The organism is Desulfosediminicola sp. (assembly GCF_048381775.1).
Classification (GTDB): domain Bacteria; phylum Desulfobacterota; class Desulfobulbia; order Desulfobulbales; family Desulfocapsaceae; genus Desulfopila; species Desulfopila ganghwensis.
Window position 1 is genome coordinate 1 of the sequence record NZ_JBLXGE010000012.1, and the last position, 115,343, is coordinate 115,343.

Genomic DNA, 115,343 nt, shown 5'->3' on the forward strand with positions numbered 1-115,343 from the left:
TCTCTGGCACGTTTCGAAGCTCAGTCAGCTGCGCGACTTCTAGTCGTCGAGTGTTGTTCTCCGTGTTTCAAAGACCGAGCGAAAGTACAGAATTGGGGGCAGAGTGTCAACTGATTTTCTCGATATCTTTTGTGGGGGGACGCTATCATATCATCGGGTTCTGCCTATCTCCATGAAAAACCGGTATTGCTGAGTTTCGATGGGTCAGAGGTTTTTTATGCATGACTGTTGTTCATGGCTGGGCCTGCTTTAAGCACCTGCTTTGTGGTTCGTACAATCTCCGTTGCATCAGGGCTTTTTATGACGATCGAATCAATGCCGATCTTCATTGCGGTTGTTTTTGTCTCTTCATCTTTATGCTTGGTGAAGAGGATAAGCTTTATAGAGTTTAAGTTCTTGTCAGCTCGCAATCTTTTGCAGAGGTCAAGGCCTGAGATATCAGGCAGGTCATGATCTATTATAGCGCCATCTGGTTTTTCAGTGATAATTCGTGCCAATCCATCTGTTCCATTTTTGGCCGTGAGTATGTGGAAGCCTGAACGTTGGAATATCCTGGTGTAAAGGCGGCGAATCACGGGGTTGTCATCCACGAGAATGATTTTTACTGCATCTTTAACGGTACATGATGACGGATTTTTTTGGCAGATGCTTACCGTTAACAGTCTATCCCCCAAGAGTATTTCCTCATCCGGGTGCGGCATAAGGATATTGCTTTCGTCTCTCTGGATTCCGACGATTTTAGATTCCAGAAAAGAATTGGCCGTATCTACTACATGGCCTGCAAGGTCAGATTGAGGTGTCACGTCAATCCAAGCGGGTTCCTGGTCAAGTTCGGTAATGGGGATCGGTTCCTCTTCCAGCTTGTCTGATAGCTTTAGAATTTTTTCTGCAACGCTCCTGCCTGCGGCTGCGTAGGGTGAAATTATTGAATCTGCCCCTGCTCTCAGCATTCGTGATTCGGAAGTCGCCATTTCTGTTCTGGCTATAATGTGCAGGGTTGGGTTGAGTTCTCGAGCGGTTAATACCGTGAACAGGTTTTCCGGATCTGAGTTGAGCAGGGCAAGGAGGCCGCTTGCCTGTTTGATGCTTGCGGCAAGAAGGGTGTCTTCTTTGGTTGCGTCGCCAGGCAGATAGTTGAAATGGTTCTCGGAGATCAGCTTAATCTGTTCATCATCGTTTTCAATAACAACGAATTCCGTGCCTGTTGAAGCAAGATGTTCTGTGGCTGATTCGCCAACCCTTCCGTAGCCGCAGATGATCACGTGATTCTTGAGCTCTTTTATCCGTTTCTGCATGGTGCGCTTCTCCATATTGCCGCTGGCCGCCCGCTCGACCAGTGCTTCTGTGAAGGTGTGTGCCAGAAAACCTATGGAGCCAAATCCGAACAGAATCAAAAGAATAGTGAAAACTCTCCCCGTTTCCGAGAGGGTGTGAACTTCTCCAAAACCGACAGTGGTGATCGTGATAACTGTCATGTAGAAGGCATCCAGAAATGAATAGTCCTCTATAATGGCATACCCGGCTGTGCCTGTGAGCAGGAAGGTTACAGTAAGCAACAGACCGATAAAAAGTTTCCCGTGATAATTCATCCGGAACCTCTCTGCCAGCGGGCCAGCAACGGGTCGATTGGGTGGTTTTCTTTTAATCTTATTTAATTATAGGAAAAGCAGGCTGGAAAGAAAAGAGAACAGCAGATGGGAATGAAGAGCAAATCTCTTATTCAGCGTAAGTTATTGGCAGGCTGAATAAGAGATGAATGTATCATTTATAGTATGGGCCCGATAAACAGCCAGATGATTTGCAGGCAGATAAGGGCATAGAGTCCGGCGATAACGTCGTCCATCATAATGCCGAAACCGCCGTGGATTCGTTGGTCAAACCAGGAAACCGGGAATGGTTTGGCGATATCGAATATACGAAACAGGATAAAGGCGAGCGCCAGGGCTACCGGGTGATTGGGGCAGAGTAGCAAGGCGATGAACATGCCGAGAATCTCATCAATGACGATAGGCCCGGCATCTGCCCGGTCGAGAATCTTTTCGGCTGAGCCGGCAGCAAAGAAACCTATGATAAAAACACCAATCAACGTCAGCAGGTAAAAGGGCAGGGTGAGCCCTTTTATGAGCAACCAGGGTAAAAAAGCAAACAGTGAACCCCAGGTGCCGGGAGCTTTGGGGAGAAAGCCAACCCACAGGCCTGTGGCGATTGCCATGGTAAGAGTTTTCATTCGATAAATAGTGTGGTCGGGGATGTCAGGATGTGAAAACTGCGCCGTTTTCAATGGATCTGCCGCAGAGCAGGGCTTCGACCGTCATGCGTTTTTTGCCCTCCGGTTGAACTTCCCTTATCAGCAGGCAGTTGTGGCCAGTGGCAATAAGCAGACCTCGTTTGTCCGCAGAAAGGATTGTGCCGGGTGCGGCTTCAGGGTCCTTATTGCTGATTTCGGGGGCAAAGAAGCGGAATCGGGTGCCTTCAAGAAAACTGTAGGCGGAGGGCCATGGATCGAGGCCCCTGATGAGGCAGTGAATCTCCCTGGCGGTCTTGCTCCAGTCGATTATGCCATCTTCTTTTTTCAGCATCGGGGCAACAGTTGCCAGGGATTCGTCTTGTGGAGTGGCCGTTAGTTTGCCTTCGCGCAGGAGGGCCAGTGCCTCAAGCAGCGTCTTGCCACCGAGTTCTGCAAGCTTTGGGTAGAGACTACCTGAAGTTTCGTTCTCGTCAGGTGTGATAGCCGCCTTCAGGAGGATATCACCTGTATCCATACCTTCGTTCATCTGTATAATGGTAATCCCTGTTTCAGGGTCTCCGTTTATGACAGACCATTGGATCGGTGCAGCTCCCCGGTGAGCCGGCAATAACGAACCATGAACGTTTATGCAGCCATGGGGTGCGAGGTTCAGGATATTGGTGGGGAGAATGCGACCGTATGCTGTCACCACGATAACATCAGGCTCAAATGCGGCAAGCTGATCGTGGAACTCCTGGGTTTTGATTTTCGTTGGCTGCAGTACGGGCAGTCCAGCCTGTTCGGCTAGCACCTTCACCGGTGGAGGGGTGAGTTTTTTACCTCGTCCCTTGGGTCTGTCGGGTTGAGTTACAACTGCGACCACAGAATCGGGGCCATCCAGCAAGGCTTGAAGAGTAACCTCGGCAAAGTCAGGGGTTCCCATGAAAATAATGCGAAAAGGGCGGTCTGTCATGCGGTCACCTTGGCTTTCGGGTTGTCAGCCAGCCATTTCTTTACTTTCTTTTTGTAGAGGTTGCGCTTGAGCGTGCTCAGGTGGTCGATGAAAAGGATGCCGTTCAGGTGGTCGATCTCGTGCTGAAGAACAACTGCAAAGCGATCTTCAGTCTCCACTTCGAGCTGGTTGCCCTCAAGGTCCTGGTAGGCGACAGTGATTTTTTTAAATCGCTTGACCTTGGAGGTGAGTTCCGGCACGGAAAGACAACCTTCTTCGTCGAGCTGGTGGCCCTCATGGGCGATGATTTCAGGATTGACCATGGCCATGTATTCCTGCCCTTCTTCGCGGTCCTGGGAAATGTCGACGACAATGAGTTTGCGCGATTCACCTATCTGTGGTGCGGCAAGGCCTATGCCGGGGGCGTCATACATCGTCTCTGCCATGTCTTCGACAAGCTTTTTCAGCTCATCATCAAACTGCTCTATCGGTCGTGTTTCCTGCCGGAGAACCGGCTCGGGGTATTGGTAAATTTTACGTATACTCATCGGTGTTCTTGTTCCGTTTCTGTTTTCTGTTTGTACCGGGTTGCAATAAAGCAATATAGTATACCATAAGGTAGCCCTGATGGCTACGGAGCAAATATAAGCACATGCACAGCTAAAATACACCTAAGCATGTTTAAAAGACCTGTTCAGAGTAAAGCTGGGCATCTGGTACTCAGGGTGCGTGTGGGCTCAGAGTGTTAGGGCGAGAAGGGGTGTCGCTGGGAAAACTGGACTAAGCAAAGTGATAAATGGAGTATGTAAACCAGGGAATATCTCTCAAAAATGTAAAGATACCATAAAACAGAATGATGTTTTCGGCCAGTGATGTTGATGCTCTCACCTGAATCGAGCCGGAAGGCGTGGGGTGTGGCCACCCGCACTGTATCGAATGATTGTATACAATATCTGTTTAACTCTCTGGGGAAAAATGATTTTTAATCAGCAAAAGGGCTTGACTTATCGGGTCATATGTTGTGATTTAATAGCTTTAAATTTATCACAAAAATGTAATCGATATCGGGTGTTGCGCCTTAGTGGTTGTAGTTGGCGCAGGACCCTTGCATCGTTTGGAGGATTATGGCGTCAATGAATCTTCACTGCTCGTGCTAACGTTTGGTGGGGGGTTCTTAAACACAAAAAAGAGAGGAGAAGACGAATGAAAAAAAGTGCGTCCTTAATGGCGGCTGTTGCTTTTGGTTGCGTAACCGCTTTCAGTGTAATGAGTGGAGCAGCTTTTGCTCAGGATCAGAAATTTGTTACCATCGGAACCGGTGGTGTAACCGGTGTTTACTACCCGACTGGTGGTGCAATTGCCCGTCTGGTAAATAAAGGCAAAAAAGAGCATGGAATTCGAGCTACTGTAGAGAGTACTGGTGGTTCCATCTACAATCTCAATGCTATCAGATCCGGCGAACTCGATATGGGTGTTGCCCAGTCTGATTGGCAGTATCATGCATACCACGGTACCAGCAAATTCGAAGAAGCTGGCCCTAATAAAGATCTCCGTGCAGTATTTTCCGTACACCCAGAGCCTTTCACCGTTGTTGCCCGTGCAGACTCCGGTGTGAAGAACTTCACCGATCTCAAAGGCAAACGCGTAAACATTGGTAACCCTGGCTCCGGTCAGCGCGGAACCATGGATGTTGTCATGACCCAGCTCGGATGGACTCTTGATGACTTCAAACTGGCTTCCGAGCTCAAGCCTGCAGAGCAGTCCAAAGCTCTTTGTGACAACAAGGTAGATGCAATTATCTACACTGTTGGTCATCCAAACGGATCTATCCAGGAAGCTACCACCGCTTGTGATTCAGTTCTGGTAAATGTTGATGGTCCCAAAATTGAAGAACTGGTTGCTGAAAAGGATTACTACCGCATCGCTACCATTCCTGGCGGCATGTACCGTGGTTCAGATGAAGACACCACAACTTTTGGTGTTGGCGCTACCTTCGTTTCCTCTGCAAACGTACCTGAAGAAGTTATCTATAATGTAGTGAAGGCTGTATTCGAGAACTTCGACCAGTTCAAGAAACTGCATCCCGCTTTCGCCAATCTCAAGAAAGAAGAAATGATCAAGGATGGTCTTTCTGCTCCTCTGCACGATGGTGCTGCGAAATACTACAAAGAAGCAGGCCTGATGTAATTTGCTCCTTGTTGTTCAGATGTTGGAGCCAGATCGCTGTTTCGCTTTGAAGCAGCGATCTGGCTTTTTTGTGTAGGTGTACGCGACCGTGATTCTGATTGTCACCAGCTGGCACATACTAACTATTTGGACATTCCATCCTTATTGTCTCGGGTGGGATAGGTATAACCTGAGCCGTCTGACCTGCTGCGTTGTGTCTTTCCAAAGGCGTTCCCCTGGAGAAGTCTTTCACTACCAAATCGATCAGGGATCAGTAGGTTTTTTTTTGTTCGTGGAGTTTCCCGGCAGGCTCAGTGGGGCGCAGCTTTTCGCCTGTCGTGGGATCACAGATTGTGATCTGCCAATAAACTGCACTCTGTAAAATTCATAGTATGGACAGCTATAGATGCAGGGTGGGAAGTCGGTAATTGCACTCGAGATTTATTAGCACAGGAGGAGTCAGAAGTATGACGAAGCCGAAAGAGAAACCGCTATCCGATGAGCGAATTCATGAAATGATCGCAGATGCGGATATCGGAGCGCGTATTCCAGAGGGAGCTATCTCCAAAAGAGTGCTCTTCTTCGTACCGCTTGCCTGGACATTGTTTCAGCTGTGGTATGCGTCACCGCTGCCATTCATGTTGAATCTTTTCGTTCTAAACGACACTGAGGCGCGGGCGATTCACCTTGCTTTTGCAATGTTTCTTGCATATACCGCCTTTCCAACCCTCAAGTCTTCCCCCAAACGATATGTTCCGATTCAGGATTGGGGGATAGCCTTGCTGGCGGCGTTTTGTGCTGCCTATATTTTCTTATTTTACGCCCAGCTTGCCGATAGGCCAGGAAACCCGACCACACCTGATCTTGTTATCGCGGTAATCGGTCTGGTGCTGCTTCTTGAAGCGACAAGAAGAGCCCTGGGGCCGCCGCTTATGATTGTGGCCATTGTGTTCATTACCTACACTTTTGCCGGGGCACACATGCCCGAAGTCATATCTCATAAGGGCGCCAGCCTGGTCAAGGGCATGACCCATTACTGGCTGACAACCGAGGGTGTCTACGGTGTTGCCCTGGGTGTTTCCACCAGTATGGTGTTCATGTTTGTTCTTTTCGGTTCACTGCTTGAAGCGGCCGGTGCTGGTAATTATTTCATTCGTACCGCATTTGCCGGTCTTGGCCATATGCGTGGGGGGCCGGCAAAAGCTGCAGTCGTTTCTTCGGCAATGACCGGCCTTGTGTCGGGCTCATCGATCGCCAACGTGGTAACCACCGGAACCTTCACTATTCCACTTATGAAAAAGGTGGGATTCCCAGCGGAAAAAGCGGGTGCGGTTGAGGTCGCGTCGTCAACCAATGGCCAGCTCACCCCGCCGGTCATGGGCGCCGCCGCGTTCCTCATGGTGGAGTACGTCGGTATTTCGTATATCGAAGTTATCAAGCACGCATTTCTGCCAGCGGTCATTTCGTACATTGCCCTGGTCTATATCGTACATCTTGAAGCGTGCAAACTGAATTTGAAGGGGATGAAGAAGAGGTACAAGAAGACTCTTGCCCAGAGTCTGTTAAGCTTTGTCAGCACCATGTTAGTGATGATTGTGATTGGTGCGGCCACATACTACGGATTGGGCTGGATAAAGTCGGTTGCTGGCGGTGCGACTCTCTGGATAGTGATAGCACTGTTGGTCGTGGCCTACTTGTTGCTGTTAGCTTTCGCCTGTAAGGTGCCCGAACTGGAAGTTGACCATGAGATCAAGGAACTCCCGGATCTTGGCTCGACCGCCCAGGCCGGTCTGTATTTCCTGCTGCCCATCGTGGTGCTGATGTGGTGCCTCACGGTTGAGCGGTTGTCGCCGTCACTTTCCGCTTTTTATGCGACTGTGCTGTTGATGGTGATCGTGATCACTCAGCGCCCGCTGAAAGGCTATTTTCGCAAAATGCACGGAGATGATTTCTCAATACGACGTGGGTTTGCTGACCTGATTGATGGTATGGTCTCCGGGGCACGAAATATGATCGGTATCGGTGTCGCCACAGCCGCCGCCGGTATTGTGGTTGGTACGGTAACCCTTACCGGGATCGGCCTGGTAATGACGGAGTTTGTCGAGTTGATCTCCGGTGGCAATCTGATGCTGATTCTCATTTTCACAGCAGTCATCAGCCTTATTCTTGGAATGGGATTGCCGACCACCGCCAATTACATTGTTGTTTCGACTCTGATGGCACCGGTTATCGTCAATCTTGGCGCCCAGAGCGGTTTGATTGTTCCCCTTATTGCCGTTCATCTCTTTGTGTTCTACTTTGGCATCCTGGCAGACGATACTCCCCCGGTAGGGCTTGCTGCTTTTGCGGCGGCAGGCATCTCGGGCGGTGATCCCATTCGAACAGGTATTCAGGGCTTCACCTATGATATTCGAACCGCGATTCTGCCATTCATCTTCATTTTTAATACCGAATTGCTGATGATCGGTATTGGCAGCCCCTTGCATTTTGTGGTTGTTGTTTCTGCGGCTGTCGTCGCCATGCTTGTTTTCGCTGCAGCTACCCAGGGCTATTTTCTTACCAAAAGCAGAATCTGGGAAACGGCAGCTTTGCTGCTGGTGGCGTTCATTCTCTTTAGACCTGGTTTTTTCTGGGATAAGGTGTATGCACCTATTGAAGAGCTGCCCGCCGCTCAGTTTGAGCAGGTGCTCGGTGATATGGAGGCTGGCAAGCAGTTCAAGATAGCACTGAAAGGTGAAAATCTGCGTGGAGATGAATATATTAAAACAATCATGCTGCCTGTTGGCGAAGGTGAAACTGGCGCCGATAAACTGATGGAGATTGGTATCGAGACTCGCGTGGAAGAGGGGAGAACCTTTATCGACATGGTTGGGTTTGGCAGTCCGGCCCAGCGGGCCGGTATTGATTTTGATCAGGAAATTCTCAATATTCAACTGGATGCCGACAGGCCACCGAAACAGTTGATGTTTATTCCTGCTTTGCTGTTGCTGGCAGGCGTATGGGTGTCGCAACGCAGGAGAATTACAAAACATGCTGCGGCTTAACCGAGAATCGGGTAGAAGTTGCTGTCAGTAATTGGTGCCGCTATCATAACAGATGATAGCGGCGTACTGATATGAGAAGGACGTCGCTCTTACGGAGTTGAAAATGATTAAAAAGATACTGGTCCCAATCGCATTTTCCCCATATTCCAAGGAAATACTTGAATACGCCGGTTCCATTGCCGGTCCTGTCGGCGCGGAGATGATTATCGTCAATGTCATCAATGAACGGGATCTTGAGGCTGTCGAGCGAATAGCTTCCTACGGGTATAAAGTTGATGGTGAACATTATGTGCACATCATTCAGGAGGAGCGCAGGAAAGAACTCGAGCAGCTTACCGACAATCTGACCCTTGCTGATGAGAAGGTTTCCTTTCAGTTTCTGGTTGGCGACCCTGCTACGGAACTATTGAAGATGGTCGTGGACGAGGAGATTGATATGGTCGTCATGGGAGTGAAGGCCAAGGACATCAAGCATATGTTTACCGGTTCGGTGGCGGAGCGGCTTTTTAGAAAATGCCCGTGCACGATTGTCTCTTACCGTGACACCGGTACTGCCGAGCGCTTGAGAAGACGTATCGAGAGACACCGTCATAAAGCGTGACCTCCGCTCATCGGTAGGATCTGTTGCAAAAGAACGACATCGCCTCACAGAGTGACTGCAAAATCGAGTTCTGTGGGGCGAATTGCGTTTAGGGAAAGTTAATAATGCATGAACATTGCCATTGCCTATAAAGTGCGGTAGGTTGCTGCAAAATCAGTAACCTGGTTCAATCTAACACATCGCAACATATCTATTTTTATAACGGTTTTCTATGTCATATCTTTTAATTATCTTGAGCTACCTGCTCGGAGCGGTTCCCTTCGGACTATTGATCGGCAAAATGGCCGGAAAGGATGTCAGAACCGAGGGAAGTAAAAATATCGGCGCGACCAATGTCAGTCGTCTTCTGGGGAAAAAACTGGGTTTTGTCACTTTGGTCTGCGACTGCCTGAAAGGTTATTTGCCGATGCTGTTGGCTGCGGCAATTTTAAAAGATGCGCCTAATAGTGAAATCATCGTTCCCCTTTGTGGTGTCGCTGCGGTGGTTGGGCATATGTTTCCTGTTTACCTGGGCTTTAAAGGTGGCAAAGGCGTCGCCACAGGACTGGGTGTTTTTCTCTACCTCTCTCCTGTTGCAATACTGATCAGCTTTGTGGTGTTTGCCGCGTCAGTCGCCTTGAGCGGTTTTGTTTCGGTGGGTTCACTGCTGGCATCGGCCTTGATGGTAATCTGGCTTTGGCTGCTGGGGCACTCAGCAATCCAGATATTGACGGCTGCCGTGGTCGCCGGTTTGATCTGGTTCAAGCATCATGAAAATATCGGCAGATTGCTTAAAGGCGAGGAAAAGAGCTGGAAAAAGAAAGCCTGATACTGAAGTCCTGAGCAACCCTTTCTAAGGGGTTCAGAGGGTATCTTTGGGGATGAACGTCATAACGTTCATCCCTTTTTTGTTTGCAGATATCTGCAAACAAGTCATCACAGCAATAGATTTCCCTTTAATGTTCATGGCCTAAGCTGAAAAATGATTATGATTGAGGTTAACTACCTATCAGCCAGCTATCTTCCGGCTGTGGATTAAACTGATGCGCGGGTTTCATAATCTGAAGAGTGAGGTGAAATATGCGGATAATAGAAGTGAGGCAATTTGGTGGGCCTGATGTACTTACCCTGGTAGATCGGGATATACCAGTTCCCGGCAAAGGGCAGGTTGTAATCAAGGTCGAGGCGATCGGGGTCAACCCGGTTGATACCTATATACGGGCCGGTACCTATCCCGTTTTGCCTGAACTCCCCTATATACCGGGTGGTAATGCGGCGGGCACGGTACAGAGTTGCGGTGAAGGTGTGACTGAACTGTCACAAGGTCAAAGAGTCTACACTGCCTGCACCTTCGGGGCTTATGGAGAATATTGCCTCTGCGATGCCACACAGGCTTATGATCTGCCGGAGGAGGCAAGCTTTGCGCAAGGGGCGACGCTCGGTGTGCCGGGAGCTACCGCCTGGCGAGGGCTTTTTATCAGGGGCTTGGGTAAGGCTGGCGAGAAGGTGCTGGTACATGGAGCCAGTGGGTCGGTCGGAGGTGCTGCATTGCAGCTTGGTCGTGCGGCGGGCATGGAGATGTATGGTACGGCGGGTAGCGAACAGGGGCTGAAAATTATTGATGAGCTGGGGGCCGTGAAGTCAATGCTGCATCAAGGTGATTATGTTGACAGGCTTCGCGCTGCTGTACCTGGAGGGTTTGATCTGATTCTTGAAATGCTGGCAAATGTGAACCTTGAAACAGATCTGTCATTGCTGGCACCTCATGGCAGGGTTGTTATCATTGGCAGCCGTGGCAGAATTGAGATCGATCCGCGCTTAACCATGGGCAAAGAAACGGACATCAGGGGGCTCGCCCTTGCCGCCGCGAGTTCCGTGGAACTCAAGCAGACCCATGCTGCACTGGCTGCCGCCGTGCGGGCAGGCGTGTTGAGGCCGTTAATCGCTGCGACTTTGCCCCTCGAAGATGCGCCCAGAGCTCATCAAAAAGTGCTTGAACCTGGCCTCAACGGTAAAATTATTCTTTCTCCAGGCCTTTGATTGGAATGTTTCATAATATGTTCAGCCAACTGTTAACTAGCCCCTGACCTACTCGTTGCGCGGTTTTTCGAAATCCGATGAGAAAAAGTTCTCATTCTGGACGACTCGTTCCAACACCCTGGATATTTATGCTATGGAGGCAGAGAAAAAGGTTTAAGAAGAAATCAAGGCTGTTGGTGGTCCGGAGCTTGTCCAGGTGGTTGAGAACCGGGTTAATGGATTTCTTTCAAAGTGGCACATACTCGTGCCGGGTGGAAGATGGTTTTTCCTGAGGTATCAGGCTGCGCATGGCCCGGTGGGAACCGGAGTGACAACTGTGCATGTCACTTCAGTTAACGAAACAAATACAATATGTGAACTTGAGCAGTGTTCTTTGGCAAAGCTGCGGCTGACAGGAAATTACTGATTCAGTGAGAGACAAGATGCAAACAGCCGGAAAAGGTCCTTCCAATTTCCGGCTGTTATTCAGATAAGAATACAATTCTGTTCAGATCTAAATTCTATCTTCAAGCAAGGTGAACGATACCGTTGAGCAGGTTACGGTGGAACGGCCGAAATAGATGAAAAAAACTACCCAGGCAAGCTGCAGGCCAATGATGACTCCCGGCGTCCAGACATTTTGCAACCCATGGCTGATGAGAGGCTGAACGTTTGTCACGCTTGTATTCAAGAGGGCAAGGCCAATGGTGTAGATAACAGCAATGGCGCCCATTTTCTGATAGACACTCACCTTGCCAAAACCTCGGAAATCAGCACGTAGCACCTCAGAAAGAAGGCGCCAGATCTGAGTTACAACCATACAGAGTACCAGGGTTGCAGTAAAGAAACTGTTCAAAAAGAGCCAGCAACCCATCAATGCGGTAGCTGTATAAATGATACAGGTTATGGCCTGGATCGGGACCAATCTTTCGCCTGCAAGGTGGCTCTCGTACTCTGCTTTTTTGATGTTGCCGTAAAAAATTACTCCGGTACGTTTGAAGATGGATTGTATCAGTGCGCTGCAATCCTTAAGCGGCTTGCCGTAGCAGCAACCGTAACTGAGGCAGGCGAGTCTGCCAAGGCCCTCTCCCAGTGAATACGCAATCGCCATGGCGGCAAGAACCGGCATCATGGGCAGGTAGCAGTCGCCGAAATTGCTGCAGATGAGCCCTGCTGCCAGAATAGCGAATGGCGCCAGAACGATACCGACGAACGAGGCGCCGCCAATAGTAAAGGTATGTCGCTTTTTCTCGACGATCATGGCTACAATGCGGGCTGCCGGCAGGCAGACTGCAAGCAGCATTGCTGTTGCCAGCGCCGTTCCGGTGAGGGAGATCTCCATGGCGCCCAGCAGAATAAGGAGCAGGGTAATCGCCAGCAACTGACTGGTGGCAATGAAAAAGCCGTAATAGGTAAGGTTGGTCCCCTGCCAGTTGGCTGAGTCGCCATGTTTAACCTTGGGGACAATGGCCATCATCTGCCAGCGTTCCCCCGGCAGGTGTTTGAAGCCCCAGAGCAGCAGACAGCCGAGGAGTATGCCGGTGATGATAATGAATAGTAGGTTTGTCATAGCTGCACTCCTTGTGAAGAGCTGTTAAGGCAGTTTGCCGGCCACCGTGGATCGAACTGATACCTCTGTTTCCACCAGCGGACGGCCGACTTTATTCGTAAATCTGCTCTGCACATCATTGCGTTTGGCATTGGCGAGAATATCAGGCGAAAAAGAGATCCTGTTCGGTTCAAAGACCAGAATATCGGTTGAACTCCCAGGTCGGTAGAGGCTTTTGGGACATCCTTTTTCCAAAAACATTCCGGCCTGGACAGGCTGTGGGTTGTGATATTGCAGCTCGCTGTAGGCCTGGACGATATCACCGATCATCAGGGCCACGACTTCAATCATGGCGACCCTACCAACCCCGGAGCCGCCCTCGATATCGGTGTCTATGATGGTGACCACCCGCTTGTTCTTAGCATATAGGGAAGCAAGTGCAATCTGGGCCGCAGGGTTGCAACTGTGGTAGGCGCCATCGATTTCGTAAATATCGAGGACAATGCCGCTAACCGGCACATGGTTATAGTGATATTTGTCTGGCGTGAGGCGGAACACCCCGAAATCACCTTTAGAAAAAACATTATGCCACTTGCGTTCAGTACCAAAGAGTTCTTCTGGCGAGAAAAACTTCTCCTTGATAAAAAGTTCTGAAATATCAGTGAAAGAGCCGACAAGCACCCTGGAATCTGCAGGTGAGACGATTGCCTTGCGGTCTTCCTCCATCGGGCGGAGTTGCCAGTAGCGAATCTGACGTTCAAACACTTTTCGCGGGGTATCGTAGTAGTCCGGTGCGGCGACGCATTCTGTGAGGTCGACAGCTAGGCTCGCAATCATCCTGGCCGCTTTGAACTTCCTGGAATCGAGAAAATCGTAATGGTAGAGGCTCAGCAGGCTGGACATTCGGGCAGAGGTGAGGGCCCGGAAAAGTGCCGGAGCGTTCTCTCGCAAGGTGTTGTAGAGGAACGAAACCGATCTGTCCCCAAAGAGTTGCTCGGTGACGATGGCATTGGTGGCTCTTTCTATGTACTGGTGAGCGGTTGATGGTGTTACTGCCTGGGGCATAGGGAGTTACCTTGGAGTTGAAGCTGGTGCCGCATGGGTTGAGCCTGGGTGGACATTGTGCCAGAACCAGGACTATCCGTTTTCATGTTCAGGGGTTTGATTTCCTTGTTATTATTAATTCAATGATCATGAGCAATTCAGGTCAGCGCTGGTTATTGAGATCATGAACGACTGCGAGACCGAGATGCAGAAGCAGTACAAGATCTTCAGGTGCGGCGGTCTCTTCAAGAACATCGTCTCGTATTTGATCGAAAAAGCCGGTTACTGATCTCGCTCGCGCCTGTGTGTTTGTGCACATGATCTCTGCTATAATTGGATTGCCGCTCTGTTCAAGCCGCAGACAATCTTCTTCAAGTACTGCCAACCCTTCGCTGCATTGGGCTTCTTTCAGATCGTTACGGTAATATTCTTCGCTGGCAGCGTTAAAGATATCGGCTGGTATTTTAGTTGGTTTCCTCCTGTCGCCACTGGTGGCAATTGAATTGCAAACAAGTTTCCCTGAGGCGGAATACCCCGGATCTGTCAATCTCTCATGAAGATTATCGAGCAGGGGAGTTGCCTGTAGCTGATCGGTCAATTCTGCCCCTTCGATTTTGAGAAAGCTGATCAGCGCCTGTTGGTAATCACTTACCTTGATGCGCAGGTAGTTGCGGTACCGTTTACTGTGCCGCTGTTGTTTCACATGTTTGAGGATTTTTTTCAGAAACATGTTGCTGCTGTTGGTACGGATATAGACCGTCGGCACCCCGATTGCGGTAGCAAAAAACATTTGTCGTCGTTCACTTTCCACGGGTGGTAAATCAGGAATATCCTGATGCACAACTTTACCATCCAGCACCATCGAGTAGGCGACGGCGGTAACCAGGTTTTGCAGCTCAACGGCCTGGACCATATCTTCGAGAAAACTCGGGAAAAGCGAATATATTCTGCCTTCAAATCCTGAGTAGCCCATCTGTGACTGGGCACGCATTCGATAAGGCAGGTAGATAGACATGCGGCTGTCGAAGATGCCGATCTCGGCAAGCTCTGCTTTCAGTCGTTCCTGGTTGCCGGGCATACCGTCGAGAGCTGGGCAACTTTCGGTGGAGAGTAAGGTGATAAAATAATCTATCAGCCTGAAGTCCGGGATCAGGTCACCGCTCAATCCCAGTACTTTCGACAGCATATTGTCGAGTTTACGTGGGCCAAACGGGGTGAATGAACGGCCGCAGAACTGAATGTCAGCCTTTTTCTTCCAGCGTCTCCACAACATCCTGAGATGGGTGTAGTCGAGTTCGTGGGGGAGGAAACCGAGCACGCTTTCAGGGTGAAAATCGGCAAAATCAACCCTGTAGGGAGCAGCAGTATAGGTGCCCGCAAAAAGTGGTAGAAAATGTTCGACAATCTTGATCACCAGATCCCCCATATACTTCTCAACCCCTGGCGTAAAGCTTGAACCAGGATCGGTTGCCAGCCGGGTCAGTGCGGAACTCCCTAAAGAGACATGGGTTCCGTTATTGGCGAGGCAGGTGTTGGAGGTGTTTGGCAGCACGATCAGGTTGTTGGTGATGATACCGGCATCTTTCAGTTTGCTGATAGTATTCAGCTGGCTGCGGGATAAGGTCCTGTGGCAGAGGGCCATGTATTTATGTTTTTCCTCGCCGCGCTCCCAGCCGGAGAGACATGGGCTCATGAATAGATGCCGGTAGTACCCGTCAGGGACCAGGTCATTGAGGCGTTTTTGCCGGTAAGGAGCGTGGGGTGCGTTGTAGATGATTGCCCGCTGGCCGGATTCCTTAAGGCCGTAATGACTGTTGGCAAACTGGCCCAGCAACTGGGTGAGAAGAAAGGTGCGTGCGGTTTCTCTTGCGGCCAGGGGACCTATTGCGCCGGCCTGTGCCGAGGGGATGGTAAATGAAAGAATTTCCGGTGAGGTATTATCACTTTGAAAATAACTGAACAGAGAATGGCCACAGCTCTCCAGCGACTCCGGCAAGGAATTCTGGTCGAGGATTTCTGCAAAAGCGAGTTTCAGCAGATAGCTGATCGGTATCCTGATATGGGAACGGTCATTCTGCTGAAAATGAAAGCGTTGACTGTCACCCCGTTGTGGTCCTTTAGGGTATCGTTTGTCGGCAAGGAGATCTGTTGAGAAAACTCGGGATGCGAGAGGGCCGAGGCGCTCTTTTTTAATTCGTACCCAGCTGTTCTCCCAGACATTGGCACGGTTCTCATCGAGAAACTGCCTGATATCCTCAATAGAGCTTGGCGGCAGGTCTCCCCGGCCCACCCGTTTTTCAATATTGCGGAAGAAATTAGACTGGTAGATGGATATGGGCAGGTCGACGTCAGCTGCTTTTCCCTCAACTGCGACCTGTAGCTCATATTCCATTCCTGCGCTACTGTCGCCAGAACCAAAAGGAGTAATGCCAAGGGCCTTAAGCTCCTGGCTGAATTGTATACTGCCAAGCCTCAGCGACTCGGCAGTATGCGAAACCAAAACTGGTGGACAGGATGTCATGCTGGGTGTTGTCTCCGGAGCTGAAACGACATTTTTAAATTACCTCACTCTGCCAGGCATCAGGCGTTGGCTGCTGAAGCGTGATTCGAACTGCCAAATGGCTCGACTATTTCCAGGTTGTTGAAAAACTGTTCAGAGCATGCTTTCCACGAGTATTGTAACGCTGTATTTCTGCATGACTCCCTGGAAACCTCCATCGCTTTGTGCACTGCAATTTGCAGATCTTGATCAAGCCAGCCGTTCACACCATTTTTTACCACGTTGATCGGGCCGGTTACAGGATATGCCGCAACGGGCACACCGCAGCCGTTTGCCTCAAGCATTACGACTCCAAAGGTGTCAGTAAGGCTAGGGAAAACCATAACATCTGCGTTTGCGATATAGCCGGCCAGTTCTTTGCCTCGGCGATAACCGGCAAAGAGAGCCTCGGGGTATTTTCTCTCCAGCTCTTTTCGGGCAGGGCCGTCACCGACTATAACTTTGGTTCCGGGCAGGTCGAGTGAGAGAAATGCCTCAATGTTTTTTTCTACAGCGACCCTTCCTACATAGACCTGAACCGGTCCTTCTACCCCCAGGTCTATTCGGGTATCCGGTTGAAAGAGTTCGGTGTTGACCCCTCTGGACCATGGTGCCGTATTGGGAAAGTTGCGCTGGCTGAGTTCGTCCCTGAGTGCCAGGGTGGCGACCATCACCCGGGTAGCCTGTTTGTGAAATTTGCGAACCACCGTGTAGGACCAGGAGAGCGGGATAGGAAACCGCATTTTGATATATTCAGGGAACCTGGTGTGATATGAGGTCGTGTATGGAAATTTCTTTTTAAGACAGGCCGAACGTGCCGCCCAGCCCAGTGGTCCTTCCGTGGCAATATGAACCGCGTTTGGAGCAAACTCGGTCAGCAGTTTTTTCAGTTGACGCGTCCACGCCAGCGCCAGCCGTATTTCAGGGTACGAGGGGCAGGGAATAGACCGGAAAAGATGAGGATTAATAACTTTCACCCGGTGGCCCATATTCTCCAGATGCTTGACGGTCTGGGTCAGCGTGGTGACCACACCATTAATTTGGGGATGCCAGGCATCCGTCACTATAGCGATCTTGTTCATATTCTTCGTCGGTTGTCAGCTCTTTTACAGGATTCTGCTCAATCCATTGGATGATGCCAATGGTGCCATTGCTGTTTTCGGCCAGGGCGGTGCAACTTTCCACCCAGTCTCCTGAGTTGCTGTAGAGGAAATCACCCATCGCCTTGATTGACGCGTGGTGAATATGACCGCAGATAAGACCGTCCACCTGGTTTTTTTTGATTTCGCTTATCAGCACCTGTTCAAAATCACCAATGTAGTTGACAGCCTTTTTGCACTTATGTTTCAGCCAGGCGGAAATGGAAAAATAATCCTTGCCCCTGAAAGAGCGGTACGTGTTGACCCAGCGGTTGAGTATCAAAAGCGAATCGTAGAGGGTTGAGCCTATGTTGGCGAGCCATTCACTATTTTGCACTACACAGTCAAACTTATCGCCATGCAGCACGAGATAGCGCCTGCCGTCGACAGAGGTGTGCACAATTTCTTCGCAGATCTGTACACCATGAAAAGAAGTGCCGGTATAGCGACGGACGATATCGTCATGGTTACCGGGGAGGTAGTACACTTTGGTGCCATTTTGGGCCTTATTGATAATAAGGTTGACGATATGGTCATTAATTTCAGGCCAGTGCCAGTTGTTTCTGAGTTTCCACAGGTCGAAGATATCTCCAACAAGATAGAGATTGTCTGATTCGGTGCTTTTCAGAAACTCGTAGAGTTGGTTGCTTTTCAGGTTCCTGCCGCCTAGGTGGGTGTCGGAGATCCAGATACTCCTGAAGTGCAAATGCTGCATGTATACCTCGCATGTTGTATTGTTGTTGGCTGGAGAATAGGCTGGCAGTGTTACAGGTCAGTAAGATGATGATTAGAATTGCATTCGTTTGTTGCTCAGGCTGAAGTTTGTGACTTTCCAGCTTTAAGCATCGGTAGAGTGGCTCAGGGAGAGGTGCAGGAAATGAGATTTTTGCCAATCAAAGCGGTAACTGTATTTGTGTTATTGATGCTCTGCGGCTTTCGTTTTTCCCTTCTTTTTGGCGAGCTGAGTTGGGAGAAGATTGACGCTGTGTTAAGCGAGGATTTCCCTGATGTTAAGATTATGGAAATTGATGAGTTATCCAAGCGTCTGGCCAGGGGGGAAAATCTCTATTTGGTGGATGTAAGGAGTCGCGAGGAGTATCTGGTAAGCCATATTCCCGGGGCTGTGCTGGTAGAAGATTTTGCTGTAAACAGTCGTCTACCAGGGGTGGTCATTGTTGCTTATTGCTCGGTTGGATTGCGTTCTGCAGAGTATGTACGAAAACTGCAAAATGAAGGTGTCAAAAATGTCTACAACCTGCGAGGGTCTATTTTTATGTGGGCAAACAGGGGCCTGGCTCTTGATTCACCGAAAGGAACAGTTGACGAGGTACATCCGTTTAGTCCCAGGTGGGGAAAACTACTCGACAAAACACTGCACGCCCGCTAGCCTGACACATTGAAAGGTCAATTTGCTTTTTGGATCGAAATATTTTGAGAGGGGCCAAAAGGCAGGTCCATTGTCAACAAAGGTTTGCTTCTGCTGTGGGGGAATTTCCGCAACACTTTGATGTGGCGGTGATTTATATGGAAAGGGAGCAGGTTTATCTTGTTAATTCAATTTTTAGCTGAAAGATTACCCTGACTTTCAACAATCTGATGGAAGATGCTATCTGCAAGTGTATATATCCAGGAGCAGTGCCATAAACTATTATTGCTGTTCCCGCCAGTTGGTTGGAAGCTGCTGCCATATCACTTGGGGTCATGTCTTGATGGTTGCGTTCTATTTATGTGCTCGGTATATCTTTTTGGGGCTCAAAGTCTGTCGCGTGCATCCAGCAAATTAATTATATCTAACAATGTCAACGATTGGACTAGGGTACTACTGTTGGCCCTGGTAATGCTGGCTGGGTGAGTACAGCCCTGTTGCATGACATTTGGGGGTTGAAACAAAATTCAGCCTTTTTCTATAGTCGCTAACTAGTTGCTATAGGGCAAATGCTGAAGGGTCTGTGATTGCAGTGTCTCGAGCTCTTTCGTTTTTTAGTGTGGTGTATTCTTGTGCTTGTATGCTAATATGGCGAAAAATTTACTGCCTGATTACAACAGTAAAACCCTAAAAAAAAGAGGAAAGAGATCATGGCTAGTTTGAAAGGAACTCAGACCGAAAAGAATATACTTACCGCTTTCTGCGGCGAATCACAGGCTCGCAATCGCTACACCTACTATGCATCCCAGGCCAAAAAAGATGGATATGTACAGATTCAGTCCATCTTCGAAGAGACAGCCAACCAGGAAAAGGAGCACGCCAAACGCCTGTTCAAGTTGCTTGAAGGTGGGGATGTTGAGGTATCCGCTTCGTTTCCTGCAGGTGTTGTCGGTACTACCGCGGAGAATCTTAAAGAGGCGGCAACGGGGGAGAACCACGAGCATACTGTGATGTATCCGGAGTTTGCCGAGGTTGCCCGGGAGGAAGGGTTTGCCAATATCGCCGATATCTTTATGGCAATTGCCAATGCCGAGGCGCAGCATGAGAAGCGTTTCAAGGACCTGCTCGGCAACATCGAGAAAGGCTGTGTTTTCAAGCGTGATGAAAAAGTGGTTTGGAGATGCCGTAACTGCGGCTACCTGCACGACGACCATGAAGCTCCGGAGATTTGTCCGGCCTGTGCTCATGCCAAGGCCCATTTTGAGTTGCTCGGCGAAAACTGGTAGCTTAAGGCTTCTGTTTTTATAGCGTAAATTCTCTTTTCCCTGAATGATGATAAAAAATCAGAGCCTCCGGAGATGAGCAGATCTTCCGGGGGCCTTGTTTTTTCTACCTCAATTTGGTTTCACCTTTTTTTCGTACCTAATCAGGGTTGAAAAAAAGGAAGCGTCACTATTCTCTTTCAATTTCAAGTGATTACATTATTGGCATACCACAATGTGGGGGCGCATGGGGGAGAGCTGGTATACCAGGCGTGCTGGAGTTGCAGGAGAATGGGAGGACGTTATGGAAACAAATCGCAGAGATGTTACGATTCATGTACCGGATAAGGTGTATAGTGGTTATATCGACGTCCCTAACGAGACGCTTCGAACCATAGATATTTTTAACAGTACCAGTGGGTATTGGAAAGATCCCTCTGAAAAGGGGTTTGATGATGCATTATTGTTAAACAGTGCGACGGTGACCCTGGATAGCGATACCCCTTTGCTCGAACTGGACCGAATCCAGATCAGGCTGGCCGATATTCTGTTTTTTTTCGATGATGAACTGGGATGTGGAGACAGCAGTGAGAAAATCCGGGCAGAAGCTCTGAGCGCGAGAAATGGTGAGAAAATTTCAAAAGTTTATATCATTACGCATATGCAGGGGGATTCGTTTTTCTATATCTCCGGTCTCAGCCACGGTCGTTTCAGGAGTAAGACCAAGCATCGCTATATTCCACTGACCAACCCTACGATTACTGAAGTCCACAGGGCTGGCCAGGGCTGGAAACAGAAAAACATCCCGGTGCAGGGCGCATTTGTCGGTGTGAATACAGCTCATATCGAAGCATGCACGTTTTCAGGTGTCGGGAAGCATTGACGATTGGTGGCTTTGCTTTGAAGAAGTAAATTTGCCTGACCTTCAAAACAGGTTCAAGGAGGTGCGATGGGGGGGATTCATGACAGGTTGCGACTGTTACTTTGTTCGTTGTCTCTCACTGTTCTGACAGGTTGCGCCGGATTACCCAAGGGAATTGAGCCTGTTCAGGATTTTGAGCTGAACAGGTATCTTGGCAGGTGGTATGAGGTTGCCCGGCTGGATCACTCATTTGAACGGGGACTGACCAGGGTAATGACCGAGTACAGTATACGTGATGACGGGGGCGTCAAGGTTGTTAACAGGGGCTATCAGGCTGAGAGCGGAAGTTGGAAAGAAGCTGTGGGCAGGGCGTACTTTGTGCGCTCACCCCGGGAAGGTTACTTGAAGGTAAGCTTTTTCCGGCCATTTTACGGTACCTATGTGATTATGGAACTTGATCAAGGGTATGAGTATGCTCTGGTTTGCGGGGCGAACCGAAAATATCTCTGGATTCTGGCCAGAGATCCGGAACTGGATGAGGCGGTGGAGCAACGTCTGATCGCCAAGGCGAAAGAATTGGGGTTTGCTGTCGATAAACTGATATATCCGCAGGTAGGTGATCCCCGAACTTCAGCTGGAGCTCAAGTCGATTTGTAATGAAACCTGATTTCCTGTTCTATCTTGGAATTGCCTGGGCTGCCTGGTGTTGTATGCATAGCCTGCTGATTAACCGATCAGTCCAGGATAATACGGAGAAGTTTTTCGTAAGGATGGGCTTTTCCGGTTTCAGGTATCGCCTGTTCTATACCATTGCAGCCTGCCTGAGTTTGCTTCCCCTGGTCGTGCTGACAGTTATGGTTCGAGGTGAGGTGGTTCTGGTTTGGCGCGGTCTCTGGCATTTGCTGGAGCTTGGGTTGGCAATCGGTGCGCTCGGGCTCTTTTGGTGCGGATCCAGGCAATATAATCTCCATGACATGGTGTACGGTAGAAAGACGGCTGCCGGGAAAAGGGATGTGGTTGAATTTTCCAGGGACGGTGTGCATGGCGTGATACGTCATCCCTGGTACCTCGGATCTCTGCTTTTTTTGTGGTCCTGGCCGGTGTATCACGAGGCAACCATTCTCGCCGCGGTGATTCTCTCCTGTTATTTGCTGATCGGCGCCTTCATCGAGGAGAGGCGGCTGGTTGCGGAGTTTGGGGAAAAGTACCGACAATATCAACAGGAGGTTTCCATGCTGATTCCCTGGAAGTGGCTTTCGAAGAGAGTGTCACAAAAACTAAAAAGGCGCGATTGATGACACCATGGGAACGGCTTCAGGAAGCATGGTGCCGGGTGCGCGGCTGGTACCCTGCCCGGGTCGCAGGCCGACAGTTGCGATGCGATCCTGATCACATCAGCTTCTGGTCCAAGGTTGATAATGGCAGCTGGGAGCCGCAAACCTTTACGGTGCTCGATTCGATCCTGGCGCCAGGTGGGATCCATCTTGATGTCGGTGCCTGGATAGGGCCGACGGTGCTGCATGCGGCCCACTGTTCGAAAAAGGTATTTTGTTTCGAACCGGATAAAGTCGCCTATATGTACCTGCTCGCCAACCTGAAACTCAATAAGCTGGACAACGTTATCCCTTTTAATATGGCGGTTGCCGATAAAAGCAGCATAAGCCGGATGGCCAGCCCCCGTGGTAAGCGAGGGGACTCCATGACCAGCCTGCTCTACCCGGACGGCAAGGCAGGTATGGAGGTGGTGGTGATAGCCTGGCAGCAATGGCTGGAGCTCGTTGGACGCCCGGTTTTTACGAGCATAAAGATGGATGTAGAGGGAGGCGAGTTTACCCTTCTTCCTGCTATGAAGAGTTACCTGCAGCAACAGAAACCAGCACTGTATCTTTCACTGCACCCGCATCTGCTGCCCGCCGATAAACGACAACAGCAGATGACCGCAACGGTCGATCTGCTGAGTCCTCTTTACGAGCTGGTAGATTCCGGCTCAGGTGAGAGGCAGCCTGTGGGGAATCTCCTGACAGCAGAAAGAGTGGACCGTGGGGGCTCGTACCTTCTGCTGCCGGTTGCTTAAAGACTAAAGACCGATGTCAGCCAGGTCCGGCCCAAGATAGGTCCTTTCGTTTTCGCCAAGAATTCCCAAAGAGAGACAGATAAGGGTCCAGAAGTGGACCACGTTATACGCCCCGCCATAATGATGGCCGATGTCTTCCATCTGGGAGTGGCAGTTGTGGCAGGGGGTGAGTACGTAATCCGCCTGGGTAGCCATTATCTGGTCAAACTTCCGCTTGCCGTAGGTGCGTCGATGCTCGGTCATGCCAGCCTGCAGGAAGCCACCGCCACCGCCACAGCAGTAGTTTGCGCTACGGTTCGGCTGCATGTCGATAAAGTTCTCTTCACCGACCAGCTTTTTGGCGACAAAACGTAGATCATCGGCGATAGAGTCCCCGTAGGCTTTTCGCACGATCTGGCAGGGGTCCTGCACTGTAAACTTGATACTGTTGGTGTTCCAGTCTGCGTTGACCGGCAGTTTTCCTTCGCGTATCCATTTCGCGTAGTAGCTCACCAGACTCTCAACCCGGAAGTTGGCTTCCATGCCGAAGCGGTTCACCGCGTTCCACATGGTGTAATAGGAGTGTCCGCACTCGGTGTTGAGCCAGACCGCGCACTCTAACTCGTTGGTGGCATCGACGCGGGTTTTGATGACGTCGTACCATGCCTCTTCATCACCGGAAAACATACAGAAATTTTCCGCAGCCCAGCCTTTGGAGGCGTAGGTCCAGTCGGCTCCGACCAGGTGAAAGATTTTCCAGAGCGGCACCATCTCATCGGGTTCGCTCATCGGCTCCCTTGAGTTCTGGTTAACGAAAAAATGTGCTCCTTTTTTATCGATCGGGGCAACCATGTCTTTGAATTGGGGTTGCTGCTCGCGAACTTCCTCAAGTACGTCGTTGACTACGAAAACAAAATCATCAGGCGGCAGACCCATGGCGCTCGTGGAATCGGTTGAGCGGGTCAGCTCGCATGAACGCACGATGCCGTTCGGTTTTTTCTCTTTTGGCCAGTTGCCACGGGCGAGAAAAACCAGTTGGGAAATATCGATGTTCATCGGACAGACATGTTGGCACCTCTTGCACTGGGTACATGTCCAGACCCACGGGGTGGTGGAAAGCTCTTTGTTCATGCCGAGCATCGCCATGCGGATGAACTTGCGAGGGTCCATGTTCTCAATCCCCGAAGCCGGACAGCCGGATGAGCAGAGGCCGCAGGTAAGGCAGGCGTCAAAGCTGGCTCCCTCGGGCAGAAGTTCGATTGCCTTTTCCTTAAAATTTATAGTGGGTGTTATTGCATCAGACATATTCATTCCTTTGGCTGCGAAATGTATCGCTATAAGGCCTTACTCTACTCATGCTGCTTTGAGGAGTTTATGCGCTTCATTGACTGCTCTGTAGGCGGTTGCCAGGGCAACGCCTGCACCGCAACGGCCACGAATCCAATCTTGATGGGCAAGAATTACGCCGGCCGCAAAGAGCCGCTGGTCGATAACTTTCCCATCGGCATCGATAGGGTGGAACTGGTCATCCACTTCAATTCCTGAGAGATGAATGGAATGCCCGGCCTTGTCCAGGTAGTTGTGGCTGTACCAGTCGTCGCGGTTTTCCGGTTGGTTGACATGAAGTCCAAGCAGAGGCTCGGTGATACCATCATGGTGGGCCTGGAGACCACCGCTTAAAAAGCGACCGGTGGCCAGCAATACCGTCTTGGCAACTATGTCGATGGGACCGAAATTATCACGCAGCGAGAGTGTAATTCCATCCCGGCCGAATTCTACGTTGGTGACTTTCTGCTGGGGTACCAGTGTGAGCCCTTTTTCGGGAAATACCTGTTCGAACATTTCCCGCAGACGAATGCCTGGAACAGAGGGTGGCATAGTCGGAATTTCGAAGATCGGCACACCTATGAGTCTGGCAAGATCGGCCATGACCTGATCGGGTTTGTGCATGCCGAGTACCGCAGGCATGCCGATGACCTCACTGTCCCCGGCGACCTTTTTGATCTCTTCTGCCAGAGCCTCCCTATTGGCAGGCACTTCAAGAGCGCGGGCCATAACCTCAGCATAGATCTCGCCGTGCTCCATATTGGGAAAGGTGACCCGACGAGCCTTTAACAAAGGCCATTCCTTTTGCAGATTGGCGACGCACTGTCTGGCACTGAAACCGCGTAAGCCTTTGAAGTCAACTATAGTGCATTTGCTTTTAGCGGCAAAAGCCTCTACCCCAGCCTGCATTGTGGCCGGGACGCTGAAGGTCGGTTTGCTCGTTCCCGCAGGAGTCAGTGCCATCACATTGCGTTCCTGTGGTGTGCCGTATTTGATTCCGCAACTGCCTATAAAGGCGGTGAACTCGTCAAAGCCGGCGCGTATTTCCTCATCGGAAACCCTGCTCAAAGGGTGGCGCGGTTGACTTGACCGCAGGCTGGCAAGAGCATGCCAGGGGTCGTTGGAGAGCGGTGAGTTGCTATCAGCCTTACCCAGCAGATCGAGATAGCCCGTGGTATAAGCGATAGCACCGGTGTTCCCCGCAAGAGAAGTGGAGATGCCGCGGTTAATGGCAAAAATAGCGGCAGCCATACCGGTAAGGCCTGAGCCGATGACCGCAAACTCCGTGGTGAATAGTCGTTTATCCTCAATCATTTGGTTTTTCCTGTGCTGGTTGGGGCGATAGTGTTATCTGCCGCTGCATTCACATCTTCATCTAAGCAGTCAAGGCCCAGTAAGCCGCAGTGCAGGGCTTCCGCGAGTTCCATCTGGGCAGCCTGCTGGCCCCAGATCACTGTGCGCATACCTTTAAACCGTTCGCTGAAGAAGTCGCGCATGTGGTTCAGGCCAGTCTGGTCTGTGTAATACCCTCTGTCGTACAGATATGAACCTATGCGAATGCCGCAGAATGAACCCTGACACGGCCCTTTGCCCGCCCTTGATCGAAGGGCGATGGCTTCAAGGGTCATCTCTTTTTCAGCACCGGGAGCGCACTGCACAATCTGATCGATGGCAGACTGCGGCACCATCTCACACTCGCAGAGAATCATGTCATCGGGGTTATTGGCTTCATACCAGTATTTAGGGGAAGCACCGGGCTCTGTCCATTTGCATGAGGTGCCAGCCGGCATAGGGGTGACCCTGGTAAGGCAAGGGTTGGTATTGCCGAGTCGTTGCGCCACAAGGTCTGCGGTTTTTTCCGCCATCAGTCTGAAGGTGGTGAGTTTACCTCCAGTGATTGTGCAAAAATTCGAAAGATTCTGGTCTTCGTGATTTTTTAAGGAAAATGATCGGGTAACGCTTCGGTCATTGTTGTCATCACCTTCCTGTACCAAGGGGCGGACCCGGGCAAATGCCCTGATATAGCGGGCATTGCTCAATGCCGGAATCATGGCTGAGCCCTCGGCAACGTTTTTATTGACCTCGTCTATGGTCGGCCGGGAGTTTTCGGGAGTATCGGTTCGCAGGGAGGTGGTGCCAAGAACTGAAACAGTACCGCCGGGGACAAGAATATCACCATCAGCAGGTGGGCGAAGACGATTGATGACCCTTTTGGTTAAACGGTCATTGGTGATGAGCAGAGTTCCTTTGGAATAGAGAAGGCTTACATCATTGCATCCAGCCATTTTGGCAATGTTCATGGCCCAGGCACCGCCTGCGTTTACATATTGCTTGGCAACGATTTTCAGCAGCTCACCGCTATGGTAATTTTTACAGATTGCAGCCTTGATTGTTCCATTTTCTATTTCAAAGTCGACAACTCCGGTGTGAGAGTGGTAGACGGACCCGCCCAGTTCATGAGCGTGGTTGACATTTTCTAAAGCGAGGCGAAATGGATCGACAGTTGCATCTGGAACCTCGAACGCTTTTATGGTGTCTCCGGACAGGTGCGGCTCAAGCTGGAGAGCTTCGTCGACGGTCAGTTCCTTGCAGGTGATTCCAGCGGCTTTACAGAGTTCCGGAAATTTGGCGGCGTACTTTTCATCATCTCCGGCAACGGCAACAAAAAGGCCGCCGGTTTCTTCTACGCATTGGGGAGCGAGGCGTTTGAGGAGATCTGCCTCCTCGCGACATTCAATTGCAGAGTGGGGATCACTGAAAACATAGCGAGCGCCCGAATGCAGGAGGCCATGGTTACCACCGGATGCACCGGCGCAGAGATCTTGTTTATCAATGAGGTGGGACTGGATAGATCGCAGAGCAAGATCACGCATGATCCCCGTTCCGGTAGCACCACCGCCAATTATGAGCACTTCAGTTTCAACGGTCCGGGAAACTGAAAGAGGCTGGCATGCTCTCTCTGGTGAGTTCATTTTAGATGTCCTGTGAATTCAGTTAACGTGCTGGTTTTTTTATAGTTAATATGCGAAAGAGATGAAAACGTAAAACTGGTAATGAATGGTATCCTACATCTCCCCTTTTGCGCAATTATACAAGAGAATAGATAAAAAGCTTGTCGAAAATCTTCAGATGAAAAGAAATGGAGCGATAAGTGAAACCGCGAAAGGTTTAAAGCGAAAGTCCTTAAGGTCTGTATTATAGTTATATGAAAGTTGTTGTGCCAGGTCTTGCACAACATGGAGGGCAGGATGTTGGGAAGCTGGTTTTGGTGTCAGGTGGTGTGGAACAGGTGCCTTTTTTGACCATGAGATTTGAATAATTTTAAATCTTCCAACTAGCAAAATTGTATTGGGCTCTTTTTATGACAATTCTGATAGTCGCCAAATTTAACCTGGCAAGCCGGGCGAGACGCTGCTTACCACTAAGACTCAGCTTCAAGGCGTGGGGAGAAAGACGATAGGAGTATCAACTTAAAGCAAAGAAACACTTCTCCATAAGCCTATCGCTGAATTATTCCAGGGATTGGTCACCTGCTAATCGGTCGCGTCTCCCCTCTACGTCTATCACGTCACGTTTTCGAACTGAAAATTGGGGGGTAATCAGAATTATAAAAGAATCAGCTGCGATCACTGTTGTCGGGGGCGATCGAAGAAAGAGAATTCTGGTTGGAAGGATATGCATGACAGCAGGCCGGTATTGCCTTTGCTGAGCAATACAATGGCGAAGAGAAAATAGTGTCACTGCAGATTAGAAGCGGTGATTCAAGAGAGCGTGATTGGATGGAACTTTTAATCCGCCTGGGATTACAAGTGCTGATTCTGGAAAATATTAAAAAAAAAGGCAGCTTCAACGGGCGGAAGCTGCCTTTTTTCAAGGACTGATGTTGAACGGATTATTCAATCATTAAGCAAAGCCAAGGAAAGCGATGAAACCTGCTACGAAGCAGTAGAATAGAGCCGGCAGTAAGGTGAAACGAATTATCTGTCCTTCCTTTCCTACCATGCCAACAACAGAGGCGGCTGCAACAACATTGAGCACGCATATCATATTACCAGCATTGGCACCAATAGCCTGAAGGGCGAGTGTTGTGGTCTGGGAGAAGCCTACTGTGTCTGCGGTGGCGTATTGCAGATTGCCAAACATCATGTTGGAAAACGTCGCACTACCCGCAATAAAGGAGCCGAGGCAACCGACCAGCGGGGCGAAAATTGGCCAGAAACCTGAGAAGGTTGCGGCAGCGAGTTGACCAAGTTCGATCGGCATACTCGCAAGAGCAGCAGTGTTCACATCGGAGTGCAGGAAGATACGGACCATTGGTACTGATGCACCGAGCGCGATAATAGAAGGTCCGAGTGCCTTGATGGATGTCATCCAGGCGGTCTTGATCTTGCGTGGTTCCTTCTTGTGGAGAAACGCGGTGAGGATTACCACGAATACGAATATGGTGCCTGGCAGGTACAGGGTGTGTGCAGTTACTGAAACAGAGGTGGAGAGAATGTTATTCCAGCTGACCTGGGCAGCAACCATCCATGCTTTGAAAGGGAGAAAGTCAAGTCTGGTGAGAACCAGAAAACAAACCACGAGAATGTACGGAGTCCAGGCAAGCCAGAGAGGCATGGACTTTTCTTGACAACCTTCTTTGGCTTTCATGCTCTCTGCCTGGGAATCGTTTTCGAAAAGCCAGGTTGTCTTTGGCATGAGGACGCCTGATCGGGCAGCACTGATACAGATACCAAGAGCGATGAGTGCACCAAGTATAGAAGGGAATTCAGGTCCGAGAAAACGAGCGGTGAGATAGGCGGAACCGGTGAACGAAATACCGCCCAGTAAGGCGAATTTCCAGGCACCGAGGCCTTCGGTCCAGGACTTATTCTTACCGAAGAAGCGGGTAAGAATGGCAACCATAATCAATGGGATGAAGGTTGCTACCATTACATCGAGAGTAATGGTTTTAACAGTAACAGTCAGCAAGTCTGCCGAGGAAATCCCCTGTACACCCTGGCCAATACCCACGAGGATCGGTGTGCCAACGGCCCCGGTAGATACTGCGGCACTATCAGCAATAAGCGCCAGTACAACAGCGGCGAGTGCAGGGAAACCGAGTGCAACAAGGAGAGGAGCAACAATTGCGGCTGGAGTGCCGAAACCAGCTGCACCTTCAAGGAAAGACACGAATAACCAGCCGATAATGACGACCTGGATACGACGATCAGTTGTTATTTGAGAAAATCCATCTCGAATAACTGAAATTGCGCCACTTACCTTAAGGGTGTTCAAGAGGAGCAGGGCGCCGAAGACAATCCAAAGAATGGTTAGTGAGATGGCCCATCCCTGAAGAATCGAGGCGGCCACCTGAATGGGCGTTACCTTCCAGACAAAGACTGCCATTACTGCGGTAAGCAGCAGGCTGATGGGCATTGCCCGAGTCGCAGGAATGCGTAAAATAATGAGAAATAAGAATACTGCGATTACTGGAGTTAATGCAGCAAAGAGTTGAAGTAATGTCATAATTCTCCCCAATACCCTGAGATTGATGGTGTGTATGTTGCTTTCAACTGGTTATGAGCGACAGGAGTACCTTTGGGCCAATGTCGTATAAAACCGAGGAAAGGCATTTCGCATGATTCCCGATTTGCATTGGTATTGGATACGTTCCATCATCGACGGGAGTTGGAACGAGCCTGAATGCGCACGGCGGTTTTCATCAGTGACTTGTACAAGTCTGCTTAAAGTGTGGCCAGCAGTTGCGGGTGGGGGGTACAACTATGACGCAGTTTTGTCTTTTCTGGGTTTTTTCCAGTCACATTGATTCCGGAAGGGGAGAATTCATCTGGCAAGACCTACTCTCTCCCGGCGTGCAAACATGGTTTCTGTTACATTGAGCCGAAGCAAAACGTTACACCTCTGTGGCTTCGAAAGCCTAACGCGCCAATGCTCTCGAAAAATGCATTTTCACGATAATTAACGCCCTGTTGTAAGGTTGTTATGGTGGTGTTTGATGCGGTCTATCCTGGTTTGCTCCTGAGCATGCAGCTGTGATTAACATCAAATATTGCAATGTGCAAGCAGAAATGAATCGGTGGTCTGACTATGGGCTTTATGGCCTGTGTAATTTAAGGGGAACCATAAAGCTTATCCGGTGAGGTAAACTAAAAATATCACGAAGAAACTTACCTAAAGGGCCCTCCGGCTATTGCAGTAAAAAAAGAACGAAGAAAAAACCTTCCGCAAGACTGGTCAGACCAGGAAACCAGGGTTCACGTTCAAGTCTTAAGGTGGCAGGTTCGCGGCAGATGGCAATGGGAAACAGATGGTGGTGGTTGCGTGATATATTGATACGTAACTGCCCAGAATATAACACTAAATGAGGGGGATGCTTTGTGTGATGATGGGCAGTGGTCGAATGCGGTTCGCTTTGAAAAACAGTTTATGCCGGAAGGGATACTGTCTGGCAAAAGGGCTGTTTTGTGAGTGGGCTGATCTGTAAGTTGTGTGGAAGGGGTTGGATGAGAACTGGGTTACGGTACAGGTTGTGGTTTGAAGTGCATACGCGTACCAGACAGTGACGGGACTGGAGGCAGGCGGCGGGTGAAGCTGTGGGAGTACGGGAGATTGAGGCAAAAAGGAGTATAAACCCGGATGGCTGATCTGGCTTGCTGCAAGGTGAGGTTGTGCAAACAGGGACAACCCTGGGGTGCTCTGGTAGTTCAGGTTTCGAAGTTGCAGGTCAGGCAAAGAAAGATAGGTTTAGCACGACAGGGTAACGGGGGGAAACGGAAATGGCCCCTTTCCTGCTTGCTGAGGATAGGGGCCATTCTTGGGAAGTATCCCAAAGCTTGGGAAAAAAAGACTACTGGGCCAAGCTTTGGTTGTGGTTAAGCAGTGTATTTAACCAGTACGCAAAGAACTCCTACGGAAACCATTACAGCTGGTGTTTTGAAGATGAGGGAATAGTTCTTGAGCATCGCTTTACCAGGATTTGTTCGGTCGTATAGGACAGATACTTGGTCCCCGATTTCGGCGTGAATATTCTGCTCTCCGGTATCGAGCCTGGCGCTGTGCTGCCTGCCATTGTGGTCAGAGAAGACAACTTTTGGATTGTTCACTACCTGCACGCGTCCTGCGTAATCACCAAAGCCCACGAGCGCATTCTCGGATTGTTCAAAATCAACAACTTCTGCGAAGGTTGATGTAGAACGTTGTGTCAGATGAATTTTGAGCATTAATACAATTAAGCCTACGCTCAATAAAACTTCTGGTAAATGAATAATTGCTCTTTCCATGTCGGCCTCCCCTTGATTGCATTAAACCCCCGGATGAAAAAGGTTCAACCGGGGGGGGAATAGATGTTAATCCATCTTTAAAATGACCGTCGCTTGGCTATTAGCCCACAAGTGGGTCGGTGATACCGAGCATATAGATGGCGACCATGCCGATGGCGCCTGCTACAAATACGTAGTAGAGGGTCGGGATGATGGTCATACGCAGGGTTTTACCTTCCTGGCCAAGAAGACCAACAGTCGCAGAAGCGGCAACTACGTTGTGGATTGCGATCATGTTACCCGCAGCAGCACCAACAGCTTGAAGTGCAACCATCAGGCCGCCGGAGATGGTCAGTGCCTCAGCTACTTCAAACTGGAACTGGCTGAGCATCATGTTGGAAACGGTATTGGAGCCAGCGATAAAGGCACCAAGTGCACCAACACTGGAAGCGAACATCGGGTAGATGGAACCGAATGCATCAGCTACGAAGGTAGCCATGGCAACTGGCATGGATGCGAGTTCTGCACCGTTTACGCCAGAGTTGATCAGGATACGTACCATCGGGATGGTGAACATCAGAACAAAACCGGCAGAAACCAGGGTCTTACCAGCGTCAGCAGCAGCGCTTACCAACTGGGCAGGCTTCATTCTATGCAGGAACATGGTAAGGAAACATACGAAGAGCATGATTCCACCTGGCAGGTAAAGTGGCTGAATTGCAGCACTTACACCAGCCTCACCAAGAATATTCTTCATGCCGAAGGAAAGGCTGGTGGTAAAGCCTTTCAGCTCTGGGGATACACGGGTGAGAACCAGGATTGCAGCAACGAGCAGGTATGGGGCCCATGCCATTGGCAGGGAGATTTTTCTCTCATCAGCTGAAGGTGCTTTCGGAGTGATGGTGCCGAACCAGCCTTTTGGCCATTCGCTCTGTTCTGGGAAATCCCAGGTGGTCTTAGGCATGAGGAAACCGGCCTTGGCAGCAGGCACCACGATAGCCATACCAACCAGAGCACCGATCAGGGATGGGAATTCAGGTCCAAGGAATATACCGGTAAGTGCGTATGGAATGGTGAAAGCAAGACCTGCAAAAATTGCAAATGGAGCAACGGAAAGTCCTTCAGACCAGCTCTTGTTTTTACCGAAGAAGCGGCAAAGCATAACTACCATGAACAGCGGCATCAGGGTGCCGATGATGGCATGGATGATGGCTACTTCAGAGGTAATGAGCATGTAGAATGCATCCCAGCTGGAACCGGCAGCGGTAAGATCTGCGCTGATTCCGGTAAAGTCGAGACCATTTTTGACACCGATTACAATCGGGGTACCAACAGCACCGAAAGAAACCGGGGTGGACTGGATCATCATACCGATCATGACCGCGCCCAGTGCAGGGAAGCCGATGGCAACCAGCAGCGGTGCGGCGATAGCAGCAGGAGTACCAAAACCAGACGCGCCCTCAATGAAACAACCGAACAGCCATGCAATGATGATAGCCTGGATACGACGGTCAGGGCTGATGTCGGTAAAGCCTGCGCGAATTGAGGTGATTGCTCCGGAATTCTGGAGGGTGTTCAGCAGCATGATAGCGCCGAAAATAATCCAGAGAACCGATACCGTAATGATTGCGCCCTGGATGGTAGAGGCGAGGACACGGTTCATTCCCATATCCCAGACAAAGAGTCCGATAGCTGAAGCAACGAGAAAACAAATAGGCATTGCGCGTCTTGCCGGCCAGTTAAGACCTACAAGGAGTATAGCGGCAACGAAAATAGGCATCGCAGCCAGAAGGGCCAAAATGGATGTTGACATAACTTCCTCATTCTAAGAAAAATGATTGTTCCGCAAAATTAGTGGTGTTTCTTCCACTGATTTCGATACAGACAGCCTGACTATCCTGAAAGGTCTGCACAAACATCGTCAAAATCAATTACTCATTTGTGGCGCTAGGTAATCAATAGCATTCCCAGGCGGGGGACCATGGTAAAGCTTTTGATCAACAGGAACCACTGACCGTTTGAGTTGCTGGTTTCCGATATTGTTCCTTCAGGCAGGCTGAGCTGCGCTTTCAGTTCCTCCGAAAAACAACTTCGTGGCAACTTATCGCTCTGGCAAACGATGCATTGCAAAACTGATCGTGCAGTACACGTCTGGTGATTTGTAGACCTGGTTTCAGGAAGGTTGTCGAAGAGTCTGGTTTCTCATCCGGAACCACGGTTTCCTGGTCTGACCACAAATACCTAACGGGTGGGTAGTAATGCATAATCAACATTCGGAGGAACATTATTCTATCCGTATAAAGCTTGTCAAGTAGAAATAAATAGGCTGAAAGCTAGATAAATCAAGGATAAGAGTATATTTTGTCAGGACTCTGTGGCTAACAGCTTGTAGTAAAGTCAAAAAATATCAAAAGGTATTAAATGAAGACCAGGGGTAAAAAAAAATACCACGCCGTGGTTGGGCGAGTAAGGTTGGTTGGGTCGAAGGCATGGTGTTAACCGTTTGCCTTTGATCCTAAGATCCTGATAAGGCATTAAAAGATCTGATGTTGGCGTCGTTTGGCAACTGAAGAACTGAATCAGCTTAGTAGATTGGTTCATTGCGTGGCCCGTTGCAGGAATGCAGTGATGCATTATAAACCATAATAAAAACAAGTATATATGACTTTCAATCGTTTTGGTTGCAGTTGGAAGCTGGTCGCGTCTGAAAGTTAGAATGTTCGGAAGGGCGAGATGGTTGGCAGAATCTATTGGATTGTAATAAAAATCAGGAGGTAAATGCGGGTTATTGCCGTGTTGGTACATTCTGGATAAAAGGCAGTGGCGGTAATGGCAGAATGGGGTCTGTTGACTGTTTGATTCCGGTCTTTCGGGAAGTGAGCGAGGGAAGATTTGAAGTCTTTTGTCACGGGAAGCTGCCAGGTAGTGTGTATAATCAATGGATTAGCACAATCCTGGCAGTTTCTCTTTTTTTGTGAACCCTGGTTTCCGGGGAGGGGCAAGTCCTCATGCTTCCTTAACAACCCCTAGGTCAACGTCCTGCGTACAGCATCCTTCCAGCCTTTGTATTTTCTGGCCCTGATTTCATCATCCAGAGCCGGGGCAAAACGGCACTGGCGTTTCCATCTCTCAGCGAACTCTTCAGGGGGGGGGAATATGCCTTCGTGGAGGCCGGCAAGGTAGGCTGCGCCAACCGCTGTTGTCTCAAGAATTGCAGGTCTGTCTACTGGTGCATCAAGGATGTCAGCCAGAAACTGCATGGTCCAGTTTGAGGCCACCATGCCGCCATCAACACGCATTATAGTGTCTCCTAAATCTGCACAGTCGCCGGCCATTGCTTCAAGCAGGTCGCGGGTCTGGTAGCAGACAGACTCAAGAGCAGCGCGAGAGAGCTCTGCAGGGCCGGTAGCGCGGGTGATACCGAAAATAGCACCCCGGGCTTCAGGATCCCAATGCGGGGCTCCAAGGCCGGTAAACGCAGGGACCAGATAGACATCCTGATTGATATCAGCCTTGCGGGCGAGTTTACCTGTTTCGTTGGCCGCTTCGATAAGGCCCATGGCATCTCGCATCCATTGCACGGCCGCGCCGGCGACAAAAATCGAGCCTTCAAGGGCGTAGGTGGTTTTGCCATTCAACCGGTAGCCGATAGTGGTGAGCAGGCGATTTTTTGATTGAACTGCAATATCACCTGTGTTCAGAACAATGAAGCTACCTGTGCCATAGGTTGATTTGATCATACCAGGTTCAAAACATGCCTGGCCGACCAGGGCAGCCTGCTGGTCACCTGCGATACCGCGAATGGGTATCGCCGCACCGAACAGGTTCACATCGGTTTCACCAAAATTGTCTGAAGAATCTTTAACTTCCGGCAGCAGGGAGGCGGGGATGTTGAGCAACTCGAGCAAATCGTCATCCCAGCGGTTTTCATGGATATTGTATACCATGGTGCGCGAGGCGTTGGTGGCGTCAGTGGCATGGACTTTACCACCCGTGAGTCTCCACAGCAGGAAGGTGTCGACAGTGCCGAAGGCGAGTTTGCCAGCCTCTGCCTTTTCCCTGGCTCCTTCGACATTGTCCAGCAGCCAGCTGATTTTAGTGCCGGAGAAATAGGCGTCGAGCAAAAGGCCTGTCTTGGCGGTAATCATCGGATTGTGGCCGCCCTGGGAGAGGGTGTTGCAGTAGTCTGCTGTGCGGCGGTCCTGCCAGACGATGGCTTTGTGAATGGGTTCGCCTGTTTCACGATCCCAGATCAGGGTGGTTTCACGCTGATTGGTGATGCCGATTGCGGCAATCTGCTCAGCGTTCAGGCCAGCTTCTGAGAGTGCCTGCCGGCAGGTGGCGAGGGTTGAGTTCCAGAGATCTTCAGGAGCGTGTTCCACCCAACCAGATTTGGGGAAATACTGTTTAAACTCCTGCTGGGCCACAGAAACAATATCAAAATTCTCATTAAAGATAATTGCTCTGCTGGATGTCGTTCCCTGGTCAATTGCCAGGATGTACTTGGTCATGGTCTTCTCCTTGATCAGGATCGGTTGTGCGATTGAGGCCGGGCTAATAATTTACTAAAAGAACATGGGAATAATAATGTGGCTTATAAGCTTACGGGACAAAGCCCTTGCTGCTCATCCGTTCATTTATTCATCGAAAATCATTCAGGTACTGTCAAGGCAAGCGGCTTTCCCCGTTTTCCTGATGATTCCTTCTTCTGAGACAAAGTGGCCTGATGGCTCGACTCCGACAGGCTACACAAAAACGTAGTAATAATCTGCTGAGATAGAGGTTAAGCGACTTGCGTCTTCTCTAGATAAAAAAACAGGCTGGAGATTGTCAAGTCTCCAGCCTGTTGTGAGGTCAATCAGTCTGCATCCGGCCAGAGTATGGCACAGCTGTCAGCTTTTGACTATTTCTTCGCTGCCTGCCAGCTTTTTACGAGCTCATCGTAATCGATGGTCATGCCCTGCGGCTTCTCGTTATCCAGCTTTGGCTTTGGAGAGCCTGGCTGATTAAGCCAGAAAGAAGGATCTTTTTTCTCGTTCAGCTTCGGACCGCATTCGCCCTGGATACCGGCACGCTCCAGACGCATCATCACTTTATCCTGCTGCGCGGCCAGAGAATCCATAGCCTCCTGTGGGGTCTTGTCGCCGGTTACTGCATCGGCTACGTTCTGCCACCAGAGTTGGGCCAGTTTCGGATAGTCAGGTACGTTGGTACCGGTCGGAGTCCATTGAACGCGCGCAGGACTGCGGTAGAATTCTACCAGACCACCAAGCTTTGGAGCACGCTCGGTGAAAGACTCATCCCAGATATCGGATTCACGAATCGGGGTAAGACCAACATGGGTCTTCTTGAGACTTACGGTTTTAGAGATTACGAACTGCGAGTAGAGCCATGCAGCTTTACGGCGATCAACCGGGGTAGACTTCATCAGGGTCCAGGAACCAGCATCCTGATAACCGAGTTTCATGCCCTCGGTCCAGTATGGGCCATGTGGGGACGGAGCCATACGCCATTTAGGATTGTCGTTTTCGTCAACAACCGGGGTGCCGGGCTTGGCCATATCGGCGGTGAAGGCGGTATACCAGAAGATCTGCTGAGCGATAGCGCCCTGGGCCGGAACGGGACCAGCCTCGGAGAAGGTCATGCCTGCTGCTTCAGGTGGCGCGTATTTCTTCAGCCAGTCAATGTACTTAGTGAGAGCATATACTGCTGCGGGGCCGTTGGTGGCACCGCCACGCTCAACAGAAGAACCGACAGGGGAACAACCTTCTACGCGGATGCCCCATTCGTCAACAGGCAGACCGTTGGGAATCCCTGCGTCACCGGCGCCGGCCATGGAGAGCCATGCATCGGTAAAACGCCAGCCGAGTGAAGGATCTTTTTTACCGTAATCCATGTGGCCGTAAACGCGCTGTCCGTCGATCTCTTTAACTTTTTCAGAGAAGAATTCGGCGATATCGGCGTAAGCGGACCAGTTTACAGGTACACCGAGGTCGTATCCGTAAATATCTTTGAACTTTTTCTGCAGATCAGGACGCTTGAACCAGTCGTAGCGGAACCAGTAGAGGTTCGCGAACTGCTGATCAGGAATCTGGTAAAGTTTGCCATCAGGACCGGTGGTGAATGATATGCCGATGAAGTCATCGAGATCAAGTCCCGGGTTTGTTACGTCCTTGCCTTCACCTTCCATCCAGTCGGTGAGTGGCACAACCTGCTGGTAGCGGAAGTGGGTACCGATCAGGTCGGAGTCGTTGATAAAGGCATCGTAAATGTTTTTGCCTGACTGCATCTGGGTCTGCAGTTTCTCAATAACATCACCCTCACCGATCAGGTCATGGGTTACCTTGATACCGGTGATCTCGGTAAATGCCTTGGCCAGAGTTTTAGATTCGTACTCATGGGTGGTGATAGTTTCGGAAACAACGTTAATTTCCATACCCTTGAATGGTTCAGCTGCCTTGATGAACCATTCCATCTCACTCATCTGCTCTTCTTGCGAAAGAGTAGATGGCTGGAATTCACCCTCGACCCACTTTTTAGCCGAATCCATGTCGGCTGAAGCGGGCCCTGCCATGAGAGCCAATACCGCTGCTGCTGTCGCAAGCTTTTTGATCATTTCTTTTCTCCTCAGTTGTTTTGCGAGTAAGCTGCCGTGTCTATTCGAAACGGCAGAACAAAAACAGCTATCTCCAACCTGCAGCCAGCGTGCTTAATTACGACGGTTGCAGGATTGAAAGTGATTACAACTCAAAGCGATACAGCAAAAAATTAGACAAAGGTAAAGACAAACAGCGCAAAAACTACTGCGATTGCCAATGCCCACCATAGACTCAGGCTGGTAAACGCCAGCCAGAGTATGTTGATGTAAGCTGACCCAAGCAGCGAAATGAAAAGCCTGTCGCCGCGGGTGGTTTCAAAGCGCAAAAGCCCTTTGCGCGGGGCTCCGCCGGGCACGAGCAATTCCCAGACGGTGAGCGTGACCAGAAAGCACGCTATAATGATAAAGAATATTGCCGTGGGTTTGGTCCAGGCCATCCAGCTAAGATCCATGGCGATGCCTCCTTCTTAAACTCGTCCAAGAGCAAAGCCCTTGGCAATGTGGTTGCGGACAAACCAGATAACCAGCGCACCGGGTACGATGGTTAGAACACCAGCCGCTGCCAGTACTCCCCAGTCGAGACCTGAGGCGGAAACTGTTCTGGTCATGATGGCCGAAATTGGCTTGGCGTTTACCGAGGTGAGAGTTCGTGCCAGGAGCAGCTCAACCCAGGAAAACATGAAGCAGAAGAAGGCGGTAACACCGATGCCGGAGGCAATATTCGGGATGAATATCTTGACGAAAAAGCGGGGCCAGGAATAGCCGTCGATAAAGGCTGTTTCATCGACTTCCTTGGGCACGCCTGACATGAAACCTTCGAGAATCCAGACAGCGAGCGGCAGGTTGAACAGACAGTGGGCCAACGCTACTGCAAGGTGGGTATCGAAGAGGCCTACGGACGAATAGAGCTGGAAGAACGGCAGCGCGAAAACGGCGGGCGGTGCCATTCTGTTGGTCAGCAACCAGAAAAAAAGGTGCTTGTCACCCACGAAACTGTAGCGGGAGAAGGCGTAGGCGGCAGGCAACGCGAAACTGACCGAGATGACCACGTTGATGGAAACGTAGATCATGGAATTGATATAGCCGGAGTACCAGCTGGGATCGTTGAAAATGACCCGGTAGTTGTCAAGGGTGAGGTCTTTGGGCCAGAGACTGAACACTGAAAGAATTTCGGTATTGGTCTTCAGGCTCATGTTTATAAGCCAGTAAATCGGCAGCAGTAAAAAAATGATATATACAGTTGGAACTATCCATTTTAAGCGTCTTTTACGCATCTTATGCACCTCCCTTGCTCTCTTCGCCGATATTGCTCATCACTGTGTAGAAAACCCATGAGAGAAGCAGGATAACGAGGAAGTAAATAAGTGACATCGCCGCGGCCGGACCGAGGTCGAACTGACCGATAGCCATCTTCACCAGATCGATGGAGAGGAAGGTGGTCGAGTTACCGGGTCCTCCGCCTGTGATGACAAAGGGTTCGGTGTAGATCATAAACGAGTCCATAAAGCGCAGCAGCACCGCGATCAGCAAGACACGCTGCATTTTAGGGAGCTGGATGTAGCGGAAGACCGACCAGCGTGAGGCGCTATCGATCTTCGCTGCCTGGTAGTAGGCGTCAGGAATGGAGCAGAGGCCTGCGTAGCAGAGCAGTACCACCAGGCTGGTCCAGTGCCAGACATCCATTACTATTACAGTGATCCATGCAGCAAGCGGGTCCTGGGTGTAGTTATAGTCGATACCGAGAGCGGCAAGGGTGTGACCGAGCAGACCGATATCAACACGACCGAAAATCTGCCAGATGGTGCCTACCACGTTCCAGGGAATGAGCAGCGGCAGGGCCATGGTGACCAGGCAGACCGGCACTCCCCAGCCTTTCTTGGGCATGGCGAGAGCAATGCAGATGCCGAGCGGAATCTCGATCGCCAGAATGATGCCGGAAAAGAGCAGCTGGCGCATAAAGGAAGAATGGAAACGATCGGAGTGAATTATTTCCTTGAACCAGTCGAGACCGACCCAGAAGAATTGGTTATTGCCGAAAGTATCCTGCACCGAATAGTTGACCACTGTCATCAGCGGTATGATGGCACTGAAAGCTACCAGCAGGAAAACCGGCAGAACCATAAACCATGCCTTTTGATTTACCTGTTTCTCAATCACTGCACTTCTCCTGTCACACGATGTTCATCAACGTAAATGTTGATATTTTCAGGGTTGATGATGAGCGAGGCTGTATCAGCAGTCATGGCGGCAAGTTCGGGCATGACCACGTTCATTTCGCTTTCGCCCAGTGCCACTCTGACGATCTTGTGGCGTCCGATATCATCCACTTTCAGAATTTTCACCGGCAAGCCCTCCTGGTCTGGTGGCACGATGGTGAGATGTTCCGGCCTGACACCCAGTTTGACATTGGCTGAAGCAGGTGTGGCATAGGATGAACCGAGTTGAATCTGATGGCCGTTGATACGGGCTTTGTCGCCCTCGAGTTTGCACTCCAGCAGGTTCATGCCGGGGGAGCCGATAAAGTAGCCGACAAAGGTGTGTTCCGGGCGCTCAAACAGATCCTTGGGAGTACCCACCTGAACGATTTCACCTTCGTACATCACCACAACTTCGTCGGCAAAGGTCAGGGCCTCGGTCTGGTCGTGGGTGACGTAGATCATGGTAAAGCCGAACTGTTTGTGCAGGTGCTTGAGCTGGGAACGGAGTTCCCACTTGAGCTGTGGGTCGATAACAGTCAGCGGCTCATCGAACAGGATGGCATTGACGCTCTGACGGATGAGGCCCCGGCCGAGGGAGATTTTCTGCTTGGCATCTGCGGTAAGATGTTGTGCCTTGGTATAGAGGCTCTCCTCGAGCCCAAGCATTCGGGCCAGTTCGATAACCCGCGGTTTGATCTCTTTTTTAGTACGACCCCGGTTTTTTAAGGGGAATGCCAGGTTCTCATACACTGTCATGGTGTCGTAGATTACCGGGAACTGGAAAATCTGGGCGATATTACGCTGTTCAGTGGGGAGCGAGGTGACATCCGCATCGTTGAACAGGATCTGGCCGCGGGTTGGTTTTAACAGCCCGGAAATAATATTTAAAAGGGTGGTCTTGCCGCAACCTGAAGGGCCGAGTAGGGCGTATGCACCGCCGTCACGCCAGGTGAGGTCCAGCCGTTTGAGCGCGAAATCATCCGGGTTATCGGATTCTCCGGTGTAGGAGTGTGCAATCTCCTTTAAGGTGATATGTGCCATGGTGTGATCTCCTCTATGCCATTGCAATTGACTCTGGGGTTACAACGAGGCGATCACTGCTGTCGAAGACATAAAACCTTGCTGGATCAAGATAGACCTCGATATTGGTGTCGATGTCGATGTTGTGGATACCCTGGGCAAGAACTACCCAGCGCAGGCCAGCCAAATCAACATGAACAAAGCTCTCTGAACCGGTAATTTCAGTTACAGCGACCCGGGTTTGAACAGCGATATCATTTTCAGACTGTCTTTGCAGGGTGACATGGTTCGGTCGGAAAGCGACGGTGTAATTGCCGTTACCCAAATTGGCCAGCTCACTGCCGCAGGAATCAAGTGATACCTTGATATGCCCGTTGAACTTCAGGTCATCATTACTTTTGACCATTGGCAGCAGGTTCAGGGGTGGATCTGAGAAAATTTGGGCTGTTATGAGGTTATCAGGCCGTTTGAAGACCTTGAGCGTTTCTCCAAACTGGGTTACCCGGCCCTCATGGAGGGGAGCGCTGTTGCCACCGAGTAGCAGCGCCTCGCTGGGCTCTGTGGTGGCGTAGACGAAAATCGCTCCGGTGGCGGCAAAGATTCGTGGAAACTCCTCGCGCAGTTCTTCCCTGAGTTTGTAGTCAAGGTTGGCCAGCGGTTCATCGAGCAGCACCAGGTCGGCACCTTTTACCAATGCCCTGGCAAGAGCTGTGCGCTGCTGCTGGCCGCCGGAGAGTTCCTGGGGAGTTCTCTGCAGCATTTCTGTCAGCTTGAGCAATTCCGCCATCTCCATTACTTTTTGTTGAATGATGGCTTTGGGAGTCTTGGCAATGCGCAGCGGTGATGCGATGTTTTCATATACCGTCAGGTTCGGATAGTTGATGAACTGCTGGTACACCATTGCCACGTTGCGTTTCTGCACCGGCACACCGGTTACATCCTTGCCATCGACCAGTACCTGACCGGAGGTGGGCTGTTCGAGACCGGCCATCAGCCGCATCAGGGTAGTCTTCCCTGATAACGTGGGGCCAAGCAGGATGTTGAGTGTCCCGGCTTCCAAGGTCAGGGAGACGTCACGGATGTGATGTTCCTTGCCGACCTTTTTGCAGACATTTTGTAACTCGAGCTGCATTGTTTCGCCTTTTATGGTTGTAGTTTATTGATATCTTAGTCGTATTCCTGACTAGCCGCACTTTATTTTCTTTATAAAGGGTCCCCTGCCGGGACGCCTGTTTTACCGGTTCTTATCGTTTAAACTCTTTCATCCAGTTTTCGAGTTTCGCTTTTTGTTCGTCACTGAACTCCAGACCAAGTCTGGTTCGCCGCCAGAGAACATCGTCAGCACTTTTGGCCCACTCGTGCTCCATCAGGTATTGCACCTCAAACGGGTAGAGGTTGGAGCCGAAACATTCACCCATCTCTTCTCTGGAGGTTATGCCGGCAACCATGGTTTTTGCTCTGGTGCCGTAATGACGCACAAGTCTTCTGGCATGTTCAGCATCGAGAACGGGGCAGCATGCTCGCAGTGAGTTCACTTCGTCCTCAAAGCCTGAATGGGGGAAGTCTCCTCCGGGCAGACTGGCTCCAGCGGTCCAGGGGGCACCCATCTGTGGGAAATATTCTTCCAGCTTTTCCAAAACTGATTCCGCCAGTTTACGATAGGTAGTAATTTTTCCACCGTAAATGGAAAGCAAAGGGGTTCTGCCGTTTTCTTCATCGAGTTTCAGCACGTAGTCGCGAGTGATTGCCTTGGCATCGCTGGTGCCGTCATCGAAAAGAGGGCGGATTCCTGAATAGCTGCTGACCACTTCCTGGGGACTGATGTTTTTGGTGAAATACTCATTTGCCGCAGAGCAGAGATACTCTGTTTCTTCAGCGCTGATTTCGACGAGGTCGGGATCGCCCTGAAAGTCGACATCCGTGGTTCCGATCAGGGTGTAGCGGTTGTTTTCATAGGGGATGGCGAAAATAATACGACCATCGCTATTTTGAAAAATATAGGCTTTTGAGTGGTCAAAGAGTTTATCAACTATAATATGGCTGCCCTTGACCATCCGGATGTGTTCCGTGCCGTGCTTGTACTCGATGCCGGCAAGTGTTGTGTCCATCCAGGGTCCGCTGGCATTGATAAGGCACTTTGCCTGGATCTTGTGTTGCTCTTTTGTCTCATTGTTTTCAAGAGTAATGTTCCAGAGGTCGTTTTCACGATTTGCATGGATACAGCGGCTGCGGGTTTCCACCACAGCGCCTCGTTCGGCGGCATCCATGGCGTTCAACACAACCAGCCTGCTGTCATCAACCCAGCAGTCGGAGTACTCGAACCCCTTATGGTAGTCACCCTTGAGCGGGATGCCGGTCTCATCCTTTGTCAGGTTGACTGTGGATGTGGCAGGCAGGATTTTTCGACCGCCTATATGATCATAAAGAAACAAACCGAGACGTATCAGCCAGGAAGGGCGTAATCCCTTATGGTGTGGCAGGATAAAACGGAGTGGCCAGATGATATGCGGACTATTTTTCAGGAGAACTTCGCGTTCGGTCAAAGACTCTCTAACCAGTCGGAATTCATAGTACTCAAGGTAGCGCAGGCCACCGTGAATAAGTTTGGTTGAAGTAGACGAGGTGCCGTGGGCAAGATCGTGCTGTTCGCAGAGATAAACGGACAGGCCTCGGCCTGCGGCATCCCTCGCAATCCCACATCCATTAATTCCACCGCCGATGACGAAGATATCATATACCGGGCTATTCATGGTGCTTCTCTCAACGCATCAGTCCCAAAGTGCAGAAACCTGGTTTCGTCTTTAGCTATAAATACTTTCGATATTTGATTTAAATGTTACTTAATCGAAATAAAATATCTATTCAAGCGAAAATGTGACGGTTTTTTTAAATCCCGTGGGCAGGCAACAAAGGTGAGGTTAGGAAGAGTCTTTCGAGAGTGTTAACTACCCTTGCGAAAGTTGGCTTTGCACCCGTTTTCGACTAAACAGACTTTTGGGGGATGGAGCGAAGAAACAGTGAGATAAAATTTCACTTTAATTTTAGTCGAAACGTTCTGTGTAAAGATACATGCAACTCCTCGTTCTCATCCTATGGGGTGACCACAATGACTTCAACTCCATGGTCTCTGCAAATGGAACATAGTTTATCTGGGAGTTCCCCGTCCATTACTATAGTGTTGATTTGTGAGATGTGCCCTATACGAACCGGAGCGTTTCGCCCGAGTTTCATTTTATCTGCAACCAGGATCACATGCCGGGCATTGGCGATAATAGCCTGGGCGACACGTACCTCCCTGAAATCATAATCAAGAAGAGAGCCGTCCTCGTCAATGGCAGAAACACCTATGACTGCATAGTCGACCTTGAACTGGTTGATGAAGTCGACGGCAGCGACCCCGACAATACCACCATCGGAGCGCCGGACCAGGCCCCCTGCGATAATGAGTTCAATGCCCATGAAATTTTTCATGATATGGACAGCATTGACATTGTTGGTGATAACCAGCAGGCCATGATGGTCCTTGAGAGCGTGGGCGACCTGTTCGGTAGTCGTGCCGATGTTTATCAGCATGGAGCTGTTGTCAGGAATAATCTGTGCAGCTTTGGCACCGATCGCCTTTTTGCTGGAGGGTGCCAGCAGGCGTCGAGCCTCGTAGCTGACGTTTTCTATCCCTGAGCCGACGATTGCCCCGCCATGTACGCGTTGGAGCAGCTGCTTTTCGCAGAGCTCGTTCAGGTCTTTACGGATGGTCTGGGGAGAAACGCCAAAGGAGCGAGACAGTTCTTCGACGTCTACGCGGCCGTGTTCTCGAGCGATGGCCAAAATTTCATTTTGCCGGGTGGAGAGATATTCCATTCGTCTACCTAAGCTGGTTTCTGTCAAATGAGTTAATAGCGGCCATTATTGTGTAATTACCAGGCAATGTCAAATTGAATTTCGAATGAAACCGGGAAGGTGTTAAAGTGAGTGGTCGCGTTGCAAGAGAAGGGCTAAGTCGAAAGGTTTATGTCGGTTAAACTGGAATTCGACGCCTTTTTTACAGCCATACTTGTAAATTCCGCTTTAGCCTGTATACTGCCTTGCGATTTTTTCAGGGACCACAGTTGACAATTTCCCAGACATACTTTTTCCCGAGGTGGGTATGAACCGTATTCAAGCCAATTTATTACTTCTCCTTGCTGCGATGATTTGGGGTAGTGCCTTTGTCGCCCAGCAGGTTGGTACTGGCAGCCTCGGCACCATATCTTTTACTGGCGCCCGCTTTATGGTGGGAGCGCTCGTTGTCCTTCCTTTTGCGCTACTACAGTTCAGGCGGGTTCATAACACAGAGAGAACTTTCGTAAAGGGGGACTGGCTGATCCTGGCGGTAACAGGCATGGTGCTCTATCTGGCCGCGGCCCTGCAGCAGTATGGGATTCTTCATACCACCGTCACCAACGCCGGATTTCTTACAGCTATCTACGTGCCCATGGTGCCGGTGATCGGCCTGCTGCTGCTCAGGAAAAAAGTGCATTGGTCAGTATGGCCCGCCTCCATCGGATGCGTTATCGGTACCTATATATTAAATGGCGGCAGGTATGCAGAGCTGCAGATGGGAGATTACTGGGTATTGACGAGTACTCTTTTCTGGGCCAGCCATGTACTGCTCGTCGGCTATATTGTTTCAAGAACCAGGGCACCACTGGTGGTGGCGACTACCCAGTTTTTTGTCTGTGGTTTCGTCGGACTGGGAGTGGGATTCATTGTTGAACAGCCTGCTCTTGCAGATTTTACCAGTGCTCTGTTCGGTATCGGTTATGTGGGGATTTTCTCCGTTGGCATGGCTTTTACCCTGCAGGTTGTAGGTCAACGCTACACCCCGGCGGCTGATGCCGCCATTATTCTTAGTTCGGAGACGGTCTTTGCCGCGATTGCCGGAGCTTTTTTTCTCGGTGAGAGACTTTCCCTGTTTCAGATGTCCGGTGCAGCACTTATTCTTTCAGGAATCGTTGCGGTCGAGCTTCTGCCGCTCACCCGCCTGGGAAAACCAAAGCCTCTTGAGTGAGGTTGGGTTGCGATTCCTAATGAAAACACTTGCTTTTTTCAGATAAGTCATTTATGTGATGACCAGTCATTACCGGAGAAAGCTTGAGAAAAGATTCAGGTAGGTGACCGAATCAGCGAGTTTATATATGTGTTGCCGGCGGGAGCTGTTTTTAGCCGGTAAATGCTGTGGATGTCTCAGGTCATCACCGCAATCATTAAAGCAAAAATCAGGAGACTATTATGGCCGTTCATGTACCGGATCATCCGCTCATCAAACATAAGCTTGGTTTGATGCGCCAGCATGACATATCTACCAAGGATTTCCGTGATCTTTCCTCAGAGGTGGCTCGACTTCTCACCTATGAGGCCTCCAAAGATATGGAGACCCAGAAGAAGACCATTCAGGGCTGGGCCGGACCAGTCGAGGTTGATGAGATCAAGGGAAAGAAGATCACCATTGTACCTATCCTGCGTGCAGGTCTCGGCATGATGAATGGTGTGATTGACCTTATCCCGTCCGCCAAGGTCAGTGTTGTCGGTTACTACCGTAATGAAGAGACCCTGATGCCGGTTGAGTACTATGTGAAGACTGCATCACGCATGGAAGAACGTACCGCGCTTATTCTTGATCCGATGCTGGCCACCGGTGGAACCCTGCTTGCAACCATCGATACCCTGAAAAAGTCTGGTTGTAAAAAGATCAAAGGGCTTTTCCTGGTGGCGGCCCCGGAGGGGATCGCCAAGATAACCTCTGCTCATCCAGATGTAGACATATATGTTGCGGCGGTTGACGACAAGCTCAACGATGTCGGATACATACTACCAGGCCTAGGTGATGCCGGAGATAAGATCTTCGGCACTAAATAGCCAAAAAAGTCATTACAGTTTCTGTAATGACTTTTTTTTTGCCGGTTGTTCCGGAGGGAACCCGGTTTTTTCATGAATAGTGTTTCATCGTCATGCTGTTCATGGGATATGCGAACCAACGGAAAATCCCCCCTGTCAGGTAAACAGGGGTGTTGTAAGAAATTTGAAATACGTAATAATGGGAGGGAAATTTATGTCTGTAGAAACACCGAATACAGAGTACCAGTTCAGGCTTGGTGACAGTCTGCTAGGTGCCCAGATGTTGTTTGTTGCATTCGGCGCATTGGTGCTGGTTCCGATTCTGACCGGTCTGGATCCGAACGTCGCACTTTTTACCGCCGGTTTGGGTACACTTATCTTTCAGGTAATCACTAAAGGTAAGGTTCCGGTATTCCTGGCTTCATCTTTTGCTTTTATCGCACCGATTATTTACGGCGTGCAGACCTGGGGCATTCCGGCAACCATGTGTGGCCTGGCTGCCGCTGGTGTTTTCTATGTGATTTTGAGTTTCCTCATTCGCATTTTTGGTTCACAAATGCTGCACAGGCTGCTGCCTCCCATCGTTACCGGTCCCATCATCATGGTTATCGGTCTGGTGCTGGCCCCCGTTGCAGTGAATATGGCCATGGGCCTTACCGGAGATGGTTCTGCCTGGCTGGTGCCGGGGAAAACTGCTGCGATTGTTGCCGGTGTTTCTCTGACCGTGACCGCACTGGTCTCCCTGCTTGGCCGTGGCTGGATTAAGCTTATTCCTATTCTCTGCGGTATCATAGCAGGGTATGTAACTTCCCTGGCCCTTGATGTGACCGGCTTTACAGCCAGTGTTCAGGCATCGTTTGCGCCTGGTGATCTGGCAAATTATACCGCACCTGCGCTTATCTCCATGGCGCCTGTCGGCGATAAGGCATGGTTCGCAATGCCTTCCTTTGTTTTTCCTGAGTGGAGCTGGGCGGCTATCCTCTTTATTGTTCCGGTTGCCATTGCCCCGGCTATTGAGCATTTCGGTGACGTACTGGCGGTGGGTTCCATTACCGGCAAGGACTATGTCAAGGATCCTGGGATCGAGAACACTATGCTCGGCGACGGTATTGCAACTTCTGTTGCTTCACTGCTCGGTGGGCCGCCAAATACCACCTATTCTGAGGTGAGTGGGGCCGTTGCGCTGACCAAGGCTTATAATCCTGCGATTATGACTTGGGCTGCGATCTGTGCTATCCTTCTCTCATTGGTCGGCAAGGTCGGTGCGCTTCTGGCGACCATTCCTGTGCCGGTTATGGGCGGTATCATGATTCTGTTGTTCGGTATGATCACCGTGGTCGGTATCAACACTTTGGTTAGATCCGGCAAAGATCTGACTACCCCGCGCAACCTGATCATCGTTGCTGTTATTCTGGTCTGCGGTATTGGTGGTATGAAGTTCACTGCAGGGAATTTTGCCATTGAAAAGATTGGTCTTGCAGCGATTCTGGGTCTTCTTCTCAATCTGATCCTGCCACAGGAGCGAAAGGAATCCTAACCCGTACTTCTCATCGGCTCAGGTAGTGTCAGGTTCGAAGTTTTGGTAGTAAGCCATCGAAACCCATGATCACACCTAAATAGTTGAGATGACGAGGTCGCATGGACCGTGGCCTAAAGGCTTCGAAGTCCATGCGTATCTCTTGCAGGGCAACTGCGGTGAGCATTTTGTCGGAAAAGCCGAGGACTCGTGTTGTGTAATCGTTGAAAATCAAATGCTTTTACATGTCGATGCATTGCTCCTGAAGAATTTGGCCTGGGCTTCCGATGGAGTGCTATCGAGGTGCTTTTTCCTGTGCTCAGCTGGAATGTTTTGCAAAGATTTTGGAATTGGACTAATTTCATCCTTTGGGAATTATAAGGATTTTGTTGCGGAATCCGTATTTTCCCCCTGTATTGAATGCTTAAACCGCGAAAGTATGGTCGAAAAACTGTCGCGGTTTGAACATGTTACATGATGAATATGTCACATATCGCGAAGTCATCTGTAAGAAACAACACAAAGAGGAGAGAAAGAACATGAAAAAGTCAAATTTGTTGGCCGCTTTTTGTGGTGTATCATTGTTGACCATGGGAGCACTCGGTGCCCAGGCAAAGACACTGGTATACTGCTCTGAAGGTAGTCCAGAGGGTTGGAACCCGTCCTTGTATACCGCAGGAACCACCTTTGACGCCACTTCCCGCCAGATTTTCAACAAGCTGGTGGAGTTCGAGCGTGGAGAGACCAAGATTGTTCCCGGCCTGGCAGAGAGCTGGGAGGTTTCTGAAGATGGTCTGGTTTACACCTTCAATCTGAGAAAAGGCGTAAAGTTCCATACTACCAAGGATTTCACCCCGACCCGTGATTTCAATGCCGATGACGTTGTTTTCAGTTTCATGCGTCAGCTTGACAAAGAACATCCATTCCATAAAATATCAGGTGGCTCTTACGAGTATTTTGAGAGTATGTCCATGCCTGATATCATCAAGTCTATCGAAAAAGTTGATGACTATACCGTCAAGTTTGTTCTCAACAAGCCTGAAGCTCCGATGATGGCCAACCTGGCTATGGATTTCGCCTCAATCTTCTCCGCAGAATATGCCGATAATCTGGTGGCTGCAGGTATCCCGGAAGCTATTGACCAGAATCCAGTAGGAACCGGTCCTTTCCAGCTGGTTGCGTACCAGAAAGACGCTGTTATCCGTTACAAGGCCAATCCTGACTACTGGGCGGGCAAAGCAGCTATCGATAACCTGGTATTTGCCATTACTCCTGACGCATCCGTACGGTACCAGAAGCTGAAAGCCGGCGAGTGTCATGTAATGCCTTACCCGAATCCTGCAGATCTGAAGGCGATGGCTGAAGATAAGGACATCAACCTGATGGAGAAAGAGGGACTGAACGTGGGTTATCTTGCGTACAACTCCCAGATGGCTCCTTTTGATAACCCGGTTGTCCGTAAGGCGCTGAACAAGGCTATCAATAAGCAGGCTATCCTCGACGCGGTATTCCAGGGTGCTGGTAAAATAGCCAAGAACCCGATTCCGCCGACCATCTGGTCGTACAACGACGCGGTTCAGGATGACAGTTATGATCCAGAGGCTGCTAAAACGATGCTTGCTGATGCCGGTATCACCAGCATTGATACCAAGATCTGGGCAATGCCTGTACAGCGTCCATACAACCCGAATGCCCGCCGTATGGCAGAGATCATTCAGGCTGACTGGGCCAAGGTTGGTGTAAACGCAGAGATCGTTTCCTACGAGTGGGGTGAGTACCTCAAGCGCTCCAAGGATATGGATCGTGATGGTGCAGTACTGTTGGGCTGGACCGGTGATAATGGAGATCCAGACAACTTCCTGGCAGTTCTCCTCGGTTGTGATGGTGTTGGAAGCGCAAACCGTGCCCAGTGGTGTCACCAGCCTTTCGAGGACCTGATCCAGAAGGCGAAGGTTGTTTCCGACCCTGCCGAGCGTACCAAACTCTATGAAGAGGCGCAGGTTGTATTCAAGGAGCAGGCTCCTTGGGCTACCATCGCTCACTCAGTAGTGTATGAGCCGATCCGTACAGAGGTTCAGAACTACAAGATCGATCCTTTTGGGGGTCACATCTTCTACGGTGTTGATCTGAAATAGTCCAGTCACATCTGGGTCGGGTACCTTAAACGGTATCCGACCCAAATCAATGGGCTGATATCCTGAATAATCATAAGAAGTAATTTCTGATGTTTACATTTCTATTAAGGAAACTGGGCGTAATACTGCCTACTTTTTTCGGGGTTACTCTGGTGGCGTTTGTCTTTATCCGTATGCTGCCGGGCGACCCCGTTATGCTGATGGCGGGCGAGCGCGGCATGTCTGAAGAACGGCATGCCCAGATGATGAAACAGTTCGGATTCGATCGCCCCATCTGGGAACAGTATCTCTCCTATGTTGGTGATCTTGCACAGGGTGACCTCGGTAATTCGATTATTACCAAGAAGCCGGTTGCGGAGGAGTTTTTTACGCTTTTCCCGGCGACGATGGAACTTTCCCTGTGTGCGATTATCATCGCGGTCTTTATTGGTTTGCCAGCGGGAATGCTAGCCGCGACCCGGCGAGGGTCGGTGTTTGACCACACGGTGATGGCGGGCGCCCTCACCGGGTATTCAATGCCGATCTTCTGGTGGGGTCTGCTGCTTATAATTTTCTTCTCAGGTATTCTCGGGTGGACTCCTGTTTCCGGTAGAATTTCGCTGATGTACTATTTTGAACCGGTGACCGGGCTGATGTTGATTGACAGTCTGCTCTCCGGCCAGAAAGGTGCATTTGCGTCCGCTATCTCACATCTGATTCTACCCTCTGTTGTTCTGGCCACAATCCCGATGGCAGTGATTGCCCGTCAGACCCGGTCAGCCATGCTGGAGGTCCTGGGTGAGGATTATGTGAGAACAGCCAGAGCGAAAGGACTTGGACCTGGTCGGGTCATTGGTCTGCATGCGCTTAGAAACGCGATGATCCCGGTAATTACTGTAATCGGTCTACAGGTTGGCGTACTCTTTGCCGGTGCGATTCTCACCGAGACTATCTTCTCATGGCCCGGTATCGGCAAATGGATGGTTGATTCTATTTTCAGAAGGGACTACCCATCAGTACAGGGTGGTCTGCTTATGATTGCGGCCATTGTTATGACGGTCAACCTGATAGTAGACATACTCTACGGCCTGATCAATCCACAAATTCGACACACAGATTAATTATGTCAGATGCTTCTTCACTTCAGGACACAGTGATCGATACCCGCCAGGGGGGCCGTATGGCCCTTTTGAAGGAGTTTTGGTCATATTTTAGCGAGAATCGTGGTGCGGTAATCGGGCTGATCTTTTTTGTCTGTATTGTGCTGATCGCCATTTTTGCCGATTTTGTCGCTCCCCATGCACCTAATCAGCAGTATCGTGACGCCTTCCTGCAGCCACCTTTCTGGCTGGATGGCGGAAGCCTGCGTTTCCCGCTGGGCACCGATGCGGTTGGCCGTGACCTGTTGTCACGACTTATTTACGGTTCGAGATTCTCTCTTTTTATTGGCTGCGTTGTTGTTTCCGTATCGCTCTTCGCCGGTATAGTTCTCGGTCTGTGCGCCGGATTTTTCCGGGGCAGGGTCGATACCTTCATCATGCGCATCATGGACATCGTGCTGGCCTTTCCAAGCCTTTTGCTTGCGCTGGTTCTGGTGGCGCTGCTCGGGCCAAGCCTCATTAATGCCATGATAGCGATCGCCATCGTGCAGCAACCACATTACGTGCGTCTGACCCGTGCTGCGGTGATAGGCTGTATGACCAAAGACTATGTGACTGCCGCACGAGTGATAGGTGTCAGCAGAATGCGCCTGATGTTCGTGACTATCCTGCCCAACTGCATGGCACCACTTATCGTTCAGGCTGCGCTTTCCTTTTCCACCGCGATCCTTGATGCCGCAGCACTCGGCTTTCTTGGAATGGGTGCTCAGCCTCCGACTCCGGAGTGGGGCACCATGCTGGCGGAGGCGAGGGAATTTATTTTGCGGGCATGGTGGGTTGTCACCTTTCCGGGACTAGCCATTCTGTTGACGGTGCTTGCTATCAACCTCATGGGTGATGGTCTTAGAGATGCACTCGATCCGAAACTCAAACGGTCATAGAAGAGATGTCATTACTTGAAATAGAAAATTTATCCGTCTCCTTCCTGACTGCCGGCGGGCAGTTCAAGGCGGTTGACGGTGTAACTTTAAATGTCAATCCCGGTGACGTCGTTTCAGTGGTAGGCGAGTCCGGGTCGGGCAAATCGGTCGCGATGCTGGCGCTGATGGGGCTTCTGCCCTGGACCGCCACCGTCACGGCAGACAGGCTCTGTTTTGACGGCAGGGATATGCTTACCCTGGGCCGCAAGGAGCGTCGTGCTATTATCGGTTCCGAGATGACCATGATCTTCCAGGAGCCCATGACCAGCCTTAACCCCTGCTTTACCGTGGGCTTTCAGCTTACGGAATCGCTCAAGGTACACAAGGGAATGGATCGTAAGCAGTGCCGGGAGCGTGCTATCGAGTTGCTGGAACTGGTTGGTATTCCAGAACCGAAGCGTCGCCTCAACGCCTTCCCACATCAGCTGTCTGGTGGTATGAGCCAGAGGGTGATGATCGCCATGGCGATCAGCTGTAACCCCCGCCTGCTCATTGCCGACGAGCCGACTACCGCACTCGATGTGACCATTCAGGCCCAGATTCTCGATCTGCTTTTAAAATTGCAGAAAGAGAAGGATATGGCGCTCATTCTTATCACCCATGATATGGGTGTTGTTGCTGAAACAGCGGATCGTGTCGTGGTGCAGTACGCTGGTCAGCAGGTTGAGAAGCAGGATGTGAAAGGTCTCTTTAGTGATCCGCACCATCCCTATGCCGCAGCGCTTCTGGCTTCATTGCCTGAGAGGAGCAATGCCAAGATACTGCCATCCATCCCGGGCGTTGTGCCGGGCCAGTTTGACCGGCCTGCTGGTTGCCTTTTTTCTCCCCGTTGTTCCTACGCGACGGAGCTGTGCAGGACAACCGCCCCAAAAGAGTCGTCAATGGAGCTTGGAAGGGCCTTGTGCCATTATCCACTGGTTGGTGGTAGACCCACAGGACATCCTGAGAAAGGGGAGGGTGCGGCATGAATGGCAATATAGTTCTTGAAGCGGAAAATCTGAAAAAGCACTATGAGGTTCGGCGGGGCGCCTTTAAGGCCCCTGCGGTTGTGAAAGCCCTTGATGGTGCCTCCTTTAACCTGGAGCGTGGTAAGACCCTTGCCGTGGTTGGTGAGTCCGGCTGTGGTAAATCTACATTGGCCAGGCTGGTGACCCTTATCGAGGAGCCGACCTCAGGTGTCATGAAAATTGATGGTGTCGATCTCGCGTCTTTAAGCGCTGCCGAGCGCCGGAAGTATCACGCCAAGGTGCAGATCGTTTTCCAGGATCCGTATGGCTCGTTGAATCCACGTCAGAAGATCGGTCATGCCCTGGAAGAACCGCTGCTGGTCAATACCGACACACCGAAGGTTGAAAGGGAACGATTGGCTCGGGAGATGCTTGATCTTGTGGGATTGCGCCCTGAGCACTATGATCGTTATCCACACATGTTTTCCGGTGGTCAGCGACAGCGTATCGCGGTTGCCAGAGCGCTTATGCTTGAACCGGAAATTTTGGTTCTCGATGAGCCCGTCTCAGCGCTGGATGTCTCTATTCAGGCCCAGATCCTTAATCTGCTGGCTGAGCTGCAGGAACGGATGAACCTGGCCTATCTCTTTATCAGCCATGATCTCTCGGTTGTACACCATATCGCCGATGAGGTGATGGTGATGTATCTCGGTGTTCCGGTCGAGTCCGGTAACAGGGAAACCATTTTTAACAATCCAAAGCATCCGTACACCGAAGCCCTCCTTTCAGCGACCCCGGTTGCCGACCCGTTTAAAGAGAAGAAGCGTATCGTACTGACTGGTGAGTTGCCTTCGCCGATGAACCCACCGAGTGGCTGTACCTTTCACCCACGTTGTCCGAAAATGATCGATATCTGCCCTAAAGAGGTGCCGATGCCTCGTCAGGTCGGGGAGAGTCTTACGGCCTGTCACGTAGCAAAGCCCTGAAAAGATACTAAAGGTTGTCCAGCGCGACGATTTTCGTCGCGTTGGGGTCGGGTTTTTGTTGACATATGACGGAATATTGATCATTTTCCTGGGGGGTTTCTTGACTGAAACTCCAATGTGGAGCACTGTATATATGTGGTCTGCCCGAAATAGGGGTTGTAATTTCACTGGGTGCGTAGCCCCGGATAGCCAACTCTTTCTCAGCCGACTGGATTCGGCTGTTTTTTAACAGTATTGTTTCACACCATGCCAAAAAAAGTATATGCCGTTTCGGCACTCATCAAAGCCAATGAAATTCTAGAGTTTCTCCTACAGAAAGGGGAAGCCTCGTTCACAGAAATTCACACTACCCTTGGACATCCCAAGAGCAGCACATACAAGACTATCAGCACTCTCGAATCGCTGGGTTTTATCAGGGAGGTTGGAGAAAGCGCCAGGTATACCCTGGGACTCAGACTGATAGAACTCGGTGCCAAGGCGGCGGCTCATGTGGATATGACCACAGAGGCCAGACCTTTGGTGAAAATGCTCTCAAATGATACCGAGCGGACTGTCCATCTTGGTATCCTCGATGGTACCGAAGTAATCTACCTGTTAAAAGAGAACGTTCACGGTTCCATTTCCATCGATACCTGGGCCGGAAAACGGGTAGGTGTCCACTCTACTGCCATGGGTAAAGTGCTCCTCGCCTGGAAGACAGAAAAAGAGATTGACCGGATCCTGAAAGGTGTTGACCTGGTCAAGCTCACCCCCAACACCAGAGTTAATGCGGAAGAGGTGAAGTCAGGTCTGCAGGAGGTTCGGAAACGCGGCTGGGCGACGGATGACGAAGAGAACTGGAAGATGGTTCGTTGCGTGTCGGCTCCGGTACGCGACAATGCAGGGAAAGTCTGTGCTGCACTCAGTGTTTCTACGTTGACTGACCTCGACAGCTACGAGCAGATGCTGGGTATCACCAATAAAGTTATAGAAACCGCACGGGAGTTATCACGACGACTTGGTTCTCCTGTATCTTTGGAAAGCTAACGAACGTTAGGACATTTTTGACGAAATTAGACATAAAAAATCATTTCGCACAATAAAGAGTTTTTTGTCCTGCACTGTTTTATGGGTATGTGCTCACTTTTTCTGCACATACCCATAGTTCATTTCATCGGCACGGCTTTTGCTGAAGCTGCGGTGAGCTTTTGGACAGCAGGCTAAATAATTTGCTGCGACATTCCTATAACGAATAAACCTCGAATACCCCTTTTTGAGTTGAACTTCCCTGGAGGAAAGAAATGAAATTCCCGATTGATTTAAGTGGCTACACTCCGCTACGGTTGGATCTGAACCAGACAGAACTGACAGGCGAACAGCGTGCGACCTTACAGGAAAACATCCGCATCGTTCGTGACAGTCTGATATTTTTTACCGCTCTTGCAAATGTCAAAGGTCTTGGCGGACATACTGGCGGTGCATACGATATCGTGCCGGAGTTGCTGATTATCGACGGATTCATGAAGGGTTCCGATAAGGTTCACCCTGTATATTTCGATGAGGCTGGTCACCGGGTGGCTATCCAGTACATGATGGCTGTATTGAACGGTCATCGCGAAGTGGAATCTCTGCTTCATTACCGCGAATATGACAAAGGATATTACGGTCATCCTGAGCGTGAGGATGAGGAAGGGGTGTTCTTTTCTTCCGGTCGTCTTGGCCATATGTGGAGCTATGTGAACGGTGTTGCCGAGGCTGACAAGGAAAAGATCGTGGTAATGTTCGGCTCCGACGGCTCCCAGATGGAAGGTGACGATTCCGAGGCCGCCCGTTATGCGGTGATGCGCGATCTGAACGTGAAGCTGATGCTCGATGATAACGATGTCACCATCGCCGGTCATCCGACCCAGTACATGAAGGGCTATGATCTGGTGAAAACCCTTGAAGGCCATGGCCTTGAGGTGAACGCCGGTGACGGTGAAGATCTGGATGCACTCTTCGGTCGCATACAGCAGGCAATGGTAGCGGACGGCCCGGTTGCCCTGGTAAACCGCCGCCTCATGGCTGTTGGCGTTCCCGGAATCGAGGGACTGCCGAAAGGTCACGACGTTATTCCGGTCAACCTGGCTATCGATTATCTCAAAGAGCGTAATTACGATGAGGCTGTGGAGGTGCTTGAGACCTTCAAGGTGGACAAGACCAAGCAGACCTATATCGGTTCCACTCCCGAAATGGGCAAATGCCGTGACGACTTCGGTAAAGTGGTTTGCGAGATCCTTGGTGGTATGGAAGATATCAGCCAGAAAGTTCTGGTGGTAGACTCCGATCTGGAAGGCTCCTGCGGCCTGCATCATATCCGTAAAAACTATCCGGAAGTGTACGTGACCGGTGGTATCATGGAGCGCAACAATTACTCTGTTGCGGCCGGTTTCGGCTCCGAGGCCGGGCGTCAGGGAATCTTCGGCACCTTCGCCGCATTCCAGGAAATGGTCATCTCCGAGATCACCATGGCGCGCCTGAACAAGGCTAATGTGCTGGCACACTTTTCTCACTCCGGCGTTGACGATATGGCGGATAATACCTGCCATTTCGGTATCAACAATTTCTATGCAGACAACGCTCTGGCCGAAGGTGATACCACCCGTCTCTATTTCCCGGCCGATACCCTGCAGCTGAAATCCATGCTGAACGCGGTATTCAATGATCCGGGTCTGCGCTTTGTTTACACCACCCGCTCCGCTACTCCCTGGATCTTAAATGAAGAGGGCAGCAAACTCTACGATGAGGGGTACACCTTCGTGCCCGGCAAAGACGAGGTTGTCCGTGAAGGTTCTGCCGGATATATCGTCAGCTATGGTGAGATGCTGTACCGTTGCCTCGACGTGGTCGAGCAACTTAAAGCTGAAGGCATCGATGTCGGCCTGATCAACAAGCCGACCCTCAACGTTGTCGATGAGGAAATGATGGCGAAGATCGGTAAGTCCGGCTTTGTTGTCACCGTCGAGACCCAGAATGCCAAGACCGGCCTTGGTTCCCGTTTCGGTACCTGGCTGCTCGAGCGCGGTCTGGCGCCTAAGTTGGGCACCATGGGTAGCTGCAAGATCGGCCATGGTGGCCTGAGCGAGCAGATTCCGCATCAGGGTATGGGCGCGGATGATATTAAGGCTAAGGTTCGCAGCCTCATCTAAGTATAAATCAGCCAGGGAACGCATCTCCTTTAGTATTTCACCAATGGACAGAGTAATGCTGTAGTCCATCGGTAAAAACTTCGAATATGGCGTCCCCTGGACAGATTTTGAAAAAGCAGAATATTCTTACCAATTCAATGTGAAATGGTTGGGCGGATTGGGGAAACCCTTTCCGCCCTTTTTGTTGATACAGGATTCCCAGGAGACGTTCATGTTACCGTTCGATGTTATCTTGCTGTTTTTTACTTCGTCAATTCTGCTGGCCATGGCCCCAGGGCCGGATAATCTTTTTGTTTTGGCGCAGTCGGCGCAGCACGGTAAAAAGGCCGGCATTGTTGTGACCTTTGGCCTTTGCACCGGTGTACTGGTGCATACCGCGGCGGTGAGCATGGGGGTTGCAGCAATCTTCCAGACTTCGCAGTTGGCTTTCAATATTCTGAAATATATCGGTGCGGCGTATTTGATTTATCTGGCGGTGATGTCCTTTAGGGCGAGCGGTGCCGCAGGTGGTCCGGGCAGGGTGGAAAAACTCCAGTACCGACGTCTCTATGGACGGGGAGTGATTATGAATATCACCAACCCGAAAGTTTCGATCTTCTTTCTGGCATTTCTGCCGCAATTCGCCAGCCCCGCTCATGGGCCGATTATTCCGCAGATGCTGATGCTTGGAGCACTATTTATTGTTTCAACCATCCTTATTTTCGGGGCAGTTGCTCTTTTGGCGGGATCATTTGGCGAATGGCTCGCTCAATCGGAACGGGCCAGCAGGATACTCAACCGAACTGCCGGAACGATTTTCGGAGCGTTGGCTATCAAGCTGGTAATGTCTGAACGTTAACTGTATCAGTCCACACATTTTCACCGTCAGTAACAAGTGACGCAGAAAATCTCTTTCTTGTATTGGAGACAAATACTCTACCCATGCCTCATCAGAATAGAATAGTACAACCCGGCTTTAAAAAAGGCACAGTAATCTCAGAAGAAGATAATGTACTTACCCCCCCGGCAGACTGGAAGTTTCTCGGGGCGGGGGATGCCCCGCTCACCCGTAATGTGAAGAAAATGGGGCCCAGTTGGCAGGTGCAGGTGCAAAGAGGGCGTCGCAAGATATCCAAAGGTATCTGGGCACCCGCTGCAAATATCGATACCGCAAGGGAGGAGCTTGAAGCAAAGCGTTCCACACCTGAATATGCCAGAAAGCGTACTACGGATTTAAAGCGAAAAGAGCGGAAGCATAATCAATATGTCGACGAATTTTATGCTGCTACCTTGCAGTTTCTCAACTTTCATCCTGATTATCGGCAGCATGCTGAAAATCTGGCCAGGGCTGTAGCGGCCCATGCAACCCCTGTAGGTTCAGGTACTGTTGCCAGAACCGAGCGTATATCGTTGGCAGAGAGAGTGCAGGCGGCTGTAATTGCCTGGATGCGTCACCAGACGACCAGTTATGACAACATGTCCATTGCCCGTATAAAGGGTAAGAGACGGGAGGTTAGGAGGATGCTGGCAGAGCGTTCATGGCGGCTATTGTCCCGTTACAGATCAGGCCTGCCTGTGGAGGAGGGGTGCCCCCTTTACAAAGCTCTCACCAGCTTGGACAATAGCTGAGGTCACCCGAATTCTCATAAATACTTTGTCGAGAGAAAGACAACTCGTTTGATTTCAGGTAGTGGCTTTTCATTGGGTCTCTGCTCTTTCACAATGATGGCAACGGGAGATCTGTCGGGGAGCACATCTGCTTTACTCCTTTCGCAGTAGCAGGAGTCAGGAGTGTTTGGCAGGAAAAATATCGAAGCGTGTGACGTCTGCATTACAAATGAGATATCCGGCTAACTGTTAAGCATAGCGAGAGAAAAAGCTTGTGAGCATTTGTGTTAGAGTATAATTTCCAGTTGTTAGGTACGTGCTTGTTGCCTGGGTGTGGTGATTTGGTGTAACAAAAGATCATGCGAGGAAACGATGGGTAAAGACGATAAGAGTGCGGTTGTACAGACGACCCGGGAGCGCTCGGCGCTTCTGGTAGCAACGCTGACCTCGTTTATCGGGCCGTTTATGATATCCTCGGTCAATGTTGCCCTGCCCGTGATTCAGCAGGAACTCAGGATGGACGCGGTGGAGTTGAGCTGGATTGCTACATCCTATCTGCTCGCCATAGCCGTATTCCTGCTGCCTGCGGGAAAACTTGCCGATATCCATGGCAGAAAGCGTATCTTTGCCGTGGGCCTGGCTATTTATACGGTCGGCGCCACTTTGGCAGCCTTTGCCAATTCAGCTGCCATGCTGATTTCCATGCGGGTGATTCAGGGGATTGGCGGGGCATTGTTCGTGACCACGGGCATGGCGATCCTTACCTCAATTTTTCCGCCGCAAAAGCGCGGGCGGGTCATTGGTATCTATGTTTCGGCAGTCTATGTCGGTTTATCAATGGGACCTTTTGCCGGCGGCTACATCACGCACTATCTCGGTTGGCGGGCTATATTTTTGCTGATGGCACCGTTTGGCGCCTTCTCGCTTTATATGACACTCAGGCATTTGAAGGGGGAGTGGTACGGCGCAAAAGGAGAAAAACTTGATGTGCCGGGTTCCTTTTACTACGGTTTCTCCATCATCGCTTTTGTCTACGGCGCAACAAAGTTGCCTGAATTGACCGGGATTATTCTTTCAATTTCGGGGCTTTTGGGGTTAGTCTTTTTCATCTGGCAGCAAAAACGCTCAAGCATGCCGCTTTTTCATATAGAGCTTTTTTCAATCAACAAGGTATTTGCCTATTCAAGCTACGCCGCGTTGTTGAATTATTCGGCTACATTCGGCATAACATTTATGGTTAGCCTGTATCTGCAGTTCATCAAGGGCATGTCCCCCCAGGCGGCCGGGAGCGTGCTGATGGCACAGCCGGTAATGATGGCCCTGCTCTCACCTTTGGCTGGCAGATTCTCCGATCGTATCGAACCGAGGATACTTGCCACTGCAGGAATGACTATTACCGCTATTGGCGTCCTGTTATTCAGCAGGTTGGACGAGACAACCCCCGTTGGCCTGATTATTGCCAATCTTATTTTTCTGGGTACTGGCTTCGCCCTGTTTAGTTCGCCCAATATGAGCGCCATGATGGGTGCGGTGGAAAAGCGTCATTATGGGTTGGCTTCGGGGCTGGTGGCAACCATGAGGCTGTTGGGACAGATGTGTTCCATGGCTCTTGCCACAGTGGTTTTGGCTCTACTGGTTGGGCGTGAGGCGATCGCACCGGAAAACTACGATCGTTTCCTGGCAAGTATTGAGATAATTTTTGTGATCTCCGGTTTCCTCTGTATCCTAGGTGTATACTTCTCCTGGTCAAGGGGGAGACTGGCCAGACCCGGCAGATAGGTTGCAAAGACGGATGACGGAGCTGATGGCTCCTGGAGTAAAGGTGCCCTGGCTGTGTGATGCAGGGAATATGAAAGACAACAGCAAGGAGGAGATGCATGCAGAGCTTCATGGAAACAGCAATGGCACGAAGAAGTATCAGACGCTTTGAATCCAGGCCGATAGAAGAGGACAAGCTGGCCAGAATCCTGGAGGCAGCGCGCTGGAGTCCCTCGTGGGCGAATACCCAGTGTTGGGAAATTGTTGCTGTTGAATCTCCAGAGACATTGGAGAAACTCGGTGCAGAACTGTCACCCAAAAACCCGGCAACTCTGGCGATCGCAAAGGGGCCACTGACCCTGGCAATCTGTGGAGAGAAGGAAAAATCAGGTTATTACAAGGGAACAAAGTCGACCAAATTTGGTGACTGGCTGATGTTCGATCTCGGTCTGCTTACCCAGACCATTTGCCTGGCTGCCCATGAAGAGGGGTTGGGCTCGGTTATCGTCGGTTCATTCGATCATGACAAGGTTAACGCTCTATTAGAGATACCTGATGAGTACGAAGTGGTTGCTCTGTTGCCTATGGGCTATCCTGATCACGCACCTTCACCTCCAAAGCGTCGCGAGTTGTCTGAATTTTGCCACAAGGAAAAATTTGGCCGGAAAGGCTGATTGTCCAGGTTGTATCATTTCGAGGAGTGATGTTCCGGCACACCTCGAAATGATACTGCTGAAATAGTTTGTGAGTTACATCTCCTCAATGGAAATTATCTCACTGCAGTTTTTACTTTTTCGGGATTCGTGTTTAATGCTGATCTCCGCCCTGGTGTTCCGGAGATGTTCAGTCATCCTGGAGTGCGGGTGCTTTCGTTCAAACCCTGAACAGAGAAAGATATCGATAAGCTCCAGAGCCTGCCCGTAGCATTGCATGGCAGCGAGTGACTCGGCGAGATTATTGATCACCGCCGGGTTTTCCGGCTCCTGGTCGAGTAGCTGTTTATAGAATCTTGCCGCAGCCCGGTACTGCTCTTTGCCATACATGGTGTTGGCAAGACCAAAGAGCGCTGTACGATTGTCCGGATGGCTTTGCAGGAAGGCGATATAGCTTTTCTCGGCAAGTCGCATATTGCCTGACTCTTCAGCTTGAGATACCGCACTCATATACTTCTCCACATTGCCGTCAGCCGGCATCTCCCCAGGCTTGAGCGCTACAATGCCCCAGCTTTCAGCCCTCTGCCAGCTCCTCCAGAATTTCTTTTTGCTGATCATGAGTCTTTCAGTGGTACCGGACCGGAGTATGAATTCATCCTGGTCGGAAATGCCTATTACTACAGCGTAGTGATAGGCAGGAAGCGTTTTCAAACCGAGGTTTTGCAGCACCAAAACGGTACGGCCCGCAGCTATTTCGTCGGCGATTGCCTCAAGCGTCGGTTCGATGACATAGGGAATGCGGCCATGTCGGCGCGTGGTGGCAATTATTTCCAGCTGCAGGGAGCCCTGGCGGCCGGGAATATACACTTCATCGACAAGAAGGTCAGGTAGGGTGATAACATCAGAACTGACCAGCAACGTTGCCAGGGCGGCTGGACCGCACTGATATTCTTCCTGGGGAAAGAACGGGGTGGTCGTAAGTTCTATTGTTTGGGGCTGGTTGAAGTCGGTGACCAGTTTGGGGTGATGGCTGCAGCCGGCCAGAAACACGATCAGGCCGGCTATACCCATCAGGCATAAGTGTCTGAGCATTTAAATTTTACTAAACACATTCGTTACGCCGAGTAGATCGAGAACAAGGAGTACCAGGAAGGTGATACCGAGAACCTCAATTACACCGGCACCTGCTGGCAGCTCTCCGATTCTTGATTGCAATTGTTCCAGCTCGGCTGGAGAAAGCGCAGCAATACGCTCTTCTGCCTTGGCCGGATCAACGCCAAGGCGAACCAGTTCTTGTGTTACATCGTCGTGGGTCAAAATCTCGCGAATCTGTTCCCTGGTGGCTTCTGTACTCTGTGCTTTCTCGGACTCGATCATAGTGTGAGTGGAGATAAGTGCAGCCTTGGCGCCGGGAAGGGAACCTGATACCAGGAAAAACTGTAATAGTGTGAAAAATATGATAGATTTTTTACAACGTGAATTCATTTAAAACCTCAGGAATAAATTGGACGCGGGGTGAAAAAACAGGGCTGAACAGAATCTACATGCGTCCGATGGAGTGTCGATGACCTGGGGGGCTGCATCGAGAGTCCTGCAGTCTGTGCGGTCTTTCATTACAACCCATGAACTTACACTTGTACACTTTCATAGGCAATTGTTTTTGACAATAAAGGATCAATGATATACCTGCGTATCAGGCCATCACGAATATTTTATAATAACTTTCAGCTCTTTCCGGGTATATCATATATCAGCACTGTATGTACCCCTGTGGTCATTCTTTTCAGGATGATAGGTTGGCCCCGTTGCTTGCAGCCCGGGCACGCCTGTTGATCTCATATTTCTGGTTATAAATGCTTGCGACTGTTTGGTTGCTGTCCTGATTGCCGAAATCAGCAAACAGCTGAATGCCTGGCTCGCAAGTGAAGAAGTTATAAAACCGGTGGCAAAATATAATCTGGAGAGTAGCAAAAAATGTCAGCTGAAATTCTATTAGTTTTTGGAATCCTGATAGTTGTAATAGGGGTGCTGGTAACAGAGGTGATGCCGCTTGAAGTGCTGGCTATGCTGGTGCTTGGTGTATTGGCGGTGACAGGTTTGGTGAGCCCCACCGAAGCCCTTGCCGGTTTCAGCAATCCGGCAGTGGTGACTATCTGGGCAGTGTTTATCCTGAGTGGCGGGCTTACTCGCACCGGAATCGCTAATATTCTCGGCAGGAATTTGTTAAAGGTTGCCGGTGAGGGTGAAAGTCGCCTGATTCTGCTCGTTATGTTTGTGGCTGGTGGGCTTTCAGCCTTTATGAATAATGTGGCAGTTGCGGCCCTGATGCTGCCGGTGGTGATGGATATCTGTAGAAAGACCGGTCATCCGCCTTCAAGGATGCTCATGCCTCTGGCCTACGGATCACTGTTGGGCGGGTTGACAACCATGATCGGTACCCCGCCTAATATATTGGTATCCGAAGCGCTTCGGGCCAACGATCTCACGCCTTTTGGTCTCTTTGATTTTACTCCGGTGGGTATCATCGTGATGGTGAGCGGTATGCTCTTTATCACCTTTGTCGGTATTCGATTGTTGCCAGAGAAATCGGCCATGGCAGATGGTGAGGCAACTGGTACTGGAGACGTGAATCTGATGCTCGAGCAGTACCACCTGGAAGAACGTCTGTTCCGCATTCATATTCCTAAAGACTCTCCACTGGTGGGACATACCCTTGCTTCAAGTCATCTTGGTTCTAGACTTGGTCTGAACGTGGTCGGTATCAATCGGGGCAGACGCAGTTTTTTAGCCCCTGCAGCGAGCGATGAGATCATGGGGGATGATGAACTGATCGTAGAGGGAAGGCTGGATCGTATCCAGGAGATGAATAACTGGGGACAACTGCTCACCCTCAGCGATCTGAGCAGGGAAAACATTCTGATAGAACATGGCATGAAGGTCGCAGAAATTCAGCTGGCGGCAGGTAGCCCGTGGATAGGCAAGACCCTGTCCGGGCTCAACTTTAGAAACATGTTCGGTCTCAATGTTCTCGAGTTGAGAAGGTTTGAACGGAGGATAGAATACAATGTAAAATCCCAGCAGCTCAGGGCGGGTGATGTGATAGTTGTCCATGGCCCGGCAGATAAAATCAGCGAACTGGGGCAAGTCGAAGGTATCATGGCGCCAGTAGTGCTGGGATTGTCGGATATTCATGAGGATTATGCGCTGGGCAGGAAGGTGCGAATCCTCCGTGTTCCCAATCGCTCCCGGCTGCTCGGCATGTCTGTTTCTGAGAGCAGGCTGGGTGATGCCCTGGATGTCCAGGTCCTCTCAATCATCAGGGAGAGTGGTGAAGCCATCATTCCCGCTTCGGACACTATTTTCGAAGCAGGCGATATGCTGGTTGTTTCCGGCATGTCAGACCTGATTGCAGTGCTGTTGATGCAGGGTCTGGAAGCGGTGTTTGAGAAGGGGACGGACGGAGTAAACGATATTTCCCTGCTCGAAGATGATAAGGTCGGTGTGCTCGAGGTGATTGTTTCGCCCCACTCCAACCTCAACGACCAGACTCTGGATGAGATAAACTTTCGTGAAAAGTTCGGCCTCAATGTGCTGGCAGTGTGGCGAAAGGGCAGAGTTATTCGAACGGGTCTCCGTGATCTGCAACTGCAGTTCGGTGACGCTCTCCTGCTCTTTGGTTCCTGGAAAAAACTGGCAGTCCTGGGACGCGAACCGGACTTTGTGGTGCTGACAGAGACAATGCAGGAGCCGGCCCGTGAGGAAAAAGCCAAAACAGCTTTGGCCATTATGGCTGCCGTGCTGTTGCCGGTGATTTTTGGCTGGGTGCCGATATATATCGCCGTGGTGATCGGTGCGGCGTGTATGGTACTCACGAAATGCCTGACCATGGATGAGGCGTATCGTTATATTGAATGGAAGGCTGTCTTTCTTATTGCCGGGATGTTGCCTCTGGGGGTGGCTCTGGATAAAACTGGAGCAGCGGCCATGGTCGCAGAGAATGTGATCACAATTATGGGTCCCTTCGGCCCTTATGGCGTACTCTTCGGGCTCCTGTCGATCACTTTTGCGGCAACCAGCATTATTCCCACTGCTGCGCTTGTGGTGCTCATGGTGCCCATAGCCCTGCAGACCTCGGCGGGGCTTGGCATCTCGCCATACCCGCTGATGATGGGGATCGCCATGGCGGCATCCTCGAGCTTCACCTCACCGATTTCACATCCGGCAAATGTGCTGGTGATGGGACCGGGCGGCTATTCATTTATGGATTATGTCAAGTTGGGTTTGCCGTTGACCTTAGTGATATTGGCGCTGTTGATGATTGTTATTCCAGTGTTCTGGCCCATGACTGTTTGAAGGAGGTAGGTGAGAGGAGTTAGGAGTGGTTAATATGGTGGGAGAATTGTCCCCCGAACTTCGCCAAACCCGACGCGATACCCGTCACCCTGGCACCAGCCGGTCATGGTGACAGTGTCGCCATCCTGTAAAAAGGTGCGTGTTTTTCCCTGGCCTATGGCAACTGGTTGAGTCCCCTTCCAGGAGAGTTCAAGCATACTGCCGAAGCTTCCCGGTTCGGGGCCACTGATTGTACCGGAGGCCATCAGGTCTCCCGGCAGGATATTGCAGCCGGTGGCGGTATGGTGGGCAAGCTGCTGACTCATGGTCCAGTACAAATGCCTGAAGTTACTTCGGCAGACACGATTATTGCCAATATACACTTCAAGGTTGATATCGTAGGTGCAGCGTTCCCGGCTTTGCAGATACGGGAGAACCTCGGGAGATTGTACCGGGGCGTCCCTTCTGAATGGGGAAAGAGCTTCTATGGGAACCACCCATGGCGAGATGGATGTGGCGAAGTTCTTTGCCGTGAACGGGCCGAGTGGCTGGTATTCCCATTTCTGGATATCCCGTGCCGACCAGTCATTTACCAGCACCATGCCAAATACATGATCCATGGCCTGCTGCATGGTGACCGGCCTGCCAAGCGCGGAACCAGGGCCGATAAAGAAACCCATCTCAAGCTCAAAATCCAGTGATCGGGTGGCGGCAAATTCAGGTATCGGGCTGTCATCCGCCTTGACCTGGCCCATCGGCCGATGAATCGGGGTGTCACTGACCACCACAGAACTTGAACGGCCATGGTAGGCTACAGGCAGGTGCAGCCAGTTGGGCATGAGGGCGTTCTCCGGTCCCCTGAACATGGTGCCGACGTTGGTGGCATGTTCCCTGGATGAATAGAAGTCGGTGTAGTCGCCGATAATTGCCGGGAGGTGCATTGTCACATCCTTTACAGGCAGCAACGCGCTTGAACGGAGTTGATGATTATCGCGCAGCGTTGGTTCCTGCTCATTCAATAACCGTGAAATAATTGTGCGAACCTGGCTCCAGGCAGAGGGGCCTGCAGCGAAAAAGAGGTTGAGCGAGTTCCTGTTGAACAGTCTTGGGAGAGGAACGAAGAAACCCTCGGTTTCAAGCAGGGCCAGATCCAATACCAACTCCCCGATGCGGGCTCCAATACGTGCCGTGCCATCGTGGGAAAACACCCCGTACGGCAAGTTCTGGATTGGGAAATGACTGTGCTGGTCATAATCAACGAAGGAACGCAATGTCGGGTCGGTGGATGCTGTCATTTGATCACAACTACCTCGTATATGATGACGTAATGAGAAAATCTATCTGGTTCAATTCGAAATATTCGGGTTACGCCTTCACGTTATCAGTAAGCAGACCGAGATTTTTGAGCCCCTCAAGGGGCTCAGCAAAAGAACAACTGCCAAAGCTTATTACTCTGGTTGTGCGGAATCTTTTCAGTTCCGCCAGCGGCAGAAAGTGGTTACGCCAATGAATGCCATCGGGGGCGAAGGTGAAATTCCCGTCGTTTTCATCGGTCAGACAGGCGGAGATATCATGCTGTTCAATGGCCTCTCCCTGGTAAAGCAGAGTGGCGAAAAAGATGTTGAGAAAACCGTGCTGCATTATATCAAAAGTTGAGGATACATTGCGTAAGGGATGGTGCAGTCCGGCAGTAAACTTGATGGGAACATCCTTTTTCTTACAAAGGGTGATTGCGGTGGCAACTTTTTTCACAGACGGGAACGCGCTCGCCATAACCCCACCGCATCTCAGTTTGAAACCGGCCTGGGCGGAAGAGGATGTCGCTCGGTTACTGCCGTTAAAGATCGCCAACGCATCTGTTGCTGTCTCGAGGTCAGAACTCTCAAAGAATAATTTCACATCACCTATCCCGGCTAACTTCAGGAAGTTGTGCAGCCGTACAATACGTTCCAGGCAACGATCCCGGGAGAGGCAATTGCCGGGGATGGTGGTCTCGACTGCGTTGATGACCTCGCCAAAACGTTTTAAGAAGGCATAGTCGGCGGAATCACCGTCCGGAGGGATCAGAACACTTAAGGGAAACGAGTTGTCGATTCCTGATTCCTGCAGCCGGGCGGCAGAGATGATAAATCTGCCGAGCATCCATCCGTGGGGGCTTTGCCGGGCGCTTCTGTACTCTTTTTCGGCATGGCTGATATCGAGTGCGGCAGGCGGGAAAAGACCTGCATAGTCGATAAGCGAAGTCATGAATGATCGAAAAGTTGCATTCATAGTTCTTCTTCAACCCAGGAAAGGTGGTAATCGCTCTCCTCGCAGGGGAGTAGCCCTTTGGCCACGTGCAGGGGCTCGAACGTATCTATCATTACTGCCTCCTCTTTAGTCGCTTTTTTGCCGATAGAATCTTCAACTTTTCCCGGATGCGGGCCATGGGGGAAACCGTCGGGATGAAGGGTGATAGAGCCGAATTCTATACCTTTTCTGCTCATGAATGTGTCACTGCAGTAGTAGAGCATTTCGTCAGAGCCGATGTTGGAATGATTGTAGGGCGCGGGGATGGCCTCGGGGTGATAGTCGAATAATCTCGGTACAAAGGAAAAAACTACAAAACCATCGCTCTCAAAGGTTTGGTGTACCGGCGGGGGCTGGTGGATACTGCCGGTAATCGGCTCGAAATCGGAGATGTTGAAGGCCCAGGGGTAGTAATAACCGTCCCAGCCCACAGTATCTATCGGGTGATGGTCGAGCACGGTCCGGTGTAATGCGTTTTGCGCTTTGACGATTATCGGGAACTCCCCACGTTCATCATGGGTATAGAGCAGGGTGGGGGGACGAATATCGCGTTCGCAGAAAGGGGCATGCTCGTGGAGTTGTCCATGGGAATTTCGGTATCGTTCAGGTGTCCGGATATAACCGCGGCTTTCGATAATGAGAAAAATATTCTTGGTATTGGTGAACCGGTATCTGTGGGTGATACCTTTAGGCACCACCAGAAAATCACCTCGCCGGAAATCCAGCTCACCCATTTGCGACTCGAGAACCCCTTCCCCCTGGGTGACAAAGACTATTTCGTCTCCCTCACCGTTACGGTAGAAGAAGGGATCGTCCATGGCAGGCCGGGCAAACGAAATCGCCACATCATCATTAAAGAGCAGGGGGATGCGGTCGAGAGTAGGGCTTGGGCCGGCGGTGGGGAGCCGGTGGGTATGAAAGAGACGCAATTTCAGCATCAGGTTCGGGTCAACTTCCCATTTCAGTTCTTTTACAAATTCAACCCGCTTGACGGGGGTGGGCGGACGCAGGGTATAGAGCAACGACTTGATGCCTGCAAAACCGAGTGTGCCCATAAGGTGTTCGTGGTGGAGCGAACCGTCCGGTTTGCGAAAAACGGTATGTCGCTTATGTGGAATCTTGCCAAGCTTGTGATAAAAAACCATGAGTCCCCCAAGAAAAATTACCCTGGCTCGCGGGCCAGAAAATTATTACCAGGTACTTACAGGTTACCCCGCCTCCTCTGTTCCATTTCCATGGATTCGAACAATGCCTTGAAGTTGCCTTTGCCAAAACTCTCACAACCCGCCCGTTGGATAACCTCGAAAAAAAGTGTAGGGCGGTCCTGCAGGGGTTTGGTGAATATCTGCAGCAGGTAGCCGTTTTTGTCGCGATCGATAAGGATGTTGTTTTCCCTGATTTCCTTTCTGTCTTCCTTGATAGTCCCTACCCGGTCCCAGACAGTGTCATAGTACGTATCTGGTATCGAGAGGAAATGCAGGCCATTTCCCCTGAGTTTTCTGACAGTTGTTACAATGTCGGCGGAGTAGAGAGCGATATGCTGAACACCTGCCGAATAGTGAAAATCTATATACTCCTGGATCTGACTTTTCCGCTTAGCCCTGGCAGGTTCATTGATCGGCAGTTTGATATTGCGCGAATCGTTGGCCATGACCTTGGAACGCAGGGCAGAGAATTCTGTGGAGATGTCTTTGTCGTCATAAGAGACAAACTGATGGAAGCCGAACACCTCTTTATAAAAGTCACACCACCTGTCCATCTGGCGCTGTTCGGCATTGGCGACGACATGGTCGATCCGGCTGATCCCGACAGATTCCCCGGCAAGCTCCGCCGCCTGATAGCCGGGCAGAAAAGGCCCGTTGTAATTATTCACAGAGACAAAGCTGTGCACCACGTCACCATAGGTGTGAATAGCGGCTCTGCGGATACGGCCGTTACCATCTTCAACGTCATGGGGAAAGGTGGACGGTTCGGCACCGCGTGCCACTGTCTCATGGAAAACACCATCTACAGAGTCCACCTCAAAACAAATGTCTGCGACACTGTCTCCGTGCAGGGTGAGGAAGATATTGCGGGAATCGGCATAGTTTAAAGGGGTGGTGAGTACGAAAGTCACCCTGCCCTGTTGCAGAACATACGATGCTCTATCTGGAAAGCCGGTCTCCGGTCCGAGGTAGGCAACCTGGTTGAACCCTAACGCTTTCCGGTAGAAAAAGGCGGACTGGAGGCTGTTTCCCACGAGCAATTCAATGTGATGTATGCGTTTGACAGGCAATGATCCCATTACTTTCTCCAATATCACCGAGGTTATGGCGTGATATCTGATTCAGTCCACATCAAGAGCGTTGCAAAATTGCATAGAGAGGGCAAAAATACAGGTGCCTCTCATGCTCCTAAAGGATAGCGCAAAAAAAGAGGGCAAGGCAAGGTAAATGGACTGGAGAGTGCGAAATTGCTAGATTTGCACAAATGAAAAGCCTGACAAAACTGATCCGGCAGAGCAGGCCGTTTTGTCAGGCGAGGAAAGGGGGGCGGCTCAAGCTCTACAGGCCACCGATCAGCATCTTGGTGCCTACCACGTAAAGCAGAATAGAGAAAATCTTCTTCAATCTGTCCACCGGAAGGGTATGGGTCAGCCTGGCGCCGATTGGGGCGGTGCAGACACTGGCCAGGACGATACCGAACAGACCCGTCAGGTGGATATACCCAAGGTGGGGAGCTGCGATGTCGATCCCCATACCGTTAACGACATAGCCAGCTGTTCCGGCGATGGCGATGGGGAAGCCGATTGCGGATGAAGTGGCAATAGCCTTGCGTATCTCGGTATTGCACCAACTTAAAAAAGGTACCGAGAGGGTGCCGCCGCCAATACCCACCAGGCTGGAGAAGATGCCGATGGTACCTCCAGCGCCAAACATACCGACGCTGCCGGGCAAGGTCCTGTTGGGTTTGGGCTTGAAACCAATGAGCATCTGGGTTGCAACAAATATGAGAAAGAGCGCAAAAAAGATCTTCAGGAAATTGGTAGAGAGCTGAGCTGCGATCCAGGCACCGAAAAAGGTTCCGGCGAGAATGCCCGGGGTGATCCGGGTTACAGCCTGCCAGTTCACTGCCCCTCTCTTATGGTGAGCCCGCACACTGGAAAGTGAGGTGAAGACAATACTGGCCAGCGAGGTACCAAGCGCCATATGCAGTACATACTCATGGGGCACGCCGTGGGCAATAAAGGTGTATGTAAGCATGGGTACTATGACCATGCCTCCACCGATACCGAGAAGCCCGGCCATGAGCCCGGCAATTGCACCGGCACCGAGATACATTGCAAAAAACATCATACTTACATACTCCTGTAAAAAAATACTGGCTAAACCAGGATTTCGCGGCTCACGTTGCCGGCGCTGGCTGTGCCGGTAAGAACCATGGTCTGGATCAACTCACCGCGAATCTTTTCAAGATATGCCTGAACTCCATCCTGCAGTCCGCCTACTGCGGCAACAGAGACCGGGCGCCCTATCATGACAGCGTCTGCGCCGAGGGCCAGAAGCTTGAGCACATCTCCACCGCTTCTCACACCGCCATCGGCTATGATGGTGACCTTGCCTTTCACGGCATCGGCGATAGATGCAAGTACATCGGCGGCGCCTGGGGCAAAGTCGAGCACGCGGCCACCATGGTTGGAGACAACGATTGCATCCACACCAATCTCGGCTGCCATCTTCGCTTCATCCACGGTCATTACACCTTTCAGGATGAACTTCATGGAGGTGGAGTCGATGATCTTTTTGAGAGCCTCGGGGGTTTTCGGGGAAACAGGACGGCCCATCTGGCGCAGGGTAACGAGACCGGCTGCGTCTATGTCCATGCCAAAGATTTTGGTGCCGGATTTGACAGCCTTTTCAATTTTCTGGTCGAGCTCTTCATTTTCCCAGGGCTTGATAAAAGGAATACCCTTACCATCGTTTTTCTCGATGGCGGAAAATCCGGCGCTGTGCAGCCATTCAGGTACACCGTCACCGGTACAGCCGAGAGTGCCGGCGGCGAGGCAACCACCGATTACTGAATCTATATATTCTTCTTCGCTGATACCTCCGCCCATGTTGAAGCTCACGCCACCGATCGGCGCAGCAAGTACAGGCATAGAGAGTTTCTGGCCAAGAAAATCGATGCTGGTATCCGGTGCGGTGACATCATGAATCAGCCGCATGTTGAATTTGTAACGCGCGAGCGCCTCAACATTTGCGGCGAAGGAGGAACCGGTGCCAAGCCCCCCCATGCCTGGAACCTGGCCTACACAGGCCTTGCCGTTGCACTGCGGACAAACACGGCAAAAGCCTTTCATTTTCTCTCTGGCGACATCGTAATACTCTTTCACGTTGATTCTCCTTTATCAATTTAACGGGTTTGCCTGCGAAGGTGGTGGGGTGCAGTAAAAACGTCTAAATTCTATGTGTAAGGTGCGTTGAAGTGTTATCGGGTTTTCTTGATAGCTGTGAACTTATCCTGCGGCCGCTCTTCTGTCAGATGGGCGAGGTTCTGTTCGACCTGTACCATATGCTCCTGCATGTGGCGGGCTGCATCGGCGGAAGATTTTCGTTGCAGGGCATCGAATATCTGTTGGTGATAGCCCAGAGACATCACGCTTCTTTCCTGGCTCTGAAGCTCATTGACGCGACTCTCAGCCAACACGTCATGAACGGTGTCATAAATATCAAGCAGTACCCCATTGCCTGTGGCGCGAACAAGAAGCCTGTGAAACTGTTCGTCGTACGAAGCCCTGTCCCGGCCGCTGGCCACGGCCTCAGCCTGCACGTTTAAAATTTCTTCAAGCTCTTTCAGGGTCTGGTCGTCTATGCGGTTGGCGGCGAGCGCGGCTATCTGCGGTTCGAGCATGGAACGCAATTCGATAATCTCGTTGATGCGACGTTTTTTTCTGGTGACACCGTCTATCATGCAGCTCAGGGCGCCTTCGGCAACAAAGGTACCGGCACCGCGTCTGCTGACAACCACAGCTTTTTCCGCCAGTGCCTTTATCGCTTCGCGCACCGTATTGCGGGATACCTGATATTTTTCAGCCAAGTATCTCTCGGAGGGAATCCGGTCACCTGCGGCCAGTTCTCCGGTCCTGATGAGATCTTCGATCAGGCTGACAATTTCGTCGTGTCTTTTCTGGGTCATGGAGCCTCCTCAAGGGGTCATATTGGCCCAACCAATAGCAATAATTGCCGGGGATGTCAAGATTAATAACAGTAGAAGAAGCGGGCAAGACCAGCCAATCCTGGTAGGATAGACAGAAAAGGGTGGGGAAGCTTCTGGAAAAAGAGCTATTCTGAAACTACGATGGAATTAGAAACTAATACAGAGAACAAAATACAAGGCCGGTATAAATAATACAAGGGGTGGAAGATGAATCCTGGTGGGAGAAGAGCAAGCAGGGGAGTTACATTATGGGTGTCAATATTCCTGATGATGCTCTGGGGGTGTTCTCCGGTTGCTGAGGAAGCAGCAGAGGAGCAGTTACAGGAGCCATCTTCGCAGGATGTGCAATACACCAGGCTGAGTCTGCCGGCCACTTTTGTCGGCTCTATTCCCTGCGAGGATTGCGTTCGAGTTGATATCGTACTGAATTTGCGCCCGGATCAGCTCTATCAGCTTCGTAAAACCTACATTTCCAGTGGTCAGCGAGTGAAGAAGGTGGAATCGCAGATGCGTAACTGGCGATATTCCAGCGACGGCAGAATGATAATTCTCGGCAAGCAGAAAGGCATGCTCAAAACCTATGTGGTTGCTGATGATAATACCCTGGTTTTTCTGGAACTGGAAAGCGAGCGGGGTAAAGATCCTATCACCTATACGCTTACCCGGTCACCTGGATACGATCCCTTCGGCGACAGTGTGAAGATGCTGGGAATGTTCAGTTTAAGCGAAAGCGGCGGGACAATTATTGAGTGTTCCAGCGGTGAAGTGTTCAGTGTTTCAAGATCTGGTGATTTTGAAAGGATGGCAAAAGAGTATCTGCGAATGCCGCATAACCAGAGCGAACCTTTACTGCTATCATTTACGGGGACAATCCATGGTACAGGCGAAAGTTTTGGTGACAGCATCACGATAAATGATTTTAACCGTCTGTATCTTAATGGAAATTGCCTGGGAGAGCAGCAAAGTAAAAGTCTTACCGACTCAGTCTGGACGTTGGAGACAATCGGAAACAGGGGGTATGGCCGGTTATGAATACAGGTCTGCTCCCTACCTGATCTTGCGCAGGGACAACACTCTTCAGGGGTTTGCCGGTTGTAATGATATCTCCGGCACATATCTGGTGCGTGGTGATGTATTGCTCTTTAAAAGGATGATTCAGACCAGATTGGCCTGCTTTGAGGGGAATGAGCTGGAGAGCCTTTTTCTGGAGACTCTCGATAATGCCGAGCTTTTTACGATTGAGGAAGAAACGATGACAATTCTTGACCAGAATGGGGAGGTTCTGGCCACATTCACCGGCACATAATGTAGTCTGAGCAGATACGACCCGCTATTTATTGCCGCGTTTTGATTCACATACTGAAAAAAGAGTGAATCCCAAATGTCCCCGGTTAGCAGGTCGTTTCAACTCCTGAAAGGGTAATGCTTTATTCCGGCCACGAGAAAATTAAAAGTCTGTTCTGATCTTCAATAGAGCTTTTACTCTGAATAAGCAAAATAGCCAGAATTATCAAAACACACCCCACTCCTGTCTCTTCACCCGTGACTTCCCGTTTCCAGAAAATGATAGTGAAATAGATTGAGGTAACATGTTTCTCAGCGTAGCAGGACTGTTAAACCTCAACCACCATTCCCGCGGCTACCTCCTGCTTCTTCTCATCACCCATTAGAATACCCAGCAGCTCAAGGGAAAACTCCACAGCAGTACCAGCACCGCGACTGGTTACGCAGTTTTGGTCCATTACTACGTTTTTCTCAGATGTTTTGCCACTCTTCAGGCCACCGATAAAGCCGGGATGGCAGGTGGCGGATTTACCTTCGAGAAGACCATTCTCACCAAGAACCAGCGCGGGTGATGCGCAAATAGCGCCGTAGAGCTTGTTGGCCTTGTTCTGTTTTTTAAGGATATCGATAAGTGGTTTGGAGTCTCTTAGATGTTCAGCACCGGGAATACCACCAGGAACCACTACCAGATCATATTCTTCATCCATGCAGTCACTGATACGTTTATCTGCATGAATCTTCACACCATGAGAAGAGGTTATAACCAGGTCATGGACTGAAGCGATATCGACATCTGCACCTGCTCTTCTGAAAACATCCACGATGGCAAGGGCCTCGACCATTTCAATTCCGTCCGCTACAGGGACTAGTATTCTCTTTGTCATTTTTATGTCCTTTTAGGTAGAGGTTATGAATTCGGAGCCTGACCACGAGGATGATTGTAATCGGAGGTGTGAAGTGCGGCAAGGAGGAAGTTTGTTTAGTAGAGTAGATGGATTAGTAGAATAGCTGTAACGTTTCAGTATGTTTTACAGATATAGTCGGTTTTTTGGGGTTGGAGTGTTTAGGGTGCTCGCCTCATAGTCGCTATTTAGAGAGTGAAGATAAACAATCAATGAGCACGTTTATTCTGGTATCGTAAATGATCACTTCGGCAGGTTTAATTAAGATCTTTTATCATCGTAATCCAAAGGTGAATATAACTCATTCATAACAAACCCTTTGCGCGCAATCGTTGGCTCTACTATGAAAAAATTAACAGGAATGCTTTCAACAGCATTGATCTTACTGATATCAGCATGTGTAACCAGGCAACATGGCTATTTCACCGGCATCAACGTACCGCCGATGGCTGAAGTACAGGCAGGCAGTTTTAATATTGGCGAGGGTGGGAATTGGCCTTGGGCGAATGGGCCAAGACCAATACAGAAAATCACAATCGGCTATGACTACTTTATAAGCAAAGAGCCTATAACGGTAACTGATTGGGATGAATGTGTAAAAAATAAGATTTGCGAACCATTGGATGGGCAAAATCGGGGTCATGATGCGGCACTGGTGAGTTGGGAAGGAACTCAAACCTATATATCCTGGTTAAATAATAGTACCGGGAAAAATTTTCGCCTTCCCTCTGAATCAGAGTGGGAGTATGCCATTAAGGGACCAGAGCCTCTGCCTGACTCATGGTTTGTCATCAATAGTGGCAAGGGAATGCAAATGACCAGAAAGTCCTATGTCAATAATTTTGGTCTATACCCAAGGTTGGGGATGCATGGTGAATGGGTAGAGGATTGCTGGAATAACTCCTATAGCGGGATTCCATTGGATGGCGCCCCCCGTGTTGTTGGAGATTGTCAAAAACGAACGTTCAGGAACCGAACGGGAAAAGATGATTTTATCTATATGGTAAATGGCCGGTCCTCTTTCTATAAGGATATCAGAGGATCCAATATTACATTCAGGATAGTCCATCTAAAATGAACTCTATCTTTAAAGCTAACCGGTGTGGATTTTCTGAACCAACTCTATGAGTCTTTACGATCTGGAGACTCATTATCTATAATCTCCAATTTTGTCATGACTAAAAATTCCTCACTTTGTGATTGTAGCGCTTTGAGTAGGTATCTCCCTTACCGGGTGAAAGAAAATTGAAATGACCGGTAATCAGTACTTTACGGTTTCGGATAATCTGGTATGATACTCAAAATAGTAATGATTATTATTGCTGAATCGATGTGACTTGGAATTTGCATCATCAAACCAGATACCAGGGAGAATTCGTAATGTCTAAAGCACTCATCGTTTACTCAAGTCGTACAGGTCAGACCAAAAATATTGCTGAACTCATAGCGGAAGGATTACGACTTTCAGCCATTGATGTTGCCATAAAGGATGTAACCGAGATTAAGCGGGAGGATGAACTTGCAGATTATGACCTCTATGTCTTCGGTTCCTCGACCTACCATGGCGCGATGATGGATAGGATGAAGACCTTTCTTTTTCTTGCTGAAAGAGCAGAGTTACATGGCAAGCCTGGTGGTTCATTCGGTTCGTTTGGCTGGAGTGGTGAAGCTGCAGAGCGTATTTACGATACCATGAAAAACATCTACGGTATGGACATGGTGAGTACTCCGCTGATGTTGAAGACCGGCGCGGTTGGAGGTGGGATTAAAGTTGCCCACGATTATGGCAGGGAGCTGGCTGCGAAGATCGCATAGCCGGAAAGAGGGTGGCGTTTCGAGAGCTGAGGCTCCCCTCTGCCCGCAATTTCACCTCGTCACCGGTCGAAGACCTGGCAACCACCCGCGCGGGTTTGCGCATCAATCGGGGCGATCCCACGATTGATTATTCGTCATGCCTGATCGATCCTAGGCTGCCCCCGATAACGTGCATTGAACGTTGACTTGTATCTTAATTTAATTTAATACTAAAACAATCTATTTTACCTATCATCAAGCTTCTCATTATACCTCTGGCATGCACTGCACTGAAAGAACTTGGCTGCAGTCTGCCTGTTAATCTATTTCATGCGGAAGGTGATGCAGAATGAAATCGGGATACAATCTTTCGGTGCTGAAAGGTGACTTTTTGGGAGGGTTGACGGCCGGTATAGTTGCCCTTCCCCTCGCTCTTGCCTTTGGCGTTTCCAGCGGGTTCGGCGCAGCTGCCGGCCTTTACGGAGCCATTGCCGTGGGTTTTTTTGCAGCTCTCCTGGGAGGCACATCCACCCAGGTTTCAGGGCCCACAGGGCCAATGACTGTTATTTTCGCAGCTACGATAGTTGCCTTCCCTGATAATATTCCGGCAATCACAGCAGTCGTCTTTCTGGCAGGCATATTTCAAATTCTGCTGGGGTATATGAAAGTAGGCGGATTTGTCAGATATATCCCCTATCCGGTCATTTCAGGCTTCATGAGCGGCATAGGCGTTATCATTATCCTCATTCAACTTCATCCGATGCTCGGTGCGCCCGGAGTAAAATCACCTCTCGAAGCTGTGATAGAACTCCCGTCTGCAATGGGGAATATTAATATTTACAGTCTGCTCATTGCAATGTTTACCATGGCTGTAGTTTTTCTTACCCCGGCAAAAATAAGCAGCAGATTTCCATCACCATTGCTGGCTCTTGTCAGTGGCACCTTGCTGGCTGTAATTTTTGATCTGCCGGTCGAGATTATCGGAGAGATCCCATCGGGTATCCCCGAATTCAGGCTGTCTTTATTCCCTCTCGATCTCTTGCCGAAGATCGTCCCAATGGCTCTTGCTCTCGCCGCATTGGGGACAATCGACTCTCTTCTCACATCGGTGGTCGCAGATTCCATGACCAAGACCAGGCACAACTCAAACAGGGAACTGGTGGGTCAGGGTATTGGCAACATTGCCGCCTCGTTCATTGGTGGTTTGCCCGGAGCCGGTGCGACGATGCGTACCGTCGTCAATATTAAAGCGGGAGGTACAACAAAGGTTTCGGGTATAACGCACTCCTTGTTCCTGTTGGCAATTTTACTGGGAGCCGGACCATATGCATCAGTCATTCCATTGCCTGTATTGGCAGGTATCCTGATGAAGGTGGGGATAGACATTCTTGATTACCGGCTGTTACGCATGATTAATCGTATCCCCAAACCAGATCTGGTTGTTATGCTCAGTGTTTTTGTAATCACGGTTTTCGTCGATCTTATCATGGCCGTTGGAATAGGTATTACCCTGGCGTCCCTGTTGATTACATATCGAATAGCCTCACAATCAAAAATTGATGTGAGGGGCGTGCAGCATCAGGAATGGCACAGGGATCTCGAAAAGAGTCTGGAAGAGGAGACAGGGTACCGCATCCGGACCATATCCGTCATGGGGGCATTCTTTTTCGGGACAACATCGAAAATGCAGGAACATGTCAGTAAATTGATCGGCACCAAGGTCGTCATTATCAACCTCCTTGACGTGCCGTTCATGGATTTGTCCGGATATTTCGCTTTAAGTGAGATGATTGACAGGTTGAAAAGAGAAAATATCAAACCGATCATCGTGGTCAATGAGGGGGAAGGTATCCGGCGGCAGATGTTTGATATGGGCTATGGTGATCTATTGGGAGTTGATGGTATTCACACCGACTATAACGATGCTCTCCATCTGGCCTGGGAATACATAGAAGATTGAGTAGAAGGCTCGGATTCTGGTACCTCGGTTATCGAAGGACAACATTTTAAGCCGAAGCGATGAGATTGGGCAGAAGCTTTGCTTCAGGACGGAAAATAACCAGGGATTAGTGGACTATACCCTGGTGCTCCAATGAAAAAACAAACCACTTGTGTGAGTCCTCCTGCCTGACAGGGAAAAGCGGCAGCTGTATTTCGATAGCGTTGGGAAATCTATTTTTCATGAAGTGTATATAACCGATGGCCTCCTCCTTCTTCTTAAACGGACCCATTTCAATATCAGGAGCCATCCCTGCATGTATTGTCAGTAAATACTCTCTTGCGCAGACCAGGTCCTGAGTCATACCAATATAGATAGCCATTGTTAAGTACCCTTTGCTAAGTCATATTTCAGGGAAAACCAAGAAAAAAGTCAGTGTTTGTAAAGCATTGAGGATCATTGGTGCGGAAACCATACCACGCTGAGTAGATTGCCGCCATGAGATATTTTCCCTAGCCCATAGAGGGTGTTTAAATCACATTGGTTGCCTAATGGGATGGCGTTATGTATAACACTGCAATAACATAATTTATTAAGATCTCTGATTTCGTAGATATATCGAGGCGGTTGACTTTGCTGAAATCGATTCAACAGAAAAATTCTACTCAGGAATTGTTTATGGAAAAGAAGACAGTGAAGGATTTGATGGTACCCATTGAAGAGTATGCGACTGTTAAGATCGGTACATCTTTGCTGGGGGCTATCCTGGCTTTGGAAAAGGCGCAAGAAGCATATACCGACAGTAAGTATCAGCACCGTGCAATTCTTGTCATGGACGAGAAAAATAAAGTCGTCGGTAAAATCGGACAGTTGAGGGTGCTCAAGGCAGTCGAAACACGATACGACCTGAATGAGGAACTTGATGATTTGGGGAAATTCGGTTTCAGTGAAAAATACCTCAACAGAAGCAGGGAGATCTACCGGCTCAAAGGGCCAATCTTGAATAAAGAATCTCTAAAAGCGGCGGCTGAAAGGCCTGTAGAGGAGTTTATGCAGCAACCAACTCCCGGAGAGTTCGTCTCTGAAGATTGCTCACTGGACATTGCCATTCACAGACTTGTCGCCGGTACGCACCTCTCACTTCTGGTAACAAGGGAGGAGGAGATCGTCGGAGTACTCAAAATGGCCGATGTCTTTGCAGCAGTATCCCATGAAATGAGAGAGGCGGCCATGGAGTAGATCCGAATGGCTCTACCTCTATTCCTGCCCAAAAATAATATGGATAACTTGGAACAATCTATCTTGACCAAACATAAATAGTGAAGAGGGAAGATGAACGAGTTAGAGAAGCTCTACGACAGAATCATTCAGAGGCTGAACATAAATCTGCGGGAATTGAATTTTGATGCTGAACCATACTCCTCAGGTCTCATTGTTCCGGAACAGATGAACAAATTCTATGCTTTCTACGGGATCTCGACTGACCACCCGTTGAGCCTGGAAATCAGGCACTCGGGTCTTGCCGGCAGTTATTTCTTGGGGAAGTGCCGTGTCTCGAACTCCCTGCTGTATAAAACCGACATCCGTGGTGATGAACTGAAGCGAAAGGGGAGTATGTTTGCTTGTCAGGGATTTGACATAACCATCACGCAAGACGAATGTGTAAATATCGCTCACAGTGCCCTTGTGAAGACACTTGTTCATAACTTTTCGCATGACCCCGAGACTCCCGAGGAATTCTTTATCAGGGATACGCTGGCTATGGATTATGCGAACATCCACGGCGCTCCCACTGAGGGAGCATTCCTTGGGCCGTTTGCAACCGTTGACCTCACGACCGTCAGGGACTGCGTGATCGGAACATACTCATATATACAGGCTGGTGAGATCAGTCATATGACTATCCCGCCTGGTACCGTCTGGGTTAACAGCCCAGGCAACTTCAACTTTTATTACAGCTATGACCAGGCCTTACTCAGCAGCTATGCAAGTGTGATCCCCGGAGATCTTCCACATGGCTATATCATCGATTTTATAGGCAAGCACGAAGCAGCTTTTCAACGGGTTTTTGATACGGTAAACCTTGAGGCGATAGAGTCGATACCCAAAACAGCATCACTTGATCGCTACGCTGTTGTCCTCCCCAAAACAAAGATAGCTGACAACGTTCTTGTGTCGCAGAGGGCATATCTCAGCAACTCCTCACTGGGAAAAGGCTCTAACGCACAGGAAAACTGCTATATAATTAATTCAAATCTCGCAGGGTTCAATGTGACGGCCCATGGGGCAAAGATTATCGAGTCGGAGCTTGAACGAGACATATTCGTCGGGTTCAACAGCTTTCTATTCGGCAAGCCCGAGAGCCGCATCAAGATCGGAAAGGGTTGCATCGTTATGCCCCACACAATTATCGATATTAATTCACCATTGCAGATCCCTGAGGAACACCTTGTCTGGGGGCTTATCCGCAATGAGCAGGATTTAAAGGAGAACAGTATTTCAATAGCTGAACTTCAGGAAAGGAAGTCTGGATTCAGCAAAGGGCGACTCAACTTTGAAGGTGATGGTGGACTTTTTGTAAAAGCCTTCAAAGATCGTATACACCACATCCTTGATGTGAATGGGGCGTTTTTCGATGGTGAAAAAAATATGGGTCATGCCCAAAGAAATCAGAATCTCTCACTGAACACGATTCAACCCTTTCAATTCGGGGAAATGGAGGGATTGTATCCAAACATAACCATAGGATTGTAGTGATCTGCAGTTATTGTCCTAAAACTGTTGCATCCGGCCCTGACAGCATGAGGATGTCATGCGTGGAAGGGTCGGGTGATGTTATCTGTTCACGATCTTGTTTCGCCTGCGTGTCTGGCGTAATTGAACTCCGATGAACCCGGCCAGGCCAGAGCCGAACAGCACCATGGGAGCAGGCTCTGGAACCGGTTCCGTTGCAAAAGTAAACTTCCCTTCGATGTTGTCAAACAGTTCGTTTTCCCAGTCGAAAACACTGTAATAATAATAAACGGAGCCCGGCCAGGCCAGAGCCCAATCTTCCCTCCACTGTGAAGATTTTCTGCCACCATTCATACTCCACACCCTCTCTGAACCTGAACCAGTCATCTTGTATCACGTTGTCAAAAGGATGGGTATAAGCGACCTCCATTGTTTCAGGGTTGTAAAAAACCTCAGGATTGGAGGTGGTGCTTGTCGTCTGGTAAGGTTCGGCGCTGAATGATGGGACAATTTTCATGGGGAAAGTAAGTGATACTCTTCAGGCTTGGCCTGACCCTGAACACGTACAAAGACATGATTCTTAACTACTTGAACATCCGATAACAAACGCAGTGGTGGAGGACACAAATAACAAGAACAAACGCTGAAACGACAGGCATACGGTTTGCGGGATATGGAGTATTTCAAATTACGATTATACCACCTTCACAGGTCAAGGTACTCGTTTGCCGGATGAACCTTTTAATAAAGATACTCAACAGGGCTTCTGATTGCCCCTGCCCCCTGTTTGCCACACCTCACTGCGTGAGTTTTGTTCTTTGAAAAGGAAGAGAGTGAGACGGACTATTTTCATGAAATTGGCAAGTTAGTACACCACAGCCTTTCAAGGGTTGCTGAAAGGCTGTGGTGGAGGAATAGTAACCGGTGAAATCTTCGGGTTTCTTATCACTTATCTGAGGTCAAAACGATCCAGATTCATCACCTTTTCCCATGCTGCCACGAAATCCTTAATAAACTTTTCTTCGGCGTCAGCACAGGCGTAAACTTCTGCCAAAGCTCGTAATTCTGAATTTGAACCGAAGATCAGATCGACACGGGTACCGGTCCATTTGAGTTCTCCGGTGGTACGATCGCGGCCTTCAAACTCATCCCGATCTTCTGAAACCGGGGTCCAGGCAGTGGACATATCGAGCAGATTGACGAAGAAGTCATTGCTCAGCGTTTCTGGGCGGTCTGTAAAAACGCCATGCTTGGTTCCGCCATAGTTTGTGGCCATGGTACGCATACCACCCACCAGAACGGTCATCTCCGGAGCAGTCAGGGTAAGGAGTTGTGCCTTATCGACCAGCATTTCCTCGGCTGGAACTGTGTACTTGGTTTTCAGGTAGTTGCGAAAACCGTCTGCTTCAGGCTCCATTACAGTGAAAGAGAGAACATCTGTCTGTTCCTGCAAGGCATCCATGCGCCCGGGAGAGAATGGAATCCTTACGTTGTGACCAGCATTCTTCGCGGCTTGTTCGACCCCTGCGCAACCGGCGAGCACGATTAGGTCTGCCATGGAGATTTTTTTGCCAAAACCGTTTTTGATGCTCTCCAGTGTTTTCAGGACCTTTGAAAGCTGAGCTGGTTGATTTACTTCCCAGTCTTTTTGAGGCTCCAGGCGAACACGGGCGCCATTAGCACCACCGCGCATGTCTGAGCCACGAAACGTCGAGGCGGATGCCCAGGCGGTTGAAACGAGTTCAGAAACGGAAAGATCTGTGGCGAGGATCTGGTCTCTCAAGGTTGCAGCATCCTTGTCGGTTATCAGTTCATGGTCCACGGCCGGAATCGGATCTTGCCAGATAAGCTCTTCTGCAGGAACTTCAGGGCCGAGATAGCGCGTCCGCGGCCCCATATCACGGTGGGTCAGCTTGAACCAGGCACGGGCGAAGGCGTCTGCAAATTCCTCGGGGTTTTCATGAAAACGGCGGGAGATCTTTTCGTAGATCGGGTCCATCCGCATTGACATATCTGCGGTGGTCATGATGATCGGCACCTTCCTGGTGGGATCATCCGCTGCAGGGGCCATATTTTTGTCGGTTGGGTTTTTCGGTGTCCATTGCCAGGCTCCGGCAGGACTCTTGGTCAGCTCCCACTCATTGCCAAAGAGCATATCGAAATAGCCCATGTCCCATTGGGTCGGAGTCGGGTTCCAGGCACCTTCCAGGCCACTGCCTATCTGATCCCCACCCTTGCCGCTACCAAAGCTGCTTATCCAGCCGAAACCCTGCTGTTCGATACCTGCAGCTTCTGGTTCCGGGCCTACGTGGGCGGCATCACCGGCGCCATGGCATTTACCAAAGGTATGGCCGCCGGCGGTCAGCGCTACAGTTTCTTCATCGTTCATGGCCATACGGGCAAATGTTTCACGTACATCCCGGCCTGATGCTATCGGGTCTGGCTTGCCGTTTGGTCCCTCTGGATTGACGTAGATCAGACCCATCTGGACGGCTGCAAGCGGGTTCTCCAGATCACGATCGCCAGAATACCGCTCGTCTCCCAGCCAGGTTGTTTCTGAGCCCCAGTAGATATCTTTTTCCGGCTCCCAGATATCTACCCGGCCGCCACCAAAACCAAAGGTCTTGAATCCCATAGACTCCATAGCCACATTACCGGTCAAAATGATAAGGTCGGCCCAGGAGATTTTTTTGCCATATTTTTGTTTGATAGGCCAGAGCAGCCTGCGGGCTTTGTCGAGGTTGACGTTGTCTGGCCAGCTGTTGATCGGGGCAAAACGCTGGTTGCCGGTTCCTCCGCCGCCACGTCCGTCAGCGGTTCGATAGGTGCCTGCACTGTGCCAGGCCATGCGGATGAACAGTGGCCCATAGTGACCGTAATCTGCCGGCCACCACTGCTGGGAATCTGTCATCAATTTTTCCAGATCTTTCTTTACCGCTGCAAGGTCAAGAGTGTTGAACACTTCAGGGTAGTTGAAGTCCTCGCCCATCGGATCGGATTTGGAGGAATGCTGACGCAAAATATCCAGCCGCAGCTGGTTTGGCCACCAGTCCCTGTTTGTTGTTGCTTCTGCCAGCCTTTTGAAACCTTGTCCAGTCACAGGACACTTACTCTCACTGCTCATGTTGCATCCTCCGCTTACTTGTAAGGTTGTTGGATGATCTTTAGCCCTCTTTTTTAAAACATGTCGTGCAAATACCTTCCACTTCGACATGTGTTGCTTCAATCTCACCGAATGCGTTTACCGAGTCGGGGAGCTTGATGCTATCAAGATCCGTGCTGTAAAAGTCACGGGTAATACCGCATTTTTTGCAGACGAAATGATGATGAGGTGCCAGGTTGGCGTCGAAACGGGTACGCTCATGGCTTAATCCCAGGGTTTCCACCAGACCGAGATCATTCAGCCACCACAGCGTCCGGTAGACAGTGTCAAGCGAGACTGTGGGGATACGCTTCCTTACCCGCCTATAAACGGAGTCAGCATCAGGATGTTCTCCGGTTTGAGCGACTTCCCTGTAGATCTCGATTCGCTGGTGTGTAAGCTTAAGACCTTTATCCCTGCAGACGCCCTTAAAGTGGCTGATTCGCTGTTCGACTTCCTGTTCAGTAATTTTCATCATAATAATCCAGTAGTAATGATTACTATTTAATAGTCAACGTTAAATAGCCCGCTTTGTCAAATAGGGCATGAATAATTCACCACCAGGAGAGGGTTGTTTAAGTATATGTTTTTGCAGCATCAATTAAGTGCATCGGGGCGAGGGGGAGGGATCGGTGCTTAAGCCGATGCCCGTAAGCGAAGGACATTAAGGGGAATTTAGTAGAGAGAAATTGTTAAAAAAGAGTCCTGAAGACGACCAAACAGTATATCTCACGAGTTCAGGAATACAGCCTGGAGCCTCTTGCACCAGTGAGCAAGGAGGCCCAGGCTATCATGGTATGAAATTGGGAAGTTCTATTCTTCAGGGCTGATGCTGAGCCAGGCCTTGTTCAGTTCTTCCATATCGGCTTGCATGTCCAGAGCCATTAATTTTTCCAGGTCGGCGTTGTGCTTCTGGTACATGCTGATGTACTGCTCTTCGTCCTTACGGTGAATCTTGTACAGCTCGGGCATGGTCTCTTCATCTTTCTTTCTGAAAAGTCGTTTTAGTTTATATGCCTCGTAGGGGTGCACACCGAGTAGCCTGAGCGTGTCCTCGCCAAGTGAGAGTGCACTGCCGAAGGTTTCACGCCGTATGGTGGTAATCCCGAGATCCATCAATTCATAAACCGAACCGCGGTCCAGGGCATTGGCAGCAATCTTCAGGTGGGGGTAATGTTTTCGAACCAGTTCTATCAGCTCCCGGGTCTTTTCAATATCACCGATGGTGATGACCAGAACCTCTGCTTCGGCTGCACCGGCAGACTCCAGCAGATCGAGTCGGGTGATATCGCCGTAGTAGACTTCGAACCCGAATTTTCTCAGCACTTCAACATTTGCCGCGTCATGGTCGAGGATAACCGGCCGGATACCTGCCGAGATAAGCAGACGTCCAAGATCTGTCCCCATTCGGCCGAAGCCGGCCATGATAACCTTGTGTCCACCTCGTTCTATATGATCGGCTTCTGCCGTTTCGGGAGCTGGTGTCGATTTTTCGGAGATCTTTTCATAGGCGATAAAGAGCAGTGGTGCCAGAAACATGGAGATGGCAACTGCGGAAATCAGCGGATCGATAGTTTCAGCGGTGAGTACTCCGTTGGCCTTGGAAAACTGAAAAAGCACAAAGGCAAATTCACCTCCCTGGGCTAAAGCTACAGCAAAGAGTGAGCGTTGTTTGCCACCTATTTTGAAGATCAACCCTGTGGCTATCAGTATAAGCCATTTAATCGCGATCAGACCCACCACCAGGGCGGCGATCAAAGTTATTTTTTCCAGGATCATGGTGAAGTTCAGGCTGGCACCGATCGAGATAAAGAAGATACCGAGCAGCAGCCCCTTAAATGGCTCGATGTCGCTCTCAAGCTCGTGGCGGTATTCGCTGTCGGCCAGCACCACACCGGCCAGAAAAGCACCAAGTGCGGGAGACAGACCAACTGCGATCATCAGTAGCGAAATGCCCACCACGATGGCAAGGGCCGCAGCAACGAAAATTTCGCGCACCCTGGTGGCGGCGATGGTGCGGAAAATCGGGCGGGCGGCGAACTTACCGAGAAAGAAGATAGAAAAAATAGCTCCAAGCGTAACCAGTATGCGAAGATAGCCGGGCAGGGCGGCAATATCAAACAGCGCAGGGCCATGGTGGTCTGCTCCATGGGCAACGACGGTCGCCAGCAGTGGGAAAGCTGCCAGCATCGGGATGACCGCCAGATCCTGAAAGAGCAGCACGGAAAAAACCGAACGCCCGGCGGAGGTGTTCATCAGCCCTTTCTCCCTGAGGGTTTGCAGAACAATGGCGGTGGAGGAGAGCGAAAGGGTCATGCCGATGGCCAGTGCCTGCTGCCAGGGCAGGAAAAAGGCGGCGATTCCGGCAATGGCAGAGCTGGTGGCTATAACCTGAAATCCTCCCATACCAAGGATGGGCGTGCGCATTTGCCAGAGCAGGGAGGGCTTGAGTTCCAGGCCGACCAGAAAGAGCATCATGACCACGCCGAATTCGGTGAAATGCATGACCTGCTCAATATCAGCGATCAGCGATAATCCGAAGGGGCCGATCAAAATGCCGGCTATCAGGTAACCCAGTACGGAGCCCAGCCCGAATTTCTTGGCAATCGGCACGGCGACGGCTGCAGCAGCCAGAAAGATAAAGAGTTGTAGCAGAAACAATTCCATGGCTATCCCTTGAGTACCCCGTTGAGGTCGCTGTTGATGTGTGAAGATTTAACCGCTTTGCCAAGATTGATGCGATCATCACGTAGGGCAATGATGAAACGCCTGTAATCCTCGGCATGACTGTTGATTTCCTGCTGCGGCATGCCACTGTGGGCGGCAAGCACGGCAAATGGTGGCAGCCAGGTCATCTTGCAGAGTTTGGCAGTGGCACAGAAAGGGGAGAGCAGATGTTTAAGGGAGAATGGATTGTCTCCTTTCTTCAGGTAGGTTGCCTGATCTCCGGCGCTGAGTACATTCAAAAATAGTTTGCCGCTTAAGGCGTTGCCCTTGGAACCATAGGCCCAGCCGTGCTGTAGTACCAGATCGAGCCATTCCTTCATGATGGCCGGCGTTGAATACCAGTAGAACGGGTGCTGGAAGATAATCACATCATGAGCTTCACAGAGTCTCTGCTCATGATCCACATCGATTAAAAAGTTGGGGTAACTGGAGTAGAGATCGTGGAAGGTGATATTCTCAAGATTCTCGACGGCTTTACGCAAAGCGGAGTTGATACAGGAGCGATTAAAAGCCGGGTGTGCAAATACTATGAGTATTTTTTTCATGGTGATTGAGTAGTGTTTAACGCCGATTTCTCATGACAGCCTGTAAGTTTTGCTGATTGTATCAGAGTATATCATGAGCTTGAATAGAGGTTTTATTCGTTTTCGGATAACGGGTTGCAACTGTCGGTAGGGAGCATATCCGCCCTTCCGCACTGTCTGCTGAAGGGCGGATACGGTATCCGGCTGGTAAGGGGTAGTGGTTTTCGAGCAGGTAATCCTTTTGAATATTTATATACTCTATTTTCAGATGGTTTTCAGTAGTTCGACTATCCTGGTCGGGTCTGGGCGCCTTGTGTAATCCGGGTGGACTTCCACGTTTTTTATAACCCCATCTGTGCCGATAATGAAACGACCCGGCAGCGGCAGTCGCCAGAGATCATCACCGTTAAACCGGTCCAGTTCGATGCCGAAACTGGTGTAGATGGTTCTCAGATCTTCGGGCAGGCTGAAGACCAGACCATAGAGACTGGCCACATTGTTGCCGGGATCTGCCAGGACAGGGTAATCGAGCCCATGCTTTTTGATTACCTGCTTGGAGTATTTCGGCAGTTGCGGCGAGATGGCAACGAGGCTCGCGCCAGCAGCACGGATATCGTGAGCGACTTCCTGCAAAGCTTCCAGCTCTGCATTGCAGTACGGTCACCAGACTCCTCGATAGAAGGTAAGCACCAGCGGACCCTGGGAGAGTAAATCTGCTGAGCTGATATCATTGCCATTCTGGTCACAGAGGGTAAAGGCCGGGGCTGACGCTCCAACGTTCAATACGTCATCCATGATACCTGAACTCACCAGCTCCGCCGTTGAGTTGTGCATGATTGCAAGGGTATCCGCTGGAATACCGGCTTCTAGTTGGTCGCGCAGATTATCGAGTTTATCCTGTAGATTCATTGTGACCTCCTTGGTCATTGACTGACTGATCAGATCAAACTGAACTCAGTTGAAGAGAATTAACGATTTACAACCCTCACCTGTGCAAACTGTCTATGGCCTTCGGCTGAACCGTGAAAACCAAGCCCGCTCTGTTTTGCTCCAACCCAGGGGGAGTCTCCTTCACCGCCCACACCCTGGTTGATACCGATCATTCCAGCTTCGAGCCGACCGGCAATTGTGTTTGCGCCGGAACCGCCAAAGACCACCGCTCCCAGGCCATAGTCACTGTGATTGGCTCGTGTTATGGCATCTTCAATATCGCTATAGGTGCTGATACAGATCAGTGGCCCAAAGGTCTCTTCCTGCTCGACCCGCATGTCTGGTGTCATGCCTGCTATTACGGTGGGCTGGATATAGGGTGGTTGCTGGTCGTCAGAGCCCAACAGCAGCTTTGCGCCCTTTTCAACAGCATCCTTTATGTGGGCCAGAACTGTGCGGTGCTGGCGGTGATTGACAATGGGGCCGATGTTGACGTTGTCCATGTTCCATGGGCCAACCCTGTACTGACGGGCGTAACCTACCACCAACTCATTGAATTCGGCGGCCACAGTTTCATCCACGTAGATTCGCTCGGTGGAGGTACACATCTGGCCAGCGTTCTCGAAACTGCTGGCAACGGCAAAACGAGCGGCGGCGGCGAGGTCGGCATCGGCCATGACGAGCATCGGGTCATTGCCGCCCAACTCCATTACCAGGCGTTTAAGACTTGTGGCGGCTCTTTGCATGATATCTTTACCTGCGGCACGGGAGCCGGTAAACGCGATCATGTTCACATCGCTCTCTACCAGCATTTTGCCCTGTTCTCCGTCGCCGTGGACGATCTGCAGCACATGTTCAGGTAGTTTTCCTGCCACCAGGTCGAAGAATGCCTGGGCGATGAGCGGCGTTTCTTCCGATGGTTTCCAGATGACAGTGTTGCCTGCAACCAGGGCAGGAATCAGCAGGTTGTTAGCCATTGCCAGTGGATAATTCCAGGGGGAGATCACTGCCACGATCCCGAAGGGTTTGTATTCAATTGTTGTTCGCCCAATAGAGGAAGGCTGCAGGGCGTTCGCTACCGCCTGAGCAATGTAGGGGCCGCCGTAGATGGTGCCGCTTACTTCACCGGTGGCGCGACGGATATCCTTCCCCATCTCCCGGCCGAGAAGCTCCGCCAGCCGGTGAAGTTCCGGCTCGGCGGCGGCCCATGCCTTCTCAACCAGGCCGGTGCGTTGTGCTGTACCGAGATCACTCCGCTGGGCGGAGGCTGTTCTGGCCTGGAGAACCACTTGCTCTATCTGGTTCTCCGTTGCCACCTCAACCGCCCCGAGCAATTCACCATTGCCGGGATCAAATGATTGCAGTTGTTGACTCATAATCTATTCCAATCGCTGACTGTAATTTCATAAAGGTAAGGTGTCCTGCTCGTTTGTTAACCGACGGGTGGAAACTGATCGTTGATGTGGTCGGTAAATCGTTTGAAATCATTCTCAACATCCGGGTTCTTGAGGACATCGTAGCAGGCGAAGGTTTTCAGTGGTTCCATGCCGAAAAACCTGAAGTTCAGGTGGGTCGGCCAGAACAGCTCATCATGCCCTTTGCCTTCAAAAAAGGTCTGTTCAGGGTTGTCAAAAGCAATGGCCGGAGCGTTGTAGGTAAGAGAGATCAAATACTTCTTTCCCGCCAGCGTGCCGCCGCTGCCATACTGCTTTGCCGGGTCTTTTCTGGTACGGCCGTCGCCATCGCAGAGTCTGCCATCCATGCCGGCGGTGTACACTTCATCCATATATTTTTTAAAAGTCCAGGGCACACCCATCCAGTTTACCGGAGTCTGCAGGATGATGACATCGGCCCATTGATGTTTTTCGATCTCCTGTTCAACCTCATATTGGCTCATGGAACTGTGTTGAATAGTATATCCCCTTGTCTGCAGGTTCTCTGCTGCCATTTCAACCAGAGTTCGGTTGAGTTTTCCCTCTGAGAAAGGATATGGTTCGTGGGTGTTGATAATCAGTACGTTTTTCATAGAATTTCTCCTGTGTGTTGTATCGTTGACCGGTAGCGGGTTGTCTCAACAATGCCTTTCAGCATTTTCACAACCCGCCAACCTACTGAAAGGTAGGTTGGCTTGGTAAGTGTATTCACCACTGAAAATCAGTTCAGCGACGTTAAGGGTAGCTAACTTGAGACAGCCTGTCAACCAATCAGTAGGTAGGCAGTGTGTTTTTATTTTTCTATCTTTAACGTTACTTCTGATATCTTGAGGGATATTGGGCAACTGGCAACTTCAATTTTTAGAAAGGGTAAAGTTGCCCAATGTGCGGCTTTGTTTTTCAGCAGGAGCTTATCAGCGTCCCTGCCATTCGGGCTTTCTTTTTTCCAGAAAAGCGCTCACCCCTTCATGGGCGTCGTGGGTGGTGCACAGCCGGGCAAAAGCGTCATTCATATAGTCGAACTGGTTGAGGTAGCCCAGGTCTTCGGAGCCGTAGAAGCCTTTTTTGGCAATCTGTACCGCTACCGGGCTTTTCCTGGCCAGCTCCACAGCCCATTTGTATGCCGCATCATCCAGTTCTTCTTTGGGGACCATACGGTTGATAAGGCCAAACTTAAGGAGCTCAGGTGCCTTGATGAGGTCGCCGTAGAGCAGCAGTTCCAATGCCTTTTTCCTGCCGACAACCCGGGCCACGGGAATAACCGGGCCAACACAGTTCAGGCCGACATTGATGGCGGTCAGCCCCATCTTGGCATTCTCTGCAGCAATAGTCAGGTCGGCCGAGACGGCCAGCCCCATACCGTTGGCGGCAGCCACGCCCTGCACCTTGGCTATAACCGGTTTGGCAATTTGAGCAATAGCGACCAGGGGCCGTTCCATATGCTCTATCCAGGCCTTGTATTCCAGCGCTGTTTTGCCCTTGAGTTCGTTGATATCGATGCCTGCGCAGAACGCCTTGCCTGCACCCTGGATCATAATGACCCGAACATCATTATTCCGGTCGAGGTCAGTGAGGGCCCTGTAGAGTTCATCCGCCATGTTGCTGGTGAATGTATTCAGTGCATCAGGTCGATTGAGTGAGATGATAGCAACATGGTGTGTGTCAACTTCAACAACAAGATTTTCGTAGCTCATGGGCTCTCCTTTTTATGAAATTGAGACAGGGCTATAACTTTTTTGAAGCGCCAAACATAATATCCGAGCGGTTGTTCGGTTTGGCTAGCATAAACCTTGCAAGGCCAGACTGTCAACGCCTTATAAACTCCAAAATTTCAGGGTATGCAGTCTGTACTGCCCTACCAATCTCTGCGGTATAGCCATACAATTAAGCTATGCTATTTTCTGAAGCCTGCCGAACCACGTTCTTTTCTCTCCAAATCTGCCTTATTGAGAGAAAATTACTATACACCGACAGACATTTGAGTGGAGACCGTCGGTCAGGTTGGTGCTGAAACACATGCTCTGTAGCGAGTGGTAACCTTTGGGCTTGGTCAGTGCCACTTGATCTAAACCGAATTTCTCATGAGTATTTTGTCAAGGATGAGAAAAAAACGATTCAATTCAAGCGCATTGATACCATTATTGTCGTTTTTGATATCTGCAAAATGCTCATCGCAGGTGGTTCCATGCGGCACCATTTTCTTCAGTATTTCAGCCATAAAAAGGTTAGCGCAGGCTTCGCAGTTCTCTATGGTTTTTTTGCTAAAGGCGTTGAAACCCGTGCCGCCAGAACTTGTTAAAAATCCGGGCTAATAAGAATTATCCCATTTCTGATTCAATACGATGACCGCTGATTTTCTACATGAAAATTCCTGGCAGGCTGATGCTATTGGCTTCATTGCCGCAGTTCACGGACCTGTGGTGGAAGTCAACTGTCGCATGCTGCCGCCATTGCGGCGGGCACTCATTACCCAGGTGGATGCCGAAACTTTTATGTTTGAGGTGCATCAGCATCTAGATCAACACCATATCCGCGCCATAACACTTCATGAAACAGGTGGTCTGTACCGCGGCATGCCGGTGTATGACAGCGGAGCATCTTTGCATGTACCCGTTACTGGGGATTGTTTGGGGAGACTGCTCAATGTTTTCGGAGAGCCGCTGGACGGCGGAGAACCGCTGGCAGCCGAAGAATTTCGCAATATACATACTGGGCCTCCTCCTCTTGCTGCCACTCTTGAGAATCGTGGAATTCTCGAGACCGGCATCAAGGTTATTGACCTGCTTTGCCCCTTTGTTGCCGGAGGAAAAACCGGACTGTTCGGAGGCGCCGGGGTGGGAAAGACGGTATTGGTAATGGAGTTCATGCATGCGATTGCCGCAATTCATCATGGTGTGTCTGTGTTTGCAGGAGTGGGTGAAAGGCTGAGGGAAGGGCATGAACTGTGGACCGAGATGCGCAAGGCGGATGTGATGCGCAATACCCTGATGGTTTTCGGGCAGATGGATGAGTCTCCCGGGGTACGGTTTCGAGTTGGACTTTCTGCGCTGAGTTATGCCGAATTTCTTCGGGATACCATGAAAAAGGAAGTGCTTTTCGTGATGGATAACGTATTTCGATTTGTTCAGGCCGGCAGTGAGATTTCCAGCCTGCTCGGGAGAATGCCAGCGACTGTTGGTTACCAGCCGACTCTGCATACCGAGGTTGCTGAACTGCAGGACCGAATACTTTCCACAGACAACGGCTCTATCACCTCGGTCCAGGCAGTCTATGTCCCGGCTGATGACATGAGTGATCCTGCGGTCAACGTTATCCTTAAGCATCTTGATACAACAGTTATCCTCTCGCGCCAGCAAGCGTCCAAAGGAATCTACCCGGCAATTGATCCCCTCATCTCCACCAGCAAGCTGATGGATCGATATTCATTGGGCAACACCCATTATGCCGTTGCAGAAGGAGTCCGTGAGGCCATGGCGAAATATGCGGAGTTGGAAGACATCATAACCATGCTGGGCATAGAAGAACTGTCAAAGCAGGACAGGATGACAGTCCTGCGGGCAAGAAAGCTGCAAAGATATTTTACCCAACCGTTCTGGGCGACTGCAGCCTATACCGGGATGGCGGGGAAATCAGTTCCCCTCGCGGCTACCCTGGCCGATTGCGAGGCGTTTCTGTTGGGCAAGTATGATGATATTCCGGAAGAGCGATGCTATTTCCAGGGCAGTATGCAGGAGGCCTTGCAGTGAGCACCATGACCCTGAAAATTCTTGATAACCAGAAGAGCCAGACGAGAGACGGGGTGATCTCTTTTGTTGGCGAGGATAGCAGTGGCAGCTTTGGAATTCAGCCGGGCCATGCCCGGATGATGACCGTGCTGATCTTCGGGTTAGCCCGTTTTTGCTGTGAAGGCGGGTCCTGGGAGTACATTGCCTTGCCCGGGGCAGCACTCTACTTCCGAGAGAATGTCCTCTATCTTGTTACAAGTCATTATCTTGTGGATACGGAATATTCACGGATCTCGAAGCGACTTGCCGAGGAGTTGAGAGTTGAAGAGGAAGAATTGAAGAACGTTCGCCAAAGCCTCAAAAACATGGAAGAGGCCTTGCTGAAACAGATATGGGAAATGCGGAGGCAAGGGGTAAGCCTGACATGAAAGAGAGAAAACAGCTGAGCAGGGATGTGGATCGTAAGGTTGAACGGATGAAAAAAGCCGAAAAAGAGCACCACACCATTCTCGGCCAGACCATTTACCTCACCACGCTGGGGCTGGTGCTTGTACTGCCGCTCATTGCAGGAGCATACCTTGGCCGTTGGCTCGACAGTATGCTGGAAGGATATTCGATTCGCTGGACTCTCAGTCTTCTGATTATCGGGCTGGTTGTAGGTGCAGTCAATGTCTACTTGTTGATTCGGGGGCGTTGAATGGGTGATGTTACAATAGGGGTGGATACTCTCTTTTTTGTAGGACCATTTGCCATCAGCACCAGTCTGGGAACAAGTCTGCTACTGACGGCCGTGGTGAGTTTGGCGGCCTGGTTGATGGTCCGCCGTATGGGGGGAAAGCCGACTCGGCGGCAGGCGGTTACAGAGGCGATTGTGTCCGGTTTGGAAGACGCGGTAAGGCAGGTCGCAGGTGTGCATGCAGAGCGCATTATGCCCTTTATTTCGACCCTGTGGGTATTTCTGATCTGCGGGAATCTGTTGGGACTCGTACCGGGAATGGACTCTCCAACGCGCGATCTGTCGGTGACAGCTGCTTTGGCGGTTACTGTTTTCCTTTCAGTTCATTGGTTTGGTATCACGACGCAGGGATGGGGCAACTATTTCAGGCATTACCTCAGTCCGAATCCCATTATGCTACCATTTCATATCATCAGTGAAATTACTCGCACGGTGGCACTTGCGGTACGGCTGTTCGGGAACATGATGAGCCTGGAGTTGGCGGCCTTTCTTGTGCTGATGGTCGCCGGCTTCCTGGTGCCAATCCCGATCCTGATGCTCCATATCGTGGAGGCGTTGGTTCAGGCGTATATATTCGGGATGTTGGCTCTTATCTATGTTGTCGGAGGCATCCAATCCCATGAAGAACGTTCGAATTCCTCCAGGTAGTGTGAATGCCTGGCAGAAGAGGAGGAAGATATGGCAGAAATGAATATGATTGTACAGATTTCAACTCTCGCGGCTGTTATAGGGCTTGCCATTGGGGTACAACTGCCGGCGCTTGCCATGGGGAAGGCAATAACCAGTGCTCTGGAAGCACTGGCCCGACAACCTGAAGCTGAAAAAGCCATTATGCGGACCCTGTTCATCGGCTTGGCGATGATTGAATCTCTCGCCATATACGTGTTGGTTATCGTCCTGATCATCCTATTTCGTAATCCATTGCTGGAATATCTGCTTCATCCTTAATGAGGAGTACCGTGGAACTGAACTGGACGACTTTTATTCTTGAAATACTGAATTTTCTGGTTCTTGTCTGGCTATTAAAGCGTCTTTTTTATAGGCCGGTGCAGGAGATGATTGAAAAGCGCCGTAAGAGCATTGAACAACAGTTTGAAAATTCCCGAAAGATCCAGGAAAGGGCGGAAAATCTCCAAAATCAATATGAATACCGCCTGGAGGAGTGGGAAAGTGAGCGGCAGGCGGCACGTTCCAACCTGGAAAACGAACTGGCTAAAGAGAGTCGGAGACTGTTTGACAAGCTGCAGGATGAACTGGAGGCTGAACGAAAAAAGCAAGAGGTTCTCACTGAGCGTCAGGTAAAGGAGCAGCTGGAAAAGGCTGAAATCCGTGCGTTGGAGCTAGGGGCCCGTTTTGCAGCGTCTGTTTTGAAAGAACTAAGGGCGGAACAGTTGGAGGCACGAATTATTGACCTGTTGCTGCGGCAACTAGGGGAGATTTCGGGGGAGAAACTGAACGGTCTGGCCACCGTGAGTGAGCAGGGGCGTCAGCAGGAAGTCCATATTGTCAGTGCATATCCTCTGAACCGTATTCAGCAACAGAAACTTGAAGAGTGCCTGCAAAAATTGCTGTCTGCCCCGTTGGCACTAAGCTTTTCAGAAGATGATGAGCTGATTGCCGGCTTGCGTATGACTATCGGGCCGTGGGTGATCCGTGCCAATCTTAAAGATGAGTTGAAGACCTTTGCTGACATGGCCCGAATTTCGGGTAAACATTTTGTCTAAAAACAGGAAAAATATTTTTACTTGCAACTATTGCAATGACCACAAGCAAAGGTGAAATTCGACAACATGTTCATGGGAAATGCGGGATGGCCCACAGGCTCCTAATCCCGATTTTTCATAACTACTTTTCAGATGAAGAGGGCATTATGCCAGACAACATGCCTGTTTCCGGAACCGGCGCCAGCCTTCTGCAGCGCCTCGAGTCCTGGGTTGCCGATTATCGCTTTCGGCCAAGGTTCACCGAGCAGGGGCAGCTGGTTTCAGTTGGTGACGGTATTGCCTGGATCAGCGGGCTGCCATCCGCAAGAATGAACGGACTCGTCATGTTTGCCGATGAAAGCCGGGCTATGGTCTTTGACCTTTCCGTTGACCGTGTGGGGGTGGTGCTGCTTGATGACAGCCAGGAACTCACCTCGGGCATGCCGGTTTATCTCACTAATGAGCGGCTCAGTGTACCGACCGGAAACGGGCTGATCGGAAGGGTTGTGGACCCATTGGGGCGGCCGCTCGACGACGAGGGTGAGCTTGGTGATTGGGTTCTGCGTCCAATTGAGCAGAAATCACCACCGATAATTCACAGGGATTTCGTAAATAACCCGCTCTATACCGGTATTAAGGTGATTGACACCCTCATCCCGATCGGCAAGGGGCAGCGTCAGTTGATCATCGGCGATGAGGGGCTGGGGCGCAGCTCTCTCGCCATTGATGCCGTTATCAATCAGCGCGGTCTCAAGGTGTTATGCGTCTATGTACTGGTGGGGCAGAAACGCTCTTCGGTAATCAGCACCATTAATACTCTGCGTAAATTTGAGGCGATGGAGTATACGACAATTGTTGTAGCCGAGGCCAGCACCTTGCCCGGGATGCAATTTCTTGCTCCATTTTCAGGCTGCACCATGGCGGAATCATGGATGCATACAGGGCATGACACTCTCATAATCTACGATGACCTCAGCACGCATGCGAAGATTTACCGGGAACTGTCGCTTCTTTTGCGTCGACATCCCGGCCGGGAAGCATATCCGGGTGACATCTTTTCAATACATGCCGGTCTGCTTGAACGCAGCACCACCCTTTCTGCAGAGACCGGTAGCGGTTCAATGACTGCCCTGCCGATTGTTGAGACAGAGCAGGGGGATATTGCCGGTTATATCCCTACCAACCTTATTTCCATTACCGACGGCCAGATTTATCTCGATCTGAATCTGTTTTCTGCAGGCTATCGTCCGGCTATTGATGTTGCCAGATCGGTTTCAAGAATTGGCGGCCAGGCACAGCATTCGAAGATCAAGAAAGAAGCGGGAAGAATGAAGCTCGACTATCTGCAGTTTCTGGAACTTGAAATGTTTACACGGTTTGGTGCCAAGCTGGAAGCCTCGATGGAACATGCCATTCGCCGGGGGCGAATTTTGCGGGAAATACTTAAGCAGGAGCAGCGCAACCCCCTTTCGGCTGAGTTTCAGCTGGCCTGGCTCATTGCCTATAACACCGGTCTATTTGATAAACTTGAACAATCTGAGGTGCCGAAAGTACTTGAATACCTTGCAGGAAAACTCCATGATGAGCCGCTCAGTCTTGAGGCGAGCAGGGAAAGCTGGCTGGAGAAAGTGAATTTCTGGCTCAAGAACTTTCCACGACAGAATATGATATGAGCAAGTTCAGAAAGGTCGAATACCACATTCAACAGCTGCGGGAGTTGCAATCGATCATTACCTCAATGAAAACGCTCTCCCAGCTGGAATTGCGGAAACTGACCGGCCGGGCAGAGCATTATCGGGAGATCGCAGGGGTCCTGCAGGAAATGGTTGATGATTATATGGTGAATTTCCCCCAGCCGCACCCGATTGCAGGTGATGATTTGGTTATGGTTATTGGTTCTGAACGGGGATTTTGCGGCCCCTTCAATGAACTGCTTGGGGAAGCGCTCCTGACAGGTCAGGCGAGTGTGAAGGAAAAACCGTGGCGGGTGCTGGCAATAGGCAGAAAACTCTGTAGCCACCTTGATGACCGGCTACCGGGATACATACCATTGGCAGGGGCCGGAACCAGTGAAGAGATAGCTACTGTATTGCCTCGGATAGTCACAACTGTGCAGCGTCAGATGGGTGAACAAAAATGCACTAAGCTTCTGGTTCTCAGTCATGGTGATGAGGAAGGGGTGGTGGCAGTCAGTCACCTGCTGCCTCCCAAGCCGGTTCAAAAGGAGAGGGAGAAGCTGATTCCGCCACATCTCTACCTGGAACAGGCTGTTTTTTTTCGTGAGTTCCTCTCACATTACCTGTACCTCAGCGTTATCCGGCTATTCACCGTCTCACTAATGGTTGAAAATCGTTATCGGGTCGAACACTTGGGGGGAGCAGTGCACAGGCTCGACGAGCGGCTGCAGACACTGTGCACCAAGGCAAGATCGTTGCGTCAGGAGGAGATCACAGAGGAGATTGAGATGATACTCTTAGGCAGCGGCACCTTTGATGCTGGATCGTCTGGATTCTGAAAGTGCATTGAGCAGATCCACAGCTTATGAGTTTTGAGGAACGAATTGGCAGGGGGAAGAGGATGGATGTATTACAGAATGTCACTTTGAAATGTTCAGGAGAACTTTTGTCTGAAGAGATCTCCTCTATTTTTGTGACAAGCAGGAAAAGTCCTGGGAGGGCTCACACCTCTGGAAGCTGTTGTTGGCAGGACTTTTGCCTTCATTACTTGCAGCCAGCTGTCGCACTAAGCCCTTTCTGCGGAGTCCCGTAAAGCTCGTTTACCTGCCAACTCTTCTTTAGATGCCTCGGAGTCTTATTCTGCGCGCTTACCTGATTTGGCGAAAAATTGTAATAGCCCGACAGGCTCCTGACGTTATATATATCGCTGCATGATCCTGTCGATCACCTGGTCCATATTATCGACCCGGGCCCCGAACTGGTCGCACATCTGCTGGGCATAGTCGCGGGTAACAGGGTTTTTCAAATCTCCTATGCTGGAGATGCGGTGGGTACGGCGTCCTATGCAGAACAGGAGCTGTTCTTCAGGTTCCAGTTCAAGGAATTCCCGGACAGGCCTCATCATCTGTTCTTTATCACCGGGCAATACTCCATCAACTTCCGGGAAAAGGTTGAGCACATGGTCGCTCCTGACCGCACTGGTGATGCCATCAAGCGACTCAAGGAAGAGCAGCAGCTCGCGGGAGGTGTCTACCTCACCCATTTTGTCGAACTCATTATTCCTGAACTGTTGGGTCAGCGGCGCGGCGGTCGGCATGGCAAGGGTTCTCAGCCTGATAAAGTCCGGATTGATCTGATTCAGGGCGTCTGCAGTCTCTTCGGCATTTTCCTGCCAGAGACTCTTGCCGCCCAGGCCAGGCATGTAGTACTCAGAAAGTTGCATGCCGGCTCTTTTAATCTTTTTCCCGGCGTGTATCTGGGTAGCTTTGTCGGTACCCTTTTTCACCATTTTAAGGACTTCATCGGATCCTGATTCCATGCCGATATGAATCCGGTTGAGGCCGGCTTCTGCCATTTGAGCCAGATGATCGTCACTGATTCTGGCAATGGTATGGCTGCGGGCATAGGAGGTAACTCGCTCTACATTGGGAAACGCCTGACGGAGGTGGCGCAGGATACGGATAAGGTCATCCGGCTTTATGATGAGACTGTTCCCATCCTGCAGAAAGATCGATTTCATGCCACCGGAGATGAAGTTGTATGCTCCGTTTATGGCATAGTTGTCCTGTTGCTGGCCTGGAGGGGCAATGTTTTCCAATGAACTGCCAGTTCTCCGAGCGTCAAGAATGGCGTCTACATACCACTTCACTGTATCTATGTCCCGTAGTACATGTTCAACAGGACGCAAGCTGAATGTCGTGCCTTTATAGACTGGGCAGAAGGTGCATCGGTTCCACGGACAGTTACGGCTAATGCGGATAAGTAAGCTTTCCGCTTCACTGGGTGGGCGAATTGGCCCCTGTTCGAAACCTTTATATTCTTCTACTTTTTTCATTGTATTTCGAAACCTCAATACAGATTCACGGACATTGCACCTACCGGTAGGTAGGCACAATGTCCGTAAAAAAAATCCCTGTCAACACTCAAGGGCCTTGATCATTATTTCCGCAGCTTTGTTAAACATGTCATCTCCGCCGTGAGATCGTGCAACAATCTGGGTTCCAACCAGAAAAGAGAGAAAGGTGTAGGCGGCCTCTTCATCTGTTCCGCTAATACGTAATGAATTATCCTCTCTTCCCTGGGAAAAAACGGTGGCGAAAATCGAAACAGTCATTTTTATGGAATCCTTCAGGATGTCGCAGGAATGTGCTGGCAGGGTGTTTTTATCGGTGCTTATCGATCCCACCAGACAAAGTTTGTTCTGCAACAAGCCCTGTTCAAAGACTCCGGCGAGCTTTCTGAGCTTTTCCGGAGCGGTCCCGTCTTCGTTCACTATTGCGCGATAGTTTTCACCGTATGTTGTTTGGCAACGCTTAAGCAATTCATCCACCAGGTCTTCCTTCTTGGGAAAATGATGGTGAATGCTGGCTTTTCTAATGCCGACGGCTTCGCTTATATGCTTGTAGCTCATCGCGTTGACACCAACGGTCTGAACAAGATCCTCGGCCACATCTAATATTTTGGTTCGTGTATCACTCATAGCTGACAACCTGCCAGAAGGTAGGTCGCTTGTCAAGCGTAGATCGAAATGGTGCAGGTTGCGCCAATATTCGTCGGAGAGTTTGGGATCATCCTCCAACTATGTCTGACATCAAGGTTACCCTGTCACCGTCATCAAGAGGATGTTCGAAGTTGGAAGCTTTGCTGTTAACGTATACCGCCCCGATGTGCCATGGTGTCAGCTCGATTTTCTCCAAGAGCGAGTGAATTGTTGCCGGTTCCTCAAGCTGGATAAGGCGATTGTTGAAACGGTCGATTTCTAAACTTGCAAGAAGGTGAACATCTACTTCGATCACAACAGACTCCCAAAATTTAAGACGAAAATGATATGCTTTCGCATGTCATCCTGTCAGAAGGTAGGCAAGGTGTCAATGATCATTGATCAGGGTAAGATTATAAGGCCTGTATTGATAATTACCGCAAAATTGCAGAGCCCTGAAAGAGGCCGTTATTCTGCAAATCTTTTTGCAATCTTTGACTCAAATGGGTGGCGAGTATATCCCATCTGGGAGCAACGAGCAGTTCAGGGTGAGAAGTAGCCCACAGGCGGTGAATTGTGATATCGGAAGGGATGCGGACCAGTACTTTCTGAAGGAATTCAAGATAGCCGTCTAAGGTGAAAGGGGAGAATTTGTTGTGCTGATACATCTTCTCTAGTTCAGTACCCCGGATAACCTGCAGATGATGCAGTTTCAAAGCATTTATGCCGAGTTTGCAGACCTTATCCACCGATACGAGCATTTCTTCTTCATTCTCTTTTGGGATACCGAAAATGAGGTGTACGCCGATCTCAAATTTTCCGTAACCTTTTATGCGGTGAACACAGTTGGTAAAGTCCTGATAGCTGTGATTTCGGTTAAGAAGTTGAAGACTTTTGTCATGAACAGTTTGTAACCCCAGTTCAAACAGACATTCTTTCTTCTTTTCAAAAATCAGTGAAGCCAGGGGCCCCAGCAAATCATCGTTTACGTAATCAGGCCTGGTGGAGAGGATGAGCCCCATACAGTCTGGATCTTCCAGGATCACAGAAAGTGCCGGCAGGAAGGAGTCGACGGGTACGGCCGTGCAGGTTTCCTGCTGGAAATAAGCGAAGTATTTACTGAATCGGCCTTTCAGTATAGTGTTTTTGCCACGCTCAATCTGTGTCAGGTAGTCATCGGTGCCGTCGAGATACCCCGGAGTAAAGCTTGCCGGGCTGCAGAAGATACAGCCACCTTTTTCCCTGTTGGGGCAGATCATACCGGTGTCTATGGGGATTTTCCCTACTGGTACCCCATACTTTTGCCGATAGTGGTGGCTGAAGGTTCGTATGATTGGCTGGTTCATTGCTGGCTGGTGACGGTTTATCGATTTTTCTCAATATTAATAAATAAAATAATTACAAAAGGCCTGACAGGATATACTAGTATTATCAATCTCTGTCGATTTTTGTTTTTACTTTACCTTCCCTGCCGTGAGATGTGGTGCATGCAGGTGGTTGCAATAGATCAGTTTGTATGAGTTTTTTGTGTTTTCTACCTGTCTTCTGTGCCTTGGCGGTTATTTGACAGTGTACAACAATATCCGATAAGCTTTTGTTAGAATACTCTTCTGTTAAATCGTTTAACCCTCATTTTTTCATGAACATTGTGTCAGTTACAGCTGTGCGCGTGTCGTAGCGTTTATGAGCCGGTCGGTAATGGTTGGCAAATCACGACAATGTTAATGAAAAATATTTCTAATAATCATCAGTTGGGACCGGGCATGAATGTCAGTTGCAAAGCTCCATGGCCCCGATAGTCCGGTAACTCATTGGTGCAGGAGACTTTATGTCGAAAAAGCCGGTGTGGAATATCTTTCAGCGTGGGTTTGCATTACGGATTGGGCGACTGGTGGTTTTGTCAACGCTTCTTGTGGTGCTGGTGTACGGCTGTATCGCTACAGTATATGCCAGTAAAACCATCTTCAAAGTAAAGAAGAATTATGCGGTGGTTCTCGAAAAGCTGGGGGGAGCAAGGGAGGCGGTAACTGACGTCGGCTGGCATGTCCGCCTGCCATTATTCACCAGGATTGAGCAGGAAGTGACATTGATGAACCAGACACTTTTTCTGGGTGGCTCCAATGATCCCATGCGGATTATTACCAGGGATAATGTCGCGCTCTGGACTTCTGCACTACTCACCTACCGGATTCGGGATTTAAAGATATGGGCCATTGAGAACCTGCAGCCAATGACGCTTTTGCAGGGAGATTATGATGGCATAGTGAAAGACCTGATGCAGGCAGAGACCGTGGTCCATCTCATCAGCGAACGGCATCAGGTCAAAGAGGATATCTTCAAGGCTTTGAAGTCCAGGCCGATAAATGAAGGCGGCCCGACCCTTGAGGAGAAGTACGGCATAGAGGTTATCAGTTTTGTGTTGAAGGAGACACGATTTGGCGACCAGCTGGTGGCGGCATCGGAAGAGAAGAAACGAAGGGAGCTGATCGCTGAGGCGGAGAACTACGCAGCGGATCAGGAGGCGAGCAGGATACGAAAACTCTATGCTGCCTACCTGGATGGTATCTCGACTCTGCAGAAGGCTGTGGGACGACCGGATGGCTCAACCGATATGGCGCTATTGAGATTCCTGGTGCAGCAGAAATGGGCCTCTGCCTATGAGAAGAATCAGACCGGTCAGAATACGGTGGTTATTCAGAATACCAGCAGCGATGGCCCGTCAATTACCCTGCCGCTTTTGGGTGAACACCCAGGAGAGAAGGATGGTGGTGGGAAAAATCAGCAGCTGAACGCCGTGAGTTCAACGCCATCAACCATTCTTGCGCCGACTGTCCCAAAGTAGTAATGCACTCGCGTAAGGAGCAACCTGGCTGGTAATTATGCCCCGCAGACTGACCAAAAAAATAGAGTACATCCGGCTACCGGAAAAGCGCATTCGTGAGATGGAGGAGATCGTCGCGGCCTGGCCTTTTGAAACCAAGGAGTTCATGCGGGCGCGGCTCAACCAGTATCGACCACCATCTGGTGTGTTGTGGCGTCTGAAGTTGATTGGTAAGTGGGTGGTGCCGTTTTCCGGTGGTGAAGAAAACGAACGGAGAAAAGACAATTTTACCATTCTCCGTGATCCGGAAATTATCACAGATTGGCAAAAGCGGTTTGAAATGTCGGGCCAGGCTTCTCCGCGAAAGGCATGGAACGCCTTACTGGAGCGTGAAGTGAGCAGCAAGGATCGCGCATTTCTGCTCTCGCTGCTTGACCAGGAGCTTGCCGATGTTCACCTGCCGGAAGAGTTGGCCCGGCTTTTTGAAAAAGTTTACCGGGCTCATATCCTGAAAGAATATGTGACAGATCCTGAAACGCCGCAATCTCCGCTTATACTGCTGATCGGCGGTAGTGGCAGTGGCAAATCGGCTACTGCGGTCAAGGCGATTGAGCAGGTGTTTTTTGTCAATCAGGTGCGTCCGGAAGTCGATCTGGAGCGCAAGAAGGCCAGAATTCTTGCCAAGGTGCCGTTCTGGAAAACTCTCGATGATGTAGAGCCGGAGCTGGCTGACGAGATTCGCCGCAGACAGCGGTTGCGACGCTATCAGCGCTACTCCCGCATGCCAATAGTGCGTTTCCTGTTCAAGAGACAGATTGGCAGAAACCTCAGTGATCTCGAAGAACAAAGTCTGGTCGTCGATTATGCGAAAATAACCCCCAATGATTTTCAGACTTCGCTTGCCGGTGAGCCTGGCAACTATCTGAAGAAAGCTTTTGGCAATCCTCTCCGGACATCTGTTCGCCACCTCGAAGAGGCGCACAGCGCTTTTGCCCGAAAAGAAAGCACCGGTGCCGGTGGAGGCGGGGTGGAACGACAGCAGGGCACGCTGGTCGATACCTCGAATATCATAATCGATGAGATTATCAGCGGTAGCCGCGACTGTGTGCTGGTTGCCACGTCGGATCAGCCGGAAGTATTCGATTCAGCGATCTACCGGCGTTTTGCCGAAAAAGGGATAGTGAAAGATGTTTCCGAATACTGGCAGAATAAACGCAATCTCAAGGAAATAATCCGCATTGAGCTTATGCGGCACAATATCCGGGTGGCGCATAAGCTGGAGCAGTTTGAGCACGATACCATTAAATGGATTTCGCCGGACAGCCTGATGGTTGCGGTGGGCAAGGTGTATCGCGTCTTTGCCGAAAGATCGCTGCAGGTGACGCCGGCCTATGTGCGGAAACTGGTCGGGTTTATGGTTAATCTCAAGGGTGATTTTCGCGCAGAGTATATGGATGACGGGTTGTTGGTGCGGAACGCGTTCGAGATGGTGGCGCGTAATGCCTTCGGTGACCTGTTCAAGAAGGTGGTCAACCGGATCGACCGGACGGCAATCTGGGATGACTATGTCGGAGACATCAAAAATACCTTCTCCGAGATGGCCAACAATTGCCTGCTCTACAATGTAAATGAAGAAAAGGGCGTGGTATTAAACGGTCCTCCCGGCAGTGGTAAAACCTTTCTGGTGCGTAGCTGGCTCAGCGAAAATGAGTCTATTCATGATATCAGTGCCAGCCCTTCAACCCTGCACAACCCGGCAAACCCCATAGACGGTACGGTGACTAATCTGACCAAGGTCTATGACATTGCCAAGATGATCGCCCCTGCGGTGGTCTTCTTTGATGAGGGGGATGCCCTGGCACCTCGGCGCTCGGCAACAGGCGGCAGCCCTTCGGATCGTTTGACCAACAAATTCCTGTCAATCATCGATGGGGAGACGCCACTTTCCAAAGTGCTGACCGTGCTCACCACGAACCGCCTCGATCTGCTGGACCCTGCATTGATTCGTTCCAAGAGGTTGAAAGTGATGGAGGTCTCCGGGCAACTCGGCATGCGCGATATCAGCGGCATAATTGAGGCAGCACTGCATGAGATTCCTGTGGCGCAGGGTTTTTCTGCTGAGAACGTGATAGAGGCCGCTAAAGGCATTTGCCATACTCCTGCGGATTATTCCGCATTTGTGGAGAAATCACTGGCCCTTCGCTCAACGGAATTGACAGTGTTGAAGAAGTTCAGAATGCTACCTTCTCTGCCTGAGGACCAGCAGCAGAATTTTTTAAAATTCAACATCAAGACCTTGAGCGGAATTCTGCAGGCAATAGGCGAAGATACAGGTCTTCAGCAGGCTTTGAAGGATTCGCCGACAAGTTTTTTAGAAAGATATGATGAGGTAATGAAAAAGTTTGAGACCATCGGTGCAGACGCGGATTATCCGCTCTGTGAGTCCCATTTGAAGAACGCCCGATTCGAACTTTCTCAAAGCCCTACCAGAAAGGGCAAGTTAGAACTGGATGATTATCTGGAGACCGAACTGAGCAAGGAACCACAGAAGGGTTTTATTGTGGGAGTTGGCGCAAACGATACGGAAGGCGTGTTGTTGCCCATCGCCACCAGCCTCACCTATAGCCTCTCGCCGGAAAAAGTGCTGGTGACAGGAGCAGTCTCGTCCTCAGGGGGCGAGGCCGCGCAGATGGAGATGGCGGTGCAGATGACCCAGCAGTCGGCCCAGGAGGCGCTGACCCTGGTGAAGAACTACTTCCAGGCTCTTCATCCTGACATAAGCATGGTGAAACTCCTTGGTGAATTTCTGGTTAAGTATACCATCCATCACCAGTTGCTCTCTGCTTCCTATAATGTCGGTGGCCCGTCGGCCGGTTATGCCCTTGCGCTGAATACCTTATCGGCGATTTTGCATATCCCGATCTATCCCGATTTCGGTATCACCGGCGCGCCCTGGACCAAGGGTGTGACCAAGGATACAGTTGGTGGCTCGGTGATCATAGGTGGCCAGAAGAAAAAGGCTGAGAAGGTTCTGCAATATCTTCGCAGGATGTATATGCCTCGTCAGAATTACAAAAGTCTTGAGCTTGATTTCCTGATTGGCTACTGGAGCCAGAACAAGGATATCCTGGCAGTCAGTTACTTTGGCGAACTGGTGCCGGAGACAATCTGGCTTGGAGACGAGTATGAAAAGATGCTGCTCGAGTTGATTGAACTGCGGATACAGTACAAGCTCAAAAAATACCAGAAGAATGAGCGTGATGATGCTGCAAAGGAAAAGATCATCCGCTATCGGGCAACTCTCAGGCAGCAGGCAGAGGCAGAGATTATTCGCAAGCTGGAAGCGATTCGTTACTATATCAGCAACCCAGACAACGACCCCTTCACCTCCATCGATGTGATTTTTGCCAAGCAGGGGCGAAGCCCTATTGCACCGGTCAAAAAAGCGCTCAGCACCTTCGAGAGCCTCGCAGGTTTTTTTAAGAAAGAGAAGCTAGAGAATGTGATTCAGAAATGAGTGTGAGGGCAGGAGCCGAATAGCTCGAGTTGATTGGCAAGCATGCCCGGGATGTCGCTGAAGATAAAATTGTAAGAAGCAAAGCATACAATTTAACAACAGGATTCGTCTCGGAAGTGCGGTGAGGGTAGCTTACTTGGCGGCACGACGTTGTCATGATCTGTGCCGATGGTGCAGCGAAGCACATGACATGGAGGTATTGATCATCATGGCCAGAAAGAAGGGGCTGGGGAAGCAGGGGGTGCTGAAAGAAGCACAACAGACCGTTGAAGAGATTGCGGATATGGTCCTGAAGCAAAAGGCACCGCCAGGTACGCCGGGTGCGAAAGAGTTAAAAGACAAAGAGTCAGCTCAAGACAATGACTACGCTGAGGATAAGCCGGATACGGAAAGCCAGGTCCGCACGCCATATACCGGGGGGACTGCAGACGGTGAGTAGATTCCGGAATTCTTTCATATACAACAGCTTTGAAGCTGGTATGAGGGTGCTCTGTCGTTACATTAATCCAAGCCAGATAGGTGATGATGGCCCTTGGGAGAACCCCACGCCTTTTCTGATGTACGCCTACAATACTTTCCCGACCCAGCAGAAATCCGGTGTTCGCCTGAGCAGTTCTATGCGTGATTATTGCAGCATAGAGATCATGTAACCATTCGAGGTATCAAGTTGGGCAGGTGTGAGACAGCCCGCTTCCAGCCATCCCCTTATTCATATGGTCATGGGGATGGATGGAAGCGGGCATTTTTAGGTCGAACCAAATTGATGTTGTGGTAAATACGCTTTAAAGCGAGTGGCCTGCTGTGCTTGAAGGGAAGGGGCGAATGCTACGTCCGGGCGATGAACTGGTTATCCTCTCTAACTTCTAAGGATAATGAGGTTATTACCAGGTAGGCGCAGCCTGAGAGGTGAGAGTTATTTTGCAAGTAATTCTTTTGTGAGCTTTGGCAGCAGAATATCCACAGACCCGCACAGGTGCTGAAAACCCTCGGGAGCATTTGGGCTGCCGGGATCAACAAGATATCGTCTGGCTGCGGGCGGCGCATGGAGGATCATGCCTGCCGCTGGATAGACCTGCAGAGAAGTGCCGGCAACAATTACGATATCACAGTCGGCAATTGCTGCACATGCCTGTTCTGTATGAAAAATCTGTTCGCCGAACCAGACCACATGGGGGCGGAGCTGGCTGCCTTTCTCACAGAGATCGCCCGGGTTCAGGAGACCTGGGCCAATATCGTAGACCAGATCCGGATCAATGGTGGAGCGGGCTTTGGTCAATTCACCATGGATGTGCAGCACGGAAGTTGAGCCGCCACGTTCGTGGAGGTTGTCCACATTCTGGGTGACGACGGTTACCTTGTACTGCTGTTCGAGTTCGGCGATGGCCCGGTGGCCTTCATTGGGTTCGACCTTGGCCAGCTGTGCACGGCGAAGGTTATAAAACTCCAACACCTTTTCCTGGTTGGTGGCCCAGGCTTCAGGTGTGGCAACTTCTTCGACCCGGTATCTGCTCCAGATGCCATCAGGGTCCCGAAAAGTGGCAAGACCACTGGGGGCGCTCATCCCTGCTCCGGTAAAAACGACGATATGCTCTTTCTTCATGGTCCTTTACTCTATCCGGGTATTCCCCAGTTCCATGCACATGCCAACCGCCAGGGCATAAATAATATCCAGGGCAAAATGGCTGTTGATCGAACGGTCAAAGAGCAGCTTTGCCTCAGAAGGGAAGTCCTCGTCGCCAAGCCAGTAGAGTATCGCCACAGGTATTTTCTCGGTTACCTGAAATGAATAGGCAGCATCTGCCATGTCGAGGGAGGAACCTCCCCGTTTCCGGCAGAGTATACGAAACGTTTCAAGGGAATCGGCAACATTGTCGGTAATCAGCCGGGTGGGAATTTCATGGGGACCACGGAAGAAGGTCGCACCGCCAGGCAGATCCTTTTCGGAAATCCATTCCTTTTTCGGCGCAACATTCTGGCCGGTCAGCAGATAATGAACGGCGAACAGGTTGAAGTATTCGTGGAGCGGCGGGAAACCATCCTGGGGTCTGACGTTGCATTCCTTCGGCGAGATCAGGCACCGGCTGTCGAGAATATCAAGCGCGTAGTTCTGTTCCTGGTCAACAGAGACAGCCGGTACTCTGGCGCTGACTTCGCCGGCATCCAACCCGGCCAGATTCCGATAATGCCCCCTGTCAATAAGCTCAGACATAATTCCCTATCCCTGAATGAAGTTTGTTCAGTCATTAACGATCGTTGATCAGCCTCTTTCCCATCACCGTTACAGCTTCTGCAGCATATCCGAGAGACTGGTAAAAACCGATAACTTTATCATTGGTACTTCGTACCATCAGATCGATCTTCGGCGCACCTTTGGCAAGCAGCAGTTTCTCAGCCTCAAGTACTATCACTTTGCCTATCCCCTGGCCCTGATGTTGCGGGCTGACAGCCAGATAATAAATCCAACCCCGATGACCTTCATAGCCTGCCATGACTGTGGCGACCACCTGTCCATCCTTATCACCGACCAGAAACAGATCCGGGTCCACCTTCATCTTTCGTTCGATATCTTTTAACGGATCGTTGTGACTGGCAATGAGTTCACACGCTCGCCAGAGTGCTATGGTCTGTTCTGTGTCTGCTAAGGTGAAGGGCCGGATAATCATTATTGAATGTGGGAAGAGTCTTTAAAATAAGTGTTGGTTGGGGCTACTTTGGGCCAGGATGATTTCATGGGTCTTGAGCATTGCGAGAGTCAAATTTCATGTAAGTCAATCAAGGGATTTCGAGGCTGTCAGTGATTCATACTTTTGCATCATACAATGCTCACGAGACATTCGGGCTAGGGGACTCGGGCATGGGCTATGGCAAGTATCGGCGTTGCCTGCCGCTCTTCATCGTCCAGGAAATAAATTTTATTAAAAAAGTCACTGCTAACCGTGGTGATGTCGGTGAAGCCCCTGCGGCTCAGAAAATCGTCGACTGCGTCGTCTTCGATACCAAACAGGAGTGGTTCATCTGATTTTCTGGTTATCTCAAGCCACGCTTTGGCTTCTTTTCTATCTATCGTGTTTTCCAGAACACCGGGATAGGTATAGTCAAAAATGAGGCGACTACCTTCTGCGCTGTTTCTGGAGATGAACAGTAACGTTTCGTCAATGGCCTCAAGGTCGAGGTACATGATGACGCCTTCCATGATAAAGAGACTTTTTTTGCTGTGGTCGTAACCGTAGTCAGACAATAGCTCCAGGTTTTCACGGTGAAAATCGATCGGGACGTAGCTGACATGATCGGGCAAAGTGGAAAACAACTCCTCAACTTTGGCTTTTTTGATTGCCTGGGTTGCAGGGTGATCCACTTCAAAAACCCGAATCGCGCCTAATTCCTCGAAGCGGTGGGCGCGAGTGTCGAAGCCCGCCCCGAGGATGACCAGCTGTTCCAGGCCGACAGTGAGTTGCCCCGCGAGATAATCGTCGATATATCTGGTGCGGGCCAGAAAAAATTCGTGAAAACCGGGAACGAGATCCCTGAAGATGGCAATTGTCTCCTCACTAGGGAGCTCTGATTCCCCGATAACGGAGAAGTTTTCCGGCAGAAATGATTTGGCATATTGGTCGCTACAGATCCGATTGGAGTCCGTTCGAGAATATTCATAGGCCCTGTGCGCTGCTATTATCGCTGCTGAACGACTCGCTTTGTCACTGTCCATGCTCTCCCTCCCTGGGCCTGCAATGATCTGGTATAATTAGTCACTTGGCAACCGGGCATACGCTACCTGGTCTATGATGACTATCCTATCAACTCCCCACTCGATTTTTTCATCAGCCAGCTTTTACTTTTTTCTATGTAATGATCCAGTTCGTTATACTGGTGGTCGTTTCCGGGAATGGTGAGCAGGTTTGCCGGGTGCAATTCTGACAAGAGTTTTGCGTGACCGAGTTTATCCTCCTGCTGCTGGATGAGTAAAAACGAAGAATCGGCGAGCTGCTTGAAGGCTTCTTCTGCCTGAAACCCTTTTACATCGGTGGCGATCTTGATAGGGATGCCGAACAGGATGGCGCTGTCACAGCTTAAACGGCCCTCGAGCAGTGCCTGGAGCAGGACGAGGGTGCCGAATGACTTGGCAATAATAAGATCGAACTTTTGAGCCGGGAGTCTGCCGATTTCTTTCTTAAGGCTCGGCTTGTCGTCCTTGTCGGACCAGAAGGAATATTCAAAAGGAAAAGGTTGCTTGGAACTCAGCTCAAGCTTGTGAAAAACAAGATCGAGCCATTCTATAGTTGCGGGATTCACCCCGGGGAGTAACAAAGTTTTCATGGCGTATATACCTGTGATAATTGATACGATGAGTCAGGGTCCTGTTTTTGACCTGATGTTATCGGTTCATGTCACGTTACGTGGGAACTTCTCTGTTACCAGTGTTTGTACTTCATCAAGCCACTGCCGGCGCTGCTCCTCACTGCTGGTCACCACTATGTTAAACATGCGCCGGTGAAAGTCACGGCAGCCGCAAAGGTCGAAGATACAATTTCTCCAGATGGTCTCAAGAGGGTCGCCGAAGACCTGCTGCTCCCGTTCACTTTCGGTGTTGGAGGTGTTGAAGACCAGAGCGGTATCGGCCTTGAGCAGACCTAGCGGAACTCCTTCCCCCTGATCCTGTTCGATGAATTCATAGGCGACACCGGGGCGGATGACTCTGTCAACCCAGCCTTTTAATATCGCCGGCGGCATTCCCCACCAGTTGGGGTGAATAATGATAACTCCATCAGCCTCGCCTATTTCACGGCAGTGGTTCGCGATGACTTCCGGCAGATCAGCGGTTCTTGCGATTTCCGCGGACGGCAGGTTCGGAGGGAAATCCTCGGCGTAGAGGTCGTGAAAGCGGACCACATGGCCACTGTGTTCCAGTGCGGTCACAACCCGTGTTGCGATGGCATGGTTGAAGCTGTTTGAATCGGGATGGGCGAGGATGACAGAGATATTCATTGGTCAGAATTTCGGTTATTACGCTTTTTTCACAAATTGGGTGAGGATAACGATCTGCTGTCCACTGACCCGGCCCTCGATCTGTCCGGGGTTGTCGGCAACAAGGCTGATGTTGCGGACGGTGGTGCCGCGTTTTGCAGTGAAACCTCCACCCTTGACGTTGAGGTCCTTGACAAGGGTTACACTGTCTCCGGCAGCAAGCAGGGCGCCGTTGCTGTCTCTATGTTCAACCCCACCCTCTTCTCCTTCGTCCTGGCCCTCTCTCGCCCAGGCAAGGGTCTCTTCTTCGAGGTACAGCATGTCGAGCAGATCCTGTGGCCAGCCCTCGGCCCGGAGGTTTTGCAGTATGCGCCAGACCATCACCTGCACCGCCGGTATCTGGCTCCACATGGTGTCGTTCAGGCAGCGCCAGTGGTTGGCGTCCATTGACTCCGGTGTTTCTATCTGGCCAAGGCAGACTTTACAGATCATGACGCTCTGATCTGCGCCACCGTCTGAACTTGGTGGTACTTCGTAAGCAGAAAGGTTTTTGTCAGATCTGCATAATTCGCATTGTGCCTCGCAACGGGCAAGCAATTCATCGTGTACACTCATTTTGGATAATCCTGGGTTCAGCTTTGAAAAAGGGAAAAGAAAGGAGCCCACTTTTCTTTCCGGGTAAATCAATGGCATTGAGCATGCTCTTTGCCGGATGGGCAATACAATATTGGATTAGAAGTTATCTGTCCACTTTTCCACTAAATTTTTTAAAAATACAATCAGGAAGAGTAGAAGGGATAACCACGCACGGAAAAAACGACGATTTGGGGAATTATATTGACAGGAATCAAAGGCCTGGAGTAAAACTTCAGATACATATCAGGCTCCACTTTAGTGGATGAAAAAGGGAATCCGGTGAAAATCCGGAACGGGCCCGCCGCTGTAATCCTGTCCCGGCATTTGTACCATGCGCCGGGGAACGTTTCTGGCTGGAAGAGTCACTGCTCAGATCATATTCAAACGAGTGGGAAGGCTGTTGGAAACGGGGGAAAGTCAGAAGACCTACCTGAAGACATAATTAGGAATCTCGTGGACCAGCTATTCCTGAACCTATCCGAGTGGACAACAGGGCATCCCCGGCGCACCATGCAGAACACATTGCATGATGGTCCGGGTTTTTTTATGCCCGGGCAAGTGAGACCGTAATTGCTTTGCGCCTCCCCGCGACCTTGCTCCTACGCCACCCAACCCATACCTGGGGAGCAGGGTCGTGGTTTTTTTTACAGACTCTCTATTCTTATCCGGCACTCTGAATCTGAGGTAACCGGAACTGGTCAGATGAATTGCAACCTATCCGGCATTCCTGAAAAATATTAACAAAACCCTCACTGAAGTGATGAGCGCAGCGATTGAGGTCGCAACGAATAGAATACAGACCAGCCAGTACCAGGACCTGTTTAATTTGTAGCGGATTCCGGCGAAGAAACCGGGCTTGGTGATAAGCGGCCCCGGCACGTTTTTGAAGGTGGCGATGAAGAAGTAGCCGCAAAAACCCCACAGGGCGCAGACAATCGATGGAATTATCAGGTTCTCACCTGAGATCAGTCCCTCGAAAACTATAATGATGCAGAGCAGCAGCATGCCGCCGATACCCAGCAAGAGGGCAGGGTACTGCAGTAAACGTATGGTTCGTGCTATTTTTCTGAATGTGTCGAGCATGTTGGTCATATGATTTTGGAGTTTTTAACTTTCCTGCAGGACATCCTGCAAAGCTTCTGGTTCGTGGTTCTGGTTGGAATAGTTTGCCAGATATACGGCGGCCAGTACTATCCCGCCACCTGCCAGTTGCAGCGGTGCCAGTGATTCACCAAGCAGGATCCAGGCACCGAAGGCCGTGACCACCGGTATACCGTTTATGCAGACCGCTGCCCGGGCAGCAGGTATCCTGCTCAAAGCATAATTATAGCAGAGAAACGCGCCAATAGTGGCAAATACAGTAAGTGCCGCCAAGGCGATTATACCTTCATAACGAATTTCCCCCCAGCTCACCTTTGGCAGGTCGTAGAGAAAGGCAGGGAAAAAGATGATAGCACCGAAGATAATCTGCATA

Annotated in this window: 103 protein-coding genes, 1 pseudogene and 1 riboswitch (1 of these 105 running past the window's edge); of the genes and pseudogenes, 45 read left to right on the forward strand and 59 right to left on the reverse strand. The window is 50.3% G+C overall.

Annotation, left to right across the window (positions count from 1 at the left end):
- Positions 1 to 215: 215 nt before the first annotated feature.
- From ACN5NT_RS18015 to def, 4 genes are all read right to left on the reverse strand, one after another.
- Complete coding sequence (locus tag ACN5NT_RS18015) at positions 216 to 1,589, reverse strand: NAD-binding protein (RefSeq protein ID WP_136799131.1); 1,374 nt, start codon at positions 1,587 to 1,589, stop codon at positions 216 to 218.
- Between the two features lie 176 nt (positions 1,590 to 1,765).
- On the reverse strand, positions 1,766 to 2,281 hold the full coding sequence (locus ACN5NT_RS18020) for a phosphatidylglycerophosphatase A (RefSeq protein WP_419176355.1): 516 nt from the start codon (positions 2,279 to 2,281) through the stop codon (positions 1,766 to 1,768).
- Complete coding sequence (fmt, locus tag ACN5NT_RS18025; RefSeq protein ID WP_419176356.1) at positions 2,253 to 3,200, reverse strand: methionyl-tRNA formyltransferase; 948 nt, start codon at positions 3,198 to 3,200, stop codon at positions 2,253 to 2,255. The genes ACN5NT_RS18020 and fmt overlap by 29 nt, the downstream gene beginning before the upstream one ends.
- Complete coding sequence (gene def, locus ACN5NT_RS18030; protein ID WP_419176357.1) at positions 3,197 to 3,727, reverse strand: peptide deformylase; 531 nt, start codon at positions 3,725 to 3,727, stop codon at positions 3,197 to 3,199. The genes fmt and def overlap by 4 nt, the downstream gene beginning before the upstream one ends.
- 655 nt (positions 3,728 to 4,382) lie before the next feature.
- Between def and ACN5NT_RS18035 the strand changes: the two genes are divergently transcribed.
- The 5 genes from ACN5NT_RS18035 (at position 4,383) to ACN5NT_RS18055 (ending at position 11,009) form a co-directional block, all read left to right on the forward strand.
- On the forward strand, positions 4,383 to 5,366 hold the full coding sequence (locus tag ACN5NT_RS18035) for a TAXI family TRAP transporter solute-binding subunit (protein ID WP_136799134.1): 984 nt from the start codon (positions 4,383 to 4,385) through the stop codon (positions 5,364 to 5,366).
- Between the two features lie 446 nt (positions 5,367 to 5,812).
- The gene (locus ACN5NT_RS18040) at positions 5,813 to 8,389 is read left to right on the forward strand and encodes a TRAP transporter permease (protein ID WP_136799135.1); all 2,577 of its coding nucleotides are present in this window, start codon (positions 5,813 to 5,815) and stop codon (positions 8,387 to 8,389) included.
- Between the two features lie 103 nt (positions 8,390 to 8,492).
- Positions 8,493 to 8,990: a universal stress protein gene (locus ACN5NT_RS18045; protein WP_136799136.1), complete on the forward strand. Its 498-nt coding sequence runs from the start codon at positions 8,493 to 8,495 to the stop codon at positions 8,988 to 8,990.
- Positions 8,991 to 9,201: 211 nt separating this feature from the next.
- Positions 9,202 to 9,798 carry a glycerol-3-phosphate 1-O-acyltransferase PlsY gene (gene plsY, locus ACN5NT_RS18050; RefSeq protein WP_136799137.1) on the forward strand — a complete coding sequence of 199 codons (597 nt, stop codon included), beginning with the start codon at positions 9,202 to 9,204 and terminating at the stop codon, positions 9,796 to 9,798.
- Between the two features lie 251 nt (positions 9,799 to 10,049).
- Complete coding sequence (locus tag ACN5NT_RS18055; protein WP_419176358.1) at positions 10,050 to 11,009, forward strand: NADPH:quinone reductase; 960 nt, start codon at positions 10,050 to 10,052, stop codon at positions 11,007 to 11,009.
- 493 nt (positions 11,010 to 11,502) lie between these two features.
- Here the strand turns inward: ACN5NT_RS18055 and ACN5NT_RS18060 are convergent, their stop codons facing one another.
- The 5 genes from ACN5NT_RS18060 to ACN5NT_RS18080 form a co-directional block, all read right to left on the reverse strand.
- Complete coding sequence (locus ACN5NT_RS18060; RefSeq protein ID WP_419176359.1) at positions 11,503 to 12,558, reverse strand: prolipoprotein diacylglyceryl transferase family protein; 1,056 nt, start codon at positions 12,556 to 12,558, stop codon at positions 11,503 to 11,505.
- Positions 12,559 to 12,582: 24 nt separating this feature from the next.
- The gene (locus tag ACN5NT_RS18065) at positions 12,583 to 13,602 is read right to left on the reverse strand and encodes a phosphatidylserine decarboxylase (protein ID WP_419176360.1); all 1,020 of its coding nucleotides are present in this window, start codon (positions 13,600 to 13,602) and stop codon (positions 12,583 to 12,585) included.
- Between the two features lie 142 nt (positions 13,603 to 13,744).
- Entirely contained in the window at positions 13,745 to 16,102 is a 2,358-nt protein-coding gene (locus ACN5NT_RS18070) for a hypothetical protein (protein ID WP_419176361.1), read from the reverse strand.
- A gap of 59 nt (positions 16,103 to 16,161) precedes the next feature.
- On the reverse strand, positions 16,162 to 17,202 hold the full coding sequence (locus ACN5NT_RS18075; protein WP_419176362.1) for a glycosyltransferase family 4 protein: 1,041 nt from the start codon (positions 17,200 to 17,202) through the stop codon (positions 16,162 to 16,164).
- Positions 17,156 to 17,974 (reverse strand): UDP-2,3-diacylglucosamine diphosphatase, encoded by an 819-nt coding sequence (locus ACN5NT_RS18080; protein WP_419176363.1) that lies wholly within the window; start codon positions 17,972 to 17,974, stop codon positions 17,156 to 17,158. The genes ACN5NT_RS18075 and ACN5NT_RS18080 overlap by 47 nt, the downstream gene beginning before the upstream one ends.
- Before the next feature lie 162 nt (positions 17,975 to 18,136).
- On the opposite strand from ACN5NT_RS18080, the gene ACN5NT_RS18085 reads away from it, so the two are divergent.
- The 6 genes from ACN5NT_RS18085 (at position 18,137) to ACN5NT_RS18110 (ending at position 22,823) form a co-directional block, all read left to right on the forward strand.
- Complete coding sequence (locus tag ACN5NT_RS18085; RefSeq protein WP_419176364.1) at positions 18,137 to 18,646, forward strand: rhodanese-like domain-containing protein; 510 nt, start codon at positions 18,137 to 18,139, stop codon at positions 18,644 to 18,646.
- 689 nt (positions 18,647 to 19,335) lie between these two features.
- On the forward strand, positions 19,336 to 19,911 hold the full coding sequence (gene rbr, locus ACN5NT_RS18090; RefSeq protein WP_136799145.1) for a rubrerythrin: 576 nt from the start codon (positions 19,336 to 19,338) through the stop codon (positions 19,909 to 19,911).
- Between the two features lie 280 nt (positions 19,912 to 20,191).
- Positions 20,192 to 20,770: a hypothetical protein gene (locus ACN5NT_RS18095; RefSeq protein ID WP_136799146.1), complete on the forward strand. Its 579-nt coding sequence runs from the start codon at positions 20,192 to 20,194 to the stop codon at positions 20,768 to 20,770.
- An 87-nt stretch (positions 20,771 to 20,857) separates the two neighbouring features.
- Positions 20,858 to 21,406: a lipocalin family protein gene (locus ACN5NT_RS18100; protein ID WP_419176465.1), complete on the forward strand. Its 549-nt coding sequence runs from the start codon at positions 20,858 to 20,860 to the stop codon at positions 21,404 to 21,406.
- Positions 21,406 to 22,044: a methyltransferase family protein gene (locus tag ACN5NT_RS18105; RefSeq protein ID WP_419176365.1), complete on the forward strand. Its 639-nt coding sequence runs from the start codon at positions 21,406 to 21,408 to the stop codon at positions 22,042 to 22,044. The genes ACN5NT_RS18100 and ACN5NT_RS18105 overlap by 1 nt, the downstream gene beginning before the upstream one ends.
- On the forward strand, positions 22,044 to 22,823 hold the full coding sequence (locus tag ACN5NT_RS18110) for an FkbM family methyltransferase (RefSeq protein ID WP_419176366.1): 780 nt from the start codon (positions 22,044 to 22,046) through the stop codon (positions 22,821 to 22,823). Before ACN5NT_RS18105 ends, ACN5NT_RS18110 begins: the two co-directional genes overlap by 1 nt.
- 3 nt (positions 22,824 to 22,826) lie before the next feature.
- On the opposite strand, the gene ACN5NT_RS18115 is transcribed toward ACN5NT_RS18110, so the two are convergent.
- From ACN5NT_RS18115 to ACN5NT_RS18185, 15 genes are all read right to left on the reverse strand, one after another.
- Positions 22,827 to 24,107 (reverse strand): (Fe-S)-binding protein, encoded by a 1,281-nt coding sequence (locus tag ACN5NT_RS18115; RefSeq protein ID WP_419176367.1) that lies wholly within the window; start codon positions 24,105 to 24,107, stop codon positions 22,827 to 22,829.
- A gap of 48 nt (positions 24,108 to 24,155) precedes the next feature.
- Positions 24,156 to 25,442, reverse strand: coding sequence for a glycerol-3-phosphate dehydrogenase subunit GlpB (gene glpB / locus ACN5NT_RS18120; protein WP_419176368.1), 1,287 nt, complete (start codon positions 25,440 to 25,442; stop codon positions 24,156 to 24,158).
- A complete protein-coding gene (glpA, locus tag ACN5NT_RS18125; RefSeq protein WP_419176369.1) occupies positions 25,439 to 27,100 on the reverse strand; it encodes an anaerobic glycerol-3-phosphate dehydrogenase subunit A in 1,662 nt (553 codons plus the stop codon). Before glpA ends, glpB begins: the two co-directional genes overlap by 4 nt.
- 931 nt (positions 27,101 to 28,031) lie before the next feature.
- The gene (locus ACN5NT_RS18130; protein ID WP_419176370.1) at positions 28,032 to 29,636 is read right to left on the reverse strand and encodes an L-lactate permease; all 1,605 of its coding nucleotides are present in this window, start codon (positions 29,634 to 29,636) and stop codon (positions 28,032 to 28,034) included.
- A gap of 1,367 nt (positions 29,637 to 31,003) precedes the next feature.
- A complete protein-coding gene (locus ACN5NT_RS18135; RefSeq protein ID WP_419176371.1) occupies positions 31,004 to 31,411 on the reverse strand; it encodes a hypothetical protein in 408 nt (135 codons plus the stop codon).
- A 100-nt stretch (positions 31,412 to 31,511) separates the two neighbouring features.
- A complete protein-coding gene (locus ACN5NT_RS18140; protein WP_419176372.1) occupies positions 31,512 to 33,203 on the reverse strand; it encodes an L-lactate permease in 1,692 nt (563 codons plus the stop codon).
- Positions 33,204 to 34,416: 1,213 nt separating this feature from the next.
- Positions 34,417 to 35,901 (reverse strand): glycerol kinase GlpK, encoded by a 1,485-nt coding sequence (gene glpK / locus ACN5NT_RS18145; protein WP_419176373.1) that lies wholly within the window; start codon positions 35,899 to 35,901, stop codon positions 34,417 to 34,419.
- Positions 35,902 to 36,293: 392 nt separating this feature from the next.
- Entirely contained in the window at positions 36,294 to 38,006 is a 1,713-nt protein-coding gene (locus ACN5NT_RS18150) for an ABC transporter substrate-binding protein (protein ID WP_419176374.1), read from the reverse strand.
- 152 nt (positions 38,007 to 38,158) lie between these two features.
- A complete protein-coding gene (locus ACN5NT_RS18155; RefSeq protein WP_136799158.1) occupies positions 38,159 to 38,440 on the reverse strand; it encodes a DUF2160 domain-containing protein in 282 nt (93 codons plus the stop codon).
- A gap of 15 nt (positions 38,441 to 38,455) precedes the next feature.
- The gene (locus ACN5NT_RS18160; RefSeq protein ID WP_136799159.1) at positions 38,456 to 39,262 is read right to left on the reverse strand and encodes a carbohydrate ABC transporter permease; all 807 of its coding nucleotides are present in this window, start codon (positions 39,260 to 39,262) and stop codon (positions 38,456 to 38,458) included.
- A gap of 1 nt (position 39,263) precedes the next feature.
- On the reverse strand, positions 39,264 to 40,142 hold the full coding sequence (locus tag ACN5NT_RS18165; protein ID WP_136799182.1) for a carbohydrate ABC transporter permease: 879 nt from the start codon (positions 40,140 to 40,142) through the stop codon (positions 39,264 to 39,266).
- The gene (locus ACN5NT_RS18170; RefSeq protein WP_136799160.1) at positions 40,142 to 41,227 is read right to left on the reverse strand and encodes an ABC transporter ATP-binding protein; all 1,086 of its coding nucleotides are present in this window, start codon (positions 41,225 to 41,227) and stop codon (positions 40,142 to 40,144) included. Before ACN5NT_RS18170 ends, ACN5NT_RS18165 begins: the two co-directional genes overlap by 1 nt.
- 13 nt (positions 41,228 to 41,240) lie before the next feature.
- Positions 41,241 to 42,338, reverse strand: a complete 1,098-nt coding sequence (locus tag ACN5NT_RS18175) for an ABC transporter ATP-binding protein (RefSeq protein WP_136799161.1) — start codon at positions 42,336 to 42,338, stop codon at positions 41,241 to 41,243.
- Positions 42,339 to 42,450: 112 nt separating this feature from the next.
- Entirely contained in the window at positions 42,451 to 43,956 is a 1,506-nt protein-coding gene (gene glpD, locus ACN5NT_RS18180) for a glycerol-3-phosphate dehydrogenase (protein ID WP_419176375.1), read from the reverse strand.
- 340 nt (positions 43,957 to 44,296) lie between these two features.
- Positions 44,297 to 45,064, reverse strand: a complete 768-nt coding sequence (locus ACN5NT_RS18185) for a DeoR/GlpR family DNA-binding transcription regulator (RefSeq protein ID WP_136799163.1) — start codon at positions 45,062 to 45,064, stop codon at positions 44,297 to 44,299.
- Between the two features lie 286 nt (positions 45,065 to 45,350).
- Between ACN5NT_RS18185 and ACN5NT_RS18190 the strand changes: the two genes are divergently transcribed.
- The 14 genes from ACN5NT_RS18190 to ACN5NT_RS18255 all read left to right on the forward strand — a co-directional run bounded on the left by ACN5NT_RS18190 (position 45,351) and on the right by ACN5NT_RS18255 (position 61,909).
- Positions 45,351 to 46,253, forward strand: a complete 903-nt coding sequence (locus ACN5NT_RS18190; protein WP_136799164.1) for a DMT family transporter — start codon at positions 45,351 to 45,353, stop codon at positions 46,251 to 46,253.
- A gap of 221 nt (positions 46,254 to 46,474) precedes the next feature.
- On the forward strand, positions 46,475 to 47,101 hold the full coding sequence (upp, locus tag ACN5NT_RS18195) for a uracil phosphoribosyltransferase (protein ID WP_136799165.1): 627 nt from the start codon (positions 46,475 to 46,477) through the stop codon (positions 47,099 to 47,101).
- 193 nt (positions 47,102 to 47,294) lie between these two features.
- A complete protein-coding gene (locus tag ACN5NT_RS18200) occupies positions 47,295 to 48,617 on the forward strand; it encodes a uracil-xanthine permease family protein (RefSeq protein WP_136799166.1) in 1,323 nt (440 codons plus the stop codon).
- Between the two features lie 518 nt (positions 48,618 to 49,135).
- A complete protein-coding gene (locus tag ACN5NT_RS18205; RefSeq protein ID WP_419176376.1) occupies positions 49,136 to 50,731 on the forward strand; it encodes an ABC transporter substrate-binding protein in 1,596 nt (531 codons plus the stop codon).
- A gap of 89 nt (positions 50,732 to 50,820) precedes the next feature.
- Positions 50,821 to 51,831: an ABC transporter permease subunit gene (locus tag ACN5NT_RS18210; RefSeq protein WP_136799168.1), complete on the forward strand. Its 1,011-nt coding sequence runs from the start codon at positions 50,821 to 50,823 to the stop codon at positions 51,829 to 51,831.
- A gap of 2 nt (positions 51,832 to 51,833) precedes the next feature.
- Positions 51,834 to 52,751 carry an ABC transporter permease subunit gene (locus ACN5NT_RS18215; RefSeq protein ID WP_136799169.1) on the forward strand — a complete coding sequence of 306 codons (918 nt, stop codon included), beginning with the start codon at positions 51,834 to 51,836 and terminating at the stop codon, positions 52,749 to 52,751.
- A 5-nt stretch (positions 52,752 to 52,756) separates the two neighbouring features.
- Positions 52,757 to 53,758 (forward strand): ABC transporter ATP-binding protein, encoded by a 1,002-nt coding sequence (locus ACN5NT_RS18220; protein ID WP_419176377.1) that lies wholly within the window; start codon positions 52,757 to 52,759, stop codon positions 53,756 to 53,758.
- Positions 53,755 to 54,723: an ABC transporter ATP-binding protein gene (locus ACN5NT_RS18225; RefSeq protein WP_419176378.1), complete on the forward strand. Its 969-nt coding sequence runs from the start codon at positions 53,755 to 53,757 to the stop codon at positions 54,721 to 54,723. The genes ACN5NT_RS18220 and ACN5NT_RS18225 overlap by 4 nt, the downstream gene beginning before the upstream one ends.
- Positions 54,724 to 54,969: 246 nt before the next feature.
- Positions 54,970 to 55,749, forward strand: coding sequence for an IclR family transcriptional regulator (locus ACN5NT_RS18230; protein WP_419176379.1), 780 nt, complete (start codon positions 54,970 to 54,972; stop codon positions 55,747 to 55,749).
- Between the two features lie 254 nt (positions 55,750 to 56,003).
- Complete coding sequence (locus ACN5NT_RS18235) at positions 56,004 to 57,890, forward strand: transketolase C-terminal domain-containing protein (protein ID WP_136799173.1); 1,887 nt, start codon at positions 56,004 to 56,006, stop codon at positions 57,888 to 57,890.
- A gap of 211 nt (positions 57,891 to 58,101) precedes the next feature.
- The gene (locus tag ACN5NT_RS18240; protein ID WP_136799174.1) at positions 58,102 to 58,728 is read left to right on the forward strand and encodes a LysE family translocator; all 627 of its coding nucleotides are present in this window, start codon (positions 58,102 to 58,104) and stop codon (positions 58,726 to 58,728) included.
- Positions 58,729 to 58,811: 83 nt separating this feature from the next.
- Positions 58,812 to 59,498: a DUF2293 domain-containing protein gene (locus ACN5NT_RS18245; protein WP_419176380.1), complete on the forward strand. Its 687-nt coding sequence runs from the start codon at positions 58,812 to 58,814 to the stop codon at positions 59,496 to 59,498.
- Between the two features lie 351 nt (positions 59,499 to 59,849).
- Positions 59,850 to 61,256, forward strand: a complete 1,407-nt coding sequence (locus ACN5NT_RS18250; RefSeq protein WP_419176381.1) for an MFS transporter — start codon at positions 59,850 to 59,852, stop codon at positions 61,254 to 61,256.
- Between the two features lie 98 nt (positions 61,257 to 61,354).
- Entirely contained in the window at positions 61,355 to 61,909 is a 555-nt protein-coding gene (locus ACN5NT_RS18255) for a nitroreductase family protein (RefSeq protein ID WP_419176382.1), read from the forward strand.
- Between the two features lie 75 nt (positions 61,910 to 61,984).
- Here the strand turns inward: ACN5NT_RS18255 and ACN5NT_RS18260 are convergent, their stop codons facing one another.
- Together ACN5NT_RS18260 and ACN5NT_RS18265 are read right to left on the reverse strand one after the other, a co-directional pair.
- Positions 61,985 to 62,980, reverse strand: coding sequence for a PA2778 family cysteine peptidase (locus ACN5NT_RS18260; RefSeq protein WP_419176383.1), 996 nt, complete (start codon positions 62,978 to 62,980; stop codon positions 61,985 to 61,987).
- Positions 62,981 to 63,373 (reverse strand): PA2779 family protein, encoded by a 393-nt coding sequence (locus ACN5NT_RS18265; protein ID WP_136799179.1) that lies wholly within the window; start codon positions 63,371 to 63,373, stop codon positions 62,981 to 62,983.
- Between the two features lie 489 nt (positions 63,374 to 63,862).
- On the opposite strand from ACN5NT_RS18265, the gene ACN5NT_RS18270 reads away from it, so the two are divergent.
- Positions 63,863 to 66,241, forward strand: coding sequence for an SLC13 family permease (locus tag ACN5NT_RS18270; protein ID WP_419176384.1), 2,379 nt, complete (start codon positions 63,863 to 63,865; stop codon positions 66,239 to 66,241).
- 29 nt (positions 66,242 to 66,270) lie between these two features.
- Here ACN5NT_RS18270 and fahA read toward each other — a convergent pair whose 3' ends face one another.
- The 7 genes from fahA to ACN5NT_RS18305 all read right to left on the reverse strand — a co-directional run bounded on the left by fahA (position 66,271) and on the right by ACN5NT_RS18305 (position 73,684).
- On the reverse strand, positions 66,271 to 67,515 hold the full coding sequence (gene fahA, locus ACN5NT_RS18275; RefSeq protein WP_419176385.1) for a fumarylacetoacetase: 1,245 nt from the start codon (positions 67,513 to 67,515) through the stop codon (positions 66,271 to 66,273).
- A 70-nt stretch (positions 67,516 to 67,585) separates the two neighbouring features.
- Positions 67,586 to 68,491 (reverse strand): hypothetical protein, encoded by a 906-nt coding sequence (locus tag ACN5NT_RS18280; protein ID WP_419176386.1) that lies wholly within the window; start codon positions 68,489 to 68,491, stop codon positions 67,586 to 67,588.
- Positions 68,488 to 69,654, reverse strand: a complete 1,167-nt coding sequence (locus ACN5NT_RS18285) for a homogentisate 1,2-dioxygenase (protein WP_136797219.1) — start codon at positions 69,652 to 69,654, stop codon at positions 68,488 to 68,490. The genes ACN5NT_RS18280 and ACN5NT_RS18285 overlap by 4 nt, the downstream gene beginning before the upstream one ends.
- Before the next feature lie 56 nt (positions 69,655 to 69,710).
- Positions 69,711 to 70,793, reverse strand: a complete 1,083-nt coding sequence (gene hppD, locus ACN5NT_RS18290) for a 4-hydroxyphenylpyruvate dioxygenase (protein WP_419176387.1) — start codon at positions 70,791 to 70,793, stop codon at positions 69,711 to 69,713.
- A 259-nt stretch (positions 70,794 to 71,052) separates the two neighbouring features.
- Positions 71,053 to 71,844: a sulfite exporter TauE/SafE family protein gene (locus ACN5NT_RS18295; RefSeq protein WP_136797215.1), complete on the reverse strand. Its 792-nt coding sequence runs from the start codon at positions 71,842 to 71,844 to the stop codon at positions 71,053 to 71,055.
- Positions 71,845 to 71,873: 29 nt separating this feature from the next.
- Positions 71,874 to 72,881 (reverse strand): alpha-hydroxy-acid oxidizing protein, encoded by a 1,008-nt coding sequence (locus ACN5NT_RS18300; RefSeq protein WP_419176388.1) that lies wholly within the window; start codon positions 72,879 to 72,881, stop codon positions 71,874 to 71,876.
- 95 nt (positions 72,882 to 72,976) lie between these two features.
- Positions 72,977 to 73,684 carry a FadR/GntR family transcriptional regulator gene (locus tag ACN5NT_RS18305; RefSeq protein ID WP_136797211.1) on the reverse strand — a complete coding sequence of 236 codons (708 nt, stop codon included), beginning with the start codon at positions 73,682 to 73,684 and terminating at the stop codon, positions 72,977 to 72,979.
- 273 nt (positions 73,685 to 73,957) lie between these two features.
- On the opposite strand from ACN5NT_RS18305, the gene ACN5NT_RS18310 reads away from it, so the two are divergent.
- Entirely contained in the window at positions 73,958 to 74,737 is a 780-nt protein-coding gene (locus tag ACN5NT_RS18310; RefSeq protein WP_419176389.1) for a copper resistance protein NlpE N-terminal domain-containing protein, read from the forward strand.
- Complete coding sequence (locus ACN5NT_RS18315; protein ID WP_419176390.1) at positions 74,724 to 75,011, forward strand: META domain-containing protein; 288 nt, start codon at positions 74,724 to 74,726, stop codon at positions 75,009 to 75,011. The genes ACN5NT_RS18310 and ACN5NT_RS18315 overlap by 14 nt, the downstream gene beginning before the upstream one ends.
- 307 nt (positions 75,012 to 75,318) lie before the next feature.
- Here the strand turns inward: ACN5NT_RS18315 and ACN5NT_RS18320 are convergent, their stop codons facing one another.
- Positions 75,319 to 75,873 (reverse strand): DJ-1 family glyoxalase III, encoded by a 555-nt coding sequence (locus ACN5NT_RS18320; RefSeq protein ID WP_136797207.1) that lies wholly within the window; start codon positions 75,871 to 75,873, stop codon positions 75,319 to 75,321.
- 463 nt (positions 75,874 to 76,336) lie between these two features.
- On the opposite strand from ACN5NT_RS18320, the gene ACN5NT_RS18325 reads away from it, so the two are divergent.
- The 3 genes from ACN5NT_RS18325 to ACN5NT_RS18335 all read left to right on the forward strand — a co-directional run bounded on the left by ACN5NT_RS18325 (position 76,337) and on the right by ACN5NT_RS18335 (position 79,645).
- Complete coding sequence (locus tag ACN5NT_RS18325; RefSeq protein WP_419176391.1) at positions 76,337 to 76,969, forward strand: formylglycine-generating enzyme family protein; 633 nt, start codon at positions 76,337 to 76,339, stop codon at positions 76,967 to 76,969.
- A gap of 302 nt (positions 76,970 to 77,271) precedes the next feature.
- Complete coding sequence (locus ACN5NT_RS18330; protein WP_419176392.1) at positions 77,272 to 77,706, forward strand: flavodoxin domain-containing protein; 435 nt, start codon at positions 77,272 to 77,274, stop codon at positions 77,704 to 77,706.
- Between the two features lie 328 nt (positions 77,707 to 78,034).
- The gene (locus ACN5NT_RS18335; RefSeq protein ID WP_419176393.1) at positions 78,035 to 79,645 is read left to right on the forward strand and encodes a SulP family inorganic anion transporter; all 1,611 of its coding nucleotides are present in this window, start codon (positions 78,035 to 78,037) and stop codon (positions 79,643 to 79,645) included.
- A 106-nt stretch (positions 79,646 to 79,751) separates the two neighbouring features.
- Here ACN5NT_RS18335 and ACN5NT_RS18340 read toward each other — a convergent pair whose 3' ends face one another.
- Complete coding sequence (locus ACN5NT_RS18340; protein WP_136797201.1) at positions 79,752 to 80,006, reverse strand: hypothetical protein; 255 nt, start codon at positions 80,004 to 80,006, stop codon at positions 79,752 to 79,754.
- Between the two features lie 296 nt (positions 80,007 to 80,302).
- On the opposite strand from ACN5NT_RS18340, the gene ACN5NT_RS18345 reads away from it, so the two are divergent.
- Both ACN5NT_RS18345 and ACN5NT_RS18350 read left to right on the forward strand, forming a co-directional pair.
- The gene (locus ACN5NT_RS18345) at positions 80,303 to 80,863 is read left to right on the forward strand and encodes a CBS domain-containing protein (protein WP_419176394.1); all 561 of its coding nucleotides are present in this window, start codon (positions 80,303 to 80,305) and stop codon (positions 80,861 to 80,863) included.
- A 93-nt stretch (positions 80,864 to 80,956) separates the two neighbouring features.
- A complete protein-coding gene (locus ACN5NT_RS18350; protein WP_136797197.1) occupies positions 80,957 to 82,378 on the forward strand; it encodes a transferase in 1,422 nt (473 codons plus the stop codon).
- An 81-nt stretch (positions 82,379 to 82,459) separates the two neighbouring features.
- Here the strand turns inward: ACN5NT_RS18350 and ACN5NT_RS18355 are convergent, their stop codons facing one another.
- The 11 genes and pseudogenes from ACN5NT_RS18355 to ACN5NT_RS18405 all read right to left on the reverse strand — a co-directional run bounded on the left by ACN5NT_RS18355 (position 82,460) and on the right by ACN5NT_RS18405 (position 93,331).
- The gene (locus ACN5NT_RS18355) at positions 82,460 to 82,744 is read right to left on the reverse strand and encodes a PEP-CTERM sorting domain-containing protein (RefSeq protein WP_419176395.1); all 285 of its coding nucleotides are present in this window, start codon (positions 82,742 to 82,744) and stop codon (positions 82,460 to 82,462) included.
- Positions 82,745 to 83,306: 562 nt separating this feature from the next.
- Entirely contained in the window at positions 83,307 to 85,481 is a 2,175-nt protein-coding gene (gene katG / locus ACN5NT_RS18360; protein ID WP_419176396.1) for a catalase/peroxidase HPI, read from the reverse strand.
- A gap of 40 nt (positions 85,482 to 85,521) precedes the next feature.
- Positions 85,522 to 85,977 carry a Fur family transcriptional regulator gene (locus ACN5NT_RS18365; RefSeq protein ID WP_419176397.1) on the reverse strand — a complete coding sequence of 152 codons (456 nt, stop codon included), beginning with the start codon at positions 85,975 to 85,977 and terminating at the stop codon, positions 85,522 to 85,524.
- A gap of 335 nt (positions 85,978 to 86,312) precedes the next feature.
- Positions 86,313 to 88,166, reverse strand: a complete 1,854-nt coding sequence (locus ACN5NT_RS18370) for a monovalent cation:proton antiporter-2 (CPA2) family protein (protein ID WP_419176398.1) — start codon at positions 88,164 to 88,166, stop codon at positions 86,313 to 86,315.
- A 2-nt stretch (positions 88,167 to 88,168) separates the two neighbouring features.
- Entirely contained in the window at positions 88,169 to 88,771 is a 603-nt protein-coding gene (locus tag ACN5NT_RS18375) for an NAD(P)H-dependent oxidoreductase (RefSeq protein ID WP_419176399.1), read from the reverse strand.
- Between the two features lie 243 nt (positions 88,772 to 89,014).
- Positions 89,015 to 89,398: pseudogene (locus ACN5NT_RS18380) on the reverse strand (peroxiredoxin-like family protein); the annotation flags it as partial.
- Between the two features lie 12 nt (positions 89,399 to 89,410).
- Positions 89,411 to 89,659 (reverse strand): hypothetical protein, encoded by a 249-nt coding sequence (locus tag ACN5NT_RS18385; RefSeq protein ID WP_419176400.1) that lies wholly within the window; start codon positions 89,657 to 89,659, stop codon positions 89,411 to 89,413.
- A gap of 59 nt (positions 89,660 to 89,718) precedes the next feature.
- Positions 89,719 to 91,056 carry an aldehyde dehydrogenase family protein gene (locus ACN5NT_RS18390; protein ID WP_419176401.1) on the reverse strand — a complete coding sequence of 446 codons (1,338 nt, stop codon included), beginning with the start codon at positions 91,054 to 91,056 and terminating at the stop codon, positions 89,719 to 89,721.
- Between the two features lie 56 nt (positions 91,057 to 91,112).
- On the reverse strand, positions 91,113 to 91,706 hold the full coding sequence (locus tag ACN5NT_RS18395; protein WP_419176402.1) for an NAD(P)H-dependent oxidoreductase: 594 nt from the start codon (positions 91,704 to 91,706) through the stop codon (positions 91,113 to 91,115).
- Positions 91,707 to 92,027: 321 nt separating this feature from the next.
- Positions 92,028 to 92,807, reverse strand: a complete 780-nt coding sequence (locus ACN5NT_RS18400) for an enoyl-CoA hydratase/isomerase family protein (protein ID WP_136797183.1) — start codon at positions 92,805 to 92,807, stop codon at positions 92,028 to 92,030.
- Between the two features lie 371 nt (positions 92,808 to 93,178).
- A complete protein-coding gene (locus tag ACN5NT_RS18405) occupies positions 93,179 to 93,331 on the reverse strand; it encodes a hypothetical protein (protein WP_419176403.1) in 153 nt (50 codons plus the stop codon).
- Positions 93,332 to 93,455: 124 nt separating this feature from the next.
- On the opposite strand from ACN5NT_RS18405, the gene atpD reads away from it, so the two are divergent.
- The 8 genes from atpD (at position 93,456) to ACN5NT_RS18445 (ending at position 99,792) form a co-directional block, all read left to right on the forward strand.
- The gene (gene atpD, locus ACN5NT_RS18410; RefSeq protein ID WP_419176404.1) at positions 93,456 to 94,859 is read left to right on the forward strand and encodes a F0F1 ATP synthase subunit beta; all 1,404 of its coding nucleotides are present in this window, start codon (positions 93,456 to 93,458) and stop codon (positions 94,857 to 94,859) included.
- Positions 94,860 to 94,864: 5 nt separating this feature from the next.
- Positions 94,865 to 95,266: a F0F1 ATP synthase subunit epsilon gene (locus tag ACN5NT_RS18415; protein ID WP_136797228.1), complete on the forward strand. Its 402-nt coding sequence runs from the start codon at positions 94,865 to 94,867 to the stop codon at positions 95,264 to 95,266.
- Positions 95,263 to 95,535, forward strand: a complete 273-nt coding sequence (locus ACN5NT_RS18420; RefSeq protein WP_136797179.1) for an AtpZ/AtpI family protein — start codon at positions 95,263 to 95,265, stop codon at positions 95,533 to 95,535. Before ACN5NT_RS18415 ends, ACN5NT_RS18420 begins: the two co-directional genes overlap by 4 nt.
- Positions 95,536 to 96,222, forward strand: a complete 687-nt coding sequence (locus ACN5NT_RS18425) for a F0F1 ATP synthase subunit A (protein WP_136797177.1) — start codon at positions 95,536 to 95,538, stop codon at positions 96,220 to 96,222. It begins immediately after the preceding gene.
- A gap of 30 nt (positions 96,223 to 96,252) precedes the next feature.
- On the forward strand, positions 96,253 to 96,522 hold the full coding sequence (locus ACN5NT_RS18430; protein ID WP_136797175.1) for an ATP F0F1 synthase subunit C: 270 nt from the start codon (positions 96,253 to 96,255) through the stop codon (positions 96,520 to 96,522).
- Positions 96,523 to 96,533: 11 nt separating this feature from the next.
- Positions 96,534 to 97,298: a F0F1 ATP synthase subunit delta gene (locus ACN5NT_RS18435; protein WP_419176405.1), complete on the forward strand. Its 765-nt coding sequence runs from the start codon at positions 96,534 to 96,536 to the stop codon at positions 97,296 to 97,298.
- A gap of 158 nt (positions 97,299 to 97,456) precedes the next feature.
- A complete protein-coding gene (locus ACN5NT_RS18440) occupies positions 97,457 to 98,950 on the forward strand; it encodes a F0F1 ATP synthase subunit alpha (RefSeq protein ID WP_419176466.1) in 1,494 nt (497 codons plus the stop codon).
- Complete coding sequence (locus ACN5NT_RS18445; protein WP_419176406.1) at positions 98,947 to 99,792, forward strand: F0F1 ATP synthase subunit gamma; 846 nt, start codon at positions 98,947 to 98,949, stop codon at positions 99,790 to 99,792. The genes ACN5NT_RS18440 and ACN5NT_RS18445 overlap by 4 nt, the downstream gene beginning before the upstream one ends.
- Positions 99,793 to 100,148: 356 nt before the next feature.
- Here the strand turns inward: ACN5NT_RS18445 and ACN5NT_RS18450 are convergent, their stop codons facing one another.
- The 4 genes from ACN5NT_RS18450 to ACN5NT_RS18465 form a co-directional block, all read right to left on the reverse strand.
- Positions 100,149 to 101,288 carry a radical SAM protein gene (locus ACN5NT_RS18450; RefSeq protein WP_419176407.1) on the reverse strand — a complete coding sequence of 380 codons (1,140 nt, stop codon included), beginning with the start codon at positions 101,286 to 101,288 and terminating at the stop codon, positions 100,149 to 100,151.
- A gap of 81 nt (positions 101,289 to 101,369) precedes the next feature.
- Complete coding sequence (locus tag ACN5NT_RS18455; RefSeq protein WP_419176408.1) at positions 101,370 to 101,933, reverse strand: TetR/AcrR family transcriptional regulator; 564 nt, start codon at positions 101,931 to 101,933, stop codon at positions 101,370 to 101,372.
- An 88-nt stretch (positions 101,934 to 102,021) separates the two neighbouring features.
- Entirely contained in the window at positions 102,022 to 102,249 is a 228-nt protein-coding gene (locus ACN5NT_RS18460) for a MoaD/ThiS family protein (protein WP_419176409.1), read from the reverse strand.
- 118 nt (positions 102,250 to 102,367) lie between these two features.
- Positions 102,368 to 103,279 carry a TIGR01212 family radical SAM protein gene (locus ACN5NT_RS18465; protein ID WP_419176410.1) on the reverse strand — a complete coding sequence of 304 codons (912 nt, stop codon included), beginning with the start codon at positions 103,277 to 103,279 and terminating at the stop codon, positions 102,368 to 102,370.
- 482 nt (positions 103,280 to 103,761) lie between these two features.
- Between ACN5NT_RS18465 and ACN5NT_RS18470 the strand changes: the two genes are divergently transcribed.
- The 4 genes from ACN5NT_RS18470 (at position 103,762) to ACN5NT_RS18485 (ending at position 108,921) form a co-directional block, all read left to right on the forward strand.
- Positions 103,762 to 104,775 carry an SPFH domain-containing protein gene (locus ACN5NT_RS18470; protein WP_419176411.1) on the forward strand — a complete coding sequence of 338 codons (1,014 nt, stop codon included), beginning with the start codon at positions 103,762 to 103,764 and terminating at the stop codon, positions 104,773 to 104,775.
- Positions 104,776 to 104,812: 37 nt separating this feature from the next.
- Complete coding sequence (locus tag ACN5NT_RS18475) at positions 104,813 to 108,271, forward strand: AAA family ATPase (RefSeq protein ID WP_136797159.1); 3,459 nt, start codon at positions 104,813 to 104,815, stop codon at positions 108,269 to 108,271.
- A 208-nt stretch (positions 108,272 to 108,479) separates the two neighbouring features.
- Positions 108,480 to 108,710, forward strand: a complete 231-nt coding sequence (locus tag ACN5NT_RS18480; protein ID WP_419176412.1) for a hypothetical protein — start codon at positions 108,480 to 108,482, stop codon at positions 108,708 to 108,710.
- Between the two features lie 40 nt (positions 108,711 to 108,750).
- Positions 108,751 to 108,921: a hypothetical protein gene (locus ACN5NT_RS18485; RefSeq protein ID WP_419176413.1), complete on the forward strand. Its 171-nt coding sequence runs from the start codon at positions 108,751 to 108,753 to the stop codon at positions 108,919 to 108,921.
- Positions 108,922 to 109,184: 263 nt separating this feature from the next.
- Here the strand turns inward: ACN5NT_RS18485 and ACN5NT_RS18490 are convergent, their stop codons facing one another.
- The 9 genes from ACN5NT_RS18490 to ACN5NT_RS18530 form a co-directional block, all read right to left on the reverse strand.
- Complete coding sequence (locus ACN5NT_RS18490) at positions 109,185 to 109,871, reverse strand: SIR2 family NAD-dependent protein deacylase (RefSeq protein WP_419176414.1); 687 nt, start codon at positions 109,869 to 109,871, stop codon at positions 109,185 to 109,187.
- Positions 109,872 to 109,877: 6 nt separating this feature from the next.
- Complete coding sequence (locus tag ACN5NT_RS18495; RefSeq protein WP_419176415.1) at positions 109,878 to 110,480, reverse strand: DUF3786 domain-containing protein; 603 nt, start codon at positions 110,478 to 110,480, stop codon at positions 109,878 to 109,880.
- Positions 110,481 to 110,514: 34 nt separating this feature from the next.
- Positions 110,515 to 110,934, reverse strand: coding sequence for a GNAT family acetyltransferase (locus ACN5NT_RS18500; protein ID WP_419176416.1), 420 nt, complete (start codon positions 110,932 to 110,934; stop codon positions 110,515 to 110,517).
- Positions 110,935 to 111,110: 176 nt separating this feature from the next.
- Positions 111,111 to 111,977, reverse strand: a complete 867-nt coding sequence (locus tag ACN5NT_RS18505) for an SAM-dependent methyltransferase (protein ID WP_419176417.1) — start codon at positions 111,975 to 111,977, stop codon at positions 111,111 to 111,113.
- 80 nt (positions 111,978 to 112,057) lie between these two features.
- The gene (locus ACN5NT_RS18510) at positions 112,058 to 112,585 is read right to left on the reverse strand and encodes a hypothetical protein (RefSeq protein ID WP_419176418.1); all 528 of its coding nucleotides are present in this window, start codon (positions 112,583 to 112,585) and stop codon (positions 112,058 to 112,060) included.
- A gap of 66 nt (positions 112,586 to 112,651) precedes the next feature.
- Entirely contained in the window at positions 112,652 to 113,254 is a 603-nt protein-coding gene (locus tag ACN5NT_RS18515; RefSeq protein WP_419176419.1) for an NAD(P)H-dependent oxidoreductase, read from the reverse strand.
- 18 nt (positions 113,255 to 113,272) lie between these two features.
- A complete protein-coding gene (locus tag ACN5NT_RS18520; protein WP_419176420.1) occupies positions 113,273 to 113,848 on the reverse strand; it encodes a PhnA domain-containing protein in 576 nt (191 codons plus the stop codon).
- A gap of 249 nt (positions 113,849 to 114,097) precedes the next feature.
- Positions 114,098 to 114,318, forward strand: a riboswitch (cobalamin riboswitch).
- Between the two features lie 265 nt (positions 114,319 to 114,583).
- The gene (locus ACN5NT_RS18525; RefSeq protein WP_419176421.1) at positions 114,584 to 114,952 is read right to left on the reverse strand and encodes a hypothetical protein; all 369 of its coding nucleotides are present in this window, start codon (positions 114,950 to 114,952) and stop codon (positions 114,584 to 114,586) included.
- A gap of 24 nt (positions 114,953 to 114,976) precedes the next feature.
- Positions 114,977 to 115,343, reverse strand: partial view of a DMT family transporter gene (locus ACN5NT_RS18530; RefSeq protein WP_419176422.1) — the final stretch only. Its footprint extends 575 nt past the window's final position; the window shows 367 of its 942 coding nt (coding positions 576–942); its start codon lies beyond the right edge, outside the window; it ends in the stop codon at positions 114,977 to 114,979.

Excerpts from the sequence above, each read along its gene's own strand:
- ACN5NT_RS18325 (WP_419176391.1), top strand. The coding sequence starts at position 76,337 with ATGGCTGAAGTACAGGCAGGCAGTTTTAATATTGGCGAGGGTGGGAAT.
- upp (WP_136799165.1), top strand. The coding sequence starts at position 46,475 with ATGGCCGTTCATGTACCGGATCATCCGCTCATCAAACATAAGCTTGGT.
- ACN5NT_RS18060 (WP_419176359.1), bottom strand. The coding sequence starts at position 12,558 with ATGACAAACCTACTATTCATTATCATCACCGGCATACTCCTCGGCTGT.
- ACN5NT_RS18285 (WP_136797219.1), bottom strand. The coding sequence starts at position 69,654 with ATGGTTTTTTATCACAAGCTTGGCAAGATTCCACATAAGCGACATACC.
- ACN5NT_RS18400 (WP_136797183.1), bottom strand. The coding sequence starts at position 92,807 with ATGAGCTACGAAAATCTTGTTGTTGAAGTTGACACACACCATGTTGCT.
- ACN5NT_RS18500 (WP_419176416.1), bottom strand. The coding sequence starts at position 110,934 with ATGATTATCCGGCCCTTCACCTTAGCAGACACAGAACAGACCATAGCA.
- ACN5NT_RS18490 (WP_419176414.1), bottom strand. The coding sequence starts at position 109,871 with ATGAAGAAAGAGCATATCGTCGTTTTTACCGGAGCAGGGATGAGCGCC.
- ACN5NT_RS18485 (WP_419176413.1), top strand. The coding sequence starts at position 108,751 with ATGAGGGTGCTCTGTCGTTACATTAATCCAAGCCAGATAGGTGATGAT.
- ACN5NT_RS18365 (WP_419176397.1), bottom strand. The coding sequence starts at position 85,977 with ATGATGAAAATTACTGAACAGGAAGTCGAACAGCGAATCAGCCACTTT.
- ACN5NT_RS18440 (WP_419176466.1), top strand. The coding sequence starts at position 97,457 with ATGCCTGTTTCCGGAACCGGCGCCAGCCTTCTGCAGCGCCTCGAGTCC.
- ACN5NT_RS18085 (WP_419176364.1), top strand. The coding sequence starts at position 18,137 with ATGAGATTTTTGCCAATCAAAGCGGTAACTGTATTTGTGTTATTGATG.
- ACN5NT_RS18415 (WP_136797228.1), top strand. The coding sequence starts at position 94,865 with ATGACCCTGAAAATTCTTGATAACCAGAAGAGCCAGACGAGAGACGGG.
- glpD (WP_419176375.1), bottom strand. The coding sequence starts at position 43,956 with ATGAATAGCCCGGTATATGATATCTTCGTCATCGGCGGTGGAATTAAT.
- ACN5NT_RS18395 (WP_419176402.1), bottom strand. The coding sequence starts at position 91,706 with ATGAAAAACGTACTGATTATCAACACCCACGAACCATATCCTTTCTCA.
- ACN5NT_RS18155 (WP_136799158.1), bottom strand. The coding sequence starts at position 38,440 with ATGGATCTTAGCTGGATGGCCTGGACCAAACCCACGGCAATATTCTTT.
- ACN5NT_RS18515 (WP_419176419.1), bottom strand. The coding sequence starts at position 113,254 with ATGAATATCTCTGTCATCCTCGCCCATCCCGATTCAAACAGCTTCAAC.
- ACN5NT_RS18225 (WP_419176378.1), top strand. The coding sequence starts at position 53,755 with ATGAATGGCAATATAGTTCTTGAAGCGGAAAATCTGAAAAAGCACTAT.
- ACN5NT_RS18075 (WP_419176362.1), bottom strand. The coding sequence starts at position 17,202 with ATGAACAAGATCGCTATAGTGACGGATGCCTGGCATCCCCAAATTAAT.
- ACN5NT_RS18205 (WP_419176376.1), top strand. The coding sequence starts at position 49,136 with ATGAAAAAGTCAAATTTGTTGGCCGCTTTTTGTGGTGTATCATTGTTG.
- ACN5NT_RS18175 (WP_136799161.1), bottom strand. The coding sequence starts at position 42,338 with ATGCAGCTCGAGTTACAAAATGTCTGCAAAAAGGTCGGCAAGGAACAT.
- ACN5NT_RS18385 (WP_419176400.1), bottom strand. The coding sequence starts at position 89,659 with ATGAATCTACAGGATAAACTCGATAATCTGCGCGACCAACTAGAAGCC.
- ACN5NT_RS18445 (WP_419176406.1), top strand. The coding sequence starts at position 98,947 with ATGAGCAAGTTCAGAAAGGTCGAATACCACATTCAACAGCTGCGGGAG.
- ACN5NT_RS18525 (WP_419176421.1), bottom strand. The coding sequence starts at position 114,952 with ATGCTCGACACATTCAGAAAAATAGCACGAACCATACGTTTACTGCAG.
- ACN5NT_RS18185 (WP_136799163.1), bottom strand. The coding sequence starts at position 45,064 with ATGGAATATCTCTCCACCCGGCAAAATGAAATTTTGGCCATCGCTCGA.
- ACN5NT_RS18070 (WP_419176361.1), bottom strand. The coding sequence starts at position 16,102 with ATGACATCCTGTCCACCAGTTTTGGTTTCGCATACTGCCGAGTCGCTG.
- ACN5NT_RS18040 (WP_136799135.1), top strand. The coding sequence starts at position 5,813 with ATGACGAAGCCGAAAGAGAAACCGCTATCCGATGAGCGAATTCATGAA.
- fmt (WP_419176356.1), bottom strand. The coding sequence starts at position 3,200 with ATGACAGACCGCCCTTTTCGCATTATTTTCATGGGAACCCCTGACTTT.
- ACN5NT_RS18470 (WP_419176411.1), top strand. The coding sequence starts at position 103,762 with ATGTCGAAAAAGCCGGTGTGGAATATCTTTCAGCGTGGGTTTGCATTA.
- ACN5NT_RS18255 (WP_419176382.1), top strand. The coding sequence starts at position 61,355 with ATGCAGAGCTTCATGGAAACAGCAATGGCACGAAGAAGTATCAGACGC.
- ACN5NT_RS18160 (WP_136799159.1), bottom strand. The coding sequence starts at position 39,262 with ATGCGTAAAAGACGCTTAAAATGGATAGTTCCAACTGTATATATCATT.
- ACN5NT_RS18335 (WP_419176393.1), top strand. The coding sequence starts at position 78,035 with ATGAAATCGGGATACAATCTTTCGGTGCTGAAAGGTGACTTTTTGGGA.
- ACN5NT_RS18150 (WP_419176374.1), bottom strand. The coding sequence starts at position 38,006 with ATGATCAAAAAGCTTGCGACAGCAGCAGCGGTATTGGCTCTCATGGCA.
- ACN5NT_RS18080 (WP_419176363.1), bottom strand. The coding sequence starts at position 17,974 with ATGCAGCATTTGCACTTCAGGAGTATCTGGATCTCCGACACCCACCTA.
- ACN5NT_RS18510 (WP_419176418.1), bottom strand. The coding sequence starts at position 112,585 with ATGAAAACTTTGTTACTCCCCGGGGTGAATCCCGCAACTATAGAATGG.
- ACN5NT_RS18140 (WP_419176372.1), bottom strand. The coding sequence starts at position 33,203 with ATGTCAACATCCATTTTGGCCCTTCTGGCTGCGATGCCTATTTTCGTT.
- ACN5NT_RS18505 (WP_419176417.1), bottom strand. The coding sequence starts at position 111,977 with ATGGACAGTGACAAAGCGAGTCGTTCAGCAGCGATAATAGCAGCGCAC.
- ACN5NT_RS18065 (WP_419176360.1), bottom strand. The coding sequence starts at position 13,602 with ATGCCCCAGGCAGTAACACCATCAACCGCTCACCAGTACATAGAAAGA.
- ACN5NT_RS18265 (WP_136799179.1), bottom strand. The coding sequence starts at position 63,373 with ATGAATTCACGTTGTAAAAAATCTATCATATTTTTCACACTATTACAG.
- ACN5NT_RS18110 (WP_419176366.1), top strand. The coding sequence starts at position 22,044 with ATGACACCATGGGAACGGCTTCAGGAAGCATGGTGCCGGGTGCGCGGC.
- ACN5NT_RS18210 (WP_136799168.1), top strand. The coding sequence starts at position 50,821 with ATGTTTACATTTCTATTAAGGAAACTGGGCGTAATACTGCCTACTTTT.
- ACN5NT_RS18095 (WP_136799146.1), top strand. The coding sequence starts at position 20,192 with ATGGAAACAAATCGCAGAGATGTTACGATTCATGTACCGGATAAGGTG.
- ACN5NT_RS18405 (WP_419176403.1), bottom strand. The coding sequence starts at position 93,331 with ATGGCTGAAATACTGAAGAAAATGGTGCCGCATGGAACCACCTGCGAT.
- ACN5NT_RS18200 (WP_136799166.1), top strand. The coding sequence starts at position 47,295 with ATGTCTGTAGAAACACCGAATACAGAGTACCAGTTCAGGCTTGGTGAC.
- ACN5NT_RS18455 (WP_419176408.1), bottom strand. The coding sequence starts at position 101,933 with ATGAGTGATACACGAACCAAAATATTAGATGTGGCCGAGGATCTTGTT.
- glpK (WP_419176373.1), bottom strand. The coding sequence starts at position 35,901 with ATGACCAAGTACATCCTGGCAATTGACCAGGGAACGACATCCAGCAGA.
- ACN5NT_RS18425 (WP_136797177.1), top strand. The coding sequence starts at position 95,536 with ATGGGTGATGTTACAATAGGGGTGGATACTCTCTTTTTTGTAGGACCA.
- ACN5NT_RS18520 (WP_419176420.1), bottom strand. The coding sequence starts at position 113,848 with ATGAGTGTACACGATGAATTGCTTGCCCGTTGCGAGGCACAATGCGAA.
- katG (WP_419176396.1), bottom strand. The coding sequence starts at position 85,481 with ATGAGCAGTGAGAGTAAGTGTCCTGTGACTGGACAAGGTTTCAAAAGG.
- ACN5NT_RS18450 (WP_419176407.1), bottom strand. The coding sequence starts at position 101,288 with ATGAAAAAAGTAGAAGAATATAAAGGTTTCGAACAGGGGCCAATTCGC.
- ACN5NT_RS18035 (WP_136799134.1), top strand. The coding sequence starts at position 4,383 with ATGAAAAAAAGTGCGTCCTTAATGGCGGCTGTTGCTTTTGGTTGCGTA.
- ACN5NT_RS18480 (WP_419176412.1), top strand. The coding sequence starts at position 108,480 with ATGGCCAGAAAGAAGGGGCTGGGGAAGCAGGGGGTGCTGAAAGAAGCA.
- ACN5NT_RS18215 (WP_136799169.1), top strand. The coding sequence starts at position 51,834 with ATGTCAGATGCTTCTTCACTTCAGGACACAGTGATCGATACCCGCCAG.
- ACN5NT_RS18260 (WP_419176383.1), bottom strand. The coding sequence starts at position 62,980 with ATGCTCAGACACTTATGCCTGATGGGTATAGCCGGCCTGATCGTGTTT.
- ACN5NT_RS18370 (WP_419176398.1), bottom strand. The coding sequence starts at position 88,166 with ATGGAATTGTTTCTGCTACAACTCTTTATCTTTCTGGCTGCTGCAGCC.
- ACN5NT_RS18240 (WP_136799174.1), top strand. The coding sequence starts at position 58,102 with ATGTTACCGTTCGATGTTATCTTGCTGTTTTTTACTTCGTCAATTCTG.
- ACN5NT_RS18245 (WP_419176380.1), top strand. The coding sequence starts at position 58,812 with ATGCCTCATCAGAATAGAATAGTACAACCCGGCTTTAAAAAAGGCACA.
- ACN5NT_RS18430 (WP_136797175.1), top strand. The coding sequence starts at position 96,253 with ATGGCAGAAATGAATATGATTGTACAGATTTCAACTCTCGCGGCTGTT.
- def (WP_419176357.1), bottom strand. The coding sequence starts at position 3,727 with ATGAGTATACGTAAAATTTACCAATACCCCGAGCCGGTTCTCCGGCAG.
- rbr (WP_136799145.1), top strand. The coding sequence starts at position 19,336 with ATGGCTAGTTTGAAAGGAACTCAGACCGAAAAGAATATACTTACCGCT.
- ACN5NT_RS18475 (WP_136797159.1), top strand. The coding sequence starts at position 104,813 with ATGCCCCGCAGACTGACCAAAAAAATAGAGTACATCCGGCTACCGGAA.
- ACN5NT_RS18390 (WP_419176401.1), bottom strand. The coding sequence starts at position 91,056 with ATGAGTCAACAACTGCAATCATTTGATCCCGGCAATGGTGAATTGCTC.
- ACN5NT_RS18270 (WP_419176384.1), top strand. The coding sequence starts at position 63,863 with ATGTCAGCTGAAATTCTATTAGTTTTTGGAATCCTGATAGTTGTAATA.
- ACN5NT_RS18320 (WP_136797207.1), bottom strand. The coding sequence starts at position 75,873 with ATGACAAAGAGAATACTAGTCCCTGTAGCGGACGGAATTGAAATGGTC.
- ACN5NT_RS18220 (WP_419176377.1), top strand. The coding sequence starts at position 52,757 with ATGTCATTACTTGAAATAGAAAATTTATCCGTCTCCTTCCTGACTGCC.
- hppD (WP_419176387.1), bottom strand. The coding sequence starts at position 70,793 with ATGGGATCATTGCCTGTCAAACGCATACATCACATTGAATTGCTCGTG.
- ACN5NT_RS18170 (WP_136799160.1), bottom strand. The coding sequence starts at position 41,227 with ATGGCACATATCACCTTAAAGGAGATTGCACACTCCTACACCGGAGAA.
- ACN5NT_RS18190 (WP_136799164.1), top strand. The coding sequence starts at position 45,351 with ATGAACCGTATTCAAGCCAATTTATTACTTCTCCTTGCTGCGATGATT.
- ACN5NT_RS18315 (WP_419176390.1), top strand. The coding sequence starts at position 74,724 with ATGGCCGGTTATGAATACAGGTCTGCTCCCTACCTGATCTTGCGCAGG.
- ACN5NT_RS18235 (WP_136799173.1), top strand. The coding sequence starts at position 56,004 with ATGAAATTCCCGATTGATTTAAGTGGCTACACTCCGCTACGGTTGGAT.
- ACN5NT_RS18495 (WP_419176415.1), bottom strand. The coding sequence starts at position 110,480 with ATGTCTGAGCTTATTGACAGGGGGCATTATCGGAATCTGGCCGGGTTG.
- ACN5NT_RS18355 (WP_419176395.1), bottom strand. The coding sequence starts at position 82,744 with ATGACTGGTTCAGGTTCAGAGAGGGTGTGGAGTATGAATGGTGGCAGA.
- ACN5NT_RS18130 (WP_419176370.1), bottom strand. The coding sequence starts at position 29,636 with ATGACATTACTTCAACTCTTTGCTGCATTAACTCCAGTAATCGCAGTA.
- fahA (WP_419176385.1), bottom strand. The coding sequence starts at position 67,515 with ATGACAGCATCCACCGACCCGACATTGCGTTCCTTCGTTGATTATGAC.
- ACN5NT_RS18345 (WP_419176394.1), top strand. The coding sequence starts at position 80,303 with ATGGAAAAGAAGACAGTGAAGGATTTGATGGTACCCATTGAAGAGTAT.
- atpD (WP_419176404.1), top strand. The coding sequence starts at position 93,456 with ATGACCGCTGATTTTCTACATGAAAATTCCTGGCAGGCTGATGCTATT.
- ACN5NT_RS18015 (WP_136799131.1), bottom strand. The coding sequence starts at position 1,589 with ATGAATTATCACGGGAAACTTTTTATCGGTCTGTTGCTTACTGTAACC.
- ACN5NT_RS18250 (WP_419176381.1), top strand. The coding sequence starts at position 59,850 with ATGGGTAAAGACGATAAGAGTGCGGTTGTACAGACGACCCGGGAGCGC.
- glpB (WP_419176368.1), bottom strand. The coding sequence starts at position 25,442 with ATGATTGAGGATAAACGACTATTCACCACGGAGTTTGCGGTCATCGGC.
- ACN5NT_RS18295 (WP_136797215.1), bottom strand. The coding sequence starts at position 71,844 with ATGATGTTTTTTGCAATGTATCTCGGTGCCGGTGCAATTGCCGGGCTC.
- ACN5NT_RS18330 (WP_419176392.1), top strand. The coding sequence starts at position 77,272 with ATGTCTAAAGCACTCATCGTTTACTCAAGTCGTACAGGTCAGACCAAA.
- ACN5NT_RS18465 (WP_419176410.1), bottom strand. The coding sequence starts at position 103,279 with ATGAACCAGCCAATCATACGAACCTTCAGCCACCACTATCGGCAAAAG.
- glpA (WP_419176369.1), bottom strand. The coding sequence starts at position 27,100 with ATGAACTCACCAGAGAGAGCATGCCAGCCTCTTTCAGTTTCCCGGACC.
- ACN5NT_RS18105 (WP_419176365.1), top strand. The coding sequence starts at position 21,406 with ATGAAACCTGATTTCCTGTTCTATCTTGGAATTGCCTGGGCTGCCTGG.
- ACN5NT_RS18375 (WP_419176399.1), bottom strand. The coding sequence starts at position 88,771 with ATGAAAAAAATACTCATAGTATTTGCACACCCGGCTTTTAATCGCTCC.
- ACN5NT_RS18350 (WP_136797197.1), top strand. The coding sequence starts at position 80,957 with ATGAACGAGTTAGAGAAGCTCTACGACAGAATCATTCAGAGGCTGAAC.
- ACN5NT_RS18135 (WP_419176371.1), bottom strand. The coding sequence starts at position 31,411 with ATGGAAAGAGCAATTATTCATTTACCAGAAGTTTTATTGAGCGTAGGC.
- ACN5NT_RS18280 (WP_419176386.1), bottom strand. The coding sequence starts at position 68,491 with ATGAATGCAACTTTTCGATCATTCATGACTTCGCTTATCGACTATGCA.
- ACN5NT_RS18340 (WP_136797201.1), bottom strand. The coding sequence starts at position 80,006 with ATGGCTATCTATATTGGTATGACTCAGGACCTGGTCTGCGCAAGAGAG.
- ACN5NT_RS18115 (WP_419176367.1), bottom strand. The coding sequence starts at position 24,107 with ATGTCTGATGCAATAACACCCACTATAAATTTTAAGGAAAAGGCAATC.
- ACN5NT_RS18420 (WP_136797179.1), top strand. The coding sequence starts at position 95,263 with ATGAAAGAGAGAAAACAGCTGAGCAGGGATGTGGATCGTAAGGTTGAA.
- ACN5NT_RS18055 (WP_419176358.1), top strand. The coding sequence starts at position 10,050 with ATGCGGATAATAGAAGTGAGGCAATTTGGTGGGCCTGATGTACTTACC.
- ACN5NT_RS18305 (WP_136797211.1), bottom strand. The coding sequence starts at position 73,684 with ATGACCCAGAAAAGACACGACGAAATTGTCAGCCTGATCGAAGATCTC.
- ACN5NT_RS18230 (WP_419176379.1), top strand. The coding sequence starts at position 54,970 with ATGCCAAAAAAAGTATATGCCGTTTCGGCACTCATCAAAGCCAATGAA.
- ACN5NT_RS18045 (WP_136799136.1), top strand. The coding sequence starts at position 8,493 with ATGATTAAAAAGATACTGGTCCCAATCGCATTTTCCCCATATTCCAAG.
- plsY (WP_136799137.1), top strand. The coding sequence starts at position 9,202 with ATGTCATATCTTTTAATTATCTTGAGCTACCTGCTCGGAGCGGTTCCC.